This window comes from Pseudomonas sp. Irchel s3h9, from assembly GCF_900187475.1.
In the GTDB taxonomy this organism is placed as follows: domain Bacteria; phylum Pseudomonadota; class Gammaproteobacteria; order Pseudomonadales; family Pseudomonadaceae; genus Aquipseudomonas; species Aquipseudomonas neuropathica.
The window spans coordinates 1-115,343 of the sequence record NZ_FYDH01000014.1 but is presented as its reverse complement, the minus strand read 5'-3'; the positions used below and the strand labels follow the sequence as shown (position 1 = coordinate 115,343).

At 59.4% G+C, this 115,343-nt stretch carries 106 protein-coding genes and 1 pseudogene (1 of these 107 running past the window's edge); 27 read left to right on the top strand and 80 right to left on the bottom strand.

From position 1 onward, the window contains the following. The 10 genes from motD to flhA all read right to left on the bottom strand — a co-directional run. Positions 1-711, bottom strand: partial view of a flagellar motor protein MotD gene (gene motD, locus CKW26_RS22260; RefSeq protein ID WP_093439795.1) — the 5' portion only. The gene continues 180 nt to the left of window position 1, outside the view; only the first 711 of its 891 coding nucleotides appear in the window; it begins with the start codon at positions 709-711; its stop codon lies beyond the left edge, outside the window. Positions 712-723: 12 nt separating this feature from the next. Next, the gene (locus CKW26_RS22255) at positions 724-1,464 is read right to left on the bottom strand and encodes a flagellar motor protein (protein ID WP_003222929.1); all 741 of its coding nucleotides are present in this window, start codon (positions 1,462-1,464) and stop codon (positions 724-726) included. Continuing rightward, positions 1,464-2,600 carry a chemotaxis response regulator protein-glutamate methylesterase gene (locus tag CKW26_RS22250; RefSeq protein WP_095050191.1) on the bottom strand — a complete coding sequence of 379 codons (1,137 nt, stop codon included), beginning with the start codon at positions 2,598-2,600 and terminating at the stop codon, positions 1,464-1,466. Before CKW26_RS22250 ends, CKW26_RS22255 begins: the two co-directional genes overlap by 1 nt. A gap of 49 nt (positions 2,601-2,649) precedes the next feature. Continuing rightward, positions 2,650-4,926, bottom strand: coding sequence for a chemotaxis protein CheA (locus CKW26_RS22245; protein ID WP_095050190.1), 2,277 nt, complete (start codon positions 4,924-4,926; stop codon positions 2,650-2,652). Between the two features lie 54 nt (positions 4,927-4,980). Next, entirely contained in the window at positions 4,981-5,769 is a 789-nt protein-coding gene (locus CKW26_RS22240) for a protein phosphatase CheZ (protein WP_007920000.1), read from the bottom strand. Between the two features lie 18 nt (positions 5,770-5,787). Beyond that, entirely contained in the window at positions 5,788-6,159 is a 372-nt protein-coding gene (locus tag CKW26_RS22235) for a chemotaxis response regulator CheY (RefSeq protein ID WP_161986607.1), read from the bottom strand. A gap of 166 nt (positions 6,160-6,325) precedes the next feature. After that, positions 6,326-7,066, bottom strand: a complete 741-nt coding sequence (fliA, locus tag CKW26_RS22230) for an RNA polymerase sigma factor FliA (RefSeq protein ID WP_093439777.1) — start codon at positions 7,064-7,066, stop codon at positions 6,326-6,328. Next, a complete protein-coding gene (fleN, locus tag CKW26_RS22225) occupies positions 7,063-7,893 on the bottom strand; it encodes a flagellar synthesis regulator FleN (protein ID WP_003222917.1) in 831 nt (276 codons plus the stop codon). The genes fliA and fleN overlap by 4 nt, the downstream gene beginning before the upstream one ends. Before the next feature lie 116 nt (positions 7,894-8,009). Then, the gene (flhF, locus tag CKW26_RS22220; RefSeq protein ID WP_008077677.1) at positions 8,010-9,350 is read right to left on the bottom strand and encodes a flagellar biosynthesis protein FlhF; all 1,341 of its coding nucleotides are present in this window, start codon (positions 9,348-9,350) and stop codon (positions 8,010-8,012) included. 11 nt (positions 9,351-9,361) lie between these two features. Further along, on the bottom strand, positions 9,362-11,491 hold the full coding sequence (flhA, locus tag CKW26_RS22215) for a flagellar biosynthesis protein FlhA (protein ID WP_093439768.1): 2,130 nt from the start codon (positions 11,489-11,491) through the stop codon (positions 9,362-9,364). Positions 11,492-12,108: 617 nt separating this feature from the next. Here flhA and CKW26_RS30550 point away from each other — a divergent pair. Next, positions 12,109-12,204, top strand: a pseudogene (locus CKW26_RS30550) (DUF6124 family protein); the annotation flags it as partial. A gap of 140 nt (positions 12,205-12,344) precedes the next feature. Here CKW26_RS30550 and CKW26_RS22210 read toward each other — a convergent pair. Further along, positions 12,345-15,476 (bottom strand): Ig-like domain-containing protein, encoded by a 3,132-nt coding sequence (locus CKW26_RS22210; protein WP_095050189.1) that lies wholly within the window; start codon positions 15,474-15,476, stop codon positions 12,345-12,347. A gap of 688 nt (positions 15,477-16,164) precedes the next feature. On the opposite strand from CKW26_RS22210, the gene CKW26_RS22205 reads away from it, so the two are divergent. The 3 genes from CKW26_RS22205 (at position 16,165) to CKW26_RS22195 (ending at position 20,290) form a co-directional block, all read left to right on the top strand. Continuing rightward, complete coding sequence (locus tag CKW26_RS22205) at positions 16,165-16,524, top strand: DUF6124 family protein (RefSeq protein ID WP_095050188.1); 360 nt, start codon at positions 16,165-16,167, stop codon at positions 16,522-16,524. Between the two features lie 241 nt (positions 16,525-16,765). Continuing rightward, positions 16,766-19,378 carry a hypothetical protein gene (locus tag CKW26_RS22200; protein ID WP_095050187.1) on the top strand — a complete coding sequence of 871 codons (2,613 nt, stop codon included), beginning with the start codon at positions 16,766-16,768 and terminating at the stop codon, positions 19,376-19,378. A 552-nt stretch (positions 19,379-19,930) separates the two neighbouring features. Then, the gene (locus CKW26_RS22195) at positions 19,931-20,290 is read left to right on the top strand and encodes a DUF6124 family protein (RefSeq protein ID WP_095050186.1); all 360 of its coding nucleotides are present in this window, start codon (positions 19,931-19,933) and stop codon (positions 20,288-20,290) included. A 166-nt stretch (positions 20,291-20,456) separates the two neighbouring features. Here CKW26_RS22195 and CKW26_RS22190 read toward each other — a convergent pair whose 3' ends face one another. The 53 genes from CKW26_RS22190 to CKW26_RS21930 all read right to left on the bottom strand — a co-directional run bounded on the left by CKW26_RS22190 (position 20,457) and on the right by CKW26_RS21930 (position 79,492). Continuing rightward, positions 20,457-20,693: a hypothetical protein gene (locus CKW26_RS22190; RefSeq protein ID WP_095050185.1), complete on the bottom strand. Its 237-nt coding sequence runs from the start codon at positions 20,691-20,693 to the stop codon at positions 20,457-20,459. 140 nt (positions 20,694-20,833) lie between these two features. Continuing rightward, a complete protein-coding gene (gene flhB / locus CKW26_RS22185) occupies positions 20,834-21,973 on the bottom strand; it encodes a flagellar biosynthesis protein FlhB (protein WP_093439755.1) in 1,140 nt (379 codons plus the stop codon). Between the two features lie 3 nt (positions 21,974-21,976). Continuing rightward, positions 21,977-22,762, bottom strand: a complete 786-nt coding sequence (gene fliR / locus CKW26_RS22180) for a flagellar biosynthetic protein FliR (protein WP_095050184.1) — start codon at positions 22,760-22,762, stop codon at positions 21,977-21,979. A 3-nt stretch (positions 22,763-22,765) separates the two neighbouring features. Continuing rightward, positions 22,766-23,035, bottom strand: coding sequence for a flagellar biosynthesis protein FliQ (fliQ, locus tag CKW26_RS22175; RefSeq protein ID WP_038363854.1), 270 nt, complete (start codon positions 23,033-23,035; stop codon positions 22,766-22,768). After that, a complete protein-coding gene (gene fliP, locus CKW26_RS22170; protein WP_095050183.1) occupies positions 23,032-23,790 on the bottom strand; it encodes a flagellar type III secretion system pore protein FliP in 759 nt (252 codons plus the stop codon). The genes fliQ and fliP overlap by 4 nt, the downstream gene beginning before the upstream one ends. After that, a complete protein-coding gene (fliO, locus tag CKW26_RS22165) occupies positions 23,790-24,242 on the bottom strand; it encodes a flagellar biosynthetic protein FliO (protein ID WP_093439747.1) in 453 nt (150 codons plus the stop codon). The genes fliP and fliO overlap by 1 nt, the downstream gene beginning before the upstream one ends. Beyond that, a complete protein-coding gene (gene fliN / locus CKW26_RS22160; protein WP_008077656.1) occupies positions 24,243-24,692 on the bottom strand; it encodes a flagellar motor switch protein FliN in 450 nt (149 codons plus the stop codon). A gap of 55 nt (positions 24,693-24,747) precedes the next feature. Continuing rightward, positions 24,748-25,716 carry a flagellar motor switch protein FliM gene (gene fliM, locus CKW26_RS22155; RefSeq protein WP_003222890.1) on the bottom strand — a complete coding sequence of 323 codons (969 nt, stop codon included), beginning with the start codon at positions 25,714-25,716 and terminating at the stop codon, positions 24,748-24,750. Between the two features lie 9 nt (positions 25,717-25,725). Beyond that, positions 25,726-26,229, bottom strand: a complete 504-nt coding sequence (gene fliL, locus CKW26_RS22150) for a flagellar basal body-associated protein FliL (protein ID WP_007920033.1) — start codon at positions 26,227-26,229, stop codon at positions 25,726-25,728. A 1,960-nt stretch (positions 26,230-28,189) separates the two neighbouring features. Next, positions 28,190-29,560: a flagellar hook-length control protein FliK gene (locus CKW26_RS22145; RefSeq protein WP_095050182.1), complete on the bottom strand. Its 1,371-nt coding sequence runs from the start codon at positions 29,558-29,560 to the stop codon at positions 28,190-28,192. Between the two features lie 104 nt (positions 29,561-29,664). Further along, positions 29,665-30,012 (bottom strand): Hpt domain-containing protein, encoded by a 348-nt coding sequence (locus CKW26_RS22140; RefSeq protein ID WP_095050181.1) that lies wholly within the window; start codon positions 30,010-30,012, stop codon positions 29,665-29,667. A gap of 31 nt (positions 30,013-30,043) precedes the next feature. Then, complete coding sequence (locus CKW26_RS22135) at positions 30,044-31,747, bottom strand: fused response regulator/phosphatase (RefSeq protein ID WP_095050180.1); 1,704 nt, start codon at positions 31,745-31,747, stop codon at positions 30,044-30,046. A gap of 5 nt (positions 31,748-31,752) precedes the next feature. Continuing rightward, complete coding sequence (locus tag CKW26_RS22130; protein WP_095050179.1) at positions 31,753-32,058, bottom strand: STAS domain-containing protein; 306 nt, start codon at positions 32,056-32,058, stop codon at positions 31,753-31,755. A 158-nt stretch (positions 32,059-32,216) separates the two neighbouring features. Beyond that, complete coding sequence (fliJ, locus tag CKW26_RS22125; protein WP_093439724.1) at positions 32,217-32,666, bottom strand: flagellar export protein FliJ; 450 nt, start codon at positions 32,664-32,666, stop codon at positions 32,217-32,219. 6 nt (positions 32,667-32,672) lie between these two features. Further along, positions 32,673-34,031: a flagellar protein export ATPase FliI gene (fliI, locus tag CKW26_RS22120; RefSeq protein WP_093439720.1), complete on the bottom strand. Its 1,359-nt coding sequence runs from the start codon at positions 34,029-34,031 to the stop codon at positions 32,673-32,675. After that, on the bottom strand, positions 34,021-34,827 hold the full coding sequence (fliH, locus tag CKW26_RS22115) for a flagellar assembly protein FliH (protein WP_095050178.1): 807 nt from the start codon (positions 34,825-34,827) through the stop codon (positions 34,021-34,023). The genes fliI and fliH overlap by 11 nt, the downstream gene beginning before the upstream one ends. A gap of 4 nt (positions 34,828-34,831) precedes the next feature. Beyond that, a complete protein-coding gene (gene fliG, locus CKW26_RS22110; protein WP_016771079.1) occupies positions 34,832-35,851 on the bottom strand; it encodes a flagellar motor switch protein FliG in 1,020 nt (339 codons plus the stop codon). Next, positions 35,844-37,631 (bottom strand): flagellar basal-body MS-ring/collar protein FliF, encoded by a 1,788-nt coding sequence (gene fliF, locus CKW26_RS22105; protein ID WP_095050177.1) that lies wholly within the window; start codon positions 37,629-37,631, stop codon positions 35,844-35,846. Before fliF ends, fliG begins: the two co-directional genes overlap by 8 nt. A gap of 15 nt (positions 37,632-37,646) precedes the next feature. After that, positions 37,647-37,976, bottom strand: coding sequence for a flagellar hook-basal body complex protein FliE (gene fliE, locus CKW26_RS22100; protein ID WP_038363826.1), 330 nt, complete (start codon positions 37,974-37,976; stop codon positions 37,647-37,649). A 128-nt stretch (positions 37,977-38,104) separates the two neighbouring features. Beyond that, a complete protein-coding gene (locus CKW26_RS22095) occupies positions 38,105-39,496 on the bottom strand; it encodes a sigma-54 dependent transcriptional regulator (RefSeq protein ID WP_095050176.1) in 1,392 nt (463 codons plus the stop codon). A gap of 5 nt (positions 39,497-39,501) precedes the next feature. Beyond that, positions 39,502-40,695, bottom strand: a complete 1,194-nt coding sequence (locus CKW26_RS22090) for a PAS domain-containing sensor histidine kinase (RefSeq protein ID WP_176471350.1) — start codon at positions 40,693-40,695, stop codon at positions 39,502-39,504. Between the two features lie 125 nt (positions 40,696-40,820). Beyond that, positions 40,821-42,296, bottom strand: a complete 1,476-nt coding sequence (locus tag CKW26_RS22085; protein WP_007920053.1) for a sigma-54 dependent transcriptional regulator — start codon at positions 42,294-42,296, stop codon at positions 40,821-40,823. A 172-nt stretch (positions 42,297-42,468) separates the two neighbouring features. Beyond that, positions 42,469-42,765, bottom strand: a complete 297-nt coding sequence (locus tag CKW26_RS22080; protein WP_016984299.1) for a hypothetical protein — start codon at positions 42,763-42,765, stop codon at positions 42,469-42,471. Between the two features lie 11 nt (positions 42,766-42,776). Next, positions 42,777-43,175 (bottom strand): flagellar export chaperone FliS, encoded by a 399-nt coding sequence (gene fliS / locus CKW26_RS22075; RefSeq protein WP_093439698.1) that lies wholly within the window; start codon positions 43,173-43,175, stop codon positions 42,777-42,779. Between the two features lie 129 nt (positions 43,176-43,304). Continuing rightward, a complete protein-coding gene (gene fliD / locus CKW26_RS22070; RefSeq protein ID WP_095050174.1) occupies positions 43,305-44,759 on the bottom strand; it encodes a flagellar filament capping protein FliD in 1,455 nt (484 codons plus the stop codon). Positions 44,760-44,841: 82 nt separating this feature from the next. Next, on the bottom strand, positions 44,842-45,198 hold the full coding sequence (locus CKW26_RS22065; RefSeq protein ID WP_007920057.1) for a flagellar protein FlaG: 357 nt from the start codon (positions 45,196-45,198) through the stop codon (positions 44,842-44,844). Positions 45,199-45,270: 72 nt separating this feature from the next. Further along, on the bottom strand, positions 45,271-46,122 hold the full coding sequence (locus CKW26_RS22060; protein ID WP_007920059.1) for a flagellin domain-containing protein: 852 nt from the start codon (positions 46,120-46,122) through the stop codon (positions 45,271-45,273). A gap of 242 nt (positions 46,123-46,364) precedes the next feature. Beyond that, on the bottom strand, positions 46,365-46,631 hold the full coding sequence (locus CKW26_RS22055) for a hypothetical protein (protein WP_095050173.1): 267 nt from the start codon (positions 46,629-46,631) through the stop codon (positions 46,365-46,367). Beyond that, complete coding sequence (locus CKW26_RS22050) at positions 46,628-47,917, bottom strand: motility associated factor glycosyltransferase family protein (RefSeq protein ID WP_095050172.1); 1,290 nt, start codon at positions 47,915-47,917, stop codon at positions 46,628-46,630. The genes CKW26_RS22055 and CKW26_RS22050 overlap by 4 nt, the downstream gene beginning before the upstream one ends. Before the next feature lie 87 nt (positions 47,918-48,004). After that, positions 48,005-48,931 (bottom strand): ketoacyl-ACP synthase III, encoded by a 927-nt coding sequence (locus tag CKW26_RS22045; RefSeq protein WP_007920064.1) that lies wholly within the window; start codon positions 48,929-48,931, stop codon positions 48,005-48,007. A 226-nt stretch (positions 48,932-49,157) separates the two neighbouring features. Continuing rightward, positions 49,158-50,210 carry a pseudaminic acid synthase gene (pseI, locus tag CKW26_RS22040; RefSeq protein WP_095050171.1) on the bottom strand — a complete coding sequence of 351 codons (1,053 nt, stop codon included), beginning with the start codon at positions 50,208-50,210 and terminating at the stop codon, positions 49,158-49,160. Then, the gene (gene pseG, locus CKW26_RS22035) at positions 50,203-51,708 is read right to left on the bottom strand and encodes a UDP-2,4-diacetamido-2,4,6-trideoxy-beta-L-altropyranose hydrolase (RefSeq protein WP_095050170.1); all 1,506 of its coding nucleotides are present in this window, start codon (positions 51,706-51,708) and stop codon (positions 50,203-50,205) included. The genes pseI and pseG overlap by 8 nt, the downstream gene beginning before the upstream one ends. Beyond that, the gene (gene pseF / locus CKW26_RS22030) at positions 51,705-52,400 is read right to left on the bottom strand and encodes a pseudaminic acid cytidylyltransferase (protein WP_095050169.1); all 696 of its coding nucleotides are present in this window, start codon (positions 52,398-52,400) and stop codon (positions 51,705-51,707) included. Before pseF ends, pseG begins: the two co-directional genes overlap by 4 nt. Continuing rightward, the gene (locus tag CKW26_RS22025; RefSeq protein WP_034153278.1) at positions 52,397-53,017 is read right to left on the bottom strand and encodes a pseudaminic acid biosynthesis-associated methylase; all 621 of its coding nucleotides are present in this window, start codon (positions 53,015-53,017) and stop codon (positions 52,397-52,399) included. The genes pseF and CKW26_RS22025 overlap by 4 nt, the downstream gene beginning before the upstream one ends. 31 nt (positions 53,018-53,048) lie before the next feature. Beyond that, complete coding sequence (gene pseC / locus CKW26_RS22020; RefSeq protein ID WP_095050168.1) at positions 53,049-54,206, bottom strand: UDP-4-amino-4,6-dideoxy-N-acetyl-beta-L-altrosamine transaminase; 1,158 nt, start codon at positions 54,204-54,206, stop codon at positions 53,049-53,051. Beyond that, entirely contained in the window at positions 54,203-55,204 is a 1,002-nt protein-coding gene (pseB, locus tag CKW26_RS22015; protein ID WP_095050167.1) for a UDP-N-acetylglucosamine 4,6-dehydratase (inverting), read from the bottom strand. Before pseB ends, pseC begins: the two co-directional genes overlap by 4 nt. 23 nt (positions 55,205-55,227) lie before the next feature. Continuing rightward, positions 55,228-58,143, bottom strand: coding sequence for a TIGR00180 family glycosyltransferase (locus tag CKW26_RS22010; protein WP_095050166.1), 2,916 nt, complete (start codon positions 58,141-58,143; stop codon positions 55,228-55,230). A 54-nt stretch (positions 58,144-58,197) separates the two neighbouring features. Continuing rightward, positions 58,198-58,935 (bottom strand): cephalosporin hydroxylase family protein, encoded by a 738-nt coding sequence (locus tag CKW26_RS22005; RefSeq protein ID WP_093439633.1) that lies wholly within the window; start codon positions 58,933-58,935, stop codon positions 58,198-58,200. 17 nt (positions 58,936-58,952) lie between these two features. Then, positions 58,953-60,023, bottom strand: coding sequence for a class I SAM-dependent methyltransferase (locus tag CKW26_RS22000; protein ID WP_095050165.1), 1,071 nt, complete (start codon positions 60,021-60,023; stop codon positions 58,953-58,955). Further along, complete coding sequence (locus CKW26_RS21995; RefSeq protein WP_095050164.1) at positions 60,020-60,871, bottom strand: NAD(P)-dependent oxidoreductase; 852 nt, start codon at positions 60,869-60,871, stop codon at positions 60,020-60,022. Before CKW26_RS21995 ends, CKW26_RS22000 begins: the two co-directional genes overlap by 4 nt. Beyond that, positions 60,868-62,094 carry a class I SAM-dependent methyltransferase gene (locus CKW26_RS21990; RefSeq protein WP_095050163.1) on the bottom strand — a complete coding sequence of 409 codons (1,227 nt, stop codon included), beginning with the start codon at positions 62,092-62,094 and terminating at the stop codon, positions 60,868-60,870. Before CKW26_RS21990 ends, CKW26_RS21995 begins: the two co-directional genes overlap by 4 nt. Next, entirely contained in the window at positions 62,091-62,651 is a 561-nt protein-coding gene (rfbC, locus tag CKW26_RS21985) for a dTDP-4-dehydrorhamnose 3,5-epimerase (protein WP_095050162.1), read from the bottom strand. Before rfbC ends, CKW26_RS21990 begins: the two co-directional genes overlap by 4 nt. Continuing rightward, complete coding sequence (rfbG, locus tag CKW26_RS21980; RefSeq protein ID WP_095050161.1) at positions 62,648-63,730, bottom strand: CDP-glucose 4,6-dehydratase; 1,083 nt, start codon at positions 63,728-63,730, stop codon at positions 62,648-62,650. The genes rfbC and rfbG overlap by 4 nt, the downstream gene beginning before the upstream one ends. Then, positions 63,712-64,485 carry a glucose-1-phosphate cytidylyltransferase gene (rfbF, locus tag CKW26_RS21975; protein ID WP_093439605.1) on the bottom strand — a complete coding sequence of 258 codons (774 nt, stop codon included), beginning with the start codon at positions 64,483-64,485 and terminating at the stop codon, positions 63,712-63,714. Before rfbF ends, rfbG begins: the two co-directional genes overlap by 19 nt. A 1,048-nt stretch (positions 64,486-65,533) precedes the next feature. Beyond that, on the bottom strand, positions 65,534-69,127 hold the full coding sequence (locus tag CKW26_RS21970) for a glycosyltransferase (RefSeq protein WP_095050160.1): 3,594 nt from the start codon (positions 69,125-69,127) through the stop codon (positions 65,534-65,536). A gap of 108 nt (positions 69,128-69,235) precedes the next feature. Then, the gene (locus CKW26_RS21965; protein WP_095050159.1) at positions 69,236-70,804 is read right to left on the bottom strand and encodes a flagellar hook-associated protein 3; all 1,569 of its coding nucleotides are present in this window, start codon (positions 70,802-70,804) and stop codon (positions 69,236-69,238) included. A gap of 13 nt (positions 70,805-70,817) precedes the next feature. Beyond that, a complete protein-coding gene (gene flgK, locus CKW26_RS21960; protein ID WP_095050158.1) occupies positions 70,818-72,863 on the bottom strand; it encodes a flagellar hook-associated protein FlgK in 2,046 nt (681 codons plus the stop codon). 24 nt (positions 72,864-72,887) lie between these two features. Beyond that, a complete protein-coding gene (gene flgJ / locus CKW26_RS21955; protein ID WP_095050157.1) occupies positions 72,888-74,180 on the bottom strand; it encodes a flagellar assembly peptidoglycan hydrolase FlgJ in 1,293 nt (430 codons plus the stop codon). Positions 74,181-74,191: 11 nt separating this feature from the next. Next, the gene (locus CKW26_RS21950) at positions 74,192-75,280 is read right to left on the bottom strand and encodes a flagellar basal body P-ring protein FlgI (protein ID WP_176091703.1); all 1,089 of its coding nucleotides are present in this window, start codon (positions 75,278-75,280) and stop codon (positions 74,192-74,194) included. A gap of 27 nt (positions 75,281-75,307) precedes the next feature. After that, on the bottom strand, positions 75,308-76,003 hold the full coding sequence (gene flgH / locus CKW26_RS21945; protein WP_038363773.1) for a flagellar basal body L-ring protein FlgH: 696 nt from the start codon (positions 76,001-76,003) through the stop codon (positions 75,308-75,310). 52 nt (positions 76,004-76,055) lie between these two features. Then, positions 76,056-76,841, bottom strand: a complete 786-nt coding sequence (flgG, locus tag CKW26_RS21940; RefSeq protein WP_095050156.1) for a flagellar basal-body rod protein FlgG — start codon at positions 76,839-76,841, stop codon at positions 76,056-76,058. A gap of 45 nt (positions 76,842-76,886) precedes the next feature. Next, positions 76,887-77,627 (bottom strand): flagellar basal body rod protein FlgF, encoded by a 741-nt coding sequence (locus CKW26_RS21935; protein WP_093439577.1) that lies wholly within the window; start codon positions 77,625-77,627, stop codon positions 76,887-76,889. A gap of 299 nt (positions 77,628-77,926) precedes the next feature. Continuing rightward, positions 77,927-79,492 (bottom strand): sigma-54-dependent transcriptional regulator, encoded by a 1,566-nt coding sequence (locus CKW26_RS21930; RefSeq protein ID WP_095050155.1) that lies wholly within the window; start codon positions 79,490-79,492, stop codon positions 77,927-77,929. A 374-nt stretch (positions 79,493-79,866) separates the two neighbouring features. On the opposite strand from CKW26_RS21930, the gene phhA reads away from it, so the two are divergent. The 6 genes from phhA (at position 79,867) to CKW26_RS21905 (ending at position 84,281) form a co-directional block, all read left to right on the top strand. Continuing rightward, positions 79,867-80,658, top strand: a complete 792-nt coding sequence (phhA, locus tag CKW26_RS21925; protein WP_007965510.1) for a phenylalanine 4-monooxygenase — start codon at positions 79,867-79,869, stop codon at positions 80,656-80,658. A 115-nt stretch (positions 80,659-80,773) separates the two neighbouring features. Continuing rightward, the gene (locus CKW26_RS21920; protein ID WP_003222798.1) at positions 80,774-81,130 is read left to right on the top strand and encodes a 4a-hydroxytetrahydrobiopterin dehydratase; all 357 of its coding nucleotides are present in this window, start codon (positions 80,774-80,776) and stop codon (positions 81,128-81,130) included. Next, positions 81,130-82,323 (top strand): amino acid aminotransferase, encoded by a 1,194-nt coding sequence (locus CKW26_RS21915; protein WP_095050154.1) that lies wholly within the window; start codon positions 81,130-81,132, stop codon positions 82,321-82,323. The genes CKW26_RS21920 and CKW26_RS21915 overlap by 1 nt, the downstream gene beginning before the upstream one ends. Before the next feature lie 270 nt (positions 82,324-82,593). After that, positions 82,594-82,725: a hypothetical protein gene (locus tag CKW26_RS30300; protein ID WP_256573958.1), complete on the top strand. Its 132-nt coding sequence runs from the start codon at positions 82,594-82,596 to the stop codon at positions 82,723-82,725. Between the two features lie 35 nt (positions 82,726-82,760). Next, positions 82,761-82,979 (top strand): hypothetical protein, encoded by a 219-nt coding sequence (locus CKW26_RS21910; RefSeq protein ID WP_256579948.1) that lies wholly within the window; start codon positions 82,761-82,763, stop codon positions 82,977-82,979. A 114-nt stretch (positions 82,980-83,093) separates the two neighbouring features. Continuing rightward, positions 83,094-84,281: an MFS transporter gene (locus CKW26_RS21905; protein WP_176471293.1), complete on the top strand. Its 1,188-nt coding sequence runs from the start codon at positions 83,094-83,096 to the stop codon at positions 84,279-84,281. Here the strand turns inward: CKW26_RS21905 and arfB are convergent. Beyond that, positions 84,278-84,691, bottom strand: coding sequence for an alternative ribosome rescue aminoacyl-tRNA hydrolase ArfB (arfB, locus tag CKW26_RS21900; RefSeq protein ID WP_095050152.1), 414 nt, complete (start codon positions 84,689-84,691; stop codon positions 84,278-84,280). The genes CKW26_RS21905 and arfB overlap by 4 nt on opposite strands. A gap of 157 nt (positions 84,692-84,848) precedes the next feature. Here arfB and queC point away from each other — a divergent pair, with 157 nt between their 5' ends. After that, entirely contained in the window at positions 84,849-85,547 is a 699-nt protein-coding gene (queC, locus tag CKW26_RS21895) for a 7-cyano-7-deazaguanine synthase QueC (protein ID WP_095050151.1), read from the top strand. 54 nt (positions 85,548-85,601) lie between these two features. Here queC and CKW26_RS21890 read toward each other — a convergent pair whose 3' ends face one another. Together CKW26_RS21890 and CKW26_RS21885 are read right to left on the bottom strand one after the other, a co-directional pair. Beyond that, positions 85,602-86,477 carry a queuosine precursor transporter gene (locus CKW26_RS21890; RefSeq protein ID WP_093439557.1) on the bottom strand — a complete coding sequence of 292 codons (876 nt, stop codon included), beginning with the start codon at positions 86,475-86,477 and terminating at the stop codon, positions 85,602-85,604. Then, entirely contained in the window at positions 86,461-87,084 is a 624-nt protein-coding gene (locus CKW26_RS21885; protein WP_176471290.1) for a helix-turn-helix transcriptional regulator, read from the bottom strand. The genes CKW26_RS21890 and CKW26_RS21885 overlap by 17 nt, the downstream gene beginning before the upstream one ends. A gap of 515 nt (positions 87,085-87,599) precedes the next feature. Here CKW26_RS21885 and glyA point away from each other — a divergent pair. Continuing rightward, positions 87,600-88,949, top strand: coding sequence for a serine hydroxymethyltransferase (glyA, locus tag CKW26_RS21880; RefSeq protein WP_095050150.1), 1,350 nt, complete (start codon positions 87,600-87,602; stop codon positions 88,947-88,949). A 67-nt stretch (positions 88,950-89,016) separates the two neighbouring features. Here the strand turns inward: glyA and CKW26_RS21875 are convergent, their stop codons facing one another. Further along, positions 89,017-90,435 carry an amino acid permease gene (locus CKW26_RS21875; RefSeq protein WP_095050149.1) on the bottom strand — a complete coding sequence of 473 codons (1,419 nt, stop codon included), beginning with the start codon at positions 90,433-90,435 and terminating at the stop codon, positions 89,017-89,019. A gap of 893 nt (positions 90,436-91,328) precedes the next feature. On the opposite strand from CKW26_RS21875, the gene CKW26_RS30090 reads away from it, so the two are divergent. Continuing rightward, positions 91,329-91,466 carry a hypothetical protein gene (locus CKW26_RS30090; protein ID WP_003222780.1) on the top strand — a complete coding sequence of 46 codons (138 nt, stop codon included), beginning with the start codon at positions 91,329-91,331 and terminating at the stop codon, positions 91,464-91,466. 71 nt (positions 91,467-91,537) lie between these two features. After that, complete coding sequence (locus CKW26_RS21870) at positions 91,538-92,503, top strand: leucyl aminopeptidase (protein WP_095050148.1); 966 nt, start codon at positions 91,538-91,540, stop codon at positions 92,501-92,503. 189 nt (positions 92,504-92,692) lie between these two features. Here CKW26_RS21870 and rluB read toward each other — a convergent pair whose 3' ends face one another. The 6 genes from rluB to CKW26_RS21840 form a co-directional block, all read right to left on the bottom strand. Beyond that, positions 92,693-93,913, bottom strand: coding sequence for a 23S rRNA pseudouridine(2605) synthase RluB (rluB, locus tag CKW26_RS21865; RefSeq protein ID WP_095050147.1), 1,221 nt, complete (start codon positions 93,911-93,913; stop codon positions 92,693-92,695). Between the two features lie 143 nt (positions 93,914-94,056). Next, positions 94,057-94,248 carry a DUF1289 domain-containing protein gene (locus CKW26_RS21860; RefSeq protein WP_034153249.1) on the bottom strand — a complete coding sequence of 64 codons (192 nt, stop codon included), beginning with the start codon at positions 94,246-94,248 and terminating at the stop codon, positions 94,057-94,059. A gap of 143 nt (positions 94,249-94,391) precedes the next feature. Next, positions 94,392-95,378, bottom strand: a complete 987-nt coding sequence (gene scpB / locus CKW26_RS21855; RefSeq protein ID WP_095050146.1) for an SMC-Scp complex subunit ScpB — start codon at positions 95,376-95,378, stop codon at positions 94,392-94,394. Between the two features lie 11 nt (positions 95,379-95,389). Further along, positions 95,390-96,088 carry a ScpA family protein gene (locus CKW26_RS21850; RefSeq protein WP_172828192.1) on the bottom strand — a complete coding sequence of 233 codons (699 nt, stop codon included), beginning with the start codon at positions 96,086-96,088 and terminating at the stop codon, positions 95,390-95,392. A 123-nt stretch (positions 96,089-96,211) separates the two neighbouring features. Further along, entirely contained in the window at positions 96,212-96,841 is a 630-nt protein-coding gene (locus CKW26_RS21845) for an L-threonylcarbamoyladenylate synthase (protein WP_093440143.1), read from the bottom strand. A 13-nt stretch (positions 96,842-96,854) separates the two neighbouring features. Continuing rightward, complete coding sequence (locus CKW26_RS21840; protein ID WP_095050145.1) at positions 96,855-97,718, bottom strand: PHP domain-containing protein; 864 nt, start codon at positions 97,716-97,718, stop codon at positions 96,855-96,857. An 87-nt stretch (positions 97,719-97,805) separates the two neighbouring features. On the opposite strand from CKW26_RS21840, the gene CKW26_RS21835 reads away from it, so the two are divergent. The 6 genes from CKW26_RS21835 (at position 97,806) to CKW26_RS21810 (ending at position 102,204) form a co-directional block, all read left to right on the top strand. Further along, complete coding sequence (locus CKW26_RS21835; protein WP_093439529.1) at positions 97,806-98,405, top strand: septation protein A; 600 nt, start codon at positions 97,806-97,808, stop codon at positions 98,403-98,405. A gap of 1 nt (position 98,406) precedes the next feature. Next, positions 98,407-98,706 (top strand): YciI family protein, encoded by a 300-nt coding sequence (locus CKW26_RS21830; RefSeq protein WP_095050144.1) that lies wholly within the window; start codon positions 98,407-98,409, stop codon positions 98,704-98,706. Positions 98,707-98,855: 149 nt separating this feature from the next. Further along, positions 98,856-99,266, top strand: coding sequence for a translation initiation factor 2 (locus tag CKW26_RS21825; RefSeq protein ID WP_038363742.1), 411 nt, complete (start codon positions 98,856-98,858; stop codon positions 99,264-99,266). Positions 99,267-99,273: 7 nt separating this feature from the next. After that, on the top strand, positions 99,274-99,951 hold the full coding sequence (locus CKW26_RS21820; protein WP_095050143.1) for a response regulator transcription factor: 678 nt from the start codon (positions 99,274-99,276) through the stop codon (positions 99,949-99,951). 287 nt (positions 99,952-100,238) lie between these two features. Further along, positions 100,239-100,688, top strand: a complete 450-nt coding sequence (locus CKW26_RS21815) for a Spy/CpxP family protein refolding chaperone (protein WP_007919681.1) — start codon at positions 100,239-100,241, stop codon at positions 100,686-100,688. Between the two features lie 175 nt (positions 100,689-100,863). Then, positions 100,864-102,204, top strand: coding sequence for a cell wall metabolism sensor histidine kinase WalK (locus CKW26_RS21810; protein ID WP_095050142.1), 1,341 nt, complete (start codon positions 100,864-100,866; stop codon positions 102,202-102,204). Positions 102,205-102,541: 337 nt separating this feature from the next. Here the strand turns inward: CKW26_RS21810 and CKW26_RS21805 are convergent, their stop codons facing one another. Further along, positions 102,542-103,108, bottom strand: a complete 567-nt coding sequence (locus tag CKW26_RS21805; protein WP_095050141.1) for a nitroreductase family protein — start codon at positions 103,106-103,108, stop codon at positions 102,542-102,544. Between the two features lie 121 nt (positions 103,109-103,229). On the opposite strand from CKW26_RS21805, the gene CKW26_RS21800 reads away from it, so the two are divergent. Then, positions 103,230-104,684, top strand: coding sequence for a TrkH family potassium uptake protein (locus tag CKW26_RS21800; RefSeq protein WP_095050140.1), 1,455 nt, complete (start codon positions 103,230-103,232; stop codon positions 104,682-104,684). Here the strand turns inward: CKW26_RS21800 and CKW26_RS21795 are convergent. Further along, complete coding sequence (locus tag CKW26_RS21795; protein WP_218251785.1) at positions 104,641-105,702, bottom strand: AraC family transcriptional regulator; 1,062 nt, start codon at positions 105,700-105,702, stop codon at positions 104,641-104,643. The two genes, CKW26_RS21800 and CKW26_RS21795, sit on opposite strands and share 44 nt — an antisense overlap. A 164-nt stretch (positions 105,703-105,866) precedes the next feature. Between CKW26_RS21795 and CKW26_RS21790 the strand changes: the two genes are divergently transcribed. After that, a complete protein-coding gene (locus tag CKW26_RS21790) occupies positions 105,867-106,178 on the top strand; it encodes a DUF962 domain-containing protein (protein WP_093442638.1) in 312 nt (103 codons plus the stop codon). A gap of 14 nt (positions 106,179-106,192) precedes the next feature. After that, complete coding sequence (locus tag CKW26_RS21785; RefSeq protein WP_095050138.1) at positions 106,193-106,783, top strand: HD domain-containing protein; 591 nt, start codon at positions 106,193-106,195, stop codon at positions 106,781-106,783. Positions 106,784-106,867: 84 nt separating this feature from the next. Here CKW26_RS21785 and CKW26_RS21780 read toward each other — a convergent pair whose 3' ends face one another. Next, entirely contained in the window at positions 106,868-107,683 is an 816-nt protein-coding gene (locus tag CKW26_RS21780) for a UDP-2,3-diacylglucosamine diphosphatase (protein ID WP_007919701.1), read from the bottom strand. Between the two features lie 135 nt (positions 107,684-107,818). On the opposite strand from CKW26_RS21780, the gene CKW26_RS21775 reads away from it, so the two are divergent. Beyond that, positions 107,819-108,583: a helix-turn-helix domain-containing protein gene (locus tag CKW26_RS21775; RefSeq protein ID WP_095050137.1), complete on the top strand. Its 765-nt coding sequence runs from the start codon at positions 107,819-107,821 to the stop codon at positions 108,581-108,583. Positions 108,584-108,764: 181 nt separating this feature from the next. Then, on the top strand, positions 108,765-109,658 hold the full coding sequence (locus tag CKW26_RS21770) for a DMT family transporter (protein WP_095050136.1): 894 nt from the start codon (positions 108,765-108,767) through the stop codon (positions 109,656-109,658). On the opposite strand, the gene CKW26_RS21765 is transcribed toward CKW26_RS21770, so the two are convergent. After that, a complete protein-coding gene (locus tag CKW26_RS21765; protein ID WP_095050135.1) occupies positions 109,652-109,939 on the bottom strand; it encodes a SelT/SelW/SelH family protein in 288 nt (95 codons plus the stop codon). The genes CKW26_RS21770 and CKW26_RS21765 overlap by 7 nt on opposite strands. Positions 109,940-110,010: 71 nt before the next feature. Here CKW26_RS21765 and CKW26_RS21760 point away from each other — a divergent pair, with 71 nt between their 5' ends. Beyond that, a complete protein-coding gene (locus CKW26_RS21760) occupies positions 110,011-112,200 on the top strand; it encodes a patatin-like phospholipase family protein (protein WP_095050134.1) in 2,190 nt (729 codons plus the stop codon). Positions 112,201-112,341: 141 nt separating this feature from the next. Here the strand turns inward: CKW26_RS21760 and CKW26_RS21755 are convergent, their stop codons facing one another. Together CKW26_RS21755 and CKW26_RS21750 are read right to left on the bottom strand one after the other, a co-directional pair. Continuing rightward, on the bottom strand, positions 112,342-114,111 hold the full coding sequence (locus CKW26_RS21755; protein WP_095050234.1) for a FimV/HubP family polar landmark protein: 1,770 nt from the start codon (positions 114,109-114,111) through the stop codon (positions 112,342-112,344). A gap of 127 nt (positions 114,112-114,238) precedes the next feature. Further along, positions 114,239-114,673, bottom strand: coding sequence for a MarR family transcriptional regulator (locus tag CKW26_RS21750; protein WP_007919713.1), 435 nt, complete (start codon positions 114,671-114,673; stop codon positions 114,239-114,241). 522 nt (positions 114,674-115,195) lie between these two features. Between CKW26_RS21750 and CKW26_RS21745 the strand changes: the two genes are divergently transcribed. After that, on the top strand, positions 115,196-115,343 hold a 148-nt coding region (locus tag CKW26_RS21745), incomplete at its 3' end, for a transposase (protein WP_141231873.1).

Genomic DNA, 115,343 nt, shown 5'->3' with positions numbered 1-115,343 from the left:
GCGACGGTTCTTCGCGCGGCCTTCAGCGGTGGCGTTGTTGGCCACCGGCTGAAACTCACCGTAACCCACTGATGCCAGGCGACCAGGGTTGACGCCCTGCATCGCCAGCATGCGCACGATGCTCGCCGAGCGCGCCGAGGACAGCTCCCAGTTGGTCGGGTACTGCGCAGTGCGGATCGGTTGATCGTCGGTGAAACCTTCGACATGGATCGGGTTATCGAACGGTTTCAGAATCGCTGCAACCTTGTCGATGATGTTGAAGGCGATGTCACTCGGCATGGCGTCGCCGCTGCCGAACAACAGGCTGGAGTTGAGCTCGATCTCGACCCACAACTCGTTGCCGCGCACGGTCATCTGATTGGAGCTGATCAAATCGCCGAACGCGGCGCTGATGTCATCGGCGATGCTTTTCAGCGGATCGCTGGCACCGGCAATACCGGCGTCAACCTGCTCAGCGTCCTTGACCAGCGGCTTGGCCGGGGTCACGGTCTTCGGTCGTTCATCGCCAATCGGGATCGGTTTGAGCGAGCGGTCGGAGTCGGTGAAGACGCCGATCAGCGCTTCGGAAATGACTTTGTACTTGCCTTCGTTGATCGACGAAATCGAGTACATGACCACGAAGAACGCGAACAGCAGCGTGATGAAGTCAGCGTAGGAAACCAGCCAGCGTTCGTGGTTTACATGCTCTTCCTGGTGGCGACGACGTGCCATGAGGTTATTCCCTTAATCCATGAAGCCTTGCAGCTTCAACTCAATGGAGCGAGGGTTTTCACCTTCGGCGATCGACAAGATCCCTTCCAGCAACATTTCGCGATAACGCGACTGCCGCAACGCGATTGACTTCAGCTTGGCCGCCACTGGCAGCAACACCAGGTTGGCACTGGCCACGCCGTAAATGGTCGCGACGAAGGCCACGGCAATGCCGCTGCCCAATTGCGTCGGATCGGCGAGGTTGCCCATCACGTGGATCAGGCCCATCACCGCACCGATGATGCCGATGGTTGGCGCGTAGCCGCCCATGCTTTCAAAGACTTTCGCCGCTTCGATGTCACGGGCTTCCTGGGTGTAGAAGTCCACTTCGAGGATGCTGCGGATCGCTTCCGGCTCGGCGCCATCGACCAGCAGTTGCAGGCCTTTGCGCGAGTAGTTGTCAGGTTCGGCATCAGCCACGCCTTCCAGACCCAGCAGGCCTTCCTTGCGCGCGGTGAGGCTCCAGTTGACGACGCGATCGATACCACCGGCCAGATCGACCCGTGGCGGAAACAGGATCCACGCCAGAATCTGCATGGCGCGTTTGAACGCGCTCATCGGCGATTGCAGCAGTGCGGCACCGATGGTGCCGCCCAGTACGATCAATGCCGCCGGGCCGTTGGCCAGCGCACCGAGGTGACCACCTTCAAGGTAGTTACCACCGATGATGGCGACGAACGCCATGATGATCCCGATAAGGCTTAAAACATCCATCAGAGACACGCCTCGACAATGTGCTTGCCGATGTCGTCGAGGCTGTACACCGCGTCGGCGAGGTCGGCTTTAACGATGGCCATCGGCATGCCGTAGATCACGCAGCTTGCCTCATCCTGTGCCCACACCGCGCTGCCGCCCTGCTTGAGCAGACGCGCGCCTTCACGGCCGTCGGCGCCCATGCCGGTCAACACCACCGCCAGAACTTTGTCGCCGTAGGATTTCGCCGCCGAACCGAAGGTGATGTCCACGCACGGCTTGTAGTTCAGACGTTCGTCGCCCGGGAGGATTTTCACCGCGCCACGGCCGTCGATCATCATTTGCTTGCCACCCGGTGCGAGCAACGCCAGGCCCGGACGCAGGATGTCGCCATCCTCGGCTTCCTTGACGCTGATGCGGCAGAGCTTGTCGAGACGTTCGGCGAAGGCCTTGGTGAACGCTGCCGGCATGTGCTGGATCAGCACGATCGGCGCCGGGAAGTTCGCTGGCAACTGAGTCAGCACGCGTTGCAGCGCAACCGGGCCGCCAGTCGAGGTACCGATGGCAACCAGTTTGTAGGCCTTGCGTTTCGGCGCGGGCGACGAAGCGCTGGCGGCCGGGGCGCGAGTCGGCGCTGGAGCTGGAGCCGGACGCGTTGGTGCACTGGTGCTGTGGCTGCTGAAGCTCGACGCTGCCGGAGCAGGCGTCGGCGCTGGTGCAGCAACCGGCGCAGGCGCGCTGTAGGCACTGAAACGACGGTTACTGCGCGAGATGCTATGCACTTTCTCGCACAGCAGTTGCTTGACCTTCTCGGGATTGCGCGAGATGTCTTCGAAATTCTTCGGCAGGAAATCCACCGCGCCGGCGTCCAGCGCATCCAGGGTGACCCGGGCGCCTTCGTGCGTCAGCGAGGAGAACATCAACACCGGGGTCGGGCAGCGCTGCATGATGTGCCGCACCGCCGTGATGCCGTCCATCATCGGCATCTCGTAGTCCATGGTGATCACGTCCGGCTTGAGCGCCAGCGCCTGATCAATCGCCTCTTTACCGTTGGTTGCGGTGCCGACCACCTGGATGCTCGGATCCGCTGAAAGAATTTCCGAGACGCGGCGGCGGAAAAAACCCGAATCGTCCACCACCAGGACTTTGACTGCCATAAACACTCCATTAGGTGCCGCGGGACGTTGTCGCCCCGCCGCCCCGGATTCAAATACGCCGTGCGGCGTAACGCTTGAGCATGCTTGGAACATCGAGAATCAGCGCGATGCGGCCGTCACCGGTAATGGTGGCGCCGGACATGCCCGGAGTGCCCTGCAGCATTTTGCCCAATGGCTTGATGACCACCTCTTCCTGACCGACCAGTTGATCGACGACGAAGCCGATCCGCTGGGTGCCCACCGAAAGGATCACCACGTGGCCTTCACGCTGCTCTTCGTGAGCGGCGGAGCTGACCAGCCAGCGCTTGAGGTAGAACAACGGCAGCGCCTTGTCCCGCACGATCACCACTTCCTGGCCGTCGACGACGTTGGTGGTCGACAGGTCGAGGTGGAAGATTTCGTTGACGTTGACCAACGGGAACGCAAACGCCTGATTGCCGAGCATGACCATCAGGGTTGGCATGATCGCGAGGGTCAGCGGCACCTTGATGACGATCTTCGAGCCCTGGCCCTTGGTCGAGTAAATGTTGATCGAACCGTTGAGCTGGGAAATCTTGGTCTTCACCACGTCCATGCCGACACCGCGGCCGGACACGTCGGAGATCTCGGTCTTGGTCGAGAAACCCGGGGCGAAAATCAGGTTGTAGCACTCGGTATCGCTCAGGCGATCGGCTGCGTCCTTGTCCATCACACCGCGTTTTACCGCGATGGCGCGCAGGACGTTCGGGTCCATGCCTTTGCCGTCATCGGAAATCGACAACAGGATGTGGTCGCCTTCCTGCTCGGCGGCCAGAACAACACGACCGCCACGGGCCTTGCCCGATGCCTCGCGCTCTTCCGGCGACTCGATGCCGTGGTCAACAGCGTTGCGCACCAAGTGGACCAGCGGGTCGGCCAGGGCCTCGACAAGGTTTTTGTCGAGGTCGGTTTCTTCGCCCACCAGTTCCAGGTTGATCTCTTTCTTGAGCTGACGCGCGAGGTCGCGAACCAGACGCGGGAAGCGCCCGAAGACCTTCTTGATCGGCTGCATCCGCGTCTTCATCACCGCGGTCTGCAAGTCAGCCGTGACCACGTCGAGGTTCGACACGGCCTTGGACATGGCTTCGTCGCCGCTGTTGAGGCCCAGGCGCACCAGACGGTTACGCACCAGCACCAACTCGCCGACCATGTTCATGATTTCGTCGAGACGCGCGGTGTCAACCCGCACGGTGGTCTCGGCTTCGCTAGCCGGTTTTTCCGGTGGCGGCGCAGCGGCGGCACGGGCCGGAGCCGGTGCAGCAGCGGCAGCCGGTTTCGGCGCTTCGGCTTTCGGCTCAGGCTTGGGAGCTGCCTTTGGCGCAGCAGCCGGAGCGGCCGCAGCCTTGGCGGCAGGCGCAGCCACCGTGGAAGCAGCGCCGGCAGTCGCGGCGCCAACGTCAGTGAACTTGCCTTTGCCGTGCAATTCGTCGAGCAGCGATTCGAACTCGTGATCGCTGATCAGATCGCTGCCGGCTGCGGCGGCTGCCGGCGCGGCTGGCGCAGCCGGTGCCGAGGCGATCGCCGATTCCAGTGCTTCAACGGCAAAGTTGCCCTTGCCATGCAGTTGATCGAGCAGGGCTTCGAATTCGTCGTCGGTGATATCCGAGCTGTCGCCCGCCGCCGGGGCTACCGCAGCCGCTGCGGTCGGAGCCACGGCATCCGCCGCGAACTGGCCTTTGCCATGCAACTGATCGAGCAAAGACTCGAACTCGGCGTCAGTGATTTCGTCGCTCGCGGCTTCAGCGGCCGTTTGCGCAGGTGCAACAGCGGCCGGGGCTTCAGCTTCAGCCTTGACGGCGTTCAGCGAGTCCAGCAGTTGTTCAAATTCGTTATCGGTGATGTCGCCAGACGCGTCGCCTTCGACGACCAGTTCTTCGATCATCTCGGCCACCGGCGATGCCGGGGCGGCATCCGCCGATTGCGGTTCGGCCAGACGCGCCAGGGCGGCCAGCAGTTCCGGGGTGGCAGCGGTGATCGGTGCACGCTCACGGACTTCGCTGAACATGCTGTTCACCGCGTCCAGTGCTTCGAGGACAACGTCCATCAGTTCTGCATCAACGCGACGCTCACCCTTGCGCAGGATGTCGAACACGTTTTCGGCGATGTGACAGCACTCCACCAGCTCATTGAGCTGAAGGAAGCCGGCGCCCCCTTTTACAGTGTGGAAACCGCGAAAAATTGCGTTGAGCAGATCTGCGTCATCCGGACGGCTTTCCAGCTCGACCAGTTGTTCGGACAGTTGCTCAAGAATCTCGCCGGCCTCAACCAGGAAATCCTGAAGGATCTCTTCATCGGCGCCGAAGCTCATTAATGGGGTGCTCCTACAGGTCTAAAAACCCAAAAAACCTAAAATTCCACAACTCTAGAATCCGAGGCTGGATAACAAATCGTCCACATCGTCCTGACCGGACACAACGTCTTCTCGTTTATCGGCATGAATCTGCGGACCTTCACCCTGCGAGAGATGTTTTTGTGGATCTTTTTCTGCAAGCATCGCGGCGCGGTCATGTTCGATGCCCGCAAAGCGGTCGACCTGACTGGCCATGAGGACGAGTTTGAGCAAATTGCTTTCGACTTCGGTGACCAGTTGGGTCACACGCTTGATCACCTGACCGGTCAGGTCCTGGTAATCCTGGGCCAGCAGGATGTCGTTGAGATTGCTCGACACCGCACGGTTGTCCGTGCTGCTGCGTGACAGAAAACCGTCGACCCGGCGCGCCAGCTCGCGGAACTCTTCAGCCCCGACCTCGCGACGCATGAAGCGACCCCAATCGGCGCTCAAGGTCTGCGCTTCATCAGCCAGACTGTTGACCACCGGCGTGGCGCTTTCCACCAGATCCATGGTGCGGTTGGCCGCGGCCTCTGTCAGCTTGACCACATAGCCCAGGCGTTCGGTGGCGTCGGTGATTTGCGACACTTCCTCGGCCTGCGGCATGTTCGGATCGATCTGGAAGTTGACGATCGCACTGTGCAGTTCACGTGTGAGCTTGCCGACTTCCTGGTACAGGCCACGGTCACGGGTCTGATTGAGCTCATGGATCAGTTGCACAGCGTCGCCGAACCTGCCTTTTTCAAGGCTTTCGACCAGTTCGACCGCGTGTTTTTTCAGGGTCGACTCGAAATCGCCCTGTGAAGATTCGTTATGCTCCATAGCTCCCCCGCGCGTTCATCAGCCGATGCGTTCGAAAATCTTCTCGATTTTGTCTTTCAACGCCTGAGCCGTGAAAGGTTTGACTACGTAGCCGTTTACACCGGCCTGAGCGGCTTCAATGATCTGCTCGCGCTTGGCTTCTGCAGTCACCATCAGCACTGGCAGGTGCTTGAGTTTTTCATCGGCACGCACGTGGCGCAGCAGGTCGATACCGGTCATGCCCGGCATGTTCCAGTCCGTTACCAGAAAGTCGATGCTTCCGCTGTTGAGCACTGGAATGGCAGTCACGCCATCGTCAGCCTCGACGGTGTTGGTGAACCCAAGATCACGCAGCAGGTTCTTGATGATCCGCCGCATCGTTGAGAAGTCATCAACGATGAGGATTTTCATGTCTTTGTTCAATTCGACCTCCAAGCAGTCTTAAACGCGCCCAGCACCTGGACGCGCCACTTCAATCAATCGGCGCAGCACTCGAAGACTGTCTGGAGCACAACAGAGCAAGACCGGTGCCGTTCATCACCGCACCAGCCTCGTTCGCAGTGTCCCCACACTGCCTTCAGCGCGCTCGCCACTCCCCCAAACGCCCCCGCAAACGGGCCGCGCACTGGCTGTGTAACTGGCTGACCCGCGATTCACTGACGCCAAGGACTTCACCGATCTCCTTGAGGTTCAGCTCTTCGTCGTAGTACAGCGCCAACACCAGTCGCTCACGCTCCGGCAAATTGGCAATCGCGTCCGCCAACGCTGCCTGGAAACGTTCATCTTCCAGATCGCGTGACGGCTCCATATGAGCACTCGCGCCATCCTCGTGCAGCCCTTCGTGTTCGCCGTCCTGCAACAGGTCGTCGAAACTGAACAGGCGACTGCCCAAGGTGTCATTCAAAATCCCGTAGTAATCGTCGAGACTCAATTGGAGTTCGGCCGCAACCTCGTGATCTTTAGCATCACGGCCGGTTTTAGCTTCAATTGAGCGAATCGCGTCGCTGACCATACGGGTATTGCGGTGAACCGAGCGTGGCGCCCAGTCCCCTTTGCGCACTTCGTCGAGCATCGCACCGCGGATTCGTATGCCCGCGTACGTTTCGAAACTGGCGCCTTTGCTGGCGTCGTATTTGGTCGAGACTTCAAGCAGGCCGATCATCCCGGCCTGGATCAGGTCTTCGACCTGCACACTCGCCGGCAAGCGCGCCAGCAAGTGGTAGGCAATGCGTTTGACCAGTGGCGCGTAACGCTCGATCAACTCGTACTGCGCGTCACGTGCCGACTTCTTGTAGTAGTTCATACCGCTTGCGGTCATAGCACGGGCCCTGCCGTTTGCTGCACGAGGCGCTCGACGAAAAACTCAAGATGGCCACGCGGGTTGGCGGGCAGCGGCCAGGTGTCGACCTTCTGCGCGATCGCCTTGAACGCCAGCGCGCACTTGGAACGCGGAAAGGCTTCGTACACCGCGCGCTGCTTCTGCACCGCTTTACGCACGCTTTCGTCGTAAGGCACGGCGCCGACGTATTGTAGGGCCACGTCAAGAAAGCGATCCGTGACCTTGGTCAACTTGGCGAACAGGTTGCGCCCTTCCTGCGGGCTCTGCGCCATGTTGGCGAGGACGCGGAAGCGGTTCATGCCGTAATCGCGGTTGAGCAGTTTGATCAGCGCGTAAGCGTCAGTGATCGAGGTCGGCTCATCGCAGACCACCAGCAACACTTCTTGCGCGGCGCGAACAAAACTGACTACCGAGTCACCAATACCCGCAGCAGTGTCGATCACCAGTACATCGAGATTGTCACCGATGTCGCTGAACGCCTGAATCAGGCCGGCATGTTGCGCCGGGCTCAGGTGCACCATGCTTTGCGTGCCGGACGCCGCCGGCACGATGCGAATGCCACCGGGGCCTTGCAACAGCACGTCGCGCAGCTCGCACCGGCCTTCGATGACGTCGGCCAGCGTGCGTTTAGGGGTCAGCCCCAACAATACGTCAACGTTCGCCAGACCCAGGTCGGCGTCCAGCAGCATGACCCGACGGCCAAGCTCTGCCAGCGCCAGCGACAAGTTCACTGACACGTTAGTCTTGCCGACGCCACCTTTGCCGCCGGTCACCGCGATCACCTGTACGGGATGCATGCTGCCCATGTTATTTCTTTACCTTGTCTTGCATAGACGGAGGCCACATTACTGGCTGCGCGTTCACAACCGGAACAATGCATGGCAGACCATCGATGTAGGTACAAAAACTGTTCATGAATACCTCAGCCTACCTGCTTGGTCGGGCTGTGATAGATATCAGCGAACATGTCAGCCATGGCTTCTTCGCTGGGTTCTTCCTGCATTTGCACGCTGACGGCGCGGCTGACCAGTTGATGACGGCGCGGCAGATGCAAATCATCCGGAATCCGTGGGCCATCGGTCAGGTACGCGACCGGCAATTCATGACTGATCGCCAGGCTCAACACTTCGCCAAGGCTGGCCGTTTCATCCAGTTTAGTCAGGATGCAGCCGGCAAGCCCGCAACGCTTGTAACTGTGATAAGCGGCGGTTAGAACCTGTTTCTGGCTGGTGGTTGCCAAGACCAGATAATTTTTTGAACGAATGCCACGCCCGGCCAGACTTTCCAGCTGCATGCGCAGGGCCGGATCGCTGGCTTGCAGGCCGGCAGTATCGATCAACACCACGCGTTTGCGCAGCAGTGGATCCAGCGCTTGCACCAGCGATTGGCCCGGATCGACGTGGGTCACTGGCACATTGAGAATGCGGCCCAGCGTCTTCAGTTGTTCCTGAGCGCCGATACGGAAACTGTCCATGCTCACCAGCGCGACATTCTGCGCGCCGTATTTGAGCACATAACGCGCGGCAAGCTTGGCGAGTGTAGTGGTCTTGCCCATGCCGGCAGGGCCGACCATGGCAATCACCCCGCCCTCTTCCAACGGCTCGACTTCCGGTACGGCAATCATCCGTGCCAGGTGCGCGAGCAACATGCGCCAGGCCTGACGCGGTTCTTCGATATCGGTGATCATCGCCAGCAGATCGCGCGACAACGGGCCGGACAGGCCGATACGTTGCAGACGGCGATACAGGTTGGCTTGCGCCGGACGGCTGCCTTGCAGCTGATTCCAGGCCAGGGTGCCGAGCTGAACTTCCATCAGCTCGCGCAGGCTGTTCAATTCAAAGCGCATCGAATCCAGTGCACGCGGATCGACACCGCCGGAGGACTGTGCAGGTGCCGGGGCCGGACGCGCCGGAGCGGCGTAAGTCGGCTCGCTCAGCGGTTCAGCGGCGGTCAGCGGCAGGCCGGCCGTCAACGGCAACCCGGCAAAGATCTGGCGATTGCTGTTGCCGTCGGCTTCGCCACGCAGGCTCAACTCGGCCTGGGCGGTGACGATGCGCGACTGGGTCTTGCGCAGCTCGTCTTCGAGTTCCATGTTCGGAACCCGTGGCGCCAGCGCCGACAATTTGTAATCCAGTGCCGCCGTCAACTCGACACCGCCGGCAATGCGGCGGTTGCCAATGATGGCGGCATCAGCGCCCAGCTCATCACGAACCAGCTTCATGGCCTGACGCATATCGGCGGCAAAGAAACGCTTAACTTGCATAAACCACTACCTCAGCCGTTGGGCCCTACTGTCGCAACGATGGTCACTTGCTTGTTGTCCGGTATTTCCTGGTAGGCCAGCACATGCAATCCAGGGACTGCGAGGCGGCCAAAGCGCGAGAGCATCGCGCGGATCGGGCCGGCTACCAAGAGGATCACCGGCTGACCTTGCATTTCCTGACGCTGCGCCGCTTCGATGAGCGAACGCTGCAGCTTCTCGGCCATGCTTGGCTCCAGCAGAACACCCTCTTCCGAGCCTTGTCCTGCCTTCTGCAGACTATTGAGCAATATTTGTTCCAACCTTGGTTCCAAGGTGATCACAGGCAGCTCGGACTCAGTGCCTACAATGCTTTGGACGATGGCGCGCGATACGCCGACCCGCACAGCAGCCACCAGCGCGGCGGTATCTTGACTCTTCGCGGCGTTGTTGGCGATGGCTTCGGCGATGCTGCGGATATCGCGCACCGGCACATGTTCGGCAAGCAGCGCTTGCAGCACTTTGAGCAGCTGCGACAACGTGACCACGCCCGGCACCAGCTCTTCTGCCAGTTTCGGCGAGCTTTTGGCCAGCAATTGCATAAGTTGCTGCACTTCTTCGTGGCCGATCAGCTCACTGGAGTGCTTGTACAGAATCTGGTTCAAGTGGGTCGCGACCACGGTGCTGGCGTCGACCACGGTGTAACCGAGCGATTGTGCCTGGGCGCGCTGGCTGATTTCGATCCATACCGCCTCGAGGCCGAAAGCCGGATCTTTGGCGTTGATACCGTTGAGCGTGCCGTAGACCTGGCCTGGGTTGATCGCCAGTTCGCGGTCCGGGTAGATCTCGGCTTCGGCGAGGATCACGCCCATCAGGGTCAGGCGATAGGCGCTTGGCGCCAGATCGAGGTTGTCGCGGATGTGCACGGTAGGCATCAGGAAGCCCAGATCCTGCGAGAGCTTCTTGCGCACGCCCTTGATCCGCGCCAGCAATTGCCCGCCCTGGTTGCGATCCACCAGCGGAATCAGGCGATAACCGACTTCCAGACCGATCATGTCGATCGGCGTCACGTCGTCCCAGCCCAGCTCTTTGGTTTCCATGGCGCGGGCCGGCGACGGCAGCAAATCCTGCTGGCGCTTGACCTCTTCCAACGCCACGACTTTAGCAACGTTCTGCTTTTTCCAGAACAGGTACGCGCCGCCAGCGGCCAGCGCAGCCATGCTCAGGAACGAGAAGTGCGGCATGCCCGGCACCAGGCCCATGACCGCCATCAGACCGGCGGCCACCGCCAGCGCTTTCGGCGAGGCGAACATCTGGCGATTGATCTGTTTGCCCATGTCTTCCGAACCGGAAGCACGGGTCACCATGATCGCCGCCGCTGTTGATAACAACAGTGATGGCAATTGCGCCACCAAACCGTCACCGATGGTCAGCAAGGCGTAAACCTTGCCGGCATCGCCGAAGCTCATGTTGTGCTGGAAGATACCGACAGCCATACCGCCGATGAGGTTGATGAACAGAATCAGCAGGCCGGCAATGGCGTCACCACGGACGAATTTGCTGGCACCGTCCATCGAACCGTAGAACTCGGCCTCTTGGGCGACTTCCTGACGGCGCATCTTGGCCTGGTTCTGGTCGATCAGACCGGCGTTGAGGTCGGCGTCGATCGCCATTTGTTTGCCGGGCATCGCATCGAGAGTAAAGCGCGCGCTCACCTCGGAAATCCGTCCGGCACCCTTGGTGACCACGACGAAGTTGATGATCATGAGGATCGCGAAGACCACGATACCGACCACGTAGTTACCGCCGATCACCACCTCACCGAAGGCCTGAATCACCTTACCGGCAGCGGCGTGGCCGTCCTGACCGTGGAGCATCACCACCCGCGTCGAGGCCACGTTCAACGCCAGCCGCAACAGCGTCGCGACCAACAGAATCGTCGGGAACACGGCGAAATCCAGCGGCCGCAGCGCATACACGCAGACCAGCAGGACGACGATCGACAGGGCAATGTTGAAGGTGAAGAACACGTCGAGCAGGAACGGCGGCACCGGCAACATCATCATCGCCAGCATGACCAGCAGCAACAACGGCACGCCCAGATTGCCTCGACTGAGGTCGGCAACGTTTGTGCGAGCAGTGTTGAATAACTGAGAGCGATCCACCGGTTTTCCCCGTTCCTTTAAAGCAAACTTTTGACGCCCAGAGCGGGCTCACGGCGGGTACTGCAAGAAGCTTTCCAACTTTGACCGGGGAGAGAAAATATGACCAATGTAGACCTTCGCCTGCTCGCGGTAGCGGTTTGTCTGGTTCGAATTGATCGACTGAAAAATCCTCATCGCGAGCAGGCGAAGGCCTACAGGGGATTGCATTCCAGATGTCAGATTGAAATGCATTCCAAAATGTGGGAGCGAGCCTGCTCGCGAAGGGGCCCTTATGTCCGGCACAAATTTTTCGATTTAAACGAAGCTGTTTAAAAGACACCTTCAGACACGCCTTCAAGGCTACAAATCCTTGCGCCATTGCCTACAGCCAAGCCAGAATCCGCCGGCTTGTGCGTCTCGGGGTCGGGTTCTATTGTGGCCCGGTCGCTGACGAATCAGCGATCGGGTCTCGCAGCCCGTCGATCTCTGGACGCACAACACCCGCTTTTTTATGGCGGCTGTACGTGGGAGACCTTCGGGTCTGCCGGTTCTAGAGTCCCGGTCTGCGACCCGCGTATAGCTGCCACCTTCATTCGTCTCGCAGCGAACGTTGGCAGCTCCAATGACTCTAGGAGCAGTCGCAGCGCAGGACGCTGCTGGGGATTGCGCAACTGATCATGCTGGGCGAGTTGGCGGTGAATCGGGTGATGGATAATCTGGAATTGCCGAATTAACGCCTGACTACCGTGCAGAAAATCGTTCCCGTACTATGCGCGGGAACGATCCACAGTGATGGCTCCAGAACGGCTTGCCCCGCCCGGAAAGCCGCTGAAAGCGCTGATCGCCGCCACTTTCAGCCATGACGCCTATCTGACTACGTCGGGAAATACCCCATTGCCCGAGAGCGAGTCGCCCCATCAGATAAAAACACGTTGCGACTGCCCATGACCCCGTTGCTCACCAGCAACGAATGTTCGATTGCATACAAGTGCGGGTATGAAAGATTGACCGACACAAACCGCCCGTAATACAAGCCCCGCCCGCCATAGATGGGCGTCACGTCAACAAAGTTGTTATGCAAAATCCCCCATCCCATGGGTTGTCCACTGTTGTCCATGCTAACGGCACCGAACTGCCTGAACCAGGCGCCGGCCTCGGCTGCAGTCATGAAGGTATTGTTCAATATCAGCCGGTAGACATTCATCACCCGCACCGGATAAGAAACCTGGTTTTCATCGGCATCCGTCACAGTGATAGTGGTTGATTGATTACTTAGCCCCGACACTTTGCCATTGGCATCGACCGATGCTATGCCCGCATTGGCTGAACGATAGGTGTAAGGCGGCCGCCCGCCCGTTGGAACGCGCACTTGCACATTGTTGACAACCTCGCGCTCGCGTAATCCATACGCTGTGCCGCCCAACAGTTTCCAGCCATTCAAAAGCATCGTTTGCGTATCAATTGCCAGTTTTTCTGTGACTTTGACGGTATACCGCGCCACAGGAAGCACCAATGCCGCGTCCTCATCATCCGTGCTTTTCAGTGCTATTTTGCAGGTCAACGCACATCCAGAAAGATCCTTCAGAGAGTAGAACCAGCTTCGCGCCGCCTTGACGCTGATGCCTTGAGTCACTTCTTCGGCAGTCAACGCGGTACCGGGGCGCAATACCAACGGCTCAACGCCCTCGCTGCTGACCATGATCCAGACGCGCTGCCCGACCTCGGCAATCGGCAGCGGCGGCTTGACCACACATGTGAGGTCAGTCTGGATGATTCTCAGATCGATCAGCGGTACAGCACCGGCTTCGACGATATGCGGCCGAGTCAGGACGGGATCACCGTCACTGATTGTCTTGACCGTCAACATCAACGGCCTGGACTGGATCGTCTTGCCGTTTCTGATCAGCTCGTAAAGGACTTCAACCAGTTTTCCCAGATTTTCCGCAATGAATGAAGGCCGCAGCACAAAGAATGCAACGTTGTCAGCATTCAACGGTAGAGGAGCAAACGTCGGCGAACCCTCCCCCGGCGCCCCTTTGACCAGCAAACGCACTTGATCACCCGGGCGCGGACTGGCCACATGGACTCGCGCTCGGGCACCGCCATTATTTTCCAGCGGGTCAAGTACGCCATCAGGCGCACGGCGTACAGTTGGCGGCTGCAACGACTGCGCCGGATCGCCGATATACAACTCGAGCAACGCGGATGATTGCGGCAGTTCGTCTGGCCGCTCGATCCACCAGAGCACACTGAAAAACTGCTCCCGATAGAACTTGATAGCTTCGCCGTCCAGCCAAAATTCCAGATCTTTGTCTGCCCGGGTTTGATCAATCGGCAACTTGTCCCGAAAAACTACCCCGCCCGCATCGCCCCGCCCCTCCACATGCACCACATCGCCCAGGCGGGTATACGAAGCTGCTGCAACCTGAATATCCGTTCCGTACGGCACATGCGCAGGATTGAGCACACCATCAATGGCGCTAATGACCACCGGCGCAGGCAAGACAGGTTTGAAATCGTCTACACGTGCATACAGCTTTTCCGATACCAATGCAGGATTCAACGTGGCATGGCTGACCTCATACGAGACACCGACCGACCCTCGGATCAATGGAGCGATGTTGTTGCCAGTGACATTAAAGGCAATGGCCTGCCCTACCAACCGGTCGCTGACGTCGCGATACGTCTGATACAGGTGCGGGCGTCCGGAAGCACTGGTCCCCATCCAAGTCAATGTGACTCTGAAACCCTTTTTGATCCGGTCATCGGGACCGCACAACACCACGGTCTGACTTAGCGCAGGATCCAGAGTGCCGCCCACCAGATCCGTCATCCACGGCGCCGGCAGTCGCAACGTCTTTCCTTGCAAGGTGAAAATATAGATCTCTGAACGATCCGGCTCCCCCTCATCTTTGATGCGCCGGTAATCCACTTGCACCTGCCCGGACGCACTGGCAAGCACTATCGGATTGGGAATTTTGAAAGACTGAATCCCGATACGAGTAATCGATTGCTCTTCATTGTGCTCGACCACCTCTCCGCTTTGCGCCGTAGCCGTCCATTGAAGCCGGAGTTTTTGCCCCTTCACAAAACCAGTGCGCGTAATGATCTGAACTTCCAGGTCGTCGAATCCAACCTCATCAAGGCTGACCAGATCTTCATCGGCGAGAGGAACGAATACCGGATCGAGCCAGTTTTTGTCTGGATCGCTGATGACGGTCGTACGCTCCGAAAAGTCGCTGACGTTCTCTACCTGATCTTCGATCTGATAGACCACCACCGCCGGATTTGCGGGGCCCGCATCCCGGATATTCTCTGGCGAAATGAAAACACTGATCTCTTTTCCGACCTCGCTTTCCAGCACCGTGTAGGGCGTGACAGCAATGCCGTGGAAACAGAGTTTCAACTTGTCCCCTTTGGTCATGAAGGGCCAGGGAGGGATAACCGCCGTGACGCCCTCGGCAGCCACTTCCTCGTCAATGACCTGCCCGGGCTTCAACTGAAGTCGAGCCGGCTTGAGTCGTTGATGGCCGGGCAAGTCCGGCTCGGGATCGTTGCCACCCGGCGGATCGATCTTGAACCAGACTTCGATCTGCGCCCCCTCAGGGGGCTGACCGCTTTTGCGCAGAATCTCGTAGCGCAAGGTATGCACGCCGGCCGGAACCAGCTTCGCAGCGATGTGCATCACCACATCGAGATTACCGTGGTCAGCAGGCAGCACCGACGTGTCAACCAAATTCTCACCGACGTACAGTCGAATGGTGTCGCCTTCGGCCATATTCAGATAGGCCTGTACCAGCACCCGAAGTCCGTTGGCACTCGTATAAAGCAAGGGGCGGTTGACCCCCACTTGCGCCGGCGGAAAATCGATGCCTGTGAACTGCCCGGGGATATTGGGCGGGAACAACGAAAAAAGCCCCATACCTCCGTTGGAGTCAAAAGGGGTTATGTCATGTTGCGTATCGTCGATATCGTCCTCAATCGGCATCACCATCAAACCAATCATCGCCCTGCTCCTGAAAAATTCCGTAGCGGTTTGCCAAGGATCTGCAGAGGCCATTGAAAACCTCACGACAACATTCGACCACTGTCAGAACTAACAGGTGCGCGGGTTTTTCAGACAAACGGCGCTGACACCCGAGGAGGAAAATACAATCTGGCGGATGCGCACAGGGGGACGGATTTATTTAACCAGTGAGCGGGGCTTGATCGAGATTTTTCTGCTGACCGGGATGGCCCATTCGCGAGCAAGCTCGCTCCCACTGGGAAATGCATTCCAAATGTGGGAGCGAGCTTGCTCGCGAAGGGGCCAGTGAAGTCAGCGCAAATCGCCTTTTAAACTCAGGCGTTTAAAAGACACCTCCAGACACGCCTTCCAGGCTACAAATTCTTGCGCCATTGCCTACAGCTACGCCAGAATCCGCCGGCTTGTGCGCTTTGGGGGCGGGTTCTATTGTGGGTCGGTCGCTGACGAATCAGCGATCGGGTTTAGCGACTCGGACCATCTCAGTGCATCAGCGTTCGTGGCTTCGTTGTGGGACTCTTCGCCCGCAATTACGTTATGGCGGCTGTATGCGGGAGACCTTTGGGTCTACCGGGGTGCCTGTGACCGGTTCGCTAACCTGCGTACAGCTGCCACCTTCACTTGTTTAGCGACAGGGAAAGAGTGGCTCCATAACCTCAGGAGCTTCACCATGATCAAACCAACACCCAACCCGCCCGAAACCGACTCCACCTCCCCCTACGAATCCCTCGATTCAAAAAAACTCAACGATGCCGCCGAACGCGCCCTCGATCACTACCTGTGCCCACCCGGCTCTACTCCACCACCGCGTAAAACCCGCCGGATGTACGCCGTGACCGCCGACTTCAAAAACGAAGAACTGCTGGCCGATGCCAGCGAAACACTCGCTTGCGCCAGAACCATCGCCCATGACTTCGCCCACCTCATACCCGCGTCGCAGCGCAGGACGCTGCTGGGGATCGCGCAACTGATCATGCTCGGCGAGCTGGCGGTGAATCGGGTGATGGATAATCTGGAATTGCCGCAATAAAGCGCCGCCACTGATGCCCTCCTGTGGGAGTGAGCTCGCTCACGAAGGCTGACTTACAGGCAACACAGCTTTTCAGGCAAAAAAACCGCCGTTCCGAATCAACCCGAACGGCGGTTTTTTTCATCCAGTAAACGACCACTCGTCTGATCATCACCCGCACCTGTCAGATCTGACAGGTGTGCAATCGGCAATTAAGCGTTCTGATGACACCTGACCCTTTTACCGCTCAGGAGCGTCAGTCATGACCACAACCCAGACACCCGACAACGCCGTGTTGGCGCTCTCCCCACCTCGCGCTCCTGAAGCGACTACGCCTGTAGTGGGTGCCCATTATGGTGTGCCCAAACGCGAATATGACCTCAAACCCATGGGCCTGACCATTGACGTCGATCCTCCGCTAGCCGGTACGGTCGATGCGGGCGACGTGATCCGCCTGGTGCTGAACAACGCCAGCACCGAAGCGACAAAAACCATCCAGCCTGGCCAGGAAAATGCCGTTCATACCCTCTACCTGCCCAAAGGCTTGTTGCGGCCAAATCAACTCAACACGCTTGTTTACACCATCACCCGCGGCAGCGAGAACAGAGGCACGTCGACGCCTGAGTTGACCTTGCTGTACAACGCCATTCGCCCCGGCAATCAGGATCGCACGCCCGGCGACGGCGCCCACTCCGAACTGCAACTGATCCTGCCGCAGGACGTGATCGATGACGGCATTGATGCCGAGCGCGCCAAACAAGGTGTGCAGGTGTGCTTTACCTACCCCTACTGCCGCGCCTACGACGTAATCCGCTTGAACTGCAACGGCAAGGATGTCGTGCGAACCGTCTCCGCCGCTGAAGCCCCGGCCAGCCCTTCAGCCGAACTGACGACAATTTGCGTGATGGTTGGGGAAGATGTGTTCCAGCAGGCCGGGGACAATTCGAAGTTCGTGTTTTCCTACACCGTAACCGATCAGCTTGGCAACGGGCCAGACACCGACTCGCCGTACTCTGGAACGGTGGAGGTCGATGTTCACCTGAAGGAAACCCGACTGGTCGCCCCCGATCTGGCCGAAGACCCGGACGATCCGAGCGATGACCCAAGCACCATCGATCTGGCCAAACTCGGCGGCAAGGATCTCACTGTTCTGGTACACGCCTTCGCGCCGACATGGCAGCCCAACGACAAAATCCGCGTGACCTACACCGCCACCAAGCCAGACGCCCCGGTCGTATCGCACACCGTCGAGGCCGATGTCGGGCGCATTCCGTTCACCTACAAACTGATGGTGCCCAATGCCAAAGTGATCGCCGGCAGCGTGGCGCGGGCGAAATATGAACTGGTGCGCGACGGCATTGCTACTGCAACCTCCGAGACTGCCACGCCCAACGTGATCGGCGGCAGCACCATTGTGTTGTTGCCCCCTTTTCTGGTGGCACCGGCCGTTGATCCGATTGATGTGCTTGCCTATCCGAACGGGGTGACGGTGCGCATCGAGTATCTTGGCGCTGTAAAAGGAGACCGTGCACGACTGGTCGAGGTCAATCCGCCGGCGGGCTCGCCGCAGTTTCCATTGGTGGAGTTCAACAGCAATAAGCGGGTGAATACGGTGTTGAGCCAGGCGTTTTTGGCGGCCAGGCATGCCAAGGAAATTCGGTTGCGCTGGAATTTGAATCGGGACGGTGGTCAGGCAGCTAAATCTCCGCCACTGGCTCTTACAATCCAGCCAATTTCTCCTGAAGATTCGCGCTTGCCTAAACCGCAAATCAATCAAGGGCCAGAACTGGATGTCACTCAGTTGCAGGTCAGTGACCGTTTGACTGTGTCTCCCTGGCCCGGCGAAGCAAACGGACAAAGGTTGTGGTTGCGTTACGAAGTGGTGACGGACGCCATTCCCGCTGAGCCCTTCAACGACCTTGTCGGCGGACTTCACACCCAACTACCCGGTCTGAGCCGTGAGTTACCAGTTAGCTGGCTGAAGACACTCAAGCACGGCAGTACACTGAAAATCAGTTTTTGGGTAAACCTGGCCGGAGGAACAGCAGAAACTGAAGCTGTGCTTTTTCCAGTGCGAACCTACTTGATTAAATCACTGGTATTGACTGCTCCCAAACTTCTGGACATACCGGGCCCGACGCTGGACTTTGACGACATCGCCGATACAGGGGCGCGTATTGAAGTTCCGGCTTATACCGGGATGTCGGTAGGGCAGTCAGTAAAAGTCGAACTTGAAGGTGTGGCTCCGGGACACACAACAGAATCAAAAGATGTTGCAGAAATTGCTGCCCTGATCTTTTCGATCCCGCGACCGGTATTCATTGCCAATGCAGGCCAACCGGTCACTATCACCTATCTGGTTGCTAACACTATGGGCCAGTGGGAAAAACCTGCCTCCCCTCCACTGCAATTGAACGTTCTCGCCAATACTTGGCAAGACTCGATAACTGATTTCAATGGTAATACTGGGGGGTGGGTGTTTGGACCTGCATCGAGAAGGGCCACACTACAAAATGGCTACTATGAGAACAAGTCTTGGGAACACTCGGGAAATTCGGGTGTTGCATTGCACCGGACCTTTCAGTTCAAAGCGGCAAGAACCTATCGCTTTACCTACCGAGTAGCGAATATCAATCCGCAGCCTGACAATCTTCCACCGAGGATCAGCATAAGCACCTCAAGCGGTTTAGCAATTCTGGGAGTGTTTGTCGTTCCCCGAACAGGTGCCTATTACGAACAAACCGCTATTTTTAGAGTCCCGGTTAGCGGTTCTTACACAATTAATGTTGTGAGTCATGAAGATCGGGGAGGTGGTGCCAATGCGGATGGGGGGAATGAATACCGTATCGACAGTATTTATGTAAGGCGGCTATAAGCAGTCGGACAACCAAGCACAAAGGGAACGGATTTATTGAACCAGTGATTTAAACAGCGGGGCTTGATTAAGGTTTTTCTGCTGACCGGGATGGCCTTTTCGCGAGCAAGCTCGCTCCCACAGGGAAATGCATTCCAAATGTGGGAGCGAGCTTGCTCGCGAAGGGGCCAGTGAAGTCAGCGCAAATCGCCTTCTAAACTCAGGCGTTTAAAAGACACCTTCAGACACGCCTTTCAGGCTACAAATTCTTGCGCCATTGCCTACAGCTACGCCAGAATCCGCCGGCTTGTGCGCCTTGGGGTCGGGTTCTATTGTGGGTCGGTCGCTGACGAATCAGCGATCGGGTTTAGCGACTCGAACTCAAGTCAAAGGTGCATCAGCGTTCCAGGCTTCGTTGCGGATCTGTATTTTCGCGATTTCGTCATGGTGGCTGTATGCGGGAGACCCTCGGGTCTGCCGGGTGCCTTTGACCGGTTCGCTAACCTGCGTACAGCCGCCACCTCTCCTGTTTAGCGACAGGTTGTCGCGGCTCCACCTCAAAGGAGCTTCACCATGATCAAACCAACACCCAACCCACCCGAAACCGACCCCACCTCCCCCTACGAATCCCTCGATTCAAAAAAACTCCACGAAGCCGCCGACCGCGCCCTCGATCACTACCTCTGCCCACCCGGCTCCACGCCACCACCGCGTAAGACCCGCCGGATGTACGCCGTCACCGCAGACTTCAAAAACGAGGAACTGCTGGCCGATGCCAGCGAAACACTCGCTTGCGCCAGAACCATCGCCCATGACTTCGCCCACCTCATACCCGCGTCGCAGCGCAGGACGCTGCTGGGTATCGCGCAATTGATCATGCTCGGTGAGCTGGCGGTGAATCGGGTGATGGATAATCTGGAGGTGCCGCAGTAGCGACACGCGATGATCGTTCCCACGCGCAGCAAAGGAATGCCTCAACGGACGCTCCGCGTTCGGCTTTGGAAGGGACGCGGAGCGTCCCGGGCTGCATTCCTTTGCTGCGCGTGGGAACGATCATAAAAAACCGCCGCCCCGTTTTCAGCGGCTTTGCGAACAGTGGTCAATACCGGAGGATTTTTACTTTTCCATTCTTGCTCTTGGGCAATTCGAACTCGACCTCGCCGCCGACTTTGACGCTCGCCCGCAGGGCATCGGGCAATGGAATGCTGAATCGGTATTCTTTGGCCGTCAGAAAAAAACCCGTGGCTTCGGCAAAGGAAATACATCGTCCCGAGGGCTTCGGCGTGATGGTGCCCCTTCCGGTTTTTTCGTCATAACTGCTGAAAATACCTTTCATTGTCGTGCTCCCTTGCACTCGCCCGCATGACCGCGCCAGGTTCACGGCGCCACCTTGCATCAAACTGCAAAATCACGACAAGCGCACCTGTCAGAGTTGACAGTAAAGGGAGATCTCAGACCAATGGCTGCACAACGACGTCAGGAGTCGCGACGCAGATCCGGCGGAATCGGCAAGTCGTCCTTGAGCGGATCCGGGCGTTTGCCCTTGCCCGCACGGTACTGGCGGATCTGGTAGACGTAGGCCAGGACCTGCGCGACCGCGAGATACAGACCACCAGGAATTTCCTGCTCGAGTTCGGTGGAGTAGTAGATCGAACGCGCCAGCCCCGGCGATTCGAGGAGCATGACGTTGTTGGCTACGGCGATTTCGCGGATTTTCAGGGCGAGGAAGTCGCTGCCCTTGGCCAGCAGCACGGGTGCGCCGCCCTTCTCCGAGTCGTACTTGAGCGCGACGGCGTAGTGGGTCGGGTTGGTGATGACCACGTCGGCGTCGGGAATCGCCGCCATCATGCGCCGCTGGGACATCTCGCGCTGGGTCTGGCGGATGCGCTGTTTGACCTCCGGGCGACCCTCCTGATCCTTGTGCTCGTCGCGCACTTCCTGCTTGGTCATCAGCAGTTTCTTGTGGGCTTCCCAGAGCTGCACCGGCACATCGACAGCCGCGATGATGATCAGGCCGCAGGCCAGCCACAATGTGCTCCAGCCGACCAGCGTCACGCTGTGGATGATCGCCATTTCAAGTGGCTCGTGGGCGATCCGCAAAAAGTCATCGACGTCCGCCGACAACACTGCCAACGCCACGCCCAGTGTGATCAGGAACTTGGCCAGGGCCTTGAGCAGTTCGACCACAGCCTTGAACGAGAACATCCGCTTCAGGCCTGCCGCCGGGTTCATCCGGCTGAACTTGGGCGCCATGGAGCCCGCTGCGAACAGCCAGCCACCGAGGGAAATCGGCCCGATCAACGCGGCGAGCAACAGAGTGATCATGATCGGCTGGATCGCCAGCAGCGCCATCTGGCCCGACTGCAACAGAAACGCGCCCATGGAACCCTGATCCATGATCACTTCGCGCGACAGCGTGAAGTTCAGGCGCATCAGTTCCATCAGGTCTTCGGCCAGCATGCCGCCAAACACCAGCAGCGCACCGGCACCGGCCATGGTCACGGCCAGGGTGTTGAGTTCTTTGGAACGGGCAATTTCACCCTTTTCACGAGAGTCCTTTTTACGTTTCTCCGTGGGGTCTTCTGTTTTGTCCTGACCGCTTTCGCTCTCTGCCATGACTCAGCGCGCCCGTGCCAGTTCGCGTAACAACTGCAAGGCCTCGGTGGCCAGCGGCTGGTACTGATTGAGAATGTCCGCCAGACCGACCCAGACGATAAACAGACCGAGCACCAGGGTCAGCGGAAAACCGATGGAGAAAATGTTCAGTTGTGGCGCCGCGCGGGTCATCACGCCAAACGCGATGTTGACCACCAGCAACGCCGTCACCGCCGGCAACACCAGCAACAATGCGGCGCCCAGCACCCAGCCGAGTTTGCCGACCAGTTCCCAGTAATGCGCGGTCATCAGACCGCTGCCGACCGGTAGCGTGGTGAAGCTTTCGGTGAGGACTTCGAAGACCACCAGATGGCCGTTCATCGACAGGAACAGCAAAGTCACCAGCATGGTGAAGAACTGCCCGATCACCGCCACCGAGACACCGTTGGCCGGGTCGACCATCGAGGCGAAGCCCATGCCCATCTGAATCGCGACAATTTGCCCCGCGACGGCAAAGGCTTGGAAAAACAGTTGCAGGGAAAACCCCAGCACCGCACCGACCAGAATCTGCTCGGCTATCAGCAGCAAGCCACTGAGATCCAGCGGGCTGACCGCCGGCATCGGCGGCAGGCTCGGCGCAATACACACGGTGATGGCCACGGCGAAATACAGGCGCACCCGGCGCGACACCAACGTCGTGCCGAACACCGGCATGACCATCAGCATCGAGGCGACGCGAAACAGCGGCAACATGAACGAGGCCACCCAGGTACTGATCTGGGTGTCGGTCAGCTGAAGCAGCGATTGCATGGCTTAGCCGATGACCATCGGGATGTTTTTGTACAACTGGATGATGTATTCCATGAACGTCTGCACGATCCACGGACCACCGATGATCAACGTCACCAGCATCACCAGCAGACGCGGGAGGAAGCTCAGGGTCTGTTCGTTGATCTGCGTAGCGGCCTGGAACATCGCCACCAGCAAGCCGACCAACAGGCTCGGCACTACCAGAATCGCGACCATCAATGTGGTCAGCCAAAGGGCTTCACGAAAGATATCGACCGCAACTTCCGGCGTCATGGCGAGACACCTCCAAAACTGCTGGCCAGGGTGCCGATGATCAGCGCCCAGCCATCAACCAGCACGAACAGCATGATTTTGAACGGCAGCGAGATGATCAGCGGCGAGAGCATCATCATACCCATCGCCATCAGCACACTGGCCACGACCAGGTCGATGATCAGGAACGGAATGAAGATCATGAAGCCGATCTGGAACGCGGTTTTAAGCTCGGAGGTGACGAACGCCGGCACCAGAATGGTCAGCGGCGCCTGATCCGGCGTGGCAATGTCGGTACGTTTGGACAAGCGCATGAACAGCTCGAGATCGCTGGTGCGGGTCTGCGCGAGCATGAAGTCCTTGATCGGCACCTGGGCCTTTTCGACCGCTTGCTGGGCGGTAAGGGTTTCCGCCAGATACGGTTGCAGCGCATCCTTGTTCACCCGGTCGAACACCGGGGCCATGATGAACATGGTGAGGAACAGCGCCATGCCGGTGAGGATCTGGTTCGACGGCGTCTGTTGCAGGCCGAGGGCCTGACGCAGGATCGAGAAGACAATGATGATCCGGGTGAAACTGGTCATCAGAATCACGGCCGCCGGAATGAAGCTCAGGGCGGTCATGATCAACAGGATCTGCAGACTGACCGAATACTCCTGCGCGCCATCGGCGTTGGTGCCCAGCGTGATCGCCGGGATCGACAACGGATCGGCGGCGAATGCCAGCGGCGCGGCCAGCAACAGGGCCAGCGTCAAGACGATGCGTAACGCACCCATTACTTCTTATCCTTCTGATCCTTGCCGAGAATCTTCAGCAGATGCTGGGCAAATTCCGGGGTCGCTTTCTCGCTGGTATTCGGCACCTCGACCGGCTCTTTGAGCACATGCAGCGCGGTGATGGTGCCGGGGCTGAGGCCGAGCAGAATCTGCTCGTTGCCGACCTGCACCAGCAGCAAACGGTCACGCGGGCCGAGCGCGCGCGAACCGATCAGCTCGATCACCTGGCCCTTGCCTGCCGGACCTGCCTGCTGCACCCGGCGCAACAGCCAGGCGAGGAAGAAGATCAACCCCAGCACCAGCAACAGGCCGAATACCAGTTGCGTCAGTTGCCCGGCCACGCCGCTGTTGACCATCGGCGCGGTGGCGGCTGGCACTGTGGTCGCCGTTGAAGGCTCGGCGGCCAGCACGCTCAATGGCAATGCCAGCAAAGCCCAGAGAAACCGTTTCACTCAGCGCAGCTTCTTGATGCGTTCGCTTGGGCTGATCACGTCAGTCAGGCGGATGCCGAACTTCTCGTTGACCACAACTACTTCACCGTGCGCAATCAGCGTGCCGTTAACCAGCACGTCGAGCGGCTCACCGGCCAGACGATCAAGCTCGATTACCGAACCCTGGTTGAGTTGCAGCAGGTTGCGAATGTTGATGTCGGTGCTGCCGACTTCCATCGAGATCGACACCGGGATGTCGAGGATCACGTCCAGGTTCGGGCCATCGAGGGTCACCGGATCGTTGTTCTTCGGCACGCTGCCGAACTCTTCCATTGGCAGACGCGAGCCGCTGGATGCGTCGGCGGCCAGCAGGGCGTCGATGTCAGCTTGACCGTCACCGGTTTCTTCCAGGGCCGCAGCCCATTCGTCAGCCAGTGCCTGGTCGTCCTGGGCGTTCATATCGTCGTTCATCATTTGTCCTCGGCGGGCAAAAATTCAGTTAAATGCTTGGGGTAGGAGCGCCGTTTCAGCGACGCTCGATCGGCTCGATCACTTGCAACGCGAGGTTGCCTTTGTGCGAGCCCATCTTGACCTTGAAGGCCGGCACGCCGTTGGCGCGCATGATCATGTCTTCCGGCATCTCGACCGGGATCACGTCACCCGGCTGCATGTGCAGGATGTCGCGCAGTTTCAACTGGCGGCGCGCCACGGTGGCGCCGATGGGTACGTCGACATCGAGGACGTCCTGACGCAGCGCGTTGACCCAGCGCTCGTCCTGATCGTCGAGGTCGGACTGGAAACCGGCGTCGAGCATTTCGCGCACCGGCTCGATCATCGAGTACGGCATGGTCACGTGCAGGTCGCCGCCACCGCCATCGAGTTCGATGTGGAACGTGGAGACCACGATCGCTTCGCTTGGGCCGACGATGTTGGCCATAGCCGGGTTCACTTCCGAGTTGATGTACTCGAAATTGACTTCCATGATCGCCTGCCAGGCTTCTTTCAAATCGACGAAAGCCTGTTCCAGCACCATGCGCACCACACGCAGTTCGGTCGGGGTGAATTCACGCCCTTCGATCTTGGCGTGACGGCCGTCGCCGCCGAAGAAGTTGTCCACCAGTTTGAACACCAGTTTGGCGTCAAGGATGAACAGCGCGGTGCCGCGTAACGGTTTGATCTTGACCAGGTTGAGGCTGGTCGGTACGTACAACGAATGCACGTATTCGCCGAACTTCATCACCTGCACGCCACCGACGGCAACGTCCGCCGAGCGGCGCAGCATGTTGAACATGCTGATGCGGGTATAGCGGGCAAAACGCTCGTTGATCATTTCCAGAGTCGGCATGCGTCCACGGACGATGCGGTCCTGACTGGTCAGGTCGTAGCTTTTGACACTGCCGGGTTCGGCAGCGTTATCGGTCTGTACCAGACCATCGTCGACGCCGTGCAAAAGCGCGTCGATTTCATCCTGGGACAGCAGATCCTGCACGGCCATGTCGTGTTCCTACTGCAGTACGAAATTAGTGAAAAGCAACTGTTCGATCACCACTTTGCCCAGCTCTTTCTGCGCCACTTCCTGGACGCTGGCGGTGGCCTTCTGGCGCAACATCTCTTGGCCGACCGGGGTCGCCAAGGTGGCGAAATCCTGACCGGAGAAGAGCATCACCAGGTTGTTGCGGATCACCGGCATGTGCACTTTGAGCGCTTCCAGATCGGCCTGATTTCGCGCCAGCATGGTGATGCTCACCTGCATGTAGCGCTGACGGCCGTTCTGGTTGTAGTTGGCAACAAAGGCCGGCGCCATCGGCTCGAAAATCGCCGGCTGCTTGCCGACAGGCGCTGCATCAGCGGCTTCGGCAGGCTTGCTCTGAGCGCTGTGCATGAAGAACCAGGTCGCCCCCACGGACGCGCCAATGGCCAGCAGCAACGCCAGCACGATCACAATGATCAGCTTGAGTTTGCCTTTGGTTGCGGGGTCTTTCACTGCTGCTGTTTCGCTCTTCGCCATGCCAATAATCCGTCACTAATCGGGTTTTCACAGTCGCACGGCAAGGCAAGAGCAAGTGTTATGCCAGAAGTGTCGGCCGTAGCGCAGACAACGCTAAAGTCAAAGGCACCCTCACCCCAGCCCTCTCCCGGAGGGAGAGGGAGCCGACCAAGGTGTCAGACGCCAAACATCGACCTGAAAGACCGAGTCGATTATGGATTCACAACAGGAGTATCCGGTCGGCGTACTTCGCAAGCATCCCCCAATCGGTCCCCTCTCCCTCTGGGAGAGGGCTAGGGTGAGGGTTTTCAGGGGGCCGACCGAGGTGCAAGACGTCAAACATCGACCTGAAAAACCGAGTCCATTATGGATTCACAACAGGAGTATCCGGTCGGCGTACTTCGCAAGCATCCCCCAATCAGTCCCCTCTCCCTCTGGGAGAGGGCTAGGGTGAGGGTTTTCAGGGGGCCGACCGAGGTGCAAGACGTCAAACATCGACCTGAAAAACCGAGTCCATTATGGATTCACAACAGGAGTATCCGGTCGGCGTACTTCGCAAGCATCCCCCAATCAGTCCCCTCTCCCTCTGGGAGAGGGCTAGGGTGAGGGTTTTCAGGGGGCCGACCGAGGTGCAAGACGTCAAACATCGACCTGAAAAACCGAGTCCATTATGGATTCACAACAGGAGTATCCGGTCGGCGTACTTCGCAAGCATCCCCCAATCGGTCCCCTCTCCCTCTGGGAGAGGGCTAGGGTGAGGGTTTTCAGGGGGCCGACCGAGGTGCAAGACGTCAAACATCGACCTGAAAAACCGAGTCCATTATGGATTCACAACAGGAGTATCCGGTCGGCGTACTTCGCAAGCATCCCCCAATCAGTCCCCTCTCCCTCTGGGAGAGGGCTAGGGTGAGGGTTTTCAGGGGGCCGACCGAGGTGCAAGACGTCAAACATCGACCTGAAAAACCGAGTCCATTATGGATTCACAACAGGAGTATCCGGTCGGCGTACTTCGCAAGCACCCCCCAATCAGTCCCCTCTCCCTCTGGGAGAGGGCTAGGGTGAGGGTTTTCAGGGGGCCGACCGAGGTGCAAGACGCCAAACATCGACCTGAAAGACCGAGTCGATTATGGATTCACAACAGCAGTATCCGGTCGGCGTACTTCGCAAGCATCCCCCAATCGGCCCCCTCTCCCTCGGGGAGTGGGCTAGGGTGAGGGTTTTCAGGGGACCGACCGAGGTGCAAGACGCCAAACATCGACCTGAAAAACCGAGTCCATTATGGATTCACAACAGCAGTATCCGGTCGGCGTACTCCGCAAGCACCCCCTAATCAGTCCCCTCTCCCTCTGGGAGAGGGCTAGGGTGAGGGTTTTCAGGGGGCCGACCGAGGTGCAAGACGCCAAACATCGACCTGAAAGACCGAGTCGATTATGGATTCACAACAGCAGTATCCGGTCGGCGTACTTCGCAAGCATCCCCCAATCCGCCCCCTCTCCCTCGGGGAGTGGGCTAGGGTGAGGGTTTTCAGGGGACCGACTGAGGTGCAAGACGTCAAACATCGACCTGAAAAACCGAGTCCATTATGGATTCACAACAGCAGTATCCGGTCGGCGTACTCCGCAAGCATCCCCCAATCAGTCCCCTCTCCCTCTGGGAGAGGGCTAGGGTGAGGGTTTTCAGGGGGCCGACCGAGGTGCAAGACGCCAAACATCGACCTGAAAGACCGAGTCGATTATGGATTCACAACAGCAGTATCCGGTCGGCGTACTTCGCAAGCATCCCCTAATCAGTCCCCTCTCCCTCGGGGAGTGGGCTAGGGTGAGGGTTTTCAGAGGGCCGACCGAGGTGCAAGACGCCAAACATCGACCTGAACATTATGGATTCACAACAGCAGTATCCGGTCGGCGTACTCCGCAAGCATCCCCCTATCAGTCCCCTATCCCTCTGGGAGAGGGCTAGGGTGAGGGGCTCTTGATTTTGCTCAGGCGTAATAGTCGACCGCGCTGCTGCCAATCACGCTGGTGGTTTGAGCGGCGGCTTCAGCAATGGTTGCAGGCACCAATTCGTCATCCGCCGAATCGAGGCGACCGCCGGCCGCGCTGGTGCGACCACTCTGGCCCTGCTGCGCCTGTTCCTGACCTTGTTGCCCCTGCCAGCCACGGTTCTGGTCGGAGACATTGACGTCGACCTGACCCATGCCCTGCTGGTTGAACATTTCGCGCAGGCGATGCATCTGGCCGTCCAGCGCTTCTCGCACGCTTGGATGCGCGCTCATAAAGGTCACTTGGGTCTGCTGGTCCAGAACCATGTTGACGCGAATATCCAATCGCCCCAGTTCAGCCGGCTGCAGCTGAATGTCGGCCGCCTTCAGATTGGCACTCGACAGATACATGACGCGATTGACCACTTCTTCAGTCCAGCCGCTCTGGTGCATGGCGATCGGCTGATTCACCGGTACCGCGTTCGCAGTCTTCGGCGTGGCCGCCTGCGTCAGTGCCGCCAGACGGTTGGCGAAGTCATCGACGCGGGTATCGCTGGTCGCCGTTTTGAGATCTTTGAGGCCGTCGTCGATCAAGCCGCTGAACGCTTTGTCACCACCCTGGCTGGTGCTGTCCTTGTCGGCTTGCACGTCGAGCATACTGGCCATGCCGGCGGCGAAGGTTTGCGCGGAAGTCAATTCACCGTCGGCCTGAGCCTGAGCCGGCGACGCTTTCGGTTGCGCCTGGCTGGCGGCGGAAATGTGCCCGCCCTGCTCCATCGCCATGCGCACGGCCGGCATTGAGTCGAGCGGATCGGCCGAAGGGTCGAAATCGCTGTCAGTGGCCGGTGCCTGATCTTTGACCGTCCCCGGCAGAGCGGCAAGCGCAGGCGTTTCGGTTTCAGGCTGGTCAGTCGCGACGACCGCCGGATTCTGCACAACTGGCGTCGTGACTACCGGCTGCACAGCGGTTGCCAATGCCGGATCGAGCGTCGGATCAACCGGCGCCGCGTCTACGACTGGCGTCTGGGCGGTGCCTGTGTTGTCGTCGCTGCTGGCGCTGCCGTCATCGGTCGCTGCGGTTTTGTCGGCAGGCAAGTCGTTGCCGCTATCGGCAACCGCCGGTTGTGCAGCGGCAGACGGATCTTTGGCGATGTCCTTTTTGCCGCTGTTGTCAGCGACCTTGTCGCGCGCCGACTTGGGCGAATTGTCAGCGGTGGCGACAGGCTTGTTCGACCCCTGATCGGCGAACACTTTAGCGAAGCTTGAGGCTTTATCCCCGGTGTCTACGGCCATAGCCGACGATTTGGCCGAGGCGGCCTGCGCCTTGGCCTGAGCGGCATTCTGAAGAAGGATGTTGGGGGTCGCAGGCATGAAACGGTCTCCGCTGCACTGGGATCGTAGGTACAGTTGCAGAGATAGCTGCAAGTGCCGGGCCAGATTTGCCTGGCGCTCGTAAAAAGCGCCGGACGGCGGGATCAGTGAGTAGTGGCGTGCTGTCGCTCGTCTTCGTAAACAGTGCGAATTTCAGCGAATTCGACGCTGATATCGGCGACCAGCCTGACGTTTTCTGCCGGACTCTTGTCCCTTGCTTCGCTTTCCAGCTTCTGGCACAGCACGGCCAGTCGAACCGCGCCCATATTGCTGGCGCTACCCTTGAAGCTGTGAGCAACCTCCGATAGCACTTCGGCATCGGCGGTCGTTTGCAGCACCTGCACGCGACTTTCGGAATCTATCAGGAAGGTATCCAGCAAATCCGGATAGTTCTCCTCCATGACGTCACGCAATGTATCGAGTACGTCGCGATCCACATGTTGGTCAGTCACTTGTTCACTCCTTGATCAAGAATTGCGCGAATTATGCCTCAACCTCCCAGGAAAACTCCACGCAGGCACTACGACCTTCGTCCGACCAACTGGCGTTATGCCCCAATTGCCGGACCAGACTGACGCCGCGCCCCGACAAACGGACACCGTCCAGCGGCCTTTCCATGACTCGCGCCACATCAAAACCCTTGCCGCTGTCCTCAACGCGAATCACCAGCCGGCCGCCCCCGCCTTGTGGCTGCACCTGCAGATGCACACGGACAAAGCCATCCTGCAGCGCCTCCAGCCGATCGTTGCGCTGCTGATAATAGCGAGCAAAACCCGCCGCATCGCGCTTGAGGCTGGAGTCCAGACCCAGCACGCCATGTTCCAGCGCATTGGAATACAACTCGGCCAGCACACTGTACAAAGCACCACTCTGCGCCCGCAACCCATGCACCTCAAGCAGCAACTGCAACAGGTACGGCAACGGATTGAAACGCTTTAGTGTGGCACCACGGAATTCGAAGCTCACCGACCAGTCAAGCGGGCACGACTGGCCGCTGTCGGAATACACCGGCGCCGACGGTTTAACCTGCGCCGGCTCCAGCAGGCTAACCTCGACCATGCTGACATCGTCGCGCGCCTCGCCACGAAAATCCCGCAGCGCCTGCTCGATATCCTCGAACAAGCGATCCGGCTCGCGATTGGCGGCGAACACCTGCTGCAAACGCTCGACGCCGAACAGCTGATCACTGGCGTCACTGGTGTCGATCACCCCGTCGGACAACAGAAACACCCGATCACCGACAGCCATCGGATGCACTTCCGTACGATCATCGAACGCCTGCGCACTCAGCACACCCAGTGGCAAGTGCCGCGCTGCCAGCGGTACACGCTCACCACTGGCGATCCGATGCAGATAGCCGTCAGGCATGCCGCCGTTCCACACTTCGACCGAACGCCGCTGAAAACTCAGGCACAGCAACGTGGCGCAGCAGAACATGTCCACCGGCAGGATGCGTTTGAGCTTGGCGTTCATCTCGCGCAGGGTTTCCGCCAGGCCGTAGCCCTTGGCGGTCATGCCATAGAACACCTCGGCCAGGGGCATCGCCCCGACGGCTGCCGGCAGGCCATGGCCAGTGAAATCGCCTAACAGCACATGCATGTCACCTGCCGGCGTGTAGGCCGCCAGCAGCAGGTCACCGTTGAACAAGGCATAGGGCGATTGCAGGTAGCGGATGTTCGGCGCACTCAGGCAACCGGAATGCGCCACTTTGTCGAAAACGGCTTTGGCCACACGTTGTTCGTTGAGCAGGTAATCATGGTGTTTGGCGATCAGGTCGCGCTGCTGCAGCACGGTTGCCTGCAAGCGGCGCAAGCGATCCATCGCCTTGATTTTGGCGGCGAGGATCACCTGGTTGTAAGGCTTCGCCAGAAAGTCGTCGCCACCGGCCTCCAGACAACGGGCCAGCGCTTCGCTTTCGGTCAGCGACGTGAGGAAGATGATCGGCACCAGCGTCTCGCCCGCCAGCGCCTTGATCTGCCGCGCGGCTTCGAAGCCGTCCATGACCGGCATCATCGCGTCCATCAAGACCAGATCGGGTTGCTGCCGGCGAAACAGATCGACCGCTTCGGCACCGTTGGCCGCCGTCAAGACGTTATGGCCCTGACGACGGACGATGGTCGACAGCAACAGGCGATCGGCGGCGCTGTCTTCGGCGATCAACAGGGTCAGCGGCTCTTGCGCCTGCATGGCCGTCAACTGATGTCGAAGAGTTTGTCGAAATTGGAGATGGCGAGGATCTTGCGCACATCGGAGTTGCTGTTGACGACTCGCACGTCCGAATTATCGCCACCGGCGTGATCCCGCAGCAGGAGCAGCATGCCCAGTGCGGAGCTGTCGAGGTAGGTGGCCTCTTTCAGATCGACCACGATGGACTCAGGTTTCTTTTGGAGTCGCTCATAGGACTCGCGAAACTCCTGATGGCGCCCGAAATCGAACCGCCCCCTGACCGAGATCGTCAGTTTGTGACCATCCGGAGAGACTTCTGTAACGACTGACATTGACTGGCTTCCTTGTCATTGACGAACCTGTACAAGGTTTAGCACTTGCACAGGGTTGCGGCAAGGTTAGAAGACAGATCAAAAGATCGCAGCCTTCGGCAGCTCCTACACTGATCCTCTGTAGGAGCTGCCGAAGGCTGCGATCTTTTGATCTTGCTTTAAAACGGATTCTGTCGCGGCAAACGCTGCGACAATTCATCGAGCAACTTCTGCTCGCGCTTGTCTTCAAGGCGTTGCGCCTCTTCGCGATAACGTTGCACCAGTTTGCGCAAACCTTCGACCTTGGCGAACGCCTGCTGCCATTCCTCACGCGCCTTGTCGAGCTTGTTCTGGTGCCAGACCAGACTCTGGCGCTGCTGGTCGACGGCGGTGTCGAGTTGCGCCAGAAAGCCCTGAAAACCGAGCAGCCATTGCCCGCTCACGCCGGTGCTGCCGCGCACGATCCATTGCTGCGAGTAATCCAGACGAAAGGCATTGAGGTCGGCGAGTTTGCTTTCTGCGACTTTGACCTGACCCTGAAAATAGCCCAGCCGTTGCACGGCGGTTTTTTCGGCCTGTTCGGCCATGTCCACCACCGGAGCCAAGCGCGCAGCGCGGCTGACGGCCATGGCCGGTTACCCGCCCGCCGCAGGGGCGAACAAGGTCTCGAGATAGGCCTGGCTTTCACCCATGTTGATTTTGTCGTTGAGGCCCTGACGCTGGTAGCGCACTAACTGCGGTTGCAGGGAAATCGCCAGATCGGTCTCGCGGTCGCCGCCGGCAACGTAGGCGCCGACGCTGATCAGATCGCGGCTCTGCTGATAACGCGACCACAACTGTTTGAAGTACTGCGCGCGCTGCATGTGTTCCGGCGAAACCACCGCCGGCATTACCCGGCTGATCGACGCTTCGATGTCGATGGCCGGATAGTGCCCTTCCTCGGCCAGACGCCGGGACAGCACGATGTGACCATCAAGTACGCCTCGAGCCGAGTCGGCAATCGGGTCCTGCTGGTCATCGCCTTCGGACAACACCGTATAGAACGCGGTAATCGAACCACCGCCCTTCTCCGCATTACCGGCACGCTCAACCAGTTTCGGCAATTTGGCGAACACCGACGGCGGATACCCCTTGGTTGCCGGCGGTTCGCCGATGGCCAAGGCGATTTCCCGCTGCGCCTGGGCGAAACGGGTCAGCGAATCCATCAGCAGCAGGACGTTCTTGCCCTTGTCGCGGAAATACTCGGCAATTCGCGTGCAATACATGGCGGCGCGCAGACGCATCAGCGGCGCATCGTCCGCAGGGGATGCGACGACCACGGAACGCTTGAGACCTTCTTCACCGAGGATGTGCTCGATGAATTCCTTAACTTCTCGACCCCGCTCACCGATCAGGCCAACGACGATAATGTCGGCCTCGGTGAAGCGGGTCATCATGCCCAGCAACACCGATTTACCGACACCGGTACCGGCGAACAGACCCAAACGCTGGCCGCGACCGACCGTCAGCAAACCGTTGATGCAACGGATACCAACATCCAGCGGTACGCTGATCGGGTCACGGTTGAGCGGGTTGATCGTCGGGCCGTCCATTGGCACCCAGTCTTCGGCCTTCATCCCGCCCTTGCCGTCCAGCGCACGACCGGCGCCGTCGAGCACGCGCCCGAGCATGCTCATGCCCATCGGCAAGCGACCGGTATCAGCCAGTGGCACCACACGGGCGCCCGGGGCAATACCAGCGACGCTGCCGACCGGCATCAGGAAGACTTTGCTGCCGGAAAAGCCCATGACCTCCGCTTCCACCTGGGACGGGTGGTAGCTGTCGTCGTTGATCACCAGGCAGCGCGTGCCCATGGCGGCGCGCAGGCCTTCGGCTTCGAGGGTGAGGCCGACCATACGTAGCAGGCGACCTTCAAGAATCGGCGCACCGGCAATCTCGGTGGCCTCAGCGTAAGTGCTCAGGCGCTTGGCGAAACTGGTGCGTTCAAGGCGCATCGGGTTCGTCCGCGAGCGGCTCTTCAGGCGAGGCCGCCGGTTTTACATCTTCTGGAATGTCCAGAGTCAGATCCGCCTCGGCCGGGTGCAAAGCCTGCTCGTGCAACTGATCGAACAGTTTGGCCATGACCTGAGCGACGCGGGTTTCGATGCTGGCATCGATGCGGCTGTGCTCGGTTTCAACCCGGCAGCCACCCGGCAACAGCGCTTCGTCTTCGACAATGCGCCAGGTTTCCTCATGACGTTCGCGCAAAGCCTTGGCCTGCTCGAAGTCCTGCGGATTGACGTACAGACGCACATTCTCGACGCCCAGCGGCAACAGCTTGAGCGCATCGCGCATGACGTGTTCGATCTGGCTGGAATCGATGGCCAGCTCGCGCTTGATCACCTGTTTGGTGATGTGCTGCACGAGGTCGACCAGTGATTTCTCAATCTGGGTGTCTTGCTCGGCGATCGGCTCGAACAGGTTCGCCATCAGTTGCTCAAGGCTGGCCAGCTTCGCCGCCAACGCCACTTCAGCTTCCTGACGAACCTTGAGCGTGGCGCTGTGAAAGCCTTCTTTCTCGCCGATGCCAAAGCCCTCGTTGTAAGCCTCCTGACGGATGCTTTCGAGTTCTTCCAGGGTCAGTGGCTGGACTTCTTCCAGCGGCACCTCTTCCATTTCCGGCGGTTCGGGTTCCGGCTCGGGCTCGGGTTCCGGCTTCGGCGGGTCGAAGCTGGGCATGGCCCAGGATTCGAAACCACGGACATCGCGGGCACGGATCAGATCCGTCACATCGTCGTCGTGCTTGTCCATGGGCTTAGATCATTTCCTCGCCGCCTTTGCCACCGAGTACGATCTCGCCGGCTTCGGCCATACGACGGGCAATGGTGAGGATTTCTTTCTGCGCGGTTTCGACATCGCTGACGCGCACCGGGCCTTTGGCCTCGAGGTCGTCGCGCAACAGTTCGGCAGCACGTTTGGACATGTTCTTGAAGATCTTCTCTTTGACGCCTTCGTCCGAACCCTTGAGGGCCAGCACCAGCACGTCCGAGGACACTTCGCGCAGCAACGCCTGAATGCCACGGTCGTCGACATCGGCGAGGTTGTTGAACACGAACATGAGGTCTTCGATCTGACCGGACAGGTCTTCGTCGACTTCGCGGATCGAGTCCATGAGCTGACCTTCGATCGAGCTGTCGAGGAAGTTCATGATGTCCGCCGCACGCTTGATGCCACCCAGGGTGGTGCGCGAGGCATTCGAGTTGCCGGAGAACTGCTTCTCGAGAATCTGGTTCAGCTCTTTCAGTGCTGCTGGTTGTACGGTGTTCAACGACGAGACGCGCAGGATGATGTCCAGACGCACCTTGTGGTCGAAGTTGCCCAGCACTTCACCGGCCTGATCCGGGTCGAGGTACGCCACCACGATCGCCTGAATCTGCGGGTGTTCGTAACGGATCACGTCGGCAACGGCGCGCGGCTCCATCCATTTCAGGCTGTCGAGACCACTGGTGTTGCCACCGAGCAGGATGCGGTCGATCAGGCCGTTGGCCTTGTCTTCACCCAGGGCCTGAGTGAGCATTTTGCGCACGTAGTCGTCGGAACCGACGCCTAGGCTGGTCTGGTCGCCGACGATATCGACGAACTCGCTCATGACCTGCTCGACCTGCTCGCGATGGACGTTGCCCATCTGGGCCATGGCCACGCCGACACGCTGAACCTCTTTCGGGCCCATGTGGCGCAGCACTTGTGCGGCGTCGGTCGAACCCAGGGACAGCAGCAGAATCGCGGCTTTGTCGACCTTGGTCAGTTTGACGGTAGCGGCTCGGTTATCACTCATCTGCGTTAATCCACTCTTTCACGACCTGAGCCACGCGACCCGGATCCTCGGCCACCAGACTCTTGATTGCATTCAGTTGCGCGTCATAACCCTCACTTGGGCTCGGCAACAGAATGCTCTGCGGACCACCGAGGCTTACGCGGTCGTTGGCCAGGTCGCCGTCCAGGCCGCCCATCCCACCGAGTTCCACGTCGCTGCCAAGACCGGCCAGCTCCTTGCCTTTGCCGCCGCCGGTGATGTTGTTGAGCACCGGACGCAGCACACCAAACACCAGCACCAGGATGAACAACACACCCAGCACTTGTTTGACGATGTCCCAGAACCATGGCTGGGAGTAGAACGGAATATCGGCAATCACTTCGCCGCGCTCGGCGGAGAACGGCATGTTGATCACGCTGACGCTGTCGCCACGGCTGGCGTCGAAACCGACGGCGTCCTGGACCAGACGGGTGAAACGCGCCAATTCGTCGGCGCTCCACGGCGCGCGTGTGGTTTCGCCGTTGGCCGCGTTGACCTTGACCTGATCGTCGACCACCACCGACACCGACAGACGATTCAGGCGACCCTGCTGCTGTTTGGTGTGGCTGATGGAACGGTCGAGTTCGAAGTTCTTGGTCGATTGTTGACGCTTGTCTGCCGGGTATGGCGCGAGCATCGGCTGGCCGGTGGCCGGGTCCATGATCTGCTGACCGTTGGCATCAACCAACGGCTGGCCTGGCTGCACCATAGCGGCCGGCGCTGCGGCGCCACCGGTGGTTTGCGGCGCCGAGGCTGGCGACGGCGGCTGGTTGCTCAGAGCACCCGGCACACCTTGCGGGCCATTGCTGGCGGTGCGTTGTTCGTTGACCGACTGCTCGCTGCGCAACGCCGGTTGATCCGGGTTGAACTGCTCGGCAGTCGACTCGACGGCATTGAAATCGATGTCGGCCGAGACCTCAGCCTTGTAGCGATCATTGCCCAATACCGGCTGCAGAATGTTGTGCACGCGCTGGGTGAGCATGCTTTCCATGCGGCGGCTGTAATCGAACTGCTTGCCGGCCATGGTCATTTCGGAGTTCTCCGCCTGATCAGAGAGCAGGTTGCCCTTCTGGTCGACGACGGTGATCTGCGACTTGCTCAATTCAGGAACGGAGGTGGCCACCAGGTTGATGATCGCCACCACCTGACCCGGCTCCAGCGAACGACCGGAATACAACTCGACCAAAACCGAAGCACTTGGCTTGCGTTCATCTCGCACGAACACCGAACTCTTCGGAATCGCCAGGTGCACGCGGGCACCCTTGACGTTGTTCAGGCTGGAGATGGTCCGCGCCAGTTCACCTTCGAGGCCACGACGGTAGCGCGTCGCTTCCATGAACTGACTGGTGCCCAGCCCCTGTTCCTTGTCGAGGATTTCAAAACCGATGTTGCCGTCGCTGGGAGTGACACCAGCAGCGGCGAGTTTCATCCGCGCACGGGACAGGTCATCGGCCTTGACCAGCAAGGCGCCGGAGTTCGGTTCGACGGTGTAAGGAATGTCAGCAGAGGCCAGGGTGTCCATGACCTGCTTGGCGTCCATGCCGGCAAGGCTGCCGTACAACGGACGGTAATCCGGCTGCTGCGACCACAGCACCACGGCAAAGCCAATCGCCACGCTCGCAGCCAGGCCGACCAACAGGCCCACCTGACGCAGCATGGTCATCTCGGAGAGGTTTTCCAGGAAGGACAAGCCGAACAGCGGCGGTTTGCCGTCTATTGGGGTGGCCTTGGCCGGAACGTTATCGGCGACTGCTTCTGCCATGACTCAATCTCGTCCTTAAACCGGCATCTGCATGATGTCTTGATAAGCCTGAACCAGCTTGTTGCGTACCTGGGTCAGAGCCTGGAACGACACGCTGGCTTTTTGCGAAGCGACCATCACGTCCGTCAGATCGACGCCGCTCTTGCCCACTTCGAATGCGTTGGCCAACTGAGTCGACGCCTGCTGGGTATCGCTGACCTTGTTGATCGCCTGACCGAGCATGTCGGAAAAGCTGCTGCCCGCCAGTTCAGGGACAGCGGTCGTCGATTTCGGTGCAGACATGGCGTCCAGTTTCATGGCCTTCATGTCCATCATCAACCGATTAAATTCAATACCTTGGCTCATGGTCTACTCTCTTGGGCGGCCCGCAATTTTTTGACACTCACTCGGCGGGTACACAGGTATTAGCAACAAGGGTGCCAGCTCATGGGCACCCCTTTCAGAAAAGCGTTTTCAAATCGTTGCGCCAGACGTCAGGTGGCGAACAGATAACCTTCGACGTCCATTCCGGCATCGCGCATTTGCGCCAGCTTGTAGCGCAGGGTGCGCGGGCTGATACCGAGCTTTTCCGCCGCTTCTTTACGTCGGCCGCGCTCGGCACGCAGGGTGTCGATGATCATCTGAAACTCCCGGCGGCGCAGGTCATCGCCCAGTGCACCGGCCGAATCCGCTTCGATTTCAACCTCGCGAAGCACCGCTGACACCGGCGCGACGACGGGCATCGTGGTGTACGTCACGGGACCGGCCAGACAGAAATCCTGCGGCTGAATCAAGCCGCCCTGCTGCAAGATCAGCGCACGCTGAATGGCGTTATCCAGCTCACGCACATTGCCCGGCCACGGGTAAGCGGTCAGGCACATCTGCGCTTCAGGCGAGAGTTTCGCCGCCGCGTGCTTCATTTTATTGACGTGTTTGGCCAGCAACCTTTCGGCCAGCGGCAGGATATCGGCAGTGCGTTCGCGAAGTGGACGCCAGGCCAAGGGGAAAACCGACAGACGGTAAAAAAGGTCTTCACGGAACCGCCCCGCCGCCACCTCGCCCGCCAGATCGCGGTTGGTGGTCGCGACCACGCGAATATCCAGAGCAATCGGTTTACGTGCCCCGACGCGCTCGACCTCGCGCTCCTGCAACACGCGCAGCAGTTTGGCTTGCAGGCCGAGGGGCATTTCGGAGATTTCGTCGAGCAACAGCGTGCCACCGTCGGCTTGTTCGAACTTGCCGGCTTGTGCGGCAATGGCGCCCGTGAACGAACCCTTCTCGTGGCCGAACAACGTGGCTTCGAGCATGTTGTCCGGGATCGCCGCGCAGTTAATCGCGATGAACGGCTGACTGGAGCGATGGGATTGCTGATGAATGTAACGCGCCAGCACTTCTTTACCGGTGCCGGATTCGCCAGAGATCAGCACCGTGGAATCGCTGCGCGCCACCCGCGCTGCCAGCTCCAGCAACTGCGCACTGGCCGGCTCGACGGCCACCGGACCGTCGCCGTCGCTTGTACCAATACTGCCTAGCGCATGCCGTGCCACCAGATCCAGCAAGGCCTTGGGTTCAAACGGCTTGACCAGATAGTCGGCCGCGCCCTGGCGCATCGCATCGACCGCACGCTCGACCGCGCCGTGCGCCGTCATCAGCAACACCGGCAATTGCGGTTGGCGGGCCCGCAACAGCGAGAGCAACTGGTGACCGTCCATGCCCGGCATGTTGACGTCGCTGACCACCAGATTGAACGCCTCACGCGCCACCGCCGTCAGCGCGTCTTCAGCGCAACCGACCGCGTGGTAATCGTGCCCGGCCAGCAACAACGTATCGGCCAGCGCCTCGCGCAATGAGCGGTCATCCTCGACCAGCAAAACCTTGATGCCCATGTCTTTTACTCAGCTCCGTGTACAGCGGAAAACAGCGGCAGGATCACCTGCGCGCACGTGCCGCGCCCGACCCGCGAACGCAGCAGCAATTCTCCCTGATGCGCACGGGCCACAGCCTTGACCACGGTCAGGCCGAGGCCGGTGCCGGTGACTTTGGTGGTAAAAAATGGCTCGCCGAGCCGCGCCAGAACCGCAGGCTCGATGCCGCTGCCACTGTCGCTGATACTCAGATGCAGGTTGTTGTCACGGGTGTAGCAATGCACTTTCAGGCGGACGTCGCCGACACTGGCCTGAATGGCGTTTTCGATCAGGTTCAGCAGCGCTCCGACCAGCGTGTCGCGGTTGCACAGCAGCTCACCGACATGACTGTCGCACTGCCAGCGGATGGGCAGATCCTGAACATGCGTCAGCGCCGCCGCTTGCAGAGCCTGCATCAAGGTGTTCGGGGTCAGGCGATCGGTCAGCGGCAACTCACCGCGAGCGAAGACCAGCATGTCGCGCACCTGGTGCTCCAGCTCGTGCAGGCGCTCTTTCAGGCGCCCGGCGAAACGCTGCTGGGTAGCGACCGGCAATTGCTGCTCAGTCAAATGACTGGCGTAGAGCAAAGCAGCGGATAGCGGCGTGCGGATCTGATGGGCCAGCGAGGCGACCATGCGCCCCAGCGAGGACAAGCGCTCGTGGCGTGCCAGTTGATCTTGCAGATGACGGGTTTCTGTCAGGTCGTTGAGCAGCACCAGCTGCCCCGGCTCGGCATCCAGCGAACGGGTGGCGATCGACAGGCGTCGACCATTTTTCAAGGAAACTTCATGACCGTCGTCTTCACGCGGGGCAAAGCAACGCGCAATCACATGGCGCCACAGCTCGCCCTCAAGCGGCAAGCCGAGCAGTTCGATAGCGGCAGGATTAGATTCGCGAACCATGCCGTGACCGTCGATGACGATGACGCCACCGGGCAACAGATCAAGGAGATTTTGCAGGCGGTTGGCCAAGCGTTCTTTTTCCGCCAGCTCCTGCATGCGCTGGGCACTGACGACTGCGAGTTCACCCTTGAGCTCGGTTACCCGCGCTTCAAGCATGCTGTAGGAGTCCGTCAGCTGGCTGGACATCTGGCTGAACAGCTCGAATGCCTGCTCCAGGCCCTGTCGGCTTGCCTGCTCTACGGAGGACGGCTGCCCCTCGGGACTGGAGGCAGTAGACATCTGGGCGTGGGGCATTGTGCTTTCTCGCTTGGCTGACCGTCAGTTAAACGGAACGTTGCGAGGGCTGTAGCAATACCCGTGCCTAAAAAAAACTGCTTATAAATGAAGCAGTTGAAAAACAGGCGTCAATCCTCCGCCTGTTCATCTCCATCGCGCCGGCTCATGCCGTACTTGCGCATCTTCTCCACCAGGGTGGTGCGACGGATACGCAGGCGTTCAGCCGCACGCGCCACAATGCCATTGGCATCGTCCAGCGCCTGCTGAATCAGGCCTTGCTCCAGACCACCGAGGTAGTCTTTCAGGTCCAGGCCTTCCGGCGGCAGCATGGCGTTGGCGGTGAAGTCCGGCGTATGGCCGTTGATCGCCACGCGCTCTTCAAGATCGCTGCGCAGGCTGTCGACCATTTGCTCGTCCTCGTCGTCGACGTAGCGGAATTTCTTCGGCAGCTCGACCACGCCGATCACCCCGTACGGATGCATGATCGCCATGCGCTCCACCAGGTTGGCCAGCTCGCGGACGTTGCCCGGCCAGCCGTGACGGCACAGCGACATGATCGCTGCCGAGTTGAAACGGATCGAACCGCGCTTCTCGTGCTCCATGCGCGAGATCAGTTCGTTCATAAGCAACGGAATGTCTTCGACGCGCTCACGCAGCGGCGCCATCTCGATCGGGAACACGTTCAGGCGATAGTAAAGGTCTTCGCGGAAGGTGCCGATCTCGATCATGCTTTCGAGATTCTTGTGGGTCGCGGCGATGATGCGCACATCAACGCTCTGGGTCTTGTTGCTGCCCACGCGTTCGAAGGTGCGCTCCTGCAGGACGCGCAGCAGTTTGACCTGCATCGGCAGCGGCATGTCGCCGATTTCGTCGAGGAACAGCGTACCGCCATTGGCCAGTTCGAAGCGGCCGGCACGGCTGGTGATCGCTCCGGTGAAAGCACCCTTCTCGTGACCGAACAATTCGCTTTCGAGCAGCTCTGCCGGGATCGCCCCGCAGTTGACCGGCACGAATGGTGCGTCGCGGCGCTTGGAATGGTAATGCAGGTTGCGCGCAACCACTTCCTTGCCAGTGCCGGACTCACCGAGGATCAGCACGCTGGCATCGGTGTCGGCGACTTGCTGCATCATCTGGCGCACGTGCTGAATCGCACGGCTGGTGCCGACAAGGCTGCGGAACAGATTGGGTTCGCGATGACGGCCGCGCTCGCGTGCCTGGTCGTACATCTCGCGATAGACCTGGGCGCGGTGCAGGGAGTCAAGCAATTTGCTGTAGCTGGGAGGCATTTCGAGGGTCGAAAGCACTCGGCGACGCTGGTCCTCAGGCAAGTCAACGGAAGAATTATCGCCCATCAACAAAACCGGAAGGAACTCATCCCAGGTTGAGAGTGTCTTTAGCAAGCCCAAAAGCGCACCAGGAGCATTAACCGTCCCGATCAGTACGCAAATGACCTCACGACTAGACGACAAAGAGCCGACTGCCTGCTGCCAGTCATGGCTGCCGCAGGGTAAATTTTCTTCGCCAAGAAAATTTAGAATCACCGCCAAGTCGCGGCGGCGGACGCTATCGTCATCGATCAGCAGAATTTTGGTTTCACGCCACATGCAATAGCAACTTCCCTAGTCAACTCAATGCCCAAAATAAGGGGCAAGCGAGACGCTTGCAGGACACCATGTGCCTGTAGACGCCTGAAATCTGAAAACAGCCACTAGTTAAGTCAAAAAACCGTGCACAGTCAAATTTATGGCGCACATGTCTGGATTAACTGGAGGTTAATTAACCAAACAGATGGTAAACCTTTGCCGCCTTTTGCGCTTGCGTGATCTGCGACATCTCATTGGCTATCGCCTGCCGCTCACCCATGGCCACCTCAAGAAGCTCCTTGTAGACGTGGAGCAACTCCTCAAGGTTGTCGCGCAACGCGACCTCGTCCAGCGCAGCCTCAGCCATGACGTCTTCCATGCAGGAACGGCAAGCCAGATCCAGTTCACCAATGGCTTCCCAATTGCGTTCAGCGAGGGCAGTAACCAACGCCTCTCGGGTATCGGCGATTCGCTGCAATACAAGACTCATGACGATCTCCTTTAAAACTGCGGAGCAGGCACAGGGGCAATAGCATCCCAGCCTTCCTTGACCGTGCTCAGCAAGCCGGCAACCTCATCAAGAATGCGCAGGTCGCTGCTGATGTTCGCCTCGGCGAGGCGCTTCATCATGTAGATATACAGCCCATCCAGATCAGCCAGGGTATCTGCGCTGTTTTCCAGATCAAGGCCTTCACGCAGACCGCTGACAATGCCAATCGCCTTGCTGATCGAAGTGCATTTGCCAGGAATGTCCTTGCGCTCGATGGCGCCTTTGGCCTGAGCAATACGGGCCAGACCACCTTCCATCAACATTTGCACCAGACGGTGCGGACTCGCTTCGGATGTCTGAGCGTGTGCGCCGACTTTCTGATACTGCCGAAGGGCTAACATCGGATTCATGTTCTACCTCATTGCCACAATGACTCGTATAACCAGTGTATCGCCAACGAATCACAGAACTTTAGATCAAAAGACAAAAACCCGGCGCACGCCGATGAAGCGTAGCCGGGTTTTTGTCGTGCCCGCGCGTTACTTCGCGGACTGCTGAGCGTTAAGCGAGCTGAAGAACGACGTAATATTGCTCGCCGTAGCCTTCATCTGCCCTACCAGCAAGTCCATGGCGTTGTACTTGGCAGTCAACGTCTTGGTCAGGTTGGCGACACGCAAGTCCAGCGCCAGCTGCTGGTTGGTGAGGTTGCGCGTGTTGTTATTGAGAATGGTCAGACGCTGATCAAGCAAACCGCTGGTGACCTTACTGCCCGCCGGAGCATTGAGGTACGGATCAACCGCCTTTTTCATGCGCGCCAGCAGACCGTTGGTGTCGTTGGTTCCGGTGAACAACTGCTGAACCTGGCCGGTCATCCCGGGCTGGTCCATGGTCTTGTTGAACGCCGCTGTATCAAAGGTCAGGTTACCGGTGTTGCGGTCGGTCATCACCCCCAACTGCGACAGCACAGATAGCGGGCCACCGGCGCCCGGAGCCGTCAACTGACTGCGAATATCGGCAATCAGTGAACGCGGCAGCGAGTCCCCCGTGAATGCAGCCTGCACGGTCAGCTTGCCATCTTCGTCCGGTGTCGCCTTGGACAGAGTATCGATGGTCGTCTTCAGCGTATTGTAAGCATCGACAAACGACTGGATCGACGTCTGCAACCCTTTGGTGTTGGCATCAACGCTGACAACAGTAGGCGCGCCATTGGTTGGCGTGACCGATGTGAGATTCAGCGTCAGGCCGCTGATTGCACCGCTCACCGTGTTGCTCTTGCTGGTCACTGTCAGGCCGTCGATAGTCAGCTCGGCGTTTTGCGCAACGCCGTTGACGGCGCCCGAAGCGCCTGCTGCCGGACTGCTGCCCATCGGCTGAGTACCATCGATTTCCAGGCCGGCAATACCGCTGACGGTCATGTCAGAACCTGCGCCGGTCTTGCTCGAACTGATCACCAGGCGCGAAGACCCGGAGCTGTCGGTCACGATGTTGGCGGAAATGCCGTTGCTGCCCTGCGCCTTGTTGATGGCGTCGCGGGTGGTCTGCAAGGTGGCATTGGCCGGAATATCTACATTGTAATCAGTGCCATTCTGACTGATTTTCAGGGTACCACTCGGAATGGCACTGGCTGCGCCGCCGGCGAAAGAGGCACTGGCAATTTTCGAGCCCGTGGCCAGTTTGTTCACCACCACGTTGTATTTCCCGGCAACCGCCGTGCTATCGGACGTGGCGCTGAGGATATCCGTGTTGCCCGAGGTTGCCGTGAAGCCGGCAAACGCAGGATTGGTCTTGCTGCTCAGGTTGGTCATCGCCGTCTGGAATGCGGTCAGCGCACTCTTCAACGAACCGACACCGGAAATCTTCAGGGTGTTGGTTTTGGTCGCAGAATCGATCTGCGTCTGCTTGGCAGATTTGTCGGCGTTGACCAGCGCGGTCACGATCGCGCCGATGTCCAGACCGGAACCCAGTCCGGAACCCGGTAGAATTGGACTTGCCATGTGCATCTCCCTTCAGATTGTTGCCATTCTTTTGACCGTTACCAGCGTCTTGGGAACGAACAAACACTATTCATGCCAGCTATCAGACTTTCGCGTCGAACAACACGTGACTGGCATTGGCCAGACTGTCTGCCAGCTTCAAGGCCTCTGCGGAGGGAATCTGTCGAACGACCTCACCCGTCTCGCTTGCGATCACCTTGACGATGACCTTTCCAGAGTGTTCATCGATGGAAAACTCCAGATTGCGCTTGATCGACTGTACAAACTTTTCGATCTCCTGCACCGCCAGTTTCAATTTGGCGTCGTCCGAATCCTGACTCTTGGCAGCGACCGGCGCTTCAGTCTTGGCAACTTTAGGCGTCTCTGACGGTTTGTCAGCAACCGGCGTTACTGGCTTGGGAGCCGGATAAGACACGTTAAGCTTTACGCTCATGTCCATGCCCATCACCTCCTAACGAAAAAAGCGAGAGAGCGCGACCAGCGCACCCCCCCGCTCAAACTCATTCCGAAATTACTGAAGCAGCTTCAGTACAGCGGAAGGCAGTTGGTTGGCTTGAGCCAGTACGGAGGTCGAAGCCTGTTGCAGGGTTTGCTGCTTGGTCAGGTTAGCAGTCTCTGCGGCGAAGTCGGTATCTTGTACGCGACCTTGTGCAGCAGTGGTGTTCTCGGTGATGTTCTGCAAGTTCTGGATGGTGCTGGTCAGACGGTTTTGCGAAGCACCCAGGCTGGCACGAGTTGCACCGATGGCAGCGATTGCAGCGTCGATCGCGGTGATCGCGTTGTCGATGTTCTGCGAAGCGCCAGTTACGGTAGCACCGGTCAGGGACAGAGTACCGCTACCTACCGACAGGCTTACTGCGTCGAACTTGGAGCTCAGTACCAGGTCGATGTGGTTAGCCGAACCGGTGTTTGCGCCCACTTGCAGGGTCACAGTACCAGCCGAACCGTCCAGCAGGTTTTTGCCGTTCAGGTTGGTCGAAGCCGAGATACGGGTGATCTCGTCGGACATCTGAGCGAATTCAGCGTTGGTAGCGGTCTGGTCAGCAGTGCCGTTGGTACCGTTACGTGCTTTAACAGCCAGTTCACGCATACGCTGCAGGATGTCGGTAGTAGCTTGCAGAGCGCCTTCAGCGGTCTGGGCAACGGAGATACCGTCGTTGGCGTTCTGGATGGCTTGGGTGTTACCACGGATCTGCGAGGACATACGGTTCGAGATCTGCAGGCCAGCGGCGTCGTCTTTAGCGCTGTTGATTTTCAGGCCGGAAGACAGGCGCTGCATCGAAGTCGACAGAGCGTCGGAAGCGCGGTTCAGGTTTTTCTGAACGTTCAACGACGTAGTGTTGGTGTTTACTGTTAAAGCCATGACGAATTCCTCGTTGGTTGGGTACTGCGGCTTCCGGCCCTGGCAACCGCCGGGTATGGCCTAGAGAACCTTCGTAATAGTTATCGTCGGGTTTGCAGGTTGCTTGAGGGCTTTTTGAAAAAAATTTGCCATCACCCTGCCACCCCCGAGAAAACAAAGACTTAGCAGTACGTCAGCCGCGATAAAATGACGTCATAAAACCGACTGCGGCGCAAACCTGCGGGCCAGTGCTGTCGGCCTGCTCAGACCGGAACACTTTCCAGCAACTCGATCAATTCGTACTCCATATAATCAGCCAGCCCCAACCAGTCCTGGCGCTCCTGACATTCGAGCATTTGCATTAACAGCTGCGCCCACACCTGCTGAACCTCTACCGGGGCAGACGCTAAACATTGCTGGGCCTTTTCAAACACATCGACCATCGTCAGCGCCGCCTCGACATCGCGCCCGAGGCGAAACAAACCCGCACACTGGCGACATTCATCCTTACAGAGGCTCAGCGTACTCATTGCACAAACTCCGGGTTGAAGTCGGTTCCGGCGATCAGCGCCCCGGAGCGGCTGCTGTTGAGAAATTCGACCTGTGGATGTGCAGCGATATAGCGCTCCAGCACACACAAATAACCGCGAAAGTTGAGCTGTGTGGTCACCCGCTGACCATGGCCATCGCGCACCCAATGCCGCGCCTGATTCACCGGTGGCCCCAGATCGCCATCGCTCCAGCCCGCGTGAGTCTTGTTCATCGGGAAGGCGAAATCGGCGCCAAATAGCGTGATGCGAGACGCGCCCATTTGCACCGCCAGATCGACCGCCGGATGGATCACGCTGCCGCCGACGTGCAGCAGCGCGCGTGGATGCTGTTCACGCAACCCGGCGTACACCGGACTGGCCGAGTAACCGCCATAGCGCTTGCCCTTCCAGGCCCGCAAAACTTCGGGATCGCTCATGGGCAGATACACCAGCGGGATACCGTCAGACGCCTCGAACGGCAAATGACGGAAGCTGATGCGCTGATCAATGGTCACCACCAGATCCGGAACGATCCCGTGCTCAATCAACGGCCGATACGCCGTGTCGACACAGATGAACAGCGGGCGCTGAGCCTGATTCCGGAGCGCTGCCAATCGTTCAAAGTGCCCTTCCAGAGTCGGCCCGGTAGCGATCACGTAGATCTCGCGATCGGTGCAGGTACCAAACAACTGCGCCACATCGTCATCACCCAGCAGCACCGGCAAGCAGTCCTGCAAGCGCTGTTGAATGAACGGCGACTGCGCGTCGAATTCGCGATTGTTAAAACTCAGATGGACTTCATTGACCAGCCGATCGCGAATCTTCGCGTTGTAGTCATCGGCCAGCAACATCTCGGCAGGCAGGGCAAAAAACGGCGTGAACAAGTCCGGATGATCGGCAGCGTAAAACAACTCGACCCGCGGGTCTTCCAGCCACTGACGCTGATCGAGCAGTTGCACCACCAGCGCAAACAGCGCGCCATTGAGGATGTGCACGTACAAGCGTTGTAATCCCGTCCGCTCAAGCAGCACACCGGGCAAATCACCGAGACCGGTGCCATAGACGTGCAGTTGCGCCTTGTCCGGCAGGCTGGCCGCCTGAATCTGCGCTTCCTGGAGGCGATCGTGACGACTGGTGAGCTGGATGCCGTTGATGCTCAGCGTCGAGCCTAGCCCCTCAACCAATTGAGCCGCAATGGCCGTACGGTCTTGCGCCACCAGTCGTTCGAACAGCGCCGGCCAGCGCCGTTGCAACACCTCGGCATTGGCTTGAAAAAACTCGCTCATGGCGCCTCGCGCTCCCTTCCAGGCAAAAAAATAGCGTTCAAGGTTAACCTTGAACGCTATTTTTGTATCCGCCGTTTTTGCTCGGACTCAAGGGCGATAGATGATCGCCGAGCCCCATGACAGACCGACACCAAAACCGCTCAAGGCAATACGCTGCCAGTCGGAATCGATGACGTGTTTCTCCAGCAGCAACGGAATGCTCGACGACACGGTATTACCGGTCTCGACCATGTCCTTGATGAACTTCTCCGGCTCGCCTTCGAAGCGCCGCGCCACGGCATCGACAATCGCCGCACTGCCTTGGTGAATGCAGAAGGCATCGATGTCATCGGCTTTCAGACCGGAATCGTCGAGCAGTTCGTGCAAGTGTGCCGGGACTTTGAGCAGCGCAAAGTTGAAGACCTGACGACCGTTCATGAAGAACACGCCATCGGTGACTTTCAAGTGCGGTGCACCGGAGCCGTCGGTGCCAAACTTGGCCTTGCCCAGCGCCCAGGTCGGATCTTCACCCATCCACGTAGCGGTTGCGGCATCGCCGAACAGCATGGTGGTGTTGCGGTCTTCCGGATCGACGATTTTCGAGTACGGGTCAGCGGTAATCAGCAGGCCGTTCTTCAGGCCGGCGGCTTCCATGAAGCCCTTGATCGCGTAGATGCCGTAGACATAACCGGAGCAGCCCAGGGAAATGTCGAAGGCCGCCACGTTGGTCGGCAGACCGAGTTTGTCCTGCACGATTGCAGCCGTGTGCGGCAGGCCTTCTTCGTCACCGTTCTGGGTGACGACGATCAAGGCGTCGATCGATTCACGTTTCAGATCCGGGTTGCTGGCAAACAGCGCATTGGCCGCTTCCACGCACAGGTCGGAGGTTTCTTGTTCAGCGTCTTTGCGCGGCAGGAATGCCGAGCCGATCTTGCCAAGGATGAATTCTTCATCCTTCTCGAATTTTGCACCTTGTGCGTAATTGTCCACGCCGGCTACAGGAACGTAGCTCGCAATGCTTTTTATGCCAATCATTACGGCTTCCCAATAAAAAACAGCCCAAGACCACCGCTCGCAAGGATTTCGAGGGGCGCCGACAAACAGAAAACGGCCGCCACAACGGGCAGCCACGGGGAGCGCAAAGGGCTATCACTGGAATCGAAAACGAGCCAGGCGCCATCTCCCCGATCAATACAATACAGTGAAGATGCGCGTTATGACTCGCAGGTCACGCTATTTTGCCGAATCGGTGCAGATCGGGTTATTCGACCAACGACCAGTCCAGCGGTGTGCCGCGCTTGATCGGGGCGCGGGCGCGGCGACCAAGAACAGCGTCGGTGTGCTTGGGCGGCAGACCGAGGCCGGGGCGAATGGCGCGCAGATTGTCCCCGGTAAAGGTGTCACCGGCGGCCATGTCGGCCGTGACATACAGCGAACGGCGATAGACCAACGACTTGCGTTCAGCCTCTGTGACACCGTAATGCACCTGGCCCATGGCTTGCCAGGCGCGCTCGGTTTCCACCACCAGACTGGCCATTTCCGCCGGTTCCAGGGAGAAACTCGCATCGACGCCACCTGCTGAACGGTCGAGGGTGAAGTGTTTTTCCACCACCGTCGCACCGAGCGCCACGGCGGCCACGGACACACCAACGCCCATCGAGTGATCCGACAGCCCCACTTCGCAACCGAACAATTCGCGCAGATGCGGGATCGTGCGCACGTTGCTGTTGAGCGGGGTCGCCGGATAGGTGCTGGTGCATTTGAGCAGCACCAGATCCTTGCACCCCGCCTCGCGGGCAGCGCGCACGGCTTCATCCAGCTCAGCGATGCTGGCCATGCCGGTGGAGATGATCAGCGGTTTGCCGGTGGCGGCCACACGACGGATCAACGGCAAGTCAGTGTTTTCGAAACTGGCAATCTTGTAGGCCGGCACATCAAGGCTTTCGAGAAAGTCCACGGCGCTGTCATCGAACGGTGTCGAGAACGCGAGCATCCCCAGTTCCTTGGCACGAGCAAAAATCGGCGCATGCCATTCCCACGGTGTATGGGCTTTTTCATACAAATCGTAGAGCGAAGTGCCGGCCCACAGACTGCCCGGATCCTTGATGAAGAACTCACCTTCAGACAAATCCAGCGTCATGGTTTCGGCGGTGTAGGTTTGCAGTTTCAAGGCATGCGCCCCGGCCTTGGCCGCTGCCTCGACGATTTGCAGGGCCACGTCCAGCGACTGGTTATGGTTGCCACTCATCTCGGCGATGATGAAGGGCGGCGCATCGGCACCGATCAAGCGGTTGCCGATCTTGAAACTAGTCATGCGGGTGATCCTTCAAAACACGGGTGAACGTACAGGCACTCTGAGTGAACCCGGCGTCATGAAACACATTCAACGAGGCACGATTGCCCGGCAGTACCTGAGCGGTAATGCCGGTCACTTGCGGCCAGTGGCGGGTGACGAACGCTTCGCCCCGCGTCAGCAGCGCCTTGCCCCAACCCAGGCCGAAACGTCCCTCAAGCAGGTAGATCGAGACTTCGGCAGCAAACCCGCGCAGGTCATAACGCACAACGCCGACCGCGCCGTCGTCCGCCTCGGCGATCAACAACAGGCGTTGCGGATTGCGCAAACTCGCCGTCAACCAGTTCAGGTGCTGCGGCCAATCGATCACGCCGCTGTCCAGCGACCAGCGCCGTACCGTTTCGGCATTGCGCCCATCGAACAGCAACTGCGCGTCATCCAGAGTCGCCGCACGCACCTTGAGCACCGCACCGGCCAGTGCCACCGCGACACGCTCGGCACCCCGCCCGTCGACCAGTTGCCGCGAGCGTTCGGCCAGGCTCTGGCGCAAATAATGATTGCCGCTGACAAAGCCAATTGCGTCGCGCAACTGCTCGACACTGACCTGCTCACGGGCGCCCATGAACACATGCGCGCCCGCCGCGGCCATGACTTCGCCGTTGGCCTGCTGATTGTTCGACACGGCAATACAGATCGTCGGCAACCCCATCGCCGCCCGCTCCCAACTGGTGCCGCCCCCGGCGCCGATAAACAGATCAGCTTCGGTCATGCGCTGGTAGAAGTTGCTGACAAAACTGTGCAGACGCCAGTTCGGCCGTGTCTCGGCCAAGGCCTGCATCTTGGCCCATGCCGGGTTATCGGCGCCTGCGACGAAGTCCACCTGCAACTCGGGAAAGTCCGCCAGCGCGAGCATCGCGTGGTAGGTTTGCCGCGCGGCATCGAAACCACCGAAATTGACCAACACCCTTCGCGCCGCGGGTTTGATCTCGATGGCCGGGCAGCTGAATTCTTCACGCAACATGGCATAGCGTGGGCCGAGCAAGGTGCGACACCCTTCAGGCAACAGCGGCTGATAATTTTCGTGCAGGCCCGAGAGATTCTGATTGAGCAGCAGATCGACGCTGTAGCGCCGCGTAGCAAGATCATCCACTGCCGCAATCCGTGGCGCCCACCGTCGAGCAGCCGTCTGCCATTGGTGATCGAGGCCGTAGTGATCGACAATCACCCAGTCGAATTCGGCGTGCCCCTCGAGCACCGTAGCCAACGCGTCGATGTCGGCCTGCCACGGCAGCATTGATTCGATGGCCTGCTGTGGATCTTCAGCGACATAGCGCTCAGGCAGCGCAAAAGTCTCGAAGCCCTCGGCGCGCAAGGCATCAAGGCGATGCCCCGGCAGACAGCGGCAGGCAAACGCGACGTGGCTGCCCTGCCCGCGCAACACTCGCGCCAGCGTCAGGCAGCGGGCAATGTGGCCGCTGCCGATGGTTGGCGAGGCGTCGGCGCGAATCAGCACTCTCATTGCAGCTCTCCACCGGCCTTGAGCGCGGCGTATAGGTATTCGGCGCGCTTCCAGTCTTCAAGGGTGTCGATGTCCTGCACCAGATGCCGGGGCAGAATCACCGGCAGGCTGGCTGGCGAATAGAGCACCTCGCCGCGCAACCACGCCTCAGTGCGCCCCCAGTAAAACTGACCGGCGTCCTGAAATGCTTCGGGCAAATCCTGCGAACGTGTATTGCGAAATTCCGGATACAAAGCGCTCAACCCACCCTGCCCGTCCAGCGTCAACGCACGCTGCACCGGAAAACCGAAACTGCACACGGAGAACGCGAAGGACTTGTCTGAACGCTGCTCCAGCAACTCGATGCCCTGGCGCAGATAACGTACCTGCAACAGCGGCGCCGTGGCATACACGCAACAGGCGTAATCGAACGCCGGCAACTGCTGCAAGGCATGCACGATCACTGCCGCCGTGCCGGTGAAATCATCGGCCAGGTCTACCGGGCGCAGAAATGGCACCTGCGCGCCATGGGCTCGCGCCACATCGGCAATTTCAGCATCGTCGGTGCTGACCACGACCTGATCGAACAAGCCCGATTCCAGCGCAGTGCGGATCGAACGGACAATCATCGGCACGCCGTCGAACGGCAAAAGGTTCTTGCGCGGGATGCGTTTGCTACCGCCACGGGCCGGGATGATTGCAACGTTGCTCAAGGGCGCTTTTCCAACAGGAACCAAGTGATGTCGTCCACAGGAAACTGCGGATCGCGGTGATAGACGAAACCATAATCCAGCAAGTGCAAATCGGCATAGCGATCGAGCATTTCACCGGCAAAATCGCGCTTGAACAGCTTGCCGCTGTTGCCACGATAGGACACTTCCACCGGTGCCGGATTGTAATACTCGGCGATCAGGATGTAGCGCTGGCTCAACTCGTACAACTGCGCATAAGCGGTCGGCAACAGCTCCGGGGCCAAGTGAATCAGCACGCCTTTACTCAGGGTCAGGTCGTAGCGGCGCTCGCGCGGGAAGTCGAACAGCGAGCCATGCCAGATCTGGGCAATGTCCAACGCCCGTGCCTGAGCACAGGCGCTGTCGTTGATCTCGACGCCGAACAGCTCACAGCGCGGCAGCAGTTGATGCAATGCCTGCAAATTATTGCCGGCGTTAGTGCCCAGTTCGACCAGGCTCTCGATGCCTGCAGCCCGACTCAGCGCTTTGGCAAACAACGCCAGGTTCGCCGCCACTAGCGGCTGACCGACATTGCGCGCGACGTACTGGTTGCCGAAGTCGCCCTGCCAGAACTTTTCCTGCTCACTCAAATGACGCATTGCAGATACTCATCCTTTGCCTCAGCGGCAATTATTCGGTCAGCCGACGCAATTGCTCGACCACGTAATCCTGTTGCGCATCGCTCAATAGCGGAAACAGCGGCAGGCTGATCGCCTCGGCGTAATAACGCTCGGCCTCGGGGAAATCGCCCTCGGCGAAACCCAGGTCGCGATAGTACGGCTGCAGGTGCACAGGAATGTAGTGCAGATTCACGCCAACACCGACAGCACGCAAGCCTTCAAACACTTGACGATGACTGAGGCCGATGCGGTCGGTCTGCAGCCGAATCACATACAGGTGCCAAGCCGATTGCGCCTCAGGCTGAGAGCTGGGCAACGTCACCGGCAGATACGCCAGCAAGCGATCGTATCGCGCCGCGAGGTCACGACGTCGGGCGATGAAGTCGTCGAGTTTGCTCAGTTGCGACAAACCCAGCGCGGCTTGCAGATCGGTGATGCGGTAATTGAAACCCAGCTCGATCTGCTGGTAGTACCACGGGCCGTGGCTCGGTTCGCTCATCTGCTGCGCATCGCGGGTCATACCGTGGCTGCGCAAACGCTGCAGGCGCTCGGCCAGTTGCGGCCGATTGGTCAGCACCATGCCGCCCTCGGCGCTGGTGATGATTTTCACCGGATGAAAGCTGAACACCGTCATCGCTGCGAACTCACCGCAGCCGACCGGCCGCCCGGCGTAGGACGCACCGACCGCGTGAGACGCATCTTCGATCACGGTGAAGTTGTAGCGCTCGGCCAGTTCGGCAATCTTGCGCATGTCGCAGCTCTGCCCGGAGAACGCCACCGCTACTAGCACTTTGGGCAAAGTGCCGTCCTGCTCGGCTTGATCGAGTTTCGCTTCGAGGGCGAACGCATCAAGGTTCCAGGTCAGCGGATCGATGTCGACGAAATCAACCTCGGCACCGCAATAACGTCCACAGTTGGCCGAGGCAAGAAAGGTGTTTGGCGTTGTCCACAAACGATCACCCGGCCCCAGGCCTGCGGCCAGACAGGCAATGTGCAGCGCCGCCGTGGCGTTGCACACCGCGACGGCGAAGTCAGCCTGGCAACGCTCGGCCATTGCCTGTTCGAAACGCTCAATGCTCGGCCCTTGGGTCAGCCAGTCCGACTGCAGCACTTGGACGACGGCATCGATATCTGCCTGATCGAGGCTTTGCCGACCGTAGGGAATCATACCGAGAGCTTCGCGTGCAGATCAGCGATCTGCCCGACCGAAAGGAAATGCGGATTGGTGTCGGAGCGGTACTCGAAATCCTCGCTCACGGCACGCCCCTGCTCGCCGAGTTTGTCGACGGCAAAATCGACATCGACGCTGGTAAAGCGAATCGACGGCTGGATGGTGTAGTGATCTTCGAACTCGAGGGTCATCCGCGCATCGTCCAGCGGCACCATCAATTCATGGAGCTTCTCGCCGGGACGAATGCCGACGTTCTTGTGCGGCAGGTGTTCAGCCATGCCGCGCGCCAGATCGACAATGCGGATCGACGGAATCTTCGGCACAAACACTTCACCGCCGTGCATCCGCGCAAAGCTGTCGAGGACGAATTGCACGCCGTGGTCGAGGGTGATCCAGAACCGCGTCATGCGTTCGTCAGTGATCGGCAGTTCCTGTGCGCCATCGGCGATCAGTTTGCTGAAGAACGGCACCACCGAACCACGGGAACCGGCAACATTGCCGTAGCGCACCACGGCAAACCGGGTTTCCTGCTCGCCGGCAATGTTGTTGGCGGCGACGAACAATTTGTCCGAGAGCAACTTGGTCGCGCCGTACAGGTTGATCGGGCTGGCGGCTTTGTCGGTCGACAGCGCCACAACCTTTTTCACGCCATTGTCGATGGCGGCGGCAATGATGTTCTCCGCGCCATTGACGTTGGTGCGAATGCATTCGGTCGGGTTGTATTCCGCCGCCGGCACTTGCTTCAACGCCGCGGCATGCACCACGTAGTCGATGCCGCGCATGGCCTGACGCAGACGGTCAGCGTCACGCACGTCACCAATGAAATAACGCATGCACGGCGCGTTGAACGTCTGCTGCATTTCGTACTGCTTCAACTCGTCACGGGAGAACACCACCACGCGCTTGGGCTGGTATTGCTCGAGCAGGCGCGTGATGAATTTGCGCCCGAACGAACCTGTGCCGCCGGAGATGAAAATCGATTTACCGTTGAACATATGCTGATTCCTGTCCGGCGCGCTTAAGCGAGCAACTGTGCCCAGTTGATCGAGGCATTTTCACCCAGGGTGAAACCTTTGCCGCTCAGCGCCAGGTTGGCGTTGTAAGCCGGGTCCTGCGCGAAGACGCCGCTCCATTTCTCACGCAGTGCCGCCAGCGCTTCTGGCGCCTGCGGCAACTCGCCGGTATGCAGCACCTGCACCAACGGCGTCCACACGGTGAGGTAGCCGGCCTGACTCGCCTTGAGGCACAGATCGACATCGGCATAACCTTCGACGAACGTCACTTCATCCAGCCCGCCAAGCGCGTTGAACAGCCCTTTGCGCACCATCAGGCAGACCTTCGACACGGCCGAGTAATTCTGCTCGACGGCCAAGCGATGCATGTAGCCGTCTGCTGCGTGACTTTCGCCGATGAAGGCCGAACCCACGCCGTCGTTCAGGCCAAGAATCAAGCCGGCCTGGGCCACCTTGCCGTCACGGTCGACCAATTTCGCACCGACGATGCCCACTTCCGGACGCTGGGCGTGGTTGAGCAGCGAATCGATCCAGTTCGGGTTGACGACTTCACTGTCTGCGGCCAACAGCACCAGATACTCACCTTGAGCCTGCTCGCTGGCGGCGTTGTACAGCGCGACTTCGCTCAGCGGCTGATCGGCACGCAACACATTGACTTTGGCGTGGCGCAGCGTGCCCAGCCAGTCGTTGACCGCTGCCGATTGATTGGCGTTTGCCGCCAGCAACACTTCATAACGACTGTAACGGGTTCTGAGCAACACGCCTTCCAGGCAGCGGCGCAGCACTGGCAGATCATCGATGACCGGCACAATGATCGAAACCAGTGGCTGCTCGGTGTGGCGGTAATCGATTTGCCAGGTGCCCGGCGCTGTCGACGTGACCTTGGCCTTGTAGCCGCGATTGCCCAGATGACGCAGCAACGCCTGACGTTCGTGGGCGTTTTCTTCAAGCTCTGCCGCCTGAGTGATCAGCAACGGCTCGTCGAGATGCGCCAGACCGTCGAGGCCACCCTGCTCGATGATGCGCAACAGCAGGTCGAATTCCAGCGCTTTGCTGAAGTCAGCCTGATATCCGCCGGCTTCAAGCAACACTTCGCGGCGGATCAACCAATGGCGCGCCATCAGTGCCGGCACGCTTTGCAGCAGATCCAGGTTGAAACCCGGACGGAACACGTCAACCAGCGCGCCATTGTCCTTGCGCTGGATTTCATCGGTGGCCACCGCACGCACACCTTCGGCCGACATCAGCTCCAGACTGGCGCGCAACAGGCCGCTGGCGGTGAACTGGTCACCCGCTTCACCCAGCAGTAACCAATCGCTTGGCGACTGCTGAGCGCTCTGGTTGAGCTTGTCGACAAAGTTGCTTTGGGTGACACGAACAAAGTGCAGGGTGTTTTGTGCCGTCGTCGCCGTCGGTGCTTCGCCGGTGGTGAACACGACAATCCTGAACGCTTTGCAGTGACCTTCCAGCAGGCTGTCGAGCGACACCTGCAACTTGTCGATGTCGTTGTCCAGATCGAGCAGGAAAATGCCGAATTGCGGGCCACCGCCTTCAGTCGCCAGATGTTGGCCTATCGACTCGAGTTGTTCGATCGTCGGCGCGCGAGCCGCCAGCCACTGCAACAGGCGACCGGACTTCATTTTGCCGAAGACTGGCTGATGATCTTCGACCAGTAGCGCTTCGAGACGGGCGATCCACTCGCGCATGGCTTGCGCAGCGCTTTCGTCGCCGACGATGTCCAGTTGGGTCGCCAGACGTTTGACCACGGTCAGGTTGAACGCATTCAGATCATGGGCCTGCCACAACCGGTCAACCACACTTTCCGCCGTGTCGTTATTGCGCGCCTGCAACAGGTGCGCTTGACGGGCCCACACGCCTTCCAGTCCTTCCAGTTGCATGCGACCGGCCGGCAGGGTGTGCAACATGAATTCGAACTGCTCCAGACGTTCAAAGAATGCCTGGTTGTAGAACGGCATTTCAACGTACTGCAGCGGGCCAAAACGACGATCCGGCGCCTTCAGTTCCTGGTTCCAGGTCGATTCGATAATCAGCTCGGCAGTCAGCGCCCGCCCGGCCTTCAGGCTGTCGGCCATTGCCTCGAAACTCTCCAGGGCAAAGGCCTTGGCCTGCCCTGCATCCAGCCCTTCGATAGCGGTAGGCAGCGAGACGAGAAACTCGGCAAACGCCTCCCGTTCGGCGACCGATTTGGCGTCAACGTAGGTCAGCGAGTGATACACATCGGTATTGTGCTCGGAGACACCGTAGTTGATCTCGCGCACAACGTACGGAATCGGCAGGATGCGGGCCTTGGCACTGGCCAGCAGGTAGTAGACGTGGCCGATTTCCTGCCACTGGAAATTGGTCCCCGGCGGCAACGCCGAGTGCCAGTTTTTCATCAGATCAGTACGGGTCACCGCGTAGAACGGCGGGATGTACTGGTTCATGTAGTCGAGGACGCGATCCTGCGCCCGCTCGGACGCATAGTCTTCCTGGACTTTCTTGTCACGGCGGTAGTAGTTCACGCCATGGGCCAATGACAGGTACATCAGGCAATAGCCGTGGCACATGCCGTAGTCAGGGTTGGCATGCAGGAAACCGACGGACTCTGCCAGCGAATCATGCAGGATGAAATCGTCGTCGGCCGCCAGCACCATGTATGGCGTGGTCAGTTTCTCCACGCCATACGCCAGTTTGGCCTGCATGCCCCAGTAGGCGAACTGCGGCACATGGTGGTAATCGACGGCGTCAAAGTCGCCTTCAGGTCGTTCGAGTGTCGAATCGAGCACCATGATTCTGCAGGGCAAGCTGCTGTAATACTTCACCGCCCGGCGCAAAAACGCCGGCCGATTGTGAGTAATCAGGACGACGGTCAATAGCTCTTCGAGCGGTAGCGCCAGTTCAGAACTGTACTTGCCTTGCATAACTTCTCTCCACAACCGGCGACTCGCCGAAACAACGCTTGGTGATGTTGCGAATTAACGGACGCGACGCAGATAGCCGTCCGGCGCCACGGTGATCAACAGCTTGTTCTGCAACTGCTGGTCGATCTCGAAATCCTGGTTCTCTTCCAGGTATTTCCATACGGCGGTTTTCGGGTTGTCGCCCGGGCCCCACGGACGATCCGGGAAGAAATCGGCCGGCATGTCTTCAACCACGGTGTCCATGACCACGCAGTAGCTGTCGACCGACACCAGCGGTGCGTACAGACGCAGCTCTTCCAGTACGTGATCGTGGGTGTGGTTGGAGTCCAGAACCAGAATGACTTTCTTGCCTTTGGCCGCCGCCTGCACCTGGGCAGCAATGCCGGCGTCGATGCTCGAGCCTTCGATCATCTTGATGCGCTTGGCCATCGGGTGGCTTTCGATCGCTTCGCGGTTGTGCGGGCGAATGTCGAGGTCGATGCCCAGCACTTCGCCGTGGCCCTGCAGCTCCAGCAACGAGGCGTAGTAGATAATCGAACCGCCGTGAGCGATGCCGCACTCGATGACCAGATCCGGTTTGACCTGCCAGATGATCTCCTGCATCGCCATCATGTCTTGTGGCAACTGGATGATCGGACGGCCCATCCACGAGAAGTGGTAGCTGTATTTGTGCTTGGCCGATTCGTTGAAGAAATCGCGGGCCAGGCCGGTCAGTTTCTGGTCGTCACCCTGCTGGGCAATCTGTTCCCGGCACTCGGCTTCGAAGGCTTGGTTGATGCTGTTGTCGGTCATTTTAATAATCTCAAGGGTCACTGAAACGAAGCGCTGTCGACGGCGTGATAGACGTAGCGTCCACCGGTCATCCGCTTGATCTCTTCGAGGTAATTGGAATTCATCACAAACAGGTTGGCGCCCTCGGGCAGCGCGTCCATGGCCTCTTGCGGCGAGGACACCCGCGCGCCGCTCAACGGCAGATAACGCCCCTGTTTGGCCGGGTTGATATCCACCACACGATCCACCGCCACACCGGCACGTTGCAGGAACAGCGAATAGATCACGCCTTTGGACGAAGCGCCCCAGATCGCCGAACCCTGCTCGGGGGCGGACTGAATGATCTGCACGGCGCGATCGAGGCTGGCGGTGAAGCCGTCAGGCAGGGCCAGGCGCGGCACCGGTTGATCCGGAGTCAGGCGCAAGGTCGACAGGTCGGCGACGATGTACAGGTATTGGCCACCGAACAGGTGACCGGCCTCGTGCACGGTGCCGAACATCCGGCGCAGGTCATCGAGACGGAAATAATTGACGTGCTCGTAGAACAGGTCGAACCAGGCTTTGTGTTCGAGGATCCAGTCAAAGCACGGCACTTCGATGTAGATCTGCCCGCCCTGATTGGCATTGGCGATTTCCACGAGGAAACTGACCGGATCCTGAATGTGCTCCAGCACATGGCGCAGGACGATGGCGTCCGCAGCCAGACCCAGGCCCCGAGTGAAAGGTGCCTTGATCACGTCGGCATTCTCGCCTTCGTACGCCGGATCAATGCCGGTGATCGAATAGCCGAGGCCCTTGAGCAATTCCAGGAAATAGCCTTTGCCACAGCCGACTTCGATCAGTTCCTGGCCCTTGAAGTGCTTGGCGATGATGCCTTCGACGTCACTCAAGTGCTTCTGGAACTGGCCGGAATGCGCCTGCTCGTTCTGGTAATCGGCGTCGTAGCTGAGCTTGTCGGCGTCGAACGCCGCGTTGAAGATCAGACCGCTGCGCTCGTCCTGCACCAACAGCATGTCGGCACTGGCCGAGGCCTGCGCCGACGCGGGATCGGCAAAGGTGCGGTTCTGCAGCACCGGCAGGTCGGTGACCCGGTACAACTCGTGCCTCATTGCGGCTCTCCCAATAACTGTTGCAAGCGCTCGGTCACCGCCCAGAACGCTAAGGGCTCGTGGGTCGGATACGGGTAGTGGCCGAGGTTCAGATTCAGTGTCGCGCCACGTTCGCACAGGCGTTGTTCAACCAATGAACGCACCGACACCGGTTGGCCGCTGGCGCAATTGATCACGCCGTCGAAGTCGTGTCGTTGCAGGATCGCGGCGAGGTAACCCGCAGCGTTTTCAATCGGCAGAAAATCACGCAACTGCTCGCCGGCCGACATGTTGAACGACGGCTCACCGGTATCGATCGCCCGGTCCAATGCCGCCAACAGGCTGTTGGGGTTCTGCCCTTCGCCATGCAGATAGAACAAGCGCGCCCACTGCAACGTGAACGGCAGTTCCTGCTGCAGGTTTTGCAAAAACAGGTGCAGCGTGTGCTTGGCCAGACCGTAAGGGTTGCTCGGCTGCGGCGCGGAGCTTTCGCTGAGCGGGCCGCTTTGCATGCCGTATTCGAAACAGGTGCCGGTGACCAGCACCTGCTGCACGCCCGCCTCGACCGCGCTTTTGATAAAGCGGTAATCGGCCATCAGGTTGTGCTCGAAATGAAACAGCGCCCGATAGTTCGGCAAACCCGGCCAGGCCAGATGCGCCAGTGCATCGACACCTGCGGTCAACGCAGCGACATCGAGATCGGCGGCGTGAATATCCGCGCTCACAAACTCGACGTCGTTGATCCACGGCATGCCTTGCGCGGTTTCTGCGTTGCGCGCCACCGCCCGGACGTCACAGCCACGGGCCAGCAACGCCGCAACCAGATGGCGGCCGACAAAACCGGTAGCGCCGGTAACCAGTACCTTCACAGCACTTTCAACTCGGGCACGGCGATCACAAAGCGGCCGTCCCACTGACGCACTTGCGCCAGTTGCTGACTGACTTCGTGCAGCAGGTTCCACGGCAGCACCAGCACGTAGTCCGGTTTTTCGATGTCGATCTGCGCGGGCGCAACGATCGGAATGCGACTGCCCGGCAGGAGTTTGCCCTGCTTGTGCGGGTTGGCATCAGCCACCCAGGCGAGCAGGTCCGGTTTGACCCCGGCGTAGTTGAGCAAGGTGTTGCCCTTGGCCGCCGCGCCGTAACCGACTACCCGCTTGCCGTCGGCCTTGGCCTGCAACAGAAAGCGCAGCAAGTCATGCTTGATGCGTTCAGCGGCAGGCGCGAGGGTTGTGTAGTACTCGGCGGTTTTCACCCCGGCCTCCAGCTCGGCCTGCAACTGTTGTTGCACCGCTGGCTGAACCGGGCGGCGCTGGCCGTCCTTGCGCTGGACGAACACGCGCAGCGAACCGCCATGGGTGCTCAGTTGACTGACGTCGAAGACTTCCAGACCATTGCGCTCGCACAGGGTCTGCACGGCGGTCAGCGACAGGTAGGAATAGTGTTCGTGATACAGCGTGTCGAACTGCGCGCCAGCCATCAGCGTCAGCAGTTGCGGGAATTCGAAGGTGGCGACGCCGGTCGGCTTGAGCAGCGTCGCGAAGCCTACGAGGAAATCGTTGATGTCCGGCACATGGGCGAGCACGTTGTTGGCCGCCATCAGGTCAGCGCCCCAACCTTCGCTTTTCAGTTGCGCAGCGGTGTCGCGACCGAAGAACAGCTCACGGATCTCCAGGCCTTTTTCGCGTGCCGCTTGTGCAGTGCTGCGCGTCGGTTCAACGCCCAGGCAGGCAATGCCGCGAGCGGCGACGTATTGCAGCAGGTAACCGTCGTTGGCGGCGACTTCAACCACACGGCTGTCGGCGGTCAGGCCGAAACGCTCGACCATCTCGGCGACATAGCGCTCGGCATGGGCCAGCCAGGTGCTGGAGAACGAACTGAAGTAGGCGTACTCGGCGTCGAACAGGCTATCGGCGCTGGTGTAATCCTCGGTCTGCACCAGCCAGCATTGCTGACACACCGCGACCTTCAGCGGCACCCATTGCTCGGCCTGCTCCAGGCGATCAGCGTGGACGTAGGCGTTGGACGGTGGCGAGGTGCCGAGGTCGATCAGCGGCAGGCTCAGCGGTGCGGCGCACCCACGGCAGTTCATAGACGCACTCCAGCAAAGTGTTGATCGAGCGCGGGATGGCTGGAGTCACGCGCTGACAAATTATTGACAGGCAACGGCCAGGCAATCGCCAGCCGTGGATCATTCACCGACAGCCCGGCCTCGTGCTCCGGCGCGTAATCGGCGCTGTGCAGGTAAAGCAATTCGGCGTCTTCGGTTAGGGTCTGGAAACCGTGGGCGAACCCGGCCGGAATCAACAGGCTGCGGCCGTCGCCAGCCTTCAGATGCTCGGCGTGCCAGTGCAGAAAGGTCTCGGAGTCTGGGCGCAGATCCACCGCCACGTCCCACACTTCACCGCGCAGGCAAGTGATCAGTTTGGCTTCCGGGGCATTGGCATTCTGATAATGCAGACCACGCACACTGCCCTTTTCACGGGTGCAGGAATGGTTGATCTGACGGATATGGAACTCACTGCCGAACGCACTCAGGCTGCCTTCGCAGAACAGCCGGGCAAAGTGCCCGCGCTGATCTTCGAAGCGTTTGTGCTGGACGCTGAACAGTCCGGCCAGCGGCAATGCCTTCAGGGAGAATTCGCTCACAACGCGCCTCGGTACAGGTTCAGTTGACCGAGGGTGACGTTGCGCATGTCATCACCGTTCTGCCACGCCAGATGCCAGTCGAGGGTCTGGGCCAGACATTGTTGCAAGGTCCAGCGCGGATGCCAGCCAAGTACTTGGCGTGCGCGGCTGCTGTCCAGACGCAGCAGGCCGGCCTCGTGCAGTTCGCTTTTTTCGATGCGCAAACCGCACGCCTGCGGCCAGCGGCTGGCGAGCAATTCGACCACTTCGCCGACACTGCACATGTCCGCTTCACCCGGGCCGAAGTTCCACGCCCCGGCGTATTCCGGGCCTTGTTCGTAGAGACCTGCGGCCAGTTGCAGGTAACCGGCCAGCGGCTCCAGCGCGTGCTGCCACGGGCGCACGGCTTGCGGATAACGCAGGGTCACCGGTTCATCGGCGCTCCACGCTTTGAGCACGTCAGGAATCAGGCGCTCAGGGGCAAAATCGCCGCCGCCCAGGACGTTGCCAGCGCGCGCGGTGGCCAGGGCCAGACCGTGCTCGGCGTACTTGTCCGCCGGGAAAAACGACGCGGCATAAGACTGTGCGAGCAATTCACAGCAAGCCTTGCTGCTGCTGTACGGATCGTGGCCACCGAGGGCTTCGTCTTCGCGGTACGGCCACAGCCATTCCTTGTTGGCGTAGACCTTGTCGGTGGTCACCAGCACACAGGCGCGCACGCAGCCGACCTGACGAATCGCTTCGAGCAGGTTCAGCGTGCCCATGACGTTACTGGAGTACGTGCCGAGCGGATCGCGATAGCCTTCGCGCACCAATGGCTGAGCAGCCAGGTGCAGAACGATCTCAGGCTCGGTGTCGGCGATGATTTCCAGCAAGGCACCGAGATCCCGCAGATCACCGCGCTGATCGTTGATGCCCTCATGCACCCGCGCCAGTTCGAACAAGCTCGGCTCAGTCGACGGATCCAGGGAAAAGCCGCTGACTTGCGCGCCGAGGCTTTGCAGCCACAGGGTCAGCCAGCTGCCTTTGAAACCGGTGTGTCCGGTGACGAGGACGCGTTTGCCGCGCCAGAAATCCGCACTCAGGCCCATTGCTTCCATGGGGCCTCCCCGCTCTGCCACAACGCTTCGAGATGGTTCTTGTCGCGCAGGGTGTCCATCGGATGCCAGAAGCCTTCGTGCTCGAAGGCTTTCAACTGTTCGTCAGCGGCCAGACGCGCCAGCGGTTCGGCTTCCCAAGTGGTGGCGTCATCGGCGATGTATGGCAGCACTTTCGGCGAGAGCACGAAGAAGCCGCCATTGATCCAGCCACCGTCACCGCGAGGCTTTTCGGTGAAGCCCAGCACTTGATCGCCCTGACGCTCAAGCGCGCCGTAGCGGCCCGGCGGTTGCACGGCAGTGACGGTCGCGAGACGGCCGTGGCCTTTATGGAAATCGACGAGTTGCGCAATGTTGATATCAGAAACGCCGTCGCCATAGGTGAAGCAGAACGCCTCTTCATCCTTGAGGTAACGGCCGGCACGCAGCAGACGGCCACCGGTCATGGTTTCTTCGCCGGTGTCGATGAGCGTGACGCTCCACGGCTCGCTGTAATTCTGGTGCACGTCCATGCGGTTTTCACGCATGTTGAAGGTGACGTCAGAGGTGTGCAGGAAGTAGTTGGCGAAGAAGTCCTTGATCGCATAGCCCTTGTAGCCGAGGCAGATCACGAAGTCGTGAATTCCATGGGCGGAATACTGCTTCATGATGTGCCAGAGAATTGGCTTGCCGCCGATCTCGATCATTGGCTTGGGCTTGAGGTGCGACTCTTCACTGATGCGCGTGCCGAGGCCACCCGCCAAAATAACTGCCTTCATCGTCTCCCCTCTTGTTCTTCACCGGGCTGCGCATGGCTTTCTTGAGCTTTGCGGGCCGTCTGGCTAAACCTTTTGCCGCTCCGGGCGCCGCTGGAGTGACCGCGAGCGCTCGTTTTATGGCGATTTACAGGGGACTTGCAGGAAACGCGCCAGCTCCACAAGCCCCCTCACCCTAACCCTCTCCCAAAGGGAGAGGGGACTGACCGAGGTGTTTGGGAGAGCTACGCCGACGTGAAATACCGAGTCGAACTCAGGTTTTGAAAAGCACACAAATCGGCCCCTCTCCCCTCCAGAGGGAGAGGGGACTGACCGAGGAAATTGCGAGAAGTACGCCGACGTGCGATACCGAGTCGAACTCAGGTTTTGAAAAGCACACAAATCGGCCCCTCTCCCCTCCAGAGGGAGAGGGGACTGACCGAGGTGTTTGGGAGAGCTACGCCGACGTGAAATACCGAGTCGAACTCAGGTTTTGAAAAGCACACAAATCGGCCCCTCTCCCCTCCAGAGGGAGAGGGGACTGACCGAGGAAATTGCGAGAAGTACGCCGACGTGCGATACCGAGTCGAACTCAAACCTTGAAAAGCCCACAAATCGGCTCCCTCTCCCTCGGGAGAGGGCTGGGGTGAAGGGCAGCCCCACCACAGAATCAAAGCCGAGCACGCTGTTGCTCCTCACCACTCAACAGGATGAGCGTTAGCTCGGCTGCAGCTCTTGATCTTGATCCACGAGCGACGTCGGAAGGCTGAGCGGAGGGATTGATCCGGGGGTGGGAGCGCAGCGACCGTTTGGCGAAGCCAAACACATCGAGAGGAGGTGCAGCGAAGCAAACCGTAGGCGATGCCCCCCGGATCGATCCCGGAGCGAAGGGACCCCGAGCTTTAGCGAGTGGGCCGCACGTAGGAGCAAGCCTTTTTGGTTACTTTTTCGGCGTCTGGAAAAAGTGACCCGCCGTAAGGGCGGAACCCTAATCAGCAACCCCCGCAGCAACGGATACACCCCCAAAACCCCAAGAGCCTGGTCGGCCCAAAGGCCGCCAAGCCCCGCTCGATCAATCCGCCAGCCAGCCGTATTCCCAGTAGCGCAAGTTATCGCCGCGCAACACGTAATCGCGCAACACCACCTCACGCAATTCATCACCCATGCGATAACTGGCATCAGGATCGGCCAGGTGCATACGGATCGCTTGCAGCCATTCATCCGTGCTGTTGGTCTTGATCCGCGTGCACGGCAAATAACCGCGATAGGCCTCGGTATCCGTGCAGATCACCGGGTAACCGCAGGCGCCGTATTCCAGCAGCCGCAAGTTGCTCTTGCAGTCGTTGAAGATATGGAACTCCAGCGGCGCCAACGCGAGATCGAGGTTGAGGCTGGCCAGTTTCGCCGGGTACACGTCCAGGCCGATGACGCCATGGAACTCATGCATGTACGGCCGCAGATCATCCGGGCACATGCCGAAAAACACCCAGTCGACTTCATTGGCCAGTTCACGAACAACCTCGGCGATCACCGCCAGATCACCGTGGTGACTGGTGCCGCCGCCCCAGCCGACCCGCGGTTTCTTCGAGGTCCGACGCTGGCTGCGCAGGTGGCCCCACAAGTCCTTGGCCAACATGTTAGGGACGACACGAATGTCGTGGTGCATGTCCGACAGCACGTTGGCCAGTGGTGCGGTGGATACGACCGCACGATCACACAGCCCGATCGCGCGGCGCACCATGCGCTCCATGTCCTGCTTGCTCGGCATGTTGCGTATGTGCGCATTGCGGTGGGGAACATCAATGACGTAGTCGTCGAGTTCGAAGATCCGTCGAGCGTTGAAGTACTTTTTCAGCGGTGGGATTTCATCGATGGCGTGCTCCGAGTAGCGCCCTTGCAGAACGATCACATCAGGCGACTGACGTTCGATATCGATGATCGACGGCAAGCCGTAGCAAATACGCCCTTCCGCCCTATTGGCCGCTTCCAGCTCGATCATCGGCTGGCTCATGCGGTAATGGCCGATGGCCGAAGCGTTGATCGGCACCACCAGCAGATTGGGCAACTGCGCCTTGGAGAATGCACTCCACCCCGTGCGCAGTCCCGGCTCCAGACTGAAGTTGGTGGCGCCCACGCCCTGCAACGTCAGGTTGACGTTGTAGGCCGGATCGCGCGCCACCAGCTGCAGCCAGCGCTGGTAAAACGTGTCCCTCTCCTCGGCGTGCTGCGCTTCTTCCTCCGGTGTCGCCATCGCATTTGGCCGCGCACCCACAGCCAGGATCGCATTGGGGTTCAACACCACCAGATAACCGTCGCGGCCAACGCGCAGACACAGGTCCACGACATTGAGCGTTTGTTTGAGGTCCTGCTCGTCCAGCCCGCCGGCAGCTTCGAACACCGACTTGCGAATCATCAGGCAATCACTGCCGACGGCACTCAGGTCATGCACCGCCTGCAGGCGATGCATGTACCCTTCCGACTGCATCGGCTGGCCATAGAACGGCAACCCGACCGGCCCGTTCAAGCCAAGAATCAGGCCGGCGTGCAGCACGCCGCCGTCCGGATTGAACAGCTTGGCGCCGACCACCCCGACTTCCGGGCGTTGCGCATGATTGAGCAGTTCGTCGAGCCAGTCGTTCCGGGTGATCACCGCAAAGGCGTTGAGCATCAACACATACTCACCGCGCGCCTGGCTGACGGCATAGTTGTGCACCGCTGCCGCGTTACCCTTTTGCGGGTAGCTCAGCACGCGAATCCGCTCGCTGCCCAGTTGCGCCATACCGTCCAGCCAAGCCAACGCTTCAGCGCTTTCGCTGCCGTTATCGACCAAGAGCAATTCGTACTCGGTGTAGTCGGTCTTTTCCAGCAATGTCTCGACGCAGCGTTGCAAGGCAGCCGTCTGGTCCTGCGTGACAATGACCACCGACACCAATGGGCGCCGGGCATGGTGATAGTCGACACGATTGAGCAGCCCGCCGTTACGGTCGCGAATGTCGTGAGCGATGCCAAGGCGTTGCAGATGCGCTTCGAGGATTCGCGGACTTTGCTGCGCAACGCCAGGATCAGTGAGCCATTGCGACAGATCGAATTTCGACTCCAGCAACACTTCAGCAATGTGCCCGACCACTTGCAGGCCATCGTTTTCAACCATGCGCCAAAGCACATCGTGGGGCGCGAGTTCGGCGAACGTCGAGGTAAAACCACCAAGCGCCAGGAACCGTTCGCGCTGGAACGCCAGCGCTCGCCCGACGTAAGGGTAGCTGCGCATGAGGTCGAGGTTGAAATCCGGCTTGAACGCAGGCTCGGCCGACTCACCATCGCGCAGACTGCCTTCGTCGCTGTACAGGCATGTCAATGAGCTTGCGTGCGCAATGCGATCGGCCATCACCAACAATGCTGGCGCCACCGGGCAGTCACCTGGCTGCAACAGATAAAACCAGTCGGCGCCTTCCAGTTGCGGCAGCAGAGCGTTGATCTGCTCCAGGCCGTCACCCTGCAACGGCATGTGGAACACCCGATCGTCCAGCTTCGCCTCGCTGCAAGCCGTGGACAGCACCAGAACCAGCTCCGGCGGGTAATCCTGAGCGGCGAGTGCCTCAAGGGTGCGCTCCAGGCCATCGCGACTGCCTTGGGCATCAATGATGATCGGCACGATGCGCGGTCGGTGCGGCCAGCCAGCGAGGGTTTCCGGCAGCCATTGGCGCTGCGCCTCGGTCAACACCCGAACCGCCAGCCATTGTGCATAGAGTTCGCCAAAACTGAAGCTGTCGACTCCGACCCCCAGCTCCTGACGGCTCTGCTTGGTGCCGAGGGTACGGCTCAGCGGCAGCTCCTGCCAGACCCGAGGCGACTCATCGGCCTTGGTCAACGGCACATAACGAACCCAGCCCGGCGCCGGCGCCGACTCGCCGCTGCGGACCTTGAGCATTTGCGAGATCCACTCGCGCTCGATCTCGGCCGCGTCTTTCATCGGTTGCTGCGCGCTCAGACGCTCGGGGTAGAGACGCTCGGCACTCAGTACGTTGTTGGAGACCACCAGATTGCCGCGCCGCAACAGACAGACGTACAAGGCAAAATCCAGCGTCGCAACGAAGCAGGCCCCCTCCTCGGTCAAGGCTGGCAAAAGCTCCACAACGTCGCTACGGCGAAACAGCGCACTACTGAATCCACCCAGTACGTTGACCGGGAATTTTTCAAAGATGCTCAGTACATCGTCGCCTTTGAGCAAACCACTGGCCGGCGACAATGAGCTGTTTTCCAGACGTGCGGGCAGGATGATGTCGTTGGCATCCCACAACAACCGTTGCGCTACCACCAGACTGACTTCGTCACGCCGCAGCTCGTGGGCTTGCTGTTCGATACAGGCCGAATACAGCAGGTCATCATCACACAGGAATTTGATGAACTCGCCCCGGGCTTGCTCAAGGCAGGCCTTCAGGTTACCGACCAGCCCCAGCGTTCGAGGGTTGCGCACGTAACGCACGGCAAAGCCGGTCTGCTCCGTCACCCGCGTAACGATGTCTTCAATCTCGTCGCCACGATTGTCATCGCACACGATAATTTCAAGATTGGCGTAATTCTGGCTGACAGCGCTGTTCAGCGTCCGCTCGAAAAAGCGCGGATTGAAGGCGGGAATGACAAGACTGACAAGAGGGAGTGAATTCACGGCGGGCTCACAGGCGATACGAGCCCGCTCGGAAAAGCGAGCCCTTGATACCGCTAAAAAACATGACTGAGTGGCAGGGTAAACGGGCGCTTACGCGCCCGTTGAGGATCAGATCTTGTTGAACAGACCCAACTGGCTGATCTTGCTGAACGCAAGCTGCGAAGCTTGCAGCATGGTCTGCTGCAGGGTCAGTCGCGTCATCACTTCAGCCGGATCCGAATCGCGAATGGAACCTTGCGTGGTGGTATTCGCGGTGCTCAGACTGTCATTGGTGGTGGCTTGCATTTCCAGCGCCTGACCACGGGCACCAATCTCGGTCACCGCGGTGCCGATCTGATTGTTGGCCGCGTCGATGTTGCCGAGGCCCGCCTCCATGGCGCCCTGGAATTTCTGCTTGGCCACCGGATCACCATCGATCGGTGTATTCAGAGCAGTAATCATCTGACCGAGGGTGTCGAGCACGTTCTGGGTCTGGTGATCATTTGGGCGGATCGAGAACTGATCACCCGCTGCCGGTGCGCTGCCCAGAGCAAAGGTCACGCCTGCCGCCGTGGCGTTGCTACCGGCCACAGTGCCCGAGGACACCGGTTTGCTGTCCGCAGTCACCGGCGCAGCATACAGATCGAATGCGGTGGCGCTGGTGAACTTGAGAACGGCGCCGCCCTGCGGGAATGCCGCAGTGTACGCCGCCTGGTCAGTGATGCTCGAACCGGTAATCACGGCGGTCGACGGGTTACCCGGGCTGCGCGTGGTAGTGAACGAGTCAGGCGCGGTAGACAACTGGAAGCTGTGGCCGGCAATGACCGCGTCAGGGTTGGTATCACCGGCCTTCAGGTTGATGTTCAGCTTCATGTCGACGCCACGGAAGCTGACCGTCTGGTTGGCACCGCTGCTGTTGCTGACCAAACCGTTCTGGCTCGCCTCAGCCGTCACGTCGTTGCCAAGGGCATCGGTGATTTTCAGCTGGGTGCTGCTGAGGAAGCTGACGGTATACGGCTGGCCAGCGGTGAACTTGGAGTTGTAAGTGGCTACGGTACCGATCGTGCCGTTGGACAGTACGACGCGACCGTCATCCACTGCCGGAGCGGTCATGGCGACGTTTGTACGCGCGGTATTGATGGTCTGCTGGAAAGCAGCCCAACCGGTGGTGTTGGTGCCGATCGTCATGCCATCGCCGATGCCCAGATTGATCGTGGTCTGGTCACCGTTGTAGCTGTAGGTGCCGTCGGCATTCTGCGAATACGGCGCGGTGTCAGTCTTCGAACCAGAGAACAGGTAGTTGCCGCTGGCATCCTTGGCGTTCATCAGCCCCAGCACTTGTTGCTGGATCTGGCCCATTTCCGAAGCGTAAGCCTGGCGGTCCTTGTCGGTGGCCGTGCCATTGTTGGCGGCCAGGGCGAGTTCCTTGGCGCGGGCCAACGCGGTGGTGATCGAGTCCAGCGTGGATTCCTGCACGGTCAATGCACTTTTGGTGCTGTCGACGTTGGTCTTGTACTGATCGAGCATCGCGGCCTGCTGGCCCAGTTGCAGCAAGCGCCCGGCACCGATCGGATCATCGGCGGCGGTATTGATGCGCTGCAGGCTGCTCGCCTCGCTGGCGGTGGCGACGGCCTTGTTGAAGTTACGCTGATAGTCCGACGCTTGCGTGCCGTAATACTGGGCGGTGGAAATGCGCATGAATTACGACTCCTTAAAGGCTGTTGATCAGCGTGGCGAAAGTTTCCTGCGCAGCTTTGATGATCTGCGAAGACGCTGTGTAGTACTGCTGATATTTGACCAGGTTGCCGGTTTCTTCATCCAAGTTGACCCCGGACAGCGAATCGCGCGCGCCTTTGGCGTTATCCAGAATCGCCGAGGTCGCGGCGCTGTCGGACTTGCCTTGGGCGGTTTTGGTACCGACGTTGGTCACCAGCTTGTTGTAGGCGTCAGTCAGGCTGATGCCCTTGCTCGCCGAACCGGTATCGACGGTCTGCGCCGTTTGCAGGGCGACCAGCGATTGCGCGTTGCGGTTGTCCGAAGACGCCGCACCGGTGAGATTCATGGTGAAGGTTTCGCCGGACTTCGGCGTGCCGCCAACGGTGGTCTGTACGGAGAATGTCTTCTGCACGTTCGGCGTAACACTGGTGTCCATCACCGGGTTGCCGCTGGCATCGACGATGCCGACTTTCAGGTCCAGCGTGTTCGATTGACCGGGAACGATAGTGCCGCTGCTGATGAGGCCGCCCTTGGCATCCACAAAGGTGTAAGACTGGCTGCCCCCGGTGACCGCACCGAACACCAGCTTGACCGGCGTCGAGTTCTTCAGCGCCGCCTGCATGTCAGCCTGGGCAGTCGGGTTGTAGATATCGATTTTGCTGTTGAGCGTCGGCTGGGTGAAAGTGCCCAGACCGTTGGCGCTGGCTACACCGGTCAACGGACCGGCCGCAGCGATTTTCTTCGGATCGGTGAGCACTGTCTGGATGCTCGCCGCCGCATTGCGGGTCGGCGTGACTTTGAAGCTGTCACCGGCGCTCAACGCACCACCCTTGAGAGCAAGGGTAAAACCGTCGATCACAGGCGGCGGATTGGTCGTGGTACTGAAGGCGCCCATATCGGTGCCATCGGAACGCTTGACGGTGTAGTCAGTGGCGCTGGTGAACGTCACTTGATAATCGCTGGTGGTCAGCTTGCCGGTGTCCTTGATGGTGACATCGAGGTTACCCGAACCGGTGCTATTGCCCGACTGCGCGATGCTGCGCGAACTGATCAGCGCGGCACTGTTGATGTTGTTGAAAATGGCCGCGCCGAAGTCACCGTTCTTGTCGATGCCCTGGGCTTGCTGACTGTTGACCTGATCAGCGATCACCAGCGCCACGCGGCCCAGCTCGTTGAGCGACGGGTCGAGGACTTCTTTGCGGTAAGTCAACAGGCCGCCGATTTCACCGCCGCTCATCGCCGAGGTGATGTCGATGGTGCTCGAACCGCGATCCATCTGGATGGCCATGCGCGACGGGTCGTCTTTGCTCGCGACCATGCTCAGCGTGTTGGTGGTGTTGCCGATCACCAGAGGCTGACCGCTGCCGATGTAAACGTCGAAACTGGTGCCACGCTCGACGACCTGTGCACCCGTCAGTTCGGAGAGCTGGCGCACGGCTTCGTTGCGGCTGTCGAGCAGATCGTTCGGCGCACCGCCACTGGTGGAGATCTCGCCGATTTTCTGGTTCAGGTTGGCAATCGAGGTGGCCAGTTTGTTCACCTGGGCCGTCATGTCGCCAAGGCTGCCGTTGATGGTGGTGTTCTGGTCGTTGAGCTGTTTGGCGATGGTATTGAAGCGACTGGTCAGCGCCTGCGCACCGGTCAGCACCGATTGGCGGGAGGTGTCATCGGTCGCCGACGTCGAAACGCCCTGCATCGTGGTGAAGAACTTCTGCAGCACACCGGTCAGGCCGGTGTTGGTGTCCGACAGCATCGAGTCCAGCGGTGTGGCCTGCGCCAGGTAAGCAGCCGATTCGCTGTCGAGCGAAGTAGCGGTGTGCAGCTGGCTTTCCAGGTACGAGTTGTACACCCGGCGCACGTCGGCCAGGGTCGTGCCCGTACCGATGAACACGGTGCCGAACTGCTGCGAGGATTTGGTGCCCTGCACGGTTTGCTGACGTGAATAACCGGCGGTGTCGACGTTGGCAATGTTGTTGCCTGTCGTAGCCAAAGAGGACTGGCTGGCCGACAGTCCCGACATCCCGATATTGAGCAAACTCATGGTTCAGACCTTATACCTTGTGCCTTATAAAGGCGTGGTGGATACACCCGCCGCAGCGTAGTTTTGGAAACTGTTCATCTGCTTGGCAATCTGCGAAATCTTGCTTGCGTAGTTCGGGTCGGTGGCGTAACCGGCCTTTTGCAACTCGCGTACAAACTGTTCTGGGTTATCGGCAGACTTCACGACATCTTGATAGCGATTATTGCTCTGCAGCAAAGTCACCAGATCGTGGAAGCTGTCCTTGTACGAGGCGTAGGAACGGAACTCGGCCGTCTCCTTGACCATCTCGCCATTGCGAAACTCGCTGGTGATCGCCCGGGCCGAATCGCCCTTCCAGTTGCTGCTCGCCTTGATGCCGAACAGGTTGTGGCTGCTACTGCCATCCTGGGCACGCATGACCGACTTGCCCCAACCGGTTTCCAGCGCCGCCTGCGCCACCAGATAACGCGGATCGACGCCGATGCGGTCGGCCGCTTCCTTGGCCATCGGCAGCATGGTGTTGACGAATTCGTCGGCGGAACTGAAAGCTTTCTTCGCCGGCGCCAGTGGAATCTGCGCCATGGCGCGACCGTAGACCTGCATCTGTCCGCCCGAAGCTTTTTCGCCCTCGGCGCGGGCCAGCCAATCGCCGTTGTACAGCGGGCCGGCGCCAGTGGTGGCAGCGGTTGTCGCACGCTGCGGCAATGCCGTTGCCGCTGCCGGCGTGGCTGACGGCACCAGCCCGGCGAGCAAACGATCGGCCAGTTTTGGTGGCAAAGCCAGGCGACGCTGATTGATCAGTTCCATATCGTTGCGATGAGCCAGTTGCGTGTTCGGCGCATTCACCGAACGCGACGCCCACAGCGGTCGCTCGCCATTGAGCCGCGACAACGGGCCATTGGTGGCAACGGTGCCGGCGGCAATCGGCGTAGCCACGGCAGCAGCTTTCGCCTTGGCTTCTTCCTGCTTGGCGGCGGACGCGGCAGCGGCCTCGCCCGGCGCCAGCGGTTTGTTCTTCGACATCTGGCGCATCAGCACGTCGGCCAGACCGATACCACCGCCCTCGCGGGACATGGAAACGGCCAGTTGCTGGTCGTACATTTCCTGATACTGCTTGGCCGCCGGCGTGTTCAGCGGATTGTCTTCACCCAAGGCGTTGGTCGCCGAGCGCATCGACTTGAGCATCTCGCCAAGGAACAGCGATTCGAATTCCTGCGCCACCTTGCGCAGGTTTGCATCGCTGTTCTTGTCGCCGACCTTGAGCTGGTTCAGGCGATTGAGGTCCGAGTAGGAACCCGAATCGCTGCTGCTGACCAGACCGCTTTTGCGCATATCCATAAGGGTCGGCCTCAGATCACGATCAGGTCGGCTTGCAACGCGCCGGCCTGCTTCAAGGCTTCGAGGATCGCCATCAAGTCACCCGGCGCCGCGCCGACCTGGTTCACCGCACGAACGATTTCGTCGAGGGTGGTGCCCGGACCGAACTTGAACATCGGTTTGGCTTCCTGCTCGGCATTCACCCGCGAGCGCGGCACGACAGCGGTCTGGCCATTGGACAGAGGGCCGGGCTGGCTGACAATCGGGTCTTCGGTGATGGTCACGGTCAGGCTGCCGTGGGTCACGGCGGCTGGCGACACTTTCACGTTCTGGCCAATGACGATGGTGCCGGTACGCGAGTTGATGATGACTTTCGCCACCGCCTGACCCGGGTCGACTTCGAGGTTTTCCAGGATCGACAGGTAGTCGACGCGCTGGCTCGGATCGAGCGGCGCAGTGACACGGATCGAACCGCCATCGATGGCTTGCGCAACGCCAGGGCCAAGCATGTCGTTGATCTTGTCGACGATGCGTTTGGCCGTGGTGAAGTCGGAACGGTTGAGGTTCAGCGTCAAGCTGTTGCCTTGGTTGAAACCGCTCGGCACCGAACGCTCCACAGAGGCACCGCCGGGGATACGACCGGCCGACGGAACGTTGACGGTGATCTTCGAACCGTCACGGCCTTCGGCGTCGAAGCCGCCGACCACCAGGTTGCCCTGAGCGACTGCGTAGACGTTGCCGTCGATACCCTTGAGCGGGGTCAGCAACAGCGTACCGCCACGCAAGCTCTTGGAGTTACCGATCGAGGACACGGTGATATCGACCTGCTGACCGGGTTTGGCGAACGCCGGCAAGTCGGCACTGATCGACACCGCTGCGACGTTTTTCAACTGCACGTTGCCCGATCCCGGCGGCACCTTGATGCCGAACTGCGAGAGCATGTTGTTGAAGGTCTGCAGGGTGAACGGGGTTTGCGTCGTCTGGTCGCCGGTGCCGTTAAGCCCGACCACCAAGCCGTAACCGATCAACTGGTTGGAACGCACGCCGGAAATGCTGGCGATATCTTTCAGCCGCTCGGCGTGGGCACCAAAGGCTGCGGACATCAGCGCCGCAGCCAGCATGAGGCTCTTGAAATTCAACGTAGCCACCTAGAAAGGGAACAGCGGGCTGAGGAAGAAACGGTCGAACCAGCCTGGCTGACTCGTATCGGCAAACGCGCCGGTACCCGAGTAGGTGATGCGTGCATCGGCGACCCGGGTCGACGACACAGTGTTGTCCGTGGCGATGTCATCGGCACGCACCAGGCCGGCGATGCGCACCAGTTCGTCACCGGTGTTCAGCGTCAGCCACTTCTCGCCACGCACGGCGATGATGCCGTTGGGCAGCACGTCAGCGACGGTCACGGTGATCGAACCGGTCAGGCTGTTGCTCTGCCCGGACTTGGCGTCGCCTTTGGTCGAACGGTCGGCGCTATAGCCGGCGTTCAGACTCAGGTCGTTGCCCCCAATCGGATTGTTAGTGGTCAGGCTGGAGCCGAACAACGAGGTCAGACCGACCTTGTTGTCACTGTTCTTGTCCATCTGCGAGTTGGCGTTCTTGCTCGCCTGCGTGCGCTCGTTCAGGGTGATGGTGATGATGTCACCGACCCGGAAAGCCTTGCGGTCGCTGTACAGGTTCTGCTCGAAGCCGGCCTGATAGATCGAGCCATTATTGGCGGCAGCCGGCAACGGCGTGCGCGGCAACACCGGGGCGTAGTAAGGGTCATTGGGCTTGGGCGTCGGAGCGACGCAGCCCGCGAGCGAGACGACCCCACTCAATGCCAGAACAGATACAAAGCGATTCATGACCCTACCTCACGGTGTTGCAGGCGACCTCATGGCCGCCTCATAGACTTGATTACAGATTCTGCGTTACGAACGAGAGCATCTGGTCAGCGGTGGAGATCACCTTGGAGTTCATCTCGTACGCGCGCTGAGTGGTGATCATGTTGACCATTTCTTCAACAGTGCTGACGTTGGAGGTTTCCAGGGTGTTCTGCAGGGTGGTACCGAAACCGGCCAGACCCGGAGTGCCGACTTGCGGCGCGCCGGAAGCGGCGGTTTCCAGGAACAGGTTGTTACCCACTGCTTGCAGACCGGCCGGGTTGATGAAGTCGGCGGTTTGCAGGTTGCCAATCACTTGCGCTGCCGGGTTACCGGCGATGGTCACCGACACAGTACCGTCACGGCCAACGGTGAAGGTCTGGGCGTCGTTCGGGATAACGATGGCAGGTTCCAGAGCGAAACCACTGGCGTTGACGATCTGGCCGTTGGAATCGAGGTGGAAGGTACCGTCACGGGTGTAGGACGTGGTGCCGTCCGGCTGCAGGATCTGGAAGAAACCGCGACCGTCGATGGCCATGTCCAGCGGCTGCTCGGTGGTTTGCAGGCTGCCGGCGGTGAAGTTTTTCTGGGTGCCGACAATGCGCACACCGGTACCCAGTTGCAGACCCGACGGCAGTTCGCTGTCCTGAGTCGACTGAGCGCCTGGCTGACGCTTGATCTGGTAGAGCAAGTCCTGGAATTCGGCACGATCACGTTTGAAACCCGTGGTCGACACGTTCGCCAGGTTGTTGGAAATGGTGGTCAGGTTGGTGTCCTGGGCGGACAGACCGGTTTTGGCAACCCATAGAGCCGGAAGCATTCGATTCTCCTCGTGCGCCTGTTTTTCGGCGCGACGTTCTGATAATTAGCTGATCTGCAAGACCCGAGCCATGGCCTGGTCGTCGTCTTTGGCGGTGTTCATCATCTTGACGTGCAACTCGAACTGCTTGGCCAAGGCCAGCACCGAGGTCATCTCTTCAACGGCGTTGACGTTGCTCGACTCCAGGAAACCCGACACCAGTTTGACGTTGGCATCGGCCGGCGCAGGCTGGCCGTCCTTGGTGTAGATCGAGCCGTCGAGGCCCTTGTTCATGTTCTTGATGTCCGGGTTGACCAGCTTGATCCGGTCGACCTCCGCCATGACGCGCGGGCCTTCGCCCATCGCCCGAATACTGATGGTGCCGTCTTCACCGACTTCGATCTGCTGCTCGGGCGGCACGGCGATCGGACCGCCATTGCCCATCACCGGCATGCCGTTGCCGGCGCGCAATACGCCGAGGGCGTCGACGTTGAGGCTGCCGGTGCGCACGTAGCTTTCGCCGCCGTTCGGGTTCTGCACGGCGATCCAGCCATTGCCGGTGACAGCGACGTCGAGGTCACGACCGGTCTGCACCAGCGAGCCCGGAGTGAAGTCGGTGGCGGGCCGTTCGCTCATGGCAAACGCACGCGCCGGAAAGCTGTCACCGAACACCGGCATCGAACGCGCCTGCTCCAGGTCGCGCTGAAAACCGTTGGTGGAGATGTTCGCCAGGTTGTTGGCATGAGCCTTCTGCGCCAGTGCGTTCTGGCTGGCGCCGGTCATTGCCACATAAAGGTACTTGTCCACACTCTTTCCTCTGCATGCCGGACGTTTGCCGCCCACCGCTGTACTGCTGAGCCATAAGCAATTTGCAGACCAACTTTTTTCTGGCGCACAAAGGCCCGGCAAACAAAGGACTTGGGGGATGGCGAGGGGAAATTTGAAATGTATCGAAGTCGAAAAACCGGCGGTGTTATGCCGCTTGGCGGCAATCCCTCGAATGATCGTTCCCACGCTCCGCGTGGGAATACCTCAATGGACGCTCTGCGTCCGCTTTGGGACGCGGAGCGTCCCGGGCTGCATTCCCACGCAGAGCGTGGGAACGATCACGTGCTGCCCGACTCTTTGCCGACTTCGTATTCACGCAGCTTGTTGGCAATGGTGGTATGCGAAACCCCCAAACGCTTACCCAACTGCCGACTGCTCGGATGCTCGGAATACAACCGCTCCAGCACCGCTTTTTCGAATCGCCCGACAATCTCGTCCAACCCGCCTTCCAGCGAGAAATCGCCAAGCGGCTGACGCACGCCATAATCCGGCAGACGAATATGTTCGGCCTTCACCGTGCCGCCATCGCACAGCGAAACTGCCTGGAACAAAACGTTTTCCAACTGCCGCACGTTGCCCGGCCAATGGTAATGACTGAGGCGATCCATCGCCGCCGGCGCCAGTTTCGGCAGCGAGCAACCGATCTGCCGACTGGCCTGATCGAGAAAGTGCTCGACCAGCGGCGTCAGTCCGTCGAGGCATTCACGCAGCGGCGGGATGTGCAGCGAGAGCACGTTCAAGCGGTGGTACAAATCCTGGCGAAACTCGCCGCGCGCGCACAGCTCCGACAAGTCGACCTGCGTCGCACAGATGACCCGCACATCCAGATAAACCTCTTCATCACTGCCGACCCGGCGGAAGCAACCGTCCTGCAAAAAGCGCAGCAACTTCACCTGAAGACGCGGGCTCATCTCACCGACACCGTCAAGAAACAGCGTGCCGCCCGCTGTCAATTCCAGCAGCCCGAGCTTGCCTTCGGCGCGCGCACCTTCGAACGCGCCCGGGCCATAACCGAACAACTCAGTCTCGGCCATCGACTCCGGCAGGCCTGCGCAGTTGAGCGCCATCAACGGCGACTGCCCACGCGGACTGGCGAGGTGACAGGCGCGCGCAAGCAATTCCTTGCCGGTACCGGTTTCGCCCTCAATTAATAGCGGAGCGTCGAGCGGCGCCATACGCCGCGCTTCACGCACCACGGCGGCCATCACTTTCGAGCTCTGGAAGATGCTGTCGAAGCCACGCAGCTCCTGCTTGCGCACGTTGTAGATGCGCTCGCCTACGCGATCGGCGCGGTGCAAGGTCAACACCGCACCAGCCATGGCCTCGCTGTCGTCGTGCTCCGATTGCAGCGGCGCGATGTCGGCCAGAAAGATGTCGCCCTTGACCTTGACCCGCATGCCGTTGATTCGCGATTTGTTGGCGCGCACCAACTCCGGCAAGTCGAAATCTTCGGCGTAACGCGACAGCGGAATACCCGGCACTTCATCGACCCGCACGCCGAGCAACTGCGCCGCCGCACGGTTGGCCGCCACGATCGAGCCACCCATGTCGATCGACAGCACCGGAAACTCCAGCGCACCGAGCAACGCGTTCAACTCCATGTGCCGTCGTTCGCTGGGCATCAGCCCAACCCGCTTGACGCCAAACACTCCGGCGATCGCCTCGAATTTCGGGCGCAACGCCTGGAACTGGATGTTGATCAGGTTCGGGCAATGCAGATAGATCGCGTTGCCATGCTCACCGCCGACCTCACCGCGCGCGACGTTGATCCCGTAGGCAACCAGCAGGTTAAGAATGTCGCGCAGGATGCCGATGCGGTTCTGGCAGTGGACTTTGATGCGCATATAAATCGCCCGAATAAACGATGAGAAACCTGTAGGAGTGAGCCTGCTCGCGATGGCTTTGGGTCAGTTGATATTGATGCTGACTGATGCACCGCTATCGCGAGCAGGCTCACTACTACAGGGGGACCGCACCAGACTTTTCTGTAGTGGCACGCAGATAGTTGTCAAGATTATGTGACAGCCACTAGGCTTTTCAAACCTGAAAATCACCGAAAATGCGCACCGGCGGTCAAAGCGTAACGATAACTTTACGAATTAAAGAGAAATTTCCCACGAGCAGGCCATTCAACCTGCTGCACATCAACTCGCTCTCAGGTAATTCTGAATCCATCGCTGGACATAACAAGAACGAATTCCCCTAGCAGGAGAGCAGTATGAAGCAGACGCAATACGTGGCCCGCGAGCCCGATGCGCAAGGTTTTATCGACTACCCCGCCGAAGAACATGCGGTGTGGAACACGCTGATCACTCGCCAGTTGAAAGTGATCGAAGGGCGTGCCTGCCAGGAATACCTGGACGGTATCGAAAAACTCGGTCTGCCCCACGACCGCATTCCGCAACTGGGCGAGATCAACAAGGTGCTCGGCGAGACCACCGGTTGGCAGGTCGCCCGCGTGCCAGCACTAATCCCCTTCCAGACCTTTTTTGAATTGCTGGCCAGCAAGCAATTTCCTGTGGCGACGTTCATTCGCACCCGCGAAGAACTGGACTATCTGCAAGAGCCGGACATTTTCCACGAGATCTTTGGTCACTGCCCGCTGCTGACCAACCCGTGGTTCGCCGAATTCACCCACACCTACGGCAAACTCGGTTTGCAGGCCACCAAGGAAGAACGTGTTTATCTGGCGCGCCTGTACTGGATGACCATCGAGTTCGGCCTGGTCGACACCCCGCAAGGCAAACGCATTTACGGTGGCGGCATCCTGTCCTCGCCAAAAGAAACCGTTTATTCGCTGTCGGACGAACCTGAGCATCAGGCGTTCGATCCGCTCGAAGCCATGCGCACGCCGTATCGCATCGACATCCTGCAACCGCTGTACTTTGTCCTGCCGAACCTCAAGCGTCTGTTCGACGTGGCCCATGAAGACATCATGGCCATGGTTCGCCAAGGCATGCAGCTGGGTCTGCACGCACCGAAGTTTCCGCCGAAACCGAAAGCCGCGTGAACCGCGACTTTTGCTGACAATTGAGCCTGTCCGTCGCCGCCACTTTGGTTTAGCGTGACGGCATTGACAGCTCAAACGTTTTAATAAAAAAACACACTCGATTCAGGAATACACCATGTCCACTTTGAACCAAGCCCACTGCGAAGCCTGCCGCGCCGATGCGCCACAAGTCAGCGACGAAGAACTGCCGATCCTGATCAAGCAGATCCCTGACTGGAACATCGAAGTCCGCGACAGCATCATGCAGCTGGAGAAAGTTTTCCTGTTCAAGAATTTCAAGCACGCCCTGGCGTTCACCAACGCTGTCGGCGAGATCTCCGAGGCAGAAGGTCATCACCCGGGCCTGCTGACCGAATGGGGCAAAGTCACCGTGACCTGGTGGAGCCATTCGATCAAAGGCCTGCACCGCAACGACTTCATCATGGCTGCGCGCACTGACGAAGTGGCCAAGACCGCAGAAGGACGCAAGTAATGCACTTCGACGCCATCGGCCGGGTACCCGGCGACCCGATCCTCGGTTTGATGGAGGCGTATGCGCAGGACACCAACCCGCGCAAATTCGACCTGGGCGTTGGCGTCTACAAGGACGCTCAGGGCCTGACGCCAATCCCGGAGGCGGTGAAAATCGCCGAAGCGCGGCTGGTCGAAAGCCAAGACACCAAGACCTACATCGGTGGCCACGGCAACCCGCTGTTCGGCAAAGTCATCAATCAGTTGGTGCTCGGTGCCGACTCGAAGCTGATCGCTGCACAACGTGCCGGCGCCACCCAGACCCCGGGCGGCACTGGCGCCCTGCGCCTGGCCGCCGACTTCATCGCCCAATGCCTGCCGGGCAAAGGCGTGTGGCTGAGCAACCCGACCTGGCCGATCCACGAAACCATTTTCGCCACGGCCGGGGTCAAGGTCAGTCACTACCCGTACGTGGGCAGTGACAACCGTCTCGACGTCGATGCCATGCTCGCGGTGCTCAACCAAGTGCCGAACGGTGATGTGGTGCTGCTGCACGCGTGCTGCCACAACCCGACCGGTTTTGACTTGAGCCATGACGACTGGCAGCGCGTGCTCGATGTGGTGCGCAGCCGCAATCTGCTGCCGCTGATCGACTTTGCCTACCAGGGTTTTGGCGATGGTCTGGAACAGGATGCATGGTCGACCCGGTTGTTCGCGGCCGAGGTGCCTGAGCTGCTGATCACCAGTTCCTGCTCGAAGAACTTCGGTCTGTACCGCGATCGAACCGGTGCGCTGATCGTCTGCGCGAAAAGCGCCGACAAGCTCATCGACATCCGCAGCCAACTGGCCAACATCGCCCGCAATTTGTGGTCGACACCGCCCGATCATGGTGCTGCGGTGGTCGCGACCATCCTCGCCGATCCAGAGCTGAAAGCCCGTTGGGCCGATGAAGTGGAAGCCATGCGTTTGCGTATCGCGCAGTTGCGCAGCGGCCTGGTTGAAGCGCTGGAGCCGCATGGCCTGCGCGAGCGTTTCGCACACATTGGCGTACAACGCGGGATGTTCTCTTACACCGGACTGTCGCCGGAGCAAGTGAAGCAACTGCGCGAGCATCACAGCGTGTACATGGTCAACTCGGGCCGGGCGAACGTCGCCGGCATCGACGCTACGCGCCTCGCCTTGTTGGCAGAAGCCATCGCCAGCGTCTGCAAATAATCCCTCCCATTGCTCGTTCCCACGCTCCGTGTGGGAATGCAGCCCGGGACGCTCTGCGTCCCAACAGCGGACGCAGAGCGTCCATTGAGGCGTTCCCACGCAGAGCGTGGGAACGATCAATCACCACAGTTTTTGCTCCCCCCTGCGGCCATCTGTCGCATTAATTTGAATTAAAAGTCTGATTGTCATTTTTCCTGCTGTATCCTGCGCAGGCTTTCAAGAAGCGCGGATCTACCAGATCTATCAACAGACTTAGCGAGGAGCGCAACCATGCACGAGATTCCTAATCTCCCCTTCCCAAGCCTGCACGTACCTGAGCAGACGACCACGCAGCAAGCCGGAGCCCAACAGCCCGAGCAGAAAGAAGCCGTTGAGAGCCGCCCGGCCGACAACGAAGAGTAAGACCCCGTCGTACAGACCGTGTGGAAAGCGCTAACATGCGCTTTCCACACTGCCTGAACCCCGAGCCCGCCATGACCGACGAATTCTCCGAAAGCCAAGCTGCCGTACTCATCGGCGCCACCGAGAAAATGATCGACATCTGGAACCGTCTCTCCCCCGAGAAACAAGCCGCCCTGCTCGCCCGTTTCGGCAGCGAAGAAAATGCCCTCGCGGCGCTGGTCACCACACAACTGGTTGCCCCGGCCAACCCCTGAAGCGGCCTCCCGGCAAATAGTTTTACTTTTCCCGCCCCAGAAGCCTCCACGCCGGTATCATAAGCAGCCTATCTAATCTGCCGTTCCTGTGGATCGTTACCCATGTCGTCCTCTATGTCCGAGCCCCAGCGCCCCCTGGCGGTCACGCTGCAAGTCGTTTCTATCGTCCTCTTCACCTTTATCGGTTATCTGAACATCGGCATTCCGCTCGCGGTGCTGCCAGGTTATGTGCACAGCGATCTGGGCTTTGGTGCGGTGATCGCCGGTCTGGTGATCAGCGTGCAATACCTCGCCACCCTGCTCAGCCGCCCGTACGCCGGCAAGATCATCGACAACCAGGGCAGCAAACGCGCAGTGATGATTGGCCTGGCCGGGTGTGGCTTGAGCGGTGTGTTCATGCTGATTTCGGCGTGGACCCCGAGCATGCCGATGCTCAGTTTGATCAGTCTGTTGATCGGTCGCCTGGTGCTGGGCAGCGCTGAAAGCCTTGTCGGTTCCGGCTCGATCGGCTGGGGCATTGGCCGGGTTGGCGCGGCAAACACCGCCAAAGTGATTTCCTGGAACGGCATCGCCAGTTATGGCGCACTGGCGGTTGGCGCACCGTTCGGTGTGTGGCTGGTCGGCCAGTTGGGTTTGTGGAGCATGGGCGTCAGCATCATCTTGCTGGCGATTCTTGGTCTGGCGTTGGCCTGGCCGAAAACCGCCGCACCGATTGTGGCGGGTGAACGCCTGCCGTTCATGCATGTGCTCGGTAAAGTGTTTCCCCACGGTTGCGGCCTGGCGCTGGGCTCGATCGGCTTCGGCACCATCGCCACTTTCATCACCCTGTATTACGCCACACAGCATTGGGACAACGCCGTGCTGTGCCTGAGCCTGTTCGGTGCCAGCTTCATCGGTGCGCGCCTGCTGTTCGGCAATCTGATCAACCGCCTCGGCGGCTTTCGCGTGGCGATTGCCTGCCTGTCGGTGGAGACACTGGGCCTGCTGCTGTTGTGGCTGGCACCGGACGCACATTGGGCGCTGGCCGGTGCGGCGCTGAGCGGGTTTGGTTTCTCGCTGGTGTTCCCGGCGCTGGGTGTGGAGGCAGTGAATCTGGTGCCGGCTTCAAGCCGTGGCGCAGCGGTCGGTGCTTATTCGCTGTTCATTGATTTGTCGCTGGGGATCACCGGGCCATTGGCCGGGGCGATTGCGGCAGGCTTCGGCTTTGCTTCGATCTTCCTGTTCGCCGCTCTCGCTGCATTGAGCGGATTGGCCTTGAGCGTGTATCTGTACAAGCACACGGCCAAGTACCGCGAAGACTAGAAGTCCACTTTGCCGCGCCCGGCCTTGATGCTGCCGCGCTTGGTTTTCGATTCGAGCCGGCGCTTCTTCGATCCGAGGGTCGGCTTGGTCGGGCGGCGTTTCTTTTCGACTTTGGTGGCGCTGAGGATCAGCTCGACCAGACGCTCAAGCGCATCGGCACGGTTGGCCTCCTGCGTACGGTATTGCTGGGCCTTGATGATCAACACGCCATCGCTGGTGATGCGACTGTCGCGCAACGCCAGTAGCCGCTCCTTGTAGAACTCGGGCAAGGACGAGGCCGGAATGTCGAAGCGCAGGTGCACCGCACTGGAAACCTTGTTGACGTTCTGCCCACCGGCACCTTGCGCGCGGATGGCCGTCAGTTCGATCTCGGCATCGGGAAGATGCACGTTGTTGGAAATCACCAGCATGGAAAAACGTCCGTAATCAGAGTGCACAGGATACCGCGATTAGCTGCAAAGCGACCTGCGGCCTGCGGGCGCAACTTCCAGCGCACTTATATCGAGCATCATTTCGAGTTACCATTGCGACCTTTAAATTTACCCGTTTAATGCAGGAAGCAGACTTATGAGCAACAAGGCAGTTATCGTTTTCAGTGGTGGCCAGGACTCTACGACCTGCCTGATCCATGCACTGACCCACTACGATGAAGTCCACTGCATTACCTTTGATTATGGTCAGCGTCACCACGCGGAAATTGAAGTTGCCCAGCAACTTTGCAAACAGCTTGGCGTGACCGTTCACAAGGTAATGGATGTCTCTCTGCTGAATGAACTGGCGATCAGCAGCCTGACCCGCGACAACATTCCCGTGCCGACCGTCAACAGCTCCGGAGAAAGTCTGCCCAGCACTTTCGTACCGGGAAGAAACATTCTGTTTTTGACCCTCGCTTCTATCTATGCGTATCAAGTTCAAGCCCGAACAGTCATTACCGGCGTTTGCGAAACCGACTTCTCGGGTTACCCGGATTGCCGCGATGAGTTCGTCAAGGCGTTGAACAACGCGCTTGAACTGGGCATGGATTACAAGTTACGTCTGGAAACGCCACTGATGTGGCTGAACAAAGCCGAAACCTGGGCGCTGGCTGATTACCACAATCAACTTGACCTGATTCGTCATCACACGCTGACCTGCTACAACGGTATAGCTGGAAGCGGATGCGGCGACTGTGACGCGTGCAATCTTCGCGCGAAAGGCCTCAGCGAGTTCCTGGAGAACAAAGAGCAGGTAACCAACAGTTTGAAATTGAAACTCAAACTAAAATAAGGCACAAAAAAAACGCTCGCCTGGACAATCCAAGCGAGCGCTTCTGCTATTCGATCAAACCTGGCTTCCTGTCAAATACTTCTTGAACAGCGACCGCGCCCCATAAGCGGGCATGATATTAAAGAAAGCAAAACCCACTTTGATCGCGATCTGCACATAGATCATGCTCAAGATCGCACTGTTCTCCATCGTTCCATAGAATGCGATGTAACAGAACAGAAAGCTGTCGATGATTACTGCAAACAATGTACTCAAGAATACGCGCAAGAACAGGAATCTGGAGTTGGTCAGTTCCTTGATCTTGCACAACAGATACGAGTTGATGTTTTCGGACACCAGAAACGATATCGAAGACGCTACCAGAACAGAAGACAATTGACTGATCACGTCGTTGTAAGGTCCATCGAGCTTCCACCCCGGCAACCCCGGCAAATGGGTGGTGATCGCCAATAGAATGATAATCGCCGCATTGCTGATGAACGCAAAGAGAATTGCCCGGCGCGCCAACCGCAGACCAAAGGTCTCGTTCAACAGGTCAACGATCAGAAAGGTCAGCGGGTAAAGAAAGGTTCCCGGGGTCACGACAATGTCAAAGTAATCCAGATAGATCGGTTTAGTCGCTGCAATACTGGTGAAGATATAAAGCGTGAACAACATCAAGTTCAGGATGATGTAGATCATCCAGGAACTCTCATGACGATCATTGATTTCGTAAGCCGTCAGCGCCCCACCCTGGGAGTAGAACTTCTTGTAGAGGTTTTTCACTTCGATTTTATTCAGATTATCCATAATCTCACTATTCAACACTTCACTCAGTTTTATTTTAATTATCTTGCCTGTCGCAATGACCATGATAACGGCCAGGCTTTTTCCATTTTCGAACCCCAGCAATTTGTACTTGCTGTTTTCCATTTCAACACTGCAATCCATTAAATCGTTCCTCGATTACATCTCCGATCACGCATACACGATCCGTATCAAAGCTGCCTTCATGGCTTATAGATAACTTCGCTGTGATTTTGTCATACACCAGTTTTTCCCTGTCGCTGGTCGATGCTCCTTTCTGCACGATCAACAGATCGCCGGGTTCGTTCATGCCACTGATTTCATTTTCCAGAAGCACGCCAATCAGGTTAAAGGAAGCGCCAAAATAGTAAGTCAGTGGATGAATCGTGGCCAGTTCACCAATTCTTTTATCCAGACTTTGCAGCAGCATACTTTCCTTGATGACAGGCACCGCCGCCGGATTCATGTTCCCCTGTGGCGAAATACTGCTTTCGATGATTTCCTTCTCTTCAAAATCAATCGTTTCTATTTCCTCGTAAGACACGCCGAAGAAATCAGAAATCTTGCGTACAGTGGACTGTTGTACATTGACCACTTTGCCTTCAAGGATGTTGTAGATGGTGGTACGCGTCAAACCACTGGAGTGACACAAGGACAACTGCGTCTCCCCGCGACTCTTTATCAGGTATTTGATGTTGTTTTTCAGATTCTCCGATCTTTCTCTTCTGTGTATCACATGCTTGCCATCCATTTTTTAACTGCAATCAATGTCACACCCAGAATGATCATTCCGGACATGCACAAGTGAGGTAGGAAATTGCAGTTATATCCCTGTCAGTGCCGCGCAGGATCATAGCATTCTCCCTCCTTGGGTTCGGTATAAAAAGTCAGCCTTCACGCGATGCCACCCACCCACTGGCAGGATGATTTCAGCCTTTGTACTGACTATTCAGTTTCGGTTGCCTTTCACCCGGCGTCTGAAAATCGGCATCATGCCATGGCCGTTTTACACCCGCAGCGGCTACAAAAAGAATCATTTTCTTTGAAGAATGTTCATTTTTTTGATTAATTCTGTGGCGTTCCTCACTGAAAAATTTATGATGCGTCAACCCGGCGCTTCATTCTCGAGAGTGAAAGAACGAAAAAACGGGGACCTGTACAGGGTTTAGTTTTGCGCTCACAGCGGTCAAAACACGGATTCGCCTGTACAGATCTGGCAAGCAAGGACATGCGCAAATCTCGCAAAACCAGGGAAGGAATCAAGCAATGGCAGTCATTACTGAACCGCTCAAGAACCAGGCTGACATGTTGCGTCGTGGCCTGGCGGATCTTCGCGCAGAAGACGCCGAACTGGCGGCCATTCTCGACGCTGAAGTCACGCGTCAACAGCACACGCTTTCACTGGCCTCCTCCTCCTGCGCCGTCCAGCCGCGAACCTTGGCGGCCTCTGCTTCCGTGCTGGTCAACGTGACGGCAGAGGGCATGTCCGGCAAGCGCCACAGTGCAGGGTGCGAGAACGTCGAACTGGTCGAGTCGCTGGCCATCCGCCGAGCGCGGCAACTGTTCGGCGCGCAATACGCCAACGTGCAGCCACACTCAGCGTCGAACGCTATATACCAAGTCCTTACGGCCTTGCTGGAGCCTGGCGACACCTTGCTGGGTATGGCAGTGGAACACGGTGGTCATCTCACGCATGGCAGCCTCGCGGCGTTTTCGGGCGCCTACTACAAGGCGATCCAGTACGGCACGACATCCGACGGTCTCATTGATTACGACAAAGTGCGTCTGCTGGCGCTCGCCCATCGCCCACGCGTCATCCTCTGCGGCGCCACCGCCTATTCACGCGTAGTCGACTTCAAGCGGTTTCGCGAAATTGCCGATGAAGCCGGCGCCATCCTGCTCGCCGACATTTCGCATATCGCCGGGCTTGTGGCCACCGGACGGCATCCAGGTCCGATCGACGCCGCACATGTCACCGTCACCTGCACGCACAAGCAACTCGCCGGACCTCGGGGTGGCGTGATCCTCAGCGGTCGGGACGCAAACACCAAGATCCCAGGCTTGAGAACCACCTTCAGTCGCCTGCTGGATCAAGCCGTTTACCCGCACATGCAGGGCGCGCTCGCCGCCAACATGATCGCAGCGAAGGCTGCCGCGCTGGGTTACGCAATGTCCGCAGAATTCGATGCCTGCATGGCACAGATCCGCAGTACGGCGGATGAAATGGTCAAAGCGTTTCAGGCCAAGGATTATGAAGTGGTCGGCGGCTGCAGTGAGAACCACACAGTGCTGGTTCGCTTGCGGGGTGGCATCACAGGGGCTATCGCGGAGGCGGCGCTGGGACACTGCGGGATCATCGTCAACAAACATCGCCTACCCGACGATCCCCGTTCGGCACTTGTCACCAGCGGGCTGCGTATCGGCACCGCGGCTCTAGCGCAACGCCGGGTCGATGTCCACGGCAGCCGCCAGATCGTCGATTTGATCGTGCGGGTTCTGAATACGGTAGCGCCGCTCGGCGAACAGGATTACACCCTGGAACCTCTGCTCCTCGCGCAGTTTCGCTCAGAGGTCGAAACCCTGTGCAGGGACTATCCTCTCGCCGACTATCAATAGCGGTCCAACATTTGCGCCCATAAAAAACCCGGCACTCAGGCCGGGTTTTGTGTTTCTGCGTCAGCGCTTACTTGGCAGCACCTGCCGCAGGTACGGCCTGTTGCGCACCGCGCTTGTTCTTGATCACGTAGCAAACCCACATAAATACGACCCACACCGGAATCGCATACACCGAGATCTGAATGCCCGGGATCAGCAGCATCACGCCCAGGATGAACGCGACGAACGCGAGGCAGATGTAGTTGCCGTACGGGTACCACAGCGCCTTGAACAGCGGCGTCTGCTGAGTCTTGTTCATGTGCTGGCGGAACTTGAAGTGCGAGAAGCTGATCATCGCCCAGTTGATCACCAGCGTCGCAACCACCAGCGACATCAGCAGCTCCAGCGCGTGCTGCGGGATCAGATAATTGAGCAGCACAGCCACCAGCGTCACTGCCGCCGAAGCCAGGATCGACCGCACCGGCACGCCGCGCTTGTCGATCTTCGCCAGACCTTTCGGCGCATCGCCCTGCTCGGCCATGCCCAGCAGCATACGGCTGTTGCAGTAGGTGCCACTGTTGTACACCGACAACGCGGCGGTCAGGACCACGAAGTTGAGGATGTGCGCGGCGGTGTTGCTGCCGAGCATCGAGAACACTTGCACGAACGGACTGCCACTGTACGAATCACCGGACGCGTTAAGGGTTTCCAGCAGGCTGTCCCATGGCGTCAGCGACAGCAGGATCACCAGCGCACCGATATAGAAAATCAGGATCCGGTAGATCACCTGATTGATCGCTTTCGGGATCACGGTTTTCGGTTTGTCCGCTTCAGCGGCGGTGAAACCGAGCATTTCCAGACCGCCGAAGGAGAACATGATGATCGCCATGGCCATCACCAGACCGCTAACGCCATTGGGGAAGAAACCACCGTGCGACCACAGATTGCTCACCGAGGCTTGCGGGCCGCCGTTGCCGCTGACCAGCAGGTAGCTACCGAGCGCAATCATGCCGACGATCGCCACGACCTTGATGATCGCGAACCAGAATTCGGCCTCACCGAAGACTTTGACGTTGGCCAGGTTGATCGCGTTGATCAGCACGAAGAAAGCCGCTGCAGACACCCAGGTCGGGATGTCCGGTGCCCAGTAGTGGATGTATTTTCCGACCGCGGTCAGCTCCGACATGCCCACCAGAATGTACAGAATCCAGCAGTTCCAGCCCGACAGGAACCCGGCAAAGCCGCCCCAGTACTTGTGCGCGAAATGGCTGAAGGAACCGGCCACCGGCTCTTCGACAATCATCTCGCCGAGCTGGCGCATGATCATGAAGGCGATGAAGCCGCAGATGGCGTAGCCGAGAATCATCGACGGGCCGGCGGATTTCAGTACCCCGGCCGAGCCGAGGAACAATCCGGTACCGATCGCGCCACCGAGGGCGATCAGTTGAATGTGGCGATTTTTCAGGCCGCGTTTCAGCTCGCCTGATTGCGAGGGTTGTCCACTCATGAAAAAGGTCTCACGCAAGGTTTGATGATGTTCAGTAGACGTTGCTGCCAGGTTGCGATTTCAAGCAGCCCCGATCAAACCCCAGCGCAGGCACCAGGAGTTCAGCTCATTTACAACGGTCATGCGTCACCTGTTTGTTTTTATCTGTGACGAAATCGAACCCGAAACGCTTGTGGCGCCACGGAGTGAACAAGGCGGATAGCCTTGAGATTTGCGCGATTACGCAGAGGGTCACAGTTAAAACGCGGCGCATTGTACACCGCTAACCCCCTGCTGCCAGACCCCGCTGGATCAGCGTGGCGGTTGCCGGGATTGCGTGTGTCCGCCTCGAGACACTCGAGCGGCTGCAAAAATTGAGTCAGGCCTTTGCAGGCCATCGGCGTGGACGAGGAAAAAACCGTCCCACGGAGAGAGATGGAGATCAGTCACGGCGTTCATTGCGCCTCCTTCTTGTTATGCACCTGCACGACAGGCATGGGGCGCATATCACCCTGCAAACGATGCTGAAACAAGCGTGCCAGAGCCTTGTCCGGCCCGCGGCGGAGCAGGCTTCGGCAGCTTTTCCTTACAGCGCTCATGACGGGTTGGTTTCACTCGGTTTTAACGGCTTTTTTGTAAACATTTCTTTACGACGCGTAACGCAGAGTTTCCATTTCAGAAATATCCGTCAGACGTCTGCAAATTGACGGTAGCTAGCTTGCTAATGAAACGTGCCGTTTAGTTTTTTGTTTTCAAATAAGAAAACTGCCGCCGAAAAACAGAATAAAAAGTCTATTTAAAAAATAAATGAATAATTTTTTGCATTACAAAAAACCCTGAACTAGGTTCTTCACGTCTTGCCGGCCACCTCGACCGGCCAGTCACAACCGTGAATGTCATCTAGGAGATCGACCATGCAAGCACTGGAAAAAGACTTGGATACCGAACTGCAACTGGACGAATGGTTTGAAGCACCGACCCACGAGGCGGCTGTAGAAATGATGCAAGCCGACGCGGTAGTTCCGTTCGGCACGGCGATGTGGCCTCTGTAAGACATCTCCGGGCAGGCACGATCCGGCCGGTCGTGCCTGCCGCTTTTTACACGGTCAGTCAGGGAGGATTCATGGATAAGCCCCGCGCGATCTCGCATTTCCTTTACTACCTCGAACACCACCCCGCCCTTGCCGGCATCGACTCGGCGAAGGTATTGCTCGGCCACACGGCTGATTACGAAGCGCTGACCGGCGCGATCGCCGAACAGGCAGGCGATCATCCTCGTTTCCAGTTCAGCACCCGACGTCTGGACCTGGACAGCACCGCAACGCTGACCTCGGCAATCACCGACAGCGATCTGTACATTTTTTTCTACGACTCTTCCACCTTGCCCAACCCACGCCCCGACGGCCCGGAGTTCGTGCGCGCGCTGCAAGCGGTGATGGCGGAGAACTGGAAGAAGTCGCTGCTGTTCAAGGATTACGGCGATTATTTCTATGACACCTTCAGCGTCACCCCGCAGCGGATTGCCGGACTGAACAGTCACCTGATCCAGCGTATGTCCCACGCGACCACGCTGAGTTTCAAGGACGATGACGGCTCATGGTTTGAAACGCCGCTGAGCAGCATCAAGAAGTGGACCGATATCAACGGTGTCGGCAACTTTGACCTGGCCCCCGGCGAAATCGCCACGCACAGCGAGGCCATCAACGGCCATGTGAAGTTCAAGGGCACGTTCCTCAGCACCATCCCGTTTGCGCGCAAGTACGGTGTGCTGGAATCACCACTGGAACTGTGGATCGAGAACTCGACCATCAGCCGCATCGCCACGGAGGTGCCGGGGCTGGAGCATGACTTCAACAAGTACCTGGACGCCAATCCGTCGAACCGGCGGATTGAGGAGTTGGGGATTGGCACCAATGAAGGCGTGAAGGATTTGTATGCGCGTAATGCCGGGTTTGAGGAGCGGCATTGTGGGTTGCATCTTGGGTTGGGCGGTGGCGCCAAGGGCAGTCATCACCTGGACCTGATCTTCTCCGGCGGTGTTTTGGCGCTGGATGACAAGCCGGTGTTTGATGGGCGTTTTGTGTTCTAGCCCCAAGATTTAATCGTTCCCACGCTCCGCGTGGGAATGTAGCCTGGGACGCTCCGCGTCCCTCTAGAGCCGAACGCGGAGCGTCCGTTGAGGCATTCCCACGCAGAGCGTTGGAACGATCGGTGTGCGCCAGACGAAAAAAAACGCCAACCCTGCGGTTGGCGTTTTTTCATTTGGCGCTAAACCCGATCACTCAGGCTTTTTACGACCAAACCCCGGACGCTGACCGGAACCGGCCGGTGCGCCACGACGCTTGCCCGACGGCTTGTCACCGTCAACCAGCTTGATCCCCGGACGCTTCGGCGCAGGTTTGGCCGGGCGCTTGTTGGTGGTGTCCGCTGGACGATCCGCCACAGGCGTGCCACGACCGGCAGGTGCACCACGCTCGCCACGCTCAGTGCGACCGTTGGCCGGACGCGGAGCGCGTTCGCCGTCACGGGCTACTGGCTTGCGACCTGGACGCTCGCCTTCGATCTGCGGTTCACGGCTTGGGCGCGGACCGGTCGGCGCGCCAGCGGCTGGACGCAGCGTACGAACGCGCTCGGTCTTGGCCATCGGCCGCGACGATTTGCGCTGCATGCGCTCAAGCTTGTCTTTGCTCTTGGCGTTCAGTTGCGGCATCGCTACCGGCGTCAGGCCGACTTCAGCACTGAGGATGTCGACTTCGTACTGGCTCATTTCGCGCCAGCGCCCCATCGGCAGGTCGGAGTTGAGGAACACCGGACCGAAACGCACGCGCTTCAGACGGCTGACCACCAGACCCTGCGATTCCCACAGACGACGAACCTCACGGTTACGGCCTTCCATCACCACGCAGTGATACCAGTGGTTGAAGCCTTCACCGCCTGGCGCCTGCTTGATGTCGGTGAACTTCGCCGGGCCATCTTCCAGCACGACGCCGGCCTTCAGGCGCTCGATCATCTCGTCGTCGACTTCACCGCGTACGCGCACGGCGTACTCACGGTCCATCTCGTAGGACGGGTGCATCAGACGGTTGGCCAGCTCACCGTCGGTGGTGAACATCAGCAGACCGGTGGTGTTGATGTCGAGACGACCGATGTTGATCCAGCGACCTTCTTTCGGACGCGGCAGCTTGTCGAACACGGTCGGACGGCCTTCAGGGTCGTCACGGGTGCAGATCTCGCCATCGGGTTTGTTGTACATGATCACGCGGCGGACCGATTCGGCCGCTTCTTCGCGCTTGATCACCTTGCCATCAATGGTGATGGCGTCGTGCATGTCGACGCGCAGACCGAGGGTGGCGTCTTTGCCATTGACCTTGATCCGGCCCTGGCTGATCCAGGATTCCACGTCACGGCGCGAGCCGACGCCGATACGGGCGAGGACTTTCTGCAGTTTTTCGCCTGCTGGGCCGATTTCCTGGTCGTCTTTCTGAATGATGTCGCTCATCTGGGCACCTCCCGGTGTGGTCTGTTCAGGCGGCGCCTGAAGCATTGAAATCTGGGTACTTAGCCGAAGGGATCGGCGAAGGGTCGCGAATCATACGCGGATGTGCGCCATCGCGCATCAGAGACTAGTCGATCAGGCCAAGGTTATTTCTTTTTCCGCCGACCGGCGCCACCGAGTTTGATCAGGCGCAGCGCGGCTTCGGCCAGTACGCTGCGCTTGTCGTCCTTGTCGAGTTTCTTCCAGGCTTTGATTTCGCGCTTGCTGCGGCCGCAGCCGAGACAGATGTCGTCGGTGAATTTGCAGAGGCTGATGCACGGGTCTTTGGTGGAACTCATCGAGGTCTCCGAAAAACACAAATCCCTTGTAGGAGTGAGCCTGCTCGCGATAGCGGTGTGTCAGTCAACATCTTCTTGACAGATACACCGCTATCGCGAGCAGGCTCACTCCTACAGGGGATCGCGGTGTTTGGCAGGGCGGGTCAGTCTTCCAATTCGCGGCGTTCGGCCTCGATGGCTTCGGCCAGGGCACGGGCTTCGGCTACTTCTTCGCTTAGCTCCGGTTCTGGCGCGGGTTGTTCGAGCGCGGCGACGGCGGCCAATAGTTTTTCGCGGGCTTCGGCGACGCCAAGAATGTCCTCTTCCGGTTCGGCTTCTGGCTCTGCTTCAAGTTCAACTTCAATCGCTGGCTCAGCGACTTCGGTTTCAGGCTCGTTCGTCGGCACGTCACTGTCGCCCGCCTCACCATCCACCGCATCCCGCAGCAAATCATCGAAGTCGGTCTTGATCCCCTCCTCCATGCTGTCCAGCTCCAACAGCAAGGTATGGAAACTGGTCTCTTCCTTCTCCTCTTCCGGCTCGGCGCTGGCATCGGCCAGTTCCTGCAAGCCCTGCGGCACCGGAGCGTCGTCGAAATCAAGCACCGGGTCAGTTTCCATTTCGCGCAATTCGGCCAGCGGCGGCAGGTCTTCGAGGTTCTTCAGGTTGAAGTGATCGAGAAACATCTTGGTGGTGGCAAACATCGCCGGTTTGCCCGGCACATCGCGGTAACCAACAACACGGATCCACTCGCGCTCCAGCAAGGTCTTGACGATATTGCTGTTCACCGCCACGCCACGCACGTCTTCGATCTCGCCACGGGTGATCGGCTGACGGTAGGCGATCAGCGCGATGGTTTCGAGCAAGGCGCGGGAGTAACGCTGCGGGCGCTCTTCCCACAAGCGGCCGACCCACGGCGAAAACTTTTCGCGGATCTGCAAGCGATAGCCCGATGAGACTTCCTTGAGCTCGAAAGCACGGCCCTCGCAGGACTTGCCCAGCAGGGTCAGGGCTTTCTTGAAGACCGCAGGCTCGGGCCGTTCGCCTTCTTCAAACAGTTCAAACAGACGCTCAAGGGATTGCGGCTTTCCCGAGGCCAACAGAAAGGCTTCAAGCAGGGGGGCCAGCTCGCGGGGTTCAGTCAGGTTCATGTTTCGACTCGTTATTCGGCTCGGGCTCGCACGTGGATCGCGGCGAACGGCTCATTCTGCACCAGCTCGACCAAGGATTCCTTGACCAGTTCAAGGATCGCCATAAAGGTCACCACCACACCCAGCCGCCCTTCCTCGGCGGTGAACAGCTCGACGAACGGCACAAAACCGCCGCCCTTGAGCCGTTCCAGCACATCGCTCATGCGCTCGCGGGTGGACAGTGCCTCGCGGCTGACCTGGTGGCTTTCAAACATATCGCCACGGCGCAGCACTTCGGCCATGCACATCAAAATCTCTTCCAGCGCGACATCCGGCAACAGCTTGCGCGCCCGGGCTTCCGGGGCGTCGAGCTTGGGCACGATCACATCGCGGCCAACCCGGCTCAAGCCGTCGATGCCTTCGGCGGCCGCCTTGAAACGCTCGTATTCCTGCAAGCGGCGGATCAGTTCGGCGCGCGGGTCGTCTTCCTCGTCTTCGACAGTCTCGGCCCGAGGCAGAAGCATGCGCGACTTGATCTCGGCGAGCATCGCGGCCATCACCAGATATTCGGCGGCCAGCTCCAGGCGCACCGACTGCATCAACTCGACATAGCCCATGTACTGGCGGGTGATTTCCGCCACCGGGATGTCGAGGATGTTGATGTTCTGTTTGCGGATCAGGTACAGCAGCAGGTCGAGCGGGCCTTCGAAGGCTTCAAGAAAGACTTCCAGCGCATCCGGCGGGATGTACAGGTCCAGCGGCATCTCCATGACTGCCTGGCCATAGACCATGGCAAATGGCAGTTCTTGCTGAGCGCCGGCCTGCGGATCGACAACGGTTTCCACTGCGGACATTCAGGCCTCGACCATGAACGGCGCGGGGTCGCCGCAACCGACGCGGATCACTTCCGGGTCGTCGCCGGTCAGGTCGATCACGGTGGAGGCTTTAATGCCGCCAAAACCGCCGTCGATGATCAAGTCCACTTGGTGTTCAAGCAGTTGGCGCATTTCGTAAGGATCGCTGAGCGGGTCTTCGTCGCCGGGCATGATCAGGGTCACGCTCATCAGCGGCTCGCCGAGTTCGGCCAGCAGCGCCAGCGCGATCGGATGGCTCGGCACACGCAGACCGATGGTGCGCTTCTTCGGATGCAGCAACAGACGCGGCACTTCGCGGGTAGCGTTGAGAATGAAGGTGTATGGCCCCGGCAAATGCGCTTTGAGAATGCGGAAGGTGCCGGTGTCGATCTTGGCGTAGTTGCCCAATTGCGACAGGTCACTGCAGATCAGCGCGAAGTTATGCTTTTCATCGAGCTGGCGCAGGCGGCGCACGCGCTCAATCGCGGTCTTGTCGCCGATCTGGCAGCCGATGGCGTAGGAAGAATCCGTGGGATAAACCACCACCCCGCCCTTGCGGATGATTTCGACCGCCTGTTTTATCAGGCGCGCTTGCGGGTTTTCCGGATGAATCTGGAAAAATTGACTCACATTCTCTACCTGTTCAGACGGCGGCAATATCTGTGTCATGTTTGAACCGACACCACAGGGGTGGAAGGTCCTCGGGAACCGGCCGGTACTGGCCGATCTCGGACCAGCCGCCAGGGCCATGGAAGTCACTGCCAGCGCTGACCAGCAGACCGAACTCTCGGGCAAGGATTGCCAGGCTGCCGACCTGTTCCGCAGGCTGATGGCCATTGACCACCTCGATCGCATGCCCGCCTGCTTGAATATAGTCGGCAATCAGCTTTCGACGCTTGCTACGAGTGAAATCGTAGTGCCACGGATGCGCGAGGCTGACCCAGGCCCCGGCGGCACGCAGTGTGCCAACGGTGTCTTCCAGCGTCGGCCAGTGCAACTTGACGTCACCCAGCTTGCCGGCGCCGAGCCATTTGCGGAATGCCTCGGCACGATCCTTTACAAAACCTTCACGCACCATCCAGTCGGCGAAATGCGGACGGGCCGGGGCGTTGCCGCTGTCGCCCAGTTCCTGCTGGACCTGCCGGGCACCATCGAGGGCACCGGGCATGCCCTTGAGAGCGAGTTTGCGGCTTATTTCTTCCGACCGCAGCCAGCGCCCATCGTGCAATCTGGCAATCGCTTCGACCAACGGTGCGGCGTTGACGTCGAAACCGTAGCCCAACACATGAATCGTCGCGCCGCCCCAGGTGCAGGACAATTCGACGCCGTTGACCAGTTGCATGCCCAATTCGTTGGCGGCCGTGCGCGCTTCGGCGAGGCCTTCGAGGGTGTCGTGGTCAGTCAACGCCAGGACTCGCACGCCGTTCTCGAACGCACGCGCAACCAGAACCGCAGGCGCGAGGGCGCCATCGGAGGCCGTGCTATGGCAATGCAAATCAACATTCACGGGGAGTTGTAACCTCAAATCAGCTGGCGCTATCGCGCGCCCATATGTTTGTTATTATGCCGCCACATCCAGCTTCTGGCTCTCACTGTGAAACAATTCATCGATTTCATCCCGCTTCTGCTGTTCTTCATCGTTTACAAACTTGATCCACGGGTCGTCGACATCGCTGGCCATGAAGTGACTGTAGGCGGTATTTACAGCGCCACGGCGATGCTGATCATCAGTTCCCTGGTGGTGTACGGCGCGTTGTTCATCAAACAGCGCAAGCTGGAAAAGAGCCAATGGCTGACCCTGATTGCCTGCCTGGTGTTCGGCAGCCTGACGCTGGCCTTCCACAGCGAGACCTTCCTCAAGTGGAAAGCCCCGGTGGTCAACTGGCTGTTCGCCGTCGCCTTCATCGGCAGCCACTTCATCGGTGACCGCCTGCTGATCAAACGCATCATGGGCCACGCACTGACCCTTCCGGATCCGGTCTGGACCCGCCTGAACATCGCCTGGATCGGCTTTTTCCTGTTCTGCGGCGCTGCCAACCTGTTCGTCGCCTTCACCTTCCAGAGCTACTGGGTGGACTTCAAGGTGTTCGGCAGCCTGGGCATGACCTTGGTATTCCTGGTCGCACAGGGCATTTACCTGTCGCGTCATCTGCACGATGCCGATACCACAACAACACCAAAAACCGAGGACTGACATGCTCTACGCCATCATTGCCACCGACGTCGCCAACTCGCTGGAAGCACGCCTGGCCGCGCGCCCTGCGCATCTGGAACGCCTGCATGCGCTCAAGGGCGAAGGCCGCATCGTACTGGCCGGCCCGCACCCGGCCGTCGACAGCAATGATCCGGGCGCAGCGGGTTTCACCGGCAGCCTGATCGTCGCCGAATTCGATTCCCTAAGCGCTGCGCAAGCATGGGCCGATGCTGATCCGTACATCGCCGCGGGTGTCTACGCCAACGTGGTCGTCAAGCCGTTCAAGCAAGTCCTGCCTTAAACGTTCGGTGATGAGGGGATTTACCCCTCATCACTCGCGACACTGCCTCACGCAATGAACCTTCCTGGTTCTTGCTGCTCTCAATCGCTCATTATTCTCGTTTGCCTGCCGACAACCTGCCCAATATCCATTTGGAAACAGGTGTCGCGATGCGCAAGGGTCCGTTGTGTCTGATGTTGGTCACGTTGTCGATCATGGCACCCGCCCATGGTGAGGAAACCACCGAAGGCGGCAGTTCCACGCCATTGTCGTTAAGCGCCGGCAGCCAGATCACCGAGTTGCAGCAGCGCCTCAAGGCCAGCGAGCAGCAACGGGAAGAACTGAGCAAACAACTGCAAAATGCCGACAATACCCGTGAAAGCGCACAGCTCGCCCGGTTGCGCCAGGAGAACCAGCGTCTCAAGCTGCAACTCAAGGAAGCCCAGGCCAGCCCGCTGCCGCGTCTGCTGACTGATCAGCAGCAATGGTTCGTCACGGGCGCCGGAGTAGCGCTATTGGCGCTGCTCTGCGGTATCTTTGCCAGTGGAGCAAGCCGAAAACGTCGGCAATGGCTAAATTGAGTGAGTCATGAGCGAGCTGTTACTGATTGATGATGACCAGGAGTTATGCGAACTCCTGAGTAGCTGGCTGAGCCAGGAAGGCTTCCATGTGCGCGCCTGCCACGATGGCCAGAGTGCGCGCAAGGCGTTGGCCGAAACGGCCCCGGCGGCGGTGGTGCTGGACGTGATGCTGCCCGACGGCAGCGGTCTGGAACTGCTCAAGCAATTGCGCAACGATCACGCTGATCTGCCGGTGCTGATGCTCTCGGCCCGTGGCGAGCCGCTGGATCGTATCCTCGGTCTGGAACTGGGCGCCGACGATTATCTGGCCAAACCCTGCGACCCACGAGAACTGACCGCTCGCCTGCGCGCCGTACTGCGCCGCAGCCACCCGGCGGCAGTCTCGACGCAGCTTGAGCTGGGCGATCTGAGTTTCAGCCCGGTGCGCGGCGTGGTCAGCATCGACGAGAAAGAACTGACCCTTACCGTTTCCGAAAGCCGCCTGCTCGAAGCCCTGCTCAAGCAACCCGGCGAGCCGCTGGACAAACAGGAACTGGCGCAGATCGCCCTCGGTCGCAAGCTGACCCTGTACGACCGCAGCCTCGACATGCACGTCAGCAACCTGCGCAAGAAGATCGGCCCGCACCCCGACGGCCGCCCACGCATCGTCGCTCTGCGCAGCCGCGGTTACTTCTACAGCCTCTGAACTGCACACATCCCCCGGCCAACGGTAACCGACGCCTCCCCCTGTAGGAGCTGCCGCAGGCTGCGATCTGATCGTTCCCACGCTCTGCGTGGGAATGCAGCCGGGGACGCTCTGCGTCCCACAGTCAAAAGATCGCAGCGTGCCGCAGCTCCTACAACGGGATATGTGTAAGGCTGGGCGCGAAGCGTCTTTACCCAAGCTTTACGCAGTGCTGACCGCCGCTGACCTTGATCTCCGTAATCTGAACTCATCCGGAACGTACCGGGAACGAGACAAGGAGATACACCATGCGCAAGACTCTTATCGCTCTGATGTTCGCTGCCGCTCTGCCAACCGTCGCCATGGCCATGCCGCAAGACGGTGGCCCGATGGGTGGCCCGCTCGACGGCCCACGCCACGGCGGTCAGATGCACGGCATGCACGGCAAAGGCCCGTACAGCCAACTCGACCTGTCCCGCGAACAACGCGAGCAGATCCGCAAGATCATGGGCGAGCAGATGCACGAGCGTAAGCAAGTGGTCGACAAGTACCTGGAAAAACTCTCGCCGGCTGACCAGAAAGCCATGAAGGACGAGATGGCCGCCAACCACAAGAAAGCCGAGTCCGATGTTCGGGCGCTGCTGAAACCGGATCAACAGAAGAAATTCGACGAGATCCAGAAAAAACAGGCCGAGCGTCGCGCCGAATGGGCCGAATTCAAGGCGTGGAAAGCGCAACAGGCGCAAAAGGCGCAATAATGTTCTGACCCCGGACCCGACGGCTAAACACCGCCGGGTCTTTTTCCACCGATCCAATGTAGGAGTGAGCCTGCTCGCGATAGCGGTGTGTCAGTCAACGAATACTTGTCTGACTCACCGCTATCGCGAGCAGGCTCACTCCTACAGGGATTTGCGTTTGTTCTGAGGATTTTCTGTGCGTTCATTGTTCTGGCGTATTCTCGCGAGCTTCTGGCTGGCCATCGCTCTGGTGGCCGGGCTGTCCATTCTGCTCGGGCACATGCTCAACCAGGACGCGTGGATCCTCAGCCGCCATCCGGGCCTCAACACCCTCGCCGGCGAATGGACGCAAACCTACGAAGCCCAGGGCGAGGAAGCTGCTCAGGACATCCTCGAACAGCGCAAACGCCAATATCACATCGATGTTCAGGTGCTGAACGAATCCGGCGACCCGGTGGTTCGCGGCACCTTCCCGCGCCGCGCAGCCGCGTTCGAAGCCCGCCAGAACAATGATGACCGGCGCCTGCCATGGCGACGTCTGACCGATGAATTCACCAGCGAAAAAACCGGTGACACCTACCTGTTCATCTACCGCATCCCGCATCCGGAACTCGACTCTTGGCACCGCGAAAGTCTGCTTTGGCCATTGAGTGCGCTGGGCATCGCGTTGGTGGTGCTGACCCTGTTCAGTCTGTTGGTGACCTTCTCCATCACCCGCCCGCTCAGCCGTTTGCGCGGCGCGGTGCATGATCTCGGGCAGACCACCTATCAGCAGAACAGCCTGGCGAAACTGGCCAATCGCCGCGACGAATTCGGCGTGCTGGCCACCGACTTCAACCGCATGGGTGCGCGTCTGCAGAGCCTGATAGGCAGCCAACGGCAGTTGTTGCGCGACGTTTCCCACGAATTGCGCTCACCGTTGGCGCGGTTGCGCATTGCCTTGGCGCTGGCGGAACGGGCCAATCCTGAAGAACGGGAAAAACTCTGGCCACGCCTGACCCGCGAGTGTGATCGGCTGGAAGCATTGATCAGTGAAATTCTGGTATTGGCGCGGGTCGATGCCGACAACGCCAGTGCTGAAGAGGTGGATCTGAATGCGTTGCTCGGCCTCTTGCAGAAGGACGCAATACTGGGATCGCCCGAGCAGATCGTGCGTCTTGATGCCGAACCGCAGCTGAATCTGAAAGGCTGGCCGACCATGATCGAGCGCGCCGTCGATAACCTGCTGCGCAACGCCCAGCGCTTCAACCCGGAAGGTCAGCCGATTGAAATGCAGGCTTCACGTCAGGGTGAAAAAATCATCGTGAGCGTGCGCGACCATGGGCCGGGGGTGCAGGCTGAACATTTGAGCCAGTTGGGCGAACCGTTTTACCGGGCGCCGGGGCAGACGGCAGCGGGACACGGTTTGGGCCTGGCGATTGCGCGGCGAGCGGCGGAACGGCATGGTGGGAGTTTGACGCTGGCAAATCATCCGCAGGGTGGGTTTATTGCCAGCCTGGAATTGCCGTTGGTGCCCGGAGCGGTGGTGCAACTTTAAGAGCCTAAAAGCTACCCTCACCCCAGCCCTCTCCCGGAGGGAGAGGGGGCCGACCGAGGTGTCTTGCGTCATACATCGACCTGAAGAACCGAGTTGATTATGGACCAGGAAGGCACGTGAATCGTCGCCGACTCTGGGTTCGAAATGCACTGGAACCTTTATCGACTCCGAACTCGAAATGCACTGGAACCGTTATCGACTCCGAACTCGAAATGCACTGGAGCCGTTATCGACTCTGGATTCAGCCGAGCACTTTCAGGTCGGCGTACCTCTACAGCATCCCCCAATCAGTCCCCTCTCCCTCTGGGAGAGGGCTAGGGTGAGGGGCTTTTGATCTTCAGGCTTTACCAGGCCAGGCACTGACGAACTCGCTCAGATCGACTTTATCTGCCACACGCGGCTCTTTCTGCGGCGTGCCGAGATACAGGAACGCAATCACCTCTTCACCTTCGGCCAGGCCCAAGCCTTTAGCCACATGCTGCGAATAAGCCAGATCACCCGTACGCCACACCGCACCAATCCCCTGCGCATACGCCGCCAGCAAAATCCCGTGCGCCGCACACCCGGCCGCCAGCAACTGCTCGGCCTTCGGATATTTAACGTGTTCCTGCAATTTGGCGATCACCACAACCACCAACGGCGCTCGCAGCGGACCGTTGCGCGCCTTGTCGATCATCGCTTCGGTGACCTCGCCTTCCTGCTGCTGTGCAGCCTCGGCCAACAACTCGCCCATCTGTTCACGCGCCGCGCCTTCGACCGTCAGGAAGCGATACGGCTGCAAATGCCCGTGATCCGGCGCGCGCAACGCGGCGCCAAACAGGGCTTCGCGCTGCTCGGCAGTGGGGGCCGGTTCGACCAGTCGTGGAACGGAAACACGGTTGAGCAACGCGTCGAGAGCCTGCATCGGCCACCTCCTGAAAAATATGTGCGGCTATTCTAGCTGTATCTGCCAACAGGATGCCGGTTTACATGCCCTGCCCCACGGGTAGAATGGCGCCCTTCCCACATCAGCCCGAGCGGACTTCATGGCGTTGCCGACCTTACGGATCATTGGTTTCATCATCGGCATCTTCCTGATCACCCTGGCCGTGGCCATGGTCGTGCCTATGGCCACCCTGGTGATTTTCGAGCGCACCGGTGATCTGCCGTCGTTCCTCTGGGCGAGCATGATCACCTTCGTCGCCGGCCTCGCGCTGGTGATTCCCGGCCGACCGGAACACATTCACCTGCGTCCGCGTGACATGTACCTGCTGACGGTCAGCAGTTGGCTGGTGGTGTGCATTTTTGCTGCGCTGCCGTTTCTGCTGACCCAGCACATCAGCTACACCGACTCGTTTTTCGAAAGCATGTCGGGCATTACCGCGACCGGCTCGACCGTGCTCAATGGCCTCGACAACATGTCCCCCGGGATCCTGATGTGGCGCTCGTTACTGCACTGGATCGGAGGGATCGGCTTTATCGGCATGGCGGTAGCGATTCTGCCGCTGCTGCGTATCGGTGGCATGCGCCTGTTCCAGACCGAGTCCTCGGACCGCTCGGAAAAGGTCATGCCCCGCTCGCACATGGTGGCGCGCCTGATTGTGGCGGCGTATGTCGGCATCACCATCCTTGGCAGCCTGGCGTTCTGGTGGGCCGGGATGAGTCCGTTCGACGCGATCAACCACGCGATGTCGGCGATCTCCACTGGCGGGTTCTCGACCTCCGATCAATCCTTGGCCAAGTGGACGCAACCGGCGGTGCACTGGGTCGCAGTCGTCATCATGATTCTCGGCAGCCTGCCGTTCACCCTGTACGTGGCGACGTTGCGCGGCAACCGCAAGGCGCTGATCAAGGATCAGCAAGTACAGGGTTTGCTCGGTATGCTGCTGGTGACCTGGCTGGTGCTCGGCACCTGGTACTGGTGGACGACCAATTTGCATTGGCTGGAGGCGCTACGCCACGTGGCGCTGAACGTGACCTCGGTGGTCACCACCACCGGTTTTGCCCTCGGTGATTACAGCCTATGGGGCAACTTCTCGCTGATGCTGTTTTTCTATCTGGGCTTTGTCGGAGGCTGTTCCGGGTCGACGGCGGGCGGGATCAAGATCTTCCGTTTCCAGGTCGCCTACATCTTGCTCAAGGCCAACCTTAATCAACTGATTCACCCGCGCGCAGTGATCAAACAGAAGTACAACGGCCACCGTCTCGACGAAGAGATCGTCCGTTCGATTCTGACCTTTTCGTTCTTCTTCGCCATTACCATCTGCGTGATTGCCCTGCTCCTGTCGCTGCTCGGCGTCGACTGGATGACCGCGTTGACCGGCGCTGCCAGCACCGTGTCCGGGGTCGGCCCAGGCCTGGGCGAGACCATTGGCCCGGCGGGCAACTTCGCCACTCTGCCGGACGCGGCCAAGTGGATCCTGTCGTTCGGCATGCTGCTCGGCCGACTGGAGATCATTACGGTGTTTGTACTGTGTATTCCGGCCTTTTGGCGTCACTGACCGCACCCGGCGCCTGCAACAACCGCGTCCGGTAATCGCCGGGCGTGGTGTCGAACCAGCGGCGGAACGCGCGAAAGAAGTTGCTCGGATCGGCAAACCCCAACAGATAAGCGATTTCCAGCAAGGTCATGCTCGGCTGCGCCAGATACTGCTCGGCCAGTTCACGGCGGGTGTCGTCGAGCAGTTGCTGAAAACTCGTGCCCTCCTCCTGCAAGCGGCGCTGCAAGGTGCGCTGCGATAGATGCAGGGTCTGCGCGACGGTATCGCGCTTCGGCTCACCTTGCGGCAGCAAACGGCACAGCACCTGTCGCGCCTTGTGGGTCACGCGGCTTTCGGAAAACCGCGCCAGATATTCCCCGGCAAACCGGTCATGCAACAGCGCCATCGCCTCGTTGGCGGTGGGCAGCGGCGCTTCCATGTCGGCGCGCTCGAAGATCAGCGCATCGTACGGCGCGTTGAACATCAGCGGTGCGTGGAAAGCTTGTTTGTAGGGTTCCAGGTCATCCGGTTCCGCGCCCTGCACCAGCACTTTGACCGGGTGCAACGTGCGTCCGGTCAACCAGCCGCACAGGCCCAGCGCACAGGCCAGCGAGGCTTCGGCGCTTTGCCGGGTCGGCGGCAGATGGTCACCGTGCACGGTCAGAATCAGCGCATAACCTTCATCAAGCAATCGGAAACTCAGGTCGGCGCTCTCGGCGATGATGCGCTGATAGCGCACCAGCCGCTGAAAGCCTTCGGCGAGGGTATTGCTCGACATCAAAGCATAGCCAGCGACATGAAAAGACGCCGGTCGCACCACCTTGCCCATGTTCAGGCCGATCGCCGGGTTGCCAGATAACTCGACCGCCCGTTGCCAGAGACGGGTCATGGAATCTTGCGGGAAGCGCGCATCCGGATCATCCAGAGCCGTGTAATCGAGCCCTAGTTGTTTGAACAGAACCCGGCAATCCAGGCCGTCCATCTCCAATGCTTTGACAATCCCCATCGCCCAGCTTGCAGAAGTCGTTCGTTCGCTCATGGCGTTTTTCTTTTACATGATGGGCCGCATGTTACGGCCCGATTTGCGAAGGATACTAAAGTGGCGCCGATTGTCACTGGCCCACGCCAATGATCACTCTAGACTCAAATAAGCTACCCGCAGCACAACTCGTCGCCAGAACAATAACCACAGAGAACGCGGTCGTGGAAAACATCAAGCATTTCAACAGCTTCGCTGAGTTCTATCCGTATTACCTCAGCGAACACAGCAACAGCACCTGCCGGCGTCTGCACTTCATCGGCACGACACTGGTGATTTTTATTCTCGCGCTGACCATCGCCAAGGGCGCCTGGCTGCTGTTATTGGCCTTGCCGCTGGCCGGTTACAGCTTCGCCTGGGTCGGGCACTTCTTCTTTGAAAAGAACCGGCCGGCGACTTTCCAGCATCCGCTGTACAGCCTGCTTGGCGACTTCGTCATGTACCGCGACATGATTCTGGGTCGCGTGGCGTTCTGAATGAGGGTCAGCCAATGAATGCCAATGCCCGCTTCACCCATATGAAGGACGGTACCCAAGAAGATTGGGCGATCATCGCCGCCGACTTCAGCGCCTACGCCAAACAGTTGCCCGCACGGATCATGACCCACCTGAAATTGCTGGAAGGCGATTTCGGCGGCTTCCCGGTGGATCGCCTGACCCACTCGCTGCAAACCGCCACCCGTGCCTTTCGTGACGGGCGCGACGAGGAATATGTGGTTTGTGCCTTGCTGCATGACATCGGCGACACCTTGGGTTCGTACAACCATCCGGACATTGCCGCTGCGATACTCAAGCCGTTCGTCAGTGCCGAAAATTTGTGGATGGTCGAGAAGCACGGGGTGTTTCAGGGGTATTACTTCTTTCATCACCTGGGCATGGATCGGCATCTTCGTGAGCAGTTCAGGGAGCATCCGCAGTTTCAGGCGACCGCCGAGTTTTGCGCCAAATACGATGCGGCGGCGTTTGATCCTGACTATGACACGCTGCCGTTGAGTTTTTTCGAGCCGATGATGGAGCGGTTGTTTGCGCAGCCGAAGAACTCGATTTACAAGGCCGCGATGGAAGAGCACAGCCCGGCCTAAGATCAAAAGATCGCAGCCTTCGGCAGCTCCTACAGAGGTACACATTCCAATGTAGGAGCTGCCGAAGGCTGCGATCTTTTGCTTTTATGCGAGTTCGGCGACTTTGGCCGCTTTCAGCTCCGCCTCCCGCGCCTGCGCATCCGCCAGCCGATACAGCTCGATCGTGCCGTCCCAATGCTCGATCAGCGCCGTGCACGACTCCACCCAATCACCGCAATTAAGGTAATCGACCTCGCCCACCTTACGAATCTCGGCATGGTGAATGTGCCCGCACACCACGCCATGCAACTCGCGCTTCACACATTCATGAGCGATGGCTTCTTCAAAGTCGCTGATGAAACTCACCGCCGTTTTCACCTTGTGCTTCAGGTACGCCGACAACGACCAATAGCCGTAGCCATAGCGCGCACGCCAATGGTTGAGCCAGCGATTGAGGGTCAGGGTGAATTCGTAAGCGGAGTCGCCGAGAAAGGCCAGCCAGCGGTGATATCGGGTGATCACATCGAACTGATCGCCGTGAATCACCAGCAGATGCCGACCATCGGCCGTGACATGCACGGCCTCGTCGACCAACTGGATATTGCCCAGAATCAGCTTCGAATAACGACGCAGGAATTCGTCGTGGTTGCCGGTGACGTAAATCACCTCGGTGCCGCGCTTGCTCATGGTCAGCAAGCGGCGGATCACGTTGGTATGCGCTTGCGGCCAGTACATGCCGCCGCGCAGCTTCCAGCCGTCAATGATGTCGCCAACCAGGTAAATCTTGTCGGCATGGTAGCCCTTGAGAAATTGCGACAAGTGCTCGGCCTGACAATCCCGCGTGCCCAGGTGCACGTCGGAGATCCACAGGGTGCGCACGCGTTGTTTACGGCTGGGTCTGGCGAGCTCGGCGCTGGTCATGGGCAACCCTCTGCGATGTTTTCGCCACTCTGCGCGCGCTCGGTTAATCGACCATGACAAACATGAGTCAGTCCTGTGACAACGCATCCGGCGTGCGCCGGTGTAGACTGGCGATCACTTCGGAGACCACCTGCCATGCGACCGATCCTCACCTTGCGTCAGTACACCCACGACTTGATCGTCCACAGCCACGACCACGCGCAATTGGTGTTCGGGTTGTCCGGTGCGCTGGATTTCGAGGTCGAGGGTTGTGGCAGTCAGGTGCGCCAGCAAAGCTTTGTGGTGGTCCCGTCCGGCGCTCATCATGCCTGCGGCAGTCCCAACGGCAGCCGCTGTCTGGTACTGGATATCCCGGACGGCCAATGGCTGACGGATTCACTGGGCGAGCATGCCGACGCCAGCCATCGTCTGCTCGATCAACCGGCGCGCTTGTCGCTGGATTCCGGGCAAAGCCAGTTGGTCAGTTGGCTGGCGAACAGTCCGGTCAGCGATCCATTGATTGCCCAGCAAGGCGCGGTGTTGCTGCTGGCCAGTCTGAATCACGCGCAACCTGCGGAACACGCCATTCGCCGCTTGCCCTATGCCGCGCTGGATGCGCACATCGAGCAGTACGCCGCTTATCCATTGCAAGTCGCCGATCTGGCGCGAGTGGCGGGGTTGTCCAGCGCGCGCCTGCATGCACGGTTCATGGCCGAATGCGGGCAGACGCCGATGGATTACATCCGCAGTAGACGCCTGCATCTGGCAGTTCAACTGCTACGCGACACAGCCCTGCCGATCGGGGAAGTTGCCAGTCGCGTCGGCTACAACTCGCAGAGTGCCTTCTCGGCCGCCGTCTTGCGTGAGTTCGGTTCGTCACCCGGCCAGCTTCGGCGCGATTCCTGCGACAAACGACGATAGTCTGCCGACAGACTTTCGACCTTCCCCGGCTCATTATGTGTCCACTGCTGATCACTCCCACGCGCAGCAAAGGAATGCAGCCCGTGACGCTCCGCGTCACTGGACGCAGAGCGTCCCTAGAGGCGTTACCACGCAGAGCGTGGGAACGATCAAGAATTGTGTTTGAGATAGAAGGATTTCGATGACTCCGCGTACCGCCCTCGGCGCTCTGCATATCGGTGCTTTGATGTTTGGCCTGACGGGTGTGTTGGGCAAACTCGCTGCTGCGTCCCCCGCTGTGATCGTCTTTGGACGCGCGGCTTTCGCCGTGCTCGCCCTGGCATTTTTTGCCCGTTTCGCCAGTCAGCACGGCTGGCAAAAACTTCAGGCCGTGGACTGGCGCCGCCTCGCCCTCAGCGGCGTGTTGCTGGCCGGGCACTGGGTGAGTTTCTTCCTGTCTGTGAAGATCGCCGGTGTCGCCATCGCAACATTGGGCTTTGCCAGTTTCCCGGCCTTCACGGTGATTCTTGAAGGGCTGATCTTCCGAGAACGCATCCGTGCCAATGAAATTGTGCTGGTGGTGTTGGTCAGCATCGGCCTGATTCTGGTGACCCCAGCCTTCGACCTGAGCAGCGGCGCGACCATCGGTTTGCTTTGGTCGGTGCTGTCGGGGCTGTTGTTCTCGCTGTTGTCACTGACTAACCGCGCCAGCTCCGGGCGGATTCCGGCGGTACAGGCGGCGTTGTGTCAAAACGTCGTGGTGGCGCTGTGTCTGCTGCCGGTTGCAGCACCGCTACTCAGCGAAGTACGAGCACTCGACTGGCTGTGGATCGCCCTGCTCGGGGTGTTCTGTACCGGCGTCGCGCACAGCCTGTTCGTCGCCAGCCTGGCGGTGATCAAGGCGCGCACGGCGGCGGTGGTGTTTGCCATGGAACCGGTCTACGGCATCACCGTCGCCTGGCTGCTGTTCAATGAAAACCCGACGCCGAAGATGTTGCTCGGCGGCGCATTGATCATTATCGCCATCGTTGTGTCAGCACGGATGTCAGGCCACGCCGACAAGAAAGCCGTCGCCGCCGAGGCCGCGTCTCACTGAGTGCCGTCGTTGTGACCGAGGTCGCGGTCAGGATCGATCTGATCGCGAACCCGCTGCTTCAACACCTTGGCCTCGGGAAAACCGCCATCAGCCTTGCGTTCCCAGATCTGCACGCCGTCGCAGGTGATGTGAAATACCCCGCCGGTGCCGGGTACCAGGGAGACTTTGCCGAGGTCATCACCAAAGGTGCTGAGCAGTTCCTGCGCCAGCCACGCCGCGCGCAGCAGCCACTGGCATTGGGTGCAATAGGTGATGACAACTTCTGCTTTTGCGACAGTCATGTTCGCTGAAACTCCTGAGACAGAGGGCGCCGCTATAATAGCCGGCTTTATTGCTTGCCCAGAGACTCACAATGCGCCGTCTGCTGTTCTGCCTGCTGCTTGGTTTGCTTCCACTGTTTGTTCACGCCAGTGACGCGCCGCGACCGAAAGTCGGCCTGGTGCTGTCCGGCGGCGCCGCGCGTGGTCTGGCGCACATCGGTGTGCTCAAAGCCCTGGAAGAGCAAGGCATCAAAATCGATGCGATCGCCGGCACCAGCATGGGCGCGGTGGTCGGCGGGCTGTACGCCTCGGGCTACAAGATCGATGAGCTGGAAAAACTCGCGCTGAACATCGACTGGCAAGCCGCATTGTCCGACGCCCCGCCGCGCGAGGACGTGCCGTTTCGACGCAAACAGGATGACCGCGACTTTCTGGTGAAACAGAAACTCAGCTTTCGCGACGACGGCAGTCTCGGCCTGCCTCTGGGTGTGATTCAGGGCCAGAACCTCGCGCTACTGCTGGAAAGCCTGCTGGCCCACACCAGCGATACCCGGGACTTCGACAAACTGCCGATCCCGTTCCGCGCTGTGGCCACCGACATTGCCAATGGCGAAAAAGTGGTGTTCCGCAAAGGCCACTTGCCTCAGGTGATCCGCGCCAGCATGTCGATCCCGGCGGTGTTCGCCCCGGTCGAGCTCGACGGCCGGCTGTTGGTGGACGGCGGTATGACCGACAATATCCCGCTGGATGTCGCGCGGGAAATGGGCGTTGACGTGGCCATCGTCGTCGACATCGGCACACCGCTGCGCAACCGCAAGCAACTGACCACCGTGGTCGATGTGCTGAACCAGTCGATCACTCTGATGACCCGCAGTAACTCCGAAGAACAACTGGCCGCGCTGAAATCCTCCGATGTACTGATCCAGCCCGCGCTGGCCGCATTCGGTGTCACCGATTTCGGTAAAGCCCAGGACATGATCGACGCCGGTTACCGCGCGACCCGCATCCTCGATGCGCGCCTCGCCGTGCTCAAACCCAAGGAATCCCAAGACGCCGAACTCGCTGCCGCCCGTTCCCCGGGGCAGCGCACGCCGATCATCACCGCGATCCGCGTCGAGAACGACTCAAAAGTCGACGACGACGTGATCCGCTACTACATTCGCCAGCACATTGGCGAGCCGCTGGACCTGGGGCGATTGCACTCGGACATGGGCACCTTGTATGGCCTCGACTACTTCGAACAAGTGCAGTACCGCGTGGTGCACAAGGGCCAGGACCACACACTGGTGATCAGTGCTCGGGGCAAGCGCAGCGGCACCGATTACCTGCGGGTCGGCCTCAATCTGTCCGACGACATGCGTGGCGATAGCGCCTTCAACCTCGGGGCCAGTTACCGCATCAACGGCATCAACCGCCTCGGCGCGGAATGGCTGACCCGCGCGCAGATTGGTGACAAACAAGAGCTGTATACCGAGTTCTATCAACCACTGGACGTCGGTTCGCGCTATTTCGTCGCACCGTACGCCTCGTTTGAAGCACAGAACGTCGAGGCGGTGCTCGATAACGATCCGATCGCACAGTACCGCGTCGAGCGCTACGGTTTCGGCCTTAACTTCGGTCGCCAGATCGGCAACAACGGCGAAGTGCGGTTCGGTGTCGGCGAGGCCTGGGGCAAGGCCGATGTGCGCATTGGTGATCAGGACCTGCCGAGTGAAAACTTCAACGAAGGCTTCTATGCGCTGAAGTATTCGTACGACTCACTGGATAACGTCTACTTCCCTCACGAAGGCAAGGACGTCAGCCTGACGCTGATGCAGTTCGAACCGGGGCTGGGTTCGGATACGCGTTATAGACAGTGGGAGTTCAAACTCGACAAAGCCATGAGCCGTGGCCCGGACACGCTGATTCTCGGAGGGCGCTACGGGCGTACGCTGAACGATGCCAACGTGGTGACGTCGAGCTTTCTGCTCGGCGGCGCGCGGCAATTGTCGGGGTTCCGTGAAGACGCCATTTCCGGGCAAAACGTCAGCCTGATGCGCGCTGTGTACTACCGCCGGTTGACGCCGCGCTCGTATCTGCCGCTGGACTTTCCGCTGTATGCCGGCGCCTCGCTGGAGCGTGGGCGGGCGTGGAACAACGACAATGAGTTCGACAGTGGCTACATCAACGCCGCCAGCGTGTTCATTGGTTTTGACACGCCGCTGGGGCCGTTGAATTTCAGTTACGGGTTGAATGATGCGAATGAGCAGGCGGTTTATCTGAACCTTGGCCAGACCTTCTGACCGGGTCAGGAATTGATGTTGTCTGACCGTCAGTCTTCGCGAGCAGGCTCGCTCCCACAATGGTTCTGCGAATACAGTTCAAATGTGGGAGCGAGCCTGCTCGCGAAAACGATATCAGCGCCACCGCAAATCAATCGGGTATTAGCGAATCCCCGCCAGCAACGTCCGCGCCGTTTGCTTCAAAGGTTCATCGCCCTCTTTGAGCAGCTCATTGAGCAACGCAATCGCACTGTCGATATCACCGTCATCAATGCAGGTCTGCGCCTGTTCGAGTTTTCCGGAGTTTTCGTCGTGTAGCGGCTCAGGTGCCTGCAAGTCCAACGGTTGCAACACCAGAGACGGCTCGGCATCGGCAAACTCATTGAGAAAATCTTCATCCAGCGGCTCGGCGTGCGGCTCAGGGATCCACTCAAGTTCAGCGTCCTCGCCGGCCGCTTCCGGCAGTTCAAAATCCTGAGGCAGTATTTTCAGGCTGGAGCCCAGCGCCGAGGTGTCTGCCGCTGGCTCAGTAGTGGCCGTGCGGCTGTCTTCCAAATCCCAACTGGAATCCATCGACAGCTCGCCCAGATTCAACTCGAAATCATCTTCAGGCGCCGGTTGGGCAGTGACCGCAGGCGCCACCGCAATGATGGGCGCCACCGCGGCCAACGGTTCGGCACCCGCCAGTTTCGGATGTCGAACACGAACATCCTGTAACGTCTGGGCATCAACACCCTGTTCACGCAACTGACTTTCCTGCTGTTCATACACGGCGCTGTCACCCTGACGCCCCAAGACTTCGAGCAACTGCAAACCGATATCGGTGCGCTCCGGCTCTTTGTGCAAAGCGTCGCGCAATAACCCAGCAGCTTCGCCCAAGCGGCCGTAGGCCAGATAGATTCCTACCGCCTCCAGCACATCGCCCGCTGCCGGTTCTTCACGGTGTTGGGTTGAGGTGTGAGCCCTGACAGACTCTGCGTTTTCGACTTCATCTACCTCAGGTTCCTCGCTCTGCGGCAACTGCGGCAGCGGTCGATCAGCCTGTTGCGACTGTTGCCGTCGACGGTGCACAAACAGCCCGGCCAAGGCCCCCAACAACAGCAACAGGCCCGCGAACAATGGCCAGTTCAAACCGTCATCTGTGGACTCAACAGGTGCCACAACCGGGGCAGGTGCCGGAGCGACTTCGGTAGGTGGCGGTGCTTTCCTGAGTTCGATCAATTGCGTTTGCAGCTCAGTAATCTGCTTCTTGCCAGCGGCAATCTGCACATCCTGCGTCTGCAGTTTGGCGTTCAGCTCATCGACGCTCTTTTGCAATTGCTGATTCAGCAACGCACTGGCAGCCAGTTGCTCGGCGAGTGCATCGTTGGCCGGCGGATTTGCAGGCGTTGGCGCGGGCACGGCATCGCGTTTGGCCTGAGGTGCCTGCGGCGCTGCGACAACAGGCTCGACGCTGGGAAACGCGGAAGATTGTGCACGCGGATCCGGTTCATCGGTGGCCGGCACGATACCCGGCGACCCCGGAGGGTCGATCAACACCGTGTACTCACGCAGCAAACGGCCATTGGGCTGATTGAGCTGCACAAGGAAATTCAGAAAGGGTTCGTTGACTGGTTTGCTTGACGTGACCCGGATCATCTGGCGATTGCCATGCAGGATCGGGATGAACTTGAGGTCGTTGAGGAAGAACACCCGCTCAACCCCGGCCTCGGCGAATTCATCCGCCGTGGCCAGGCGCACCGTCAGATCGTTTTGCGTCAGCCCGCCGACATCGACCAACGCGATATCGGCCTTGAGCGGCTGATTGAGGCCTGAATGAACGGTGATATCACCTAGCCCCACAGCCATCGACCAGGCCGAATAGCTGAATACGCCAACGGCCAGCAGCCATTTGGCGCCACCGCGCAGTACCACGTGCCGACTTGCGAGCATGAGCATCCCTTAAATAAGCAAAACCGACTTCTATGCGTTCGCACATCCGGTACGAACACGATATTGCCCAGTAGTTCTTATAGTCGGCTCAGCGCGATCTCTCAAAGATACGGCACGTGGATGTGCCTCAAGATTTTTCCAGGTTGGCCAAAATGTGCCCATGAACCCGCATGCACACTTTCAAATCCGCCTCGTCGACGCCTTCGAACAACTCGTGTCGCAGTTGTGTGGCAATGGTTTCGATTTGTTCGATCAGCGGCAGGGCCGGTGCGCAGAGGACGATTTTTTTCGCCCGGCGGTCTTCCATCACGGACTGGCGTTGCACCAGGCCCTGGCTTTCCAGACTGTCGAGCAAGCGTGCGAGGGTCGGCCCTTCGACGCCAACGCTCTGCGCCAGCTCGCGTTGGGTCGGCGCTTCTTCAAAACGCGCCAGATGCAGCAGCACCAGCCAGCGCGCCTGGGACAGACCCAGCCCGGCCAGTCGGCGGTCCAGTTCGGCACGCCAGCCACGGGACATCTGGGCCAGTTGCATGCCAAAGCGGTGTTGATCGGTTAACGGCATAAAACACTCACGGTTAGACTGAAAATAAAGAAAATCTAATTATTAGCCAGCTAAGCATGAGCTGCAGTTATAGGCAAGTGGCGGTCTGTACTGAATCGTTACATCTTGAGGCTCCCTCACCCTAACCCTCTCCCAAAGGGAGAGGGGACTGAATGGGGGGATGCTTTAGATATTCAGCGACTTGGGAATGCTTTGCTGAATCCGGAATTGGACGGCCCTCACCCTAGCCCTCTCCCAGAGGGAGAGGGGACTGAATGGGGGGATGCTTTAGATATTCAGCGACTTGGGAATGCTTTGCTGAATCCAGAATTGGACGGCCCTCACCCTAGCCCTCTCCCAGAGGGAGAGGGGACTGAATGGGGGATGGTTCAGGGTTACGCCGACCTGATCCTGCTTTACCGAATCCATAATCGACTGGTTCTTTCAGGTCGATGTCAAACCTCAGACGCCTCGGTTGATCTGGCTTAATGATTCTGGACACCCCTAAAGGGCGTTAATCTACGCCCAACGACGAGGTGTGATTTGACCAGACGATATTTTTCGACAGATTTCAAACGGGATGCGGCTTGCCTGGTTTTGGATAAAGACTATTCGGTGAGTGAAGCCTGCGAAGCAATGGGCGTGGGCCCTACAGCTCTGCGTCGCTGGGTTGAGCAACTGCGTGCGGAGC

Coding starts and splice junctions, on each gene's coding strand:
- CKW26_RS21910 (WP_256579948.1), top strand. CDS start 82,761: ATGCGCTTTCCACACTGCCTGAACCCCGAGCCCGCCATGACCGACGAA.
- CKW26_RS21825 (WP_038363742.1), top strand. CDS start 98,856: ATGCGCAAGGGTCCGTTGTGTCTGATGTTGGTCACGTTGTCGATCATG.
- pseC (WP_095050168.1), bottom strand. CDS start 54,206: ATGATTCCCTACGGTCGGCAAAGCCTCGATCAGGCAGATATCGATGCC.
- CKW26_RS21950 (WP_176091703.1), bottom strand. CDS start 75,280: ATGCTGGCTGCGGCGCTGATGTCCGCAGCCTTTGGTGCCCACGCCGAG.
- fliJ (WP_093439724.1), bottom strand. CDS start 32,666: ATGGCCGTCAGCCGCGCTGCGCGCTTGGCTCCGGTGGTGGACATGGCC.
- CKW26_RS21870 (WP_095050148.1), top strand. CDS start 91,538: ATGGATAAGCCCCGCGCGATCTCGCATTTCCTTTACTACCTCGAACAC.
- CKW26_RS21875 (WP_095050149.1), bottom strand. CDS start 90,435: ATGAGTGGACAACCCTCGCAATCAGGCGAGCTGAAACGCGGCCTGAAA.
- CKW26_RS22095 (WP_095050176.1), bottom strand. CDS start 39,496: ATGGGCATCAAGGTTTTGCTGGTCGAGGATGACCGCTCATTGCGCGAG.
- CKW26_RS22195 (WP_095050186.1), top strand. CDS start 19,931: ATGATCAAACCAACACCCAACCCACCCGAAACCGACCCCACCTCCCCC.
- CKW26_RS22080 (WP_016984299.1), bottom strand. CDS start 42,765: ATGAGTCTTGTATTGCAGCGAATCGCCGATACCCGAGAGGCGTTGGTT.
- CKW26_RS22090 (WP_176471350.1), bottom strand. CDS start 40,695: ATGTCTACTGCCTCCAGTCCCGAGGGGCAGCCGTCCTCCGTAGAGCAG.
- CKW26_RS21805 (WP_095050141.1), bottom strand. CDS start 103,108: ATGCAGGCTCTCGACGCGTTGCTCAACCGTGTTTCCGTTCCACGACTG.
- CKW26_RS22085 (WP_007920053.1), bottom strand. CDS start 42,296: ATGTGGCGTGAAACCAAAATTCTGCTGATCGATGACGATAGCGTCCGC.
- fliN (WP_008077656.1), bottom strand. CDS start 24,692: ATGAACGACGATATGAACGCCCAGGACGACCAGGCACTGGCTGACGAA.
- CKW26_RS22205 (WP_095050188.1), top strand. CDS start 16,165: ATGATCAAACCAACACCCAACCCGCCCGAAACCGACTCCACCTCCCCC.
- CKW26_RS21765 (WP_095050135.1), bottom strand. CDS start 109,939: ATGACTGTCGCAAAAGCAGAAGTTGTCATCACCTATTGCACCCAATGC.
- CKW26_RS21770 (WP_095050136.1), top strand. CDS start 108,765: ATGACTCCGCGTACCGCCCTCGGCGCTCTGCATATCGGTGCTTTGATG.
- fliF (WP_095050177.1), bottom strand. CDS start 37,631: ATGGCAGAAGCAGTCGCCGATAACGTTCCGGCCAAGGCCACCCCAATA.
- fliQ (WP_038363854.1), bottom strand. CDS start 23,035: ATGACGCCGGAAGTTGCGGTCGATATCTTTCGTGAAGCCCTTTGGCTG.
- CKW26_RS30300 (WP_256573958.1), top strand. CDS start 82,594: ATGCACGAGATTCCTAATCTCCCCTTCCCAAGCCTGCACGTACCTGAG.
- CKW26_RS22255 (WP_003222929.1), bottom strand. CDS start 1,464: ATGGATGTTTTAAGCCTTATCGGGATCATCATGGCGTTCGTCGCCATC.
- flgJ (WP_095050157.1), bottom strand. CDS start 74,180: ATGGATATGCGCAAAAGCGGTCTGGTCAGCAGCAGCGATTCGGGTTCC.
- CKW26_RS22235 (WP_161986607.1), bottom strand. CDS start 6,159: ATGAAAATCCTCATCGTTGATGACTTCTCAACGATGCGGCGGATCATC.
- CKW26_RS21750 (WP_007919713.1), bottom strand. CDS start 114,673: ATGCCGTTAACCGATCAACACCGCTTTGGCATGCAACTGGCCCAGATG.
- fleN (WP_003222917.1), bottom strand. CDS start 7,893: ATGGGCAGCATGCATCCCGTACAGGTGATCGCGGTGACCGGCGGCAAA.
- CKW26_RS22200 (WP_095050187.1), top strand. CDS start 16,766: ATGACCACAACCCAGACACCCGACAACGCCGTGTTGGCGCTCTCCCCA.
- CKW26_RS21830 (WP_095050144.1), top strand. CDS start 98,407: ATGCTCTACGCCATCATTGCCACCGACGTCGCCAACTCGCTGGAAGCA.
- rfbF (WP_093439605.1), bottom strand. CDS start 64,485: ATGAAGGCAGTTATTTTGGCGGGTGGCCTCGGCACGCGCATCAGTGAA.
- CKW26_RS22130 (WP_095050179.1), bottom strand. CDS start 32,058: ATGTCAGTCGTTACAGAAGTCTCTCCGGATGGTCACAAACTGACGATC.
- CKW26_RS21755 (WP_095050234.1), bottom strand. CDS start 114,111: ATGCTCGCAAGTCGGCACGTGGTACTGCGCGGTGGCGCCAAATGGCTG.
- phhA (WP_007965510.1), top strand. CDS start 79,867: ATGAAGCAGACGCAATACGTGGCCCGCGAGCCCGATGCGCAAGGTTTT.
- fliH (WP_095050178.1), bottom strand. CDS start 34,827: ATGGACAAGCACGACGACGATGTGACGGATCTGATCCGTGCCCGCGAT.
- pseG (WP_095050170.1), bottom strand. CDS start 51,708: ATGAGAGTGCTGATTCGCGCCGACGCCTCGCCAACCATCGGCAGCGGC.
- CKW26_RS21795 (WP_218251785.1), bottom strand. CDS start 105,702: ATGAGCGAACGAACGACTTCTGCAAGCTGGGCGATGGGGATTGTCAAA.
- CKW26_RS21780 (WP_007919701.1), bottom strand. CDS start 107,683: ATGACCAGCGCCGAGCTCGCCAGACCCAGCCGTAAACAACGCGTGCGC.
- CKW26_RS21800 (WP_095050140.1), top strand. CDS start 103,230: ATGGCGTTGCCGACCTTACGGATCATTGGTTTCATCATCGGCATCTTC.
- CKW26_RS22005 (WP_093439633.1), bottom strand. CDS start 58,935: ATGACCGACAACAGCATCAACCAAGCCTTCGAAGCCGAGTGCCGGGAA.
- CKW26_RS21885 (WP_176471290.1), bottom strand. CDS start 87,084: ATGGATGGCAAGCATGTGATACACAGAAGAGAAAGATCGGAGAATCTG.
- CKW26_RS21930 (WP_095050155.1), bottom strand. CDS start 79,492: ATGCGCATCAAAGTCCACTGCCAGAACCGCATCGGCATCCTGCGCGAC.
- flgH (WP_038363773.1), bottom strand. CDS start 76,003: ATGAATCGCTTTGTATCTGTTCTGGCATTGAGTGGGGTCGTCTCGCTC.
- CKW26_RS22210 (WP_095050189.1), bottom strand. CDS start 15,476: ATGATTGGTTTGATGGTGATGCCGATTGAGGACGATATCGACGATACG.
- fliL (WP_007920033.1), bottom strand. CDS start 26,229: ATGGCGAAGAGCGAAACAGCAGCAGTGAAAGACCCCGCAACCAAAGGC.
- CKW26_RS22060 (WP_007920059.1), bottom strand. CDS start 46,122: ATGGCTTTAACAGTAAACACCAACACTACGTCGTTGAACGTTCAGAAA.
- CKW26_RS22025 (WP_034153278.1), bottom strand. CDS start 53,017: ATGCGTCATTTGAGTGAGCAGGAAAAGTTCTGGCAGGGCGACTTCGGC.
- CKW26_RS21775 (WP_095050137.1), top strand. CDS start 107,819: ATGCGACCGATCCTCACCTTGCGTCAGTACACCCACGACTTGATCGTC.
- CKW26_RS21785 (WP_095050138.1), top strand. CDS start 106,193: ATGAATGCCAATGCCCGCTTCACCCATATGAAGGACGGTACCCAAGAA.
- fliR (WP_095050184.1), bottom strand. CDS start 22,762: ATGCAATCGCTGCTTCAGCTGACCGACACCCAGATCAGTACCTGGGTG.
- CKW26_RS21760 (WP_095050134.1), top strand. CDS start 110,011: ATGCGCCGTCTGCTGTTCTGCCTGCTGCTTGGTTTGCTTCCACTGTTT.
- flhF (WP_008077677.1), bottom strand. CDS start 9,350: ATGCAAGTTAAGCGTTTCTTTGCCGCCGATATGCGTCAGGCCATGAAG.
- CKW26_RS21860 (WP_034153249.1), bottom strand. CDS start 94,248: ATGAGTTCCACCAAAGACCCGTGCATCAGCCTCTGCAAATTCACCGAC.
- scpB (WP_095050146.1), bottom strand. CDS start 95,378: ATGAACCTGACTGAACCCCGCGAGCTGGCCCCCCTGCTTGAAGCCTTT.
- CKW26_RS22065 (WP_007920057.1), bottom strand. CDS start 45,198: ATGGACATGAGCGTAAAGCTTAACGTGTCTTATCCGGCTCCCAAGCCA.
- rfbG (WP_095050161.1), bottom strand. CDS start 63,730: ATGGAAGCAATGGGCCTGAGTGCGGATTTCTGGCGCGGCAAACGCGTC.
- flgG (WP_095050156.1), bottom strand. CDS start 76,841: ATGCTTCCGGCTCTATGGGTTGCCAAAACCGGTCTGTCCGCCCAGGAC.
- CKW26_RS22045 (WP_007920064.1), bottom strand. CDS start 48,931: ATGATTGGCATAAAAAGCATTGCGAGCTACGTTCCTGTAGCCGGCGTG.
- arfB (WP_095050152.1), bottom strand. CDS start 84,691: ATGCTGGTGATTTCCAACAACGTGCATCTTCCCGATGCCGAGATCGAA.
- fliA (WP_093439777.1), bottom strand. CDS start 7,066: ATGACCGCAAGCGGTATGAACTACTACAAGAAGTCGGCACGTGACGCG.
- CKW26_RS22135 (WP_095050180.1), bottom strand. CDS start 31,747: ATGCAGGCGCAAGAGCCGCTGACCCTGTTGATCGCCGAAGACAGCGCC.
- CKW26_RS21820 (WP_095050143.1), top strand. CDS start 99,274: ATGAGCGAGCTGTTACTGATTGATGATGACCAGGAGTTATGCGAACTC.
- CKW26_RS22145 (WP_095050182.1), bottom strand. CDS start 29,560: ATGCCTGCGACCCCCAACATCCTTCTTCAGAATGCCGCTCAGGCCAAG.
- glyA (WP_095050150.1), top strand. CDS start 87,600: ATGGCAGTCATTACTGAACCGCTCAAGAACCAGGCTGACATGTTGCGT.
- CKW26_RS21965 (WP_095050159.1), bottom strand. CDS start 70,804: ATGCGCATTTCCACCGCCCAGTATTACGGCACGCAAGCGTCGGACTAT.
- CKW26_RS30090 (WP_003222780.1), top strand. CDS start 91,329: ATGCAAGCACTGGAAAAAGACTTGGATACCGAACTGCAACTGGACGAA.
- queC (WP_095050151.1), top strand. CDS start 84,849: ATGAGCAACAAGGCAGTTATCGTTTTCAGTGGTGGCCAGGACTCTACG.
- flgK (WP_095050158.1), bottom strand. CDS start 72,863: ATGAGTTTGCTCAATATCGGGATGTCGGGACTGTCGGCCAGCCAGTCC.
- CKW26_RS22055 (WP_095050173.1), bottom strand. CDS start 46,631: ATGAGTACGCTGAGCCTCTGTAAGGATGAATGTCGCCAGTGTGCGGGT.
- fliG (WP_016771079.1), bottom strand. CDS start 35,851: ATGAGTGATAACCGAGCCGCTACCGTCAAACTGACCAAGGTCGACAAA.
- CKW26_RS21905 (WP_176471293.1), top strand. CDS start 83,094: ATGTCCGAGCCCCAGCGCCCCCTGGCGGTCACGCTGCAAGTCGTTTCT.
- CKW26_RS22250 (WP_095050191.1), bottom strand. CDS start 2,600: ATGGCAGTCAAAGTCCTGGTGGTGGACGATTCGGGTTTTTTCCGCCGC.
- CKW26_RS21890 (WP_093439557.1), bottom strand. CDS start 86,477: ATGGATTGCAGTGTTGAAATGGAAAACAGCAAGTACAAATTGCTGGGG.
- fliI (WP_093439720.1), bottom strand. CDS start 34,031: ATGCGCCTTGAACGCACCAGTTTCGCCAAGCGCCTGAGCACTTACGCT.
- CKW26_RS22240 (WP_007920000.1), bottom strand. CDS start 5,769: ATGGAGCATAACGAATCTTCACAGGGCGATTTCGAGTCGACCCTGAAA.
- CKW26_RS22190 (WP_095050185.1), bottom strand. CDS start 20,693: ATGAAAGGTATTTTCAGCAGTTATGACGAAAAAACCGGAAGGGGCACC.
- CKW26_RS21990 (WP_095050163.1), bottom strand. CDS start 62,094: ATGAACTGCCGTGGGTGCGCCGCACCGCTGAGCCTGCCGCTGATCGAC.
- rluB (WP_095050147.1), bottom strand. CDS start 93,913: ATGAGCGACATCATTCAGAAAGACGACCAGGAAATCGGCCCAGCAGGC.
- fliE (WP_038363826.1), bottom strand. CDS start 37,976: ATGAGCCAAGGTATTGAATTTAATCGGTTGATGATGGACATGAAGGCC.
- CKW26_RS21920 (WP_003222798.1), top strand. CDS start 80,774: ATGTCCACTTTGAACCAAGCCCACTGCGAAGCCTGCCGCGCCGATGCG.
- CKW26_RS21815 (WP_007919681.1), top strand. CDS start 100,239: ATGCGCAAGACTCTTATCGCTCTGATGTTCGCTGCCGCTCTGCCAACC.
- CKW26_RS22010 (WP_095050166.1), bottom strand. CDS start 58,143: ATGCAAGGCAAGTACAGTTCTGAACTGGCGCTACCGCTCGAAGAGCTA.
- CKW26_RS22000 (WP_095050165.1), bottom strand. CDS start 60,023: ATGAGGCACGAGTTGTACCGGGTCACCGACCTGCCGGTGCTGCAGAAC.
- fliS (WP_093439698.1), bottom strand. CDS start 43,175: ATGAATCCGATGTTAGCCCTTCGGCAGTATCAGAAAGTCGGCGCACAC.
- pseI (WP_095050171.1), bottom strand. CDS start 50,210: ATGACTAGTTTCAAGATCGGCAACCGCTTGATCGGTGCCGATGCGCCG.
- CKW26_RS22245 (WP_095050190.1), bottom strand. CDS start 4,926: ATGAGCTTCGGCGCCGATGAAGAGATCCTTCAGGATTTCCTGGTTGAG.
- fliP (WP_095050183.1), bottom strand. CDS start 23,790: ATGGGTGCGTTACGCATCGTCTTGACGCTGGCCCTGTTGCTGGCCGCG.
- fliD (WP_095050174.1), bottom strand. CDS start 44,759: ATGGCAAGTCCAATTCTACCGGGTTCCGGACTGGGTTCCGGTCTGGAC.
- pseB (WP_095050167.1), bottom strand. CDS start 55,204: ATGTTCAACGGTAAATCGATTTTCATCTCCGGCGGCACAGGTTCGTTC.
- flhB (WP_093439755.1), bottom strand. CDS start 21,973: ATGGCAGAGAGCGAAAGCGGTCAGGACAAAACAGAAGACCCCACGGAG.
- CKW26_RS22050 (WP_095050172.1), bottom strand. CDS start 47,917: ATGAGCGAGTTTTTTCAAGCCAATGCCGAGGTGTTGCAACGGCGCTGG.
- CKW26_RS21915 (WP_095050154.1), top strand. CDS start 81,130: ATGCACTTCGACGCCATCGGCCGGGTACCCGGCGACCCGATCCTCGGT.
- fliM (WP_003222890.1), bottom strand. CDS start 25,716: ATGGCCGTGCAGGATCTGCTGTCCCAGGATGAAATCGACGCGCTTTTG.